Source organism: Pseudomonas sp. Pdm06, assembly GCF_014851795.1.
In the GTDB taxonomy this organism is placed as follows: Bacteria; Pseudomonadota; Gammaproteobacteria; order Pseudomonadales; family Pseudomonadaceae; genus Aquipseudomonas; species Aquipseudomonas fluorescens_AA.
Genome location: NZ_JACVAH010000021.1, coordinates 1 through 112388 on the forward strand (window position 1 = coordinate 1; position 112388 = coordinate 112388).

A 112388-nucleotide genomic window follows, 5' to 3' on the forward strand; every position below is an offset into this window, starting at 1 on the left:
TCGGCGCTTGGGTGAAAGGAGGAGGGGCGAAATCTCCCACGGTCTGTACTGCGGCTAACAGTCAGAATCGAGCCTTGTCCCTCCTCCTCCCTTCAAGTCCTACCATACAAGCGAGCTTGCTCGCGATGGCGATAGACCCGGCACAGGAGATCCAACAGATGAAGGTGTAACAGGCTTTGTCTACACTGCACCTCATCGCCGTACCCTCGTGCGGCAGCCAGGAGAAACACCATGAAGATGCTTCGTGTGCCTTTGTTGATGATCGGTTTGCTGCTGTGTTCCCAGGGTTTCGCCGCGACGGCGCAGCAGACCAAGATGACCACCTGCAACGCCGACGCCACCGCCAAGGCGCTCAAGGGCGACGAGCGCAAGGCGTTCATGAGCACCTGCCTCAAGGCTACACCGAGCACCCCGCAGGAACGCATGAAGACCTGCAACGCCACGGCCACCACCCAGGCCCTGAAGGGTGACGCCCGCAAGACGTTCATGAGTGAGTGCCTGAAGAAAAAATAACGGCCGGTTTTTCTTCAACCTTTGATGGCCCTATCGCGAGCAAGCTCGCTCCCACAGTGGATTTGTGTTGCCCGGTTCGTGGTGGGAGCGAGCTTGCTCGCGATGGGGGCGGCACAACACTGCAAAAAAAACACCTGAACCCTGTCCGGGATCGGCCGATACAATGTCTAGTGCTGTTGGTGGATCGCTGGCAGACTGCCGATCCTTTCACGCCGTTTTGTCCTGAGGCTGTATGCCAACGTTTTCTCAGCGTCATGTATTGTTGGTGATCAGTTGGGTGATCATTTTTGGTGGGTTGTTGCTGGTGCTGCCACTGCGCCTGTTGCCGAGCCTGCTGGCCGGGTTGTTGGTGTTCGAGCTGGTCAACATGCTCACCCCGCAGTTGCAGCGCCTGATCGAAGGTCGTCGTGCCCGCTGGCTGGCGGTGGCATTGCTGGGCACGCTGGTGGTCAGTGTGCTGACGCTGATCTTCGCCGGAGCCTTCAGTTTCCTGCTCCATGAGGCGGAAAACCCAGGGGCCTCCCTGGACAAGTTCATGACGGTGGTCGATCGCGCCCGTGGGCAATTGCCGCCGTTCATCGACGCCTACCTGCCGGCCAGCGCCGCCGAGTTCCGGGTGGCGATCGGTGACTGGGTGAGCAAGCACCTGAGCGACCTGCAACTGGTGGGCAAGGACGCGGCCCACATGTTCGTGACGTTGCTGATCGGCATGGTGCTGGGGGCTATCGTTGCCCTGCAGCGCATTCCCGACCTGACCAAGCGCAAGCCCCTGGCCGCGGCGCTGTTCGATCGCCTGAACCTGCTGGTCAAGGCGTTTCGCAACATCGTCTTCGCCCAGATCAAGATTTCCCTGCTCAACACCTTCTTCACCGGGATTTTCCTGGCGGTGGTGCTGCCGCTGTTCGGGATAAAGCTGCCGCTGACCAAGACCCTGATCGTGATGACCTTCCTGCTGGGGCTGCTGCCGGTCATCGGCAATCTGATGTCCAACACGCTGATCACCATTGTCGGCCTGTCGCTGTCGATCTGGGTCGCCGTGGCGGCGCTGGGTTACCTGATCGTGATCCACAAGCTCGAATACTTCCTCAACGCCCGCATCGTCGGCGGGCAGATCAGCGCCAAGTCCTGGGAGTTGCTCATGGCGATGCTGGTGTTCGAAGCCGCATTCGGCCTGCCGGGGGTGGTGGCGGGGCCGATTTATTATGCGTATCTCAAGAGTGAGTTGAAGCAGGTGGGGATGGTTTGATCCGGTAGGGATGGCGCCTGATCTGGCGCCATCGCGAGCAAGCTCGCTCCCACAGAAGATCTATGCGATCCCTGTGGGAGCGAGCTTGCTCGCGATTCAGGCGCCTCGGTCTGGGATCAGACCTGCGTGCCGTAGCGCTTCATCGCCTCGATCGCCAGCCCGCTGCCAATACTGCCGAAGATATTGCCTTCCACATGCCGCGCCTGGGGCAGCATCGCCGAGACGCTGTTGCGCAGCGCCGGGATGCCGCTGGAACCGCCGGTGAAGAACACCGTGTCGACCTGATCGACCCGCACGTCGGCATCGCCCAGCAACTGCGTGACGCTGCCGCGCACCCGCTCCAGCAAGCCGTCGATGGCCGACTCGAACAGCGCCCGGCTCAGTTCCACGCTCAGGCCCGGCTCGATCCGGTCCAGGAGCAAATGACGCTGGTCGGTGTGGGTCAGCTCGATCTTGGTTTCTTCCACTTCCATCGCCAGCCAATGCCCGGCGCGCTGTTCGATCAGCTTGAACAGCCGGTCGATGCCGCCGGTGTCTTCGATGTCGTAGCGCATGCTGCCCAGGGCCAGGGTGGACTTTTGCGAGTACACCGCGTTGATGGTGTGCCAGGTCGCCAGGTTCATGTGGTGGCTGGTGGGCATGTAGGCACCGCTTTTCATGCGGCTGCCGTAGCCGAACAGCGGCATCAGGCCGGCCAGGGAGAGTTGCTTGTCGAAATCGGTCCCGCCGATGTGCACGCCACCGGTGGCGAGGATGTCGGCGTGGCGGTTGTCGTGGGTACGGCGCTCGGGGGAGAGGCGCACCAGGGAGAAGTCCGAAGTACCGCCGCCGATGTCGACGATCAGCACCAGCTCTTCTTTCTCGATGGTCGATTCATAATCGAAGGCCGCCGCGATGGGCTCGTACTGGAACGAAACTTCCTTGAAACCGATGGCGCGGGCGACGTCCACCAGGGTGTTTTCCGCTTCCTGGTCGGCCATTTCATCGTCGTCGACGAAAAACACCGGGCGCCCCAGTACCACTTCTTCGAATTCCCGACCGGCGGTGGCTTCGGCGCGCTTCTTCAGCTGGCCGATGAACAACCCCAGCAGATCCTTGAAAGGCATGGCCGTGCCCAACACGCTGGTGTCGTGCTTGATCAGCTTGGAGCCCAGCAGGCTCTTGAGCGAGCGCATCAGCCGGCCTTCGTAGCCTTCCAGGTATTCGTGCAGGGCCAGGCGGCCATACACCGGGCGGCGTTCCTCGAGATTGAAAAAGACCACCGAAGGCAGGGTGATCTTGTCGTCCTCCAGCGCGATCAACGTTTCCATGCCGGGGCGCAGCCAGCCGACGGTGGAGTTGGACGTGCCAAAGTCGATGCCGCAGGCACGGGCCGGGGATGCGTTTTTCATGTCTTTCGGGTTCCAGTTGAAAAAACGGCCGCGCAGTGTATGTCAGTGCGGCGCGGATTCGAAGGCCGGTTATCTGCTAATTCTCGACCGCGGGCCTTGAAAGACTCTCTTATACCCCCAAACTTGCTGGCATGAGCCTGGTAGCGCAAGGCGGGTGCAAGAACCGCCGCCAGCTGCCGATAAACTTCTGACGTGCCGCCCGGTCCCAATCTTGAGGTCGGTCAACCCGCTGTCCGGTTATCCGGGCATGCTGTGCGTGGCGGTGCGACATCGATAACGGATGGTGATGCCTAGATGGACTTCAAAGACTATTACAAGATCCTGGGTGTTGAGCCCACGGCGGACGACAGCACGATCAAGGCTGCCTACCGCAAGCTGGCGCGCAAGTATCACCCGGATGTGAGCAAGGAAAAGGACGCCGAGACCAAGTTCAAGGACGTCTCCGAAGCCTATGAAGCGTTGAAAAGCGCCGACAAGCGCGCCGAATACGACGACCTGCGCCGCTACGGCCAGCACGGCCAGCCGTTCCAAGGCCCGCCGGGTTGGCAGAGCCGTGGTGGTTTTGGCGGCCAGGACACGGGGGATTTCTCGGACTTCTTCAGTTCGATTTTCGGTAACCGTGGGTCGGGTTTCGGTGGCGGACAGTCAGGTCGCAGCGCCGGCCGTCGGGGGCAAGACGTGGAAATGGAATTACCGATTTTCCTGGAAGAAACCCTGTCGAACGAGTCGAAGAAGGTCACGTTCCAGGTGCCGCAATACAACGCGGCCGGCCAACACGTGAGCAACACCAGCAAGAGCCTGAACGTGAAGATCCCGCTGGGCGTGACCGACGGCGAACGCATCCGCCTCAAGGGCCAAGGCGCGCCGGGTGTCGGTGGCGGCGCCAATGGCGACTTGTACCTGACCATTCGTTTCGCCCCGCACCCCAAGTTCGACGTCGAAGGCCAGGACCTGATCATCACCTTGCCACTGGCGCCGTGGGAGTTGGCGCTGGGCACCGAAGTGGCGGTGCCGACCCTCACCGGCAAGATCAACCTCAAGGTCCCGGCCGGCAGCCAGAACGGTCAGCGCATGCGCGCCAAGGGCCACGGCCTGCGCAACAAGGCCGGCGAGCGCGGCTACCTGTTCGTGCAGCTCAAGGCGGTGATGCCCAAGGCCAGCGACGAAGCGGTCAAGGCGTTGTGGGCGGAACTGGCGAAGAAAGCGGCGTTCGATCCGCGGGAGAATTTCTGACAGCGGCCGGTCTCTGTTGGTAGGAGCGTAGGAGCTGACGAGTGAAACGAGGCTGCGATCTCTTGATCTTTCGCTCTAGACTCAATGTGGGGTGGAAAGATCGCAGCCTCGTTTCACTCGTCAGCTCCTACGTTCATGCACCCCTACACAGTTAAAGCATTGGGAGAAGCAGACCATGAACAACCCGATCATTGAACTGACCCTGACGGAATTCTGCGAGGCTGCCGCGTTGGCCGATGTCCATGTGATCGAGATCGTCGCCCACGGCATCCTCGAACCCCACGGCGCGGCCCCGACGGATTGGCGTTTTACCGATTACGAGCTGGCTCTGGCCAAGCGTGCCGCGAAGCTGCGGCACGACCTGGACCTGGAGTGGGAAGGCGTCGCCCTGGCGCTGGACCTGCTGGAGGAAGTCCAGCAGCTGCGGGCCGAGAATCGTCGGCTGCGCCAGCAATTGGGCCGTTGGGTGGACTGACCGTGGCGGTTCGTATGCGTCATGTCTTGTCGAAGAAGCGATAAATAGTTACCGCACGCTTCGGTGGCACACTGGTTAGGCTCGGGTTTTCCATCGTCAAGGATGACCCGATATGCCAGGCTTCACCCCCCGTCTCGCCACTCCCCAGGGCGAGCATTTCGACCTGCTCAAAGCCCGTATTCCCGGCTGGTACAGCGGGGCCATCGTGCAACGCCAGCAGGAACTGAGCGACCATGAACTGACGCTTCCGGACTGGTATGCGAAAGCCTCCCCCGACCTCTGGAACAGCCTCAAGGACAGTCATTCCCGCTACCGCGAGCGCCTGAACCAGGTCGACAACCGGCTGGGCAATATCCAGGACATCCGCGCCTTTGCCGAACCCTTGCTCGAGCAGGCGCTCCTGGATGAGTTCAACCTCACGCTGAACGTCAACGAGGTGTATTTCGTCCGCAAGTACGGGCGCAAGACCCGCGATGATCTTTTTGGGGCGCTGGTCCTGGACAGCGAGGGCGGCCACTTCGATCGCTACGAATATCGTGGCACGTCATTGCTGGAGGCGGCGCTGGCCAATTTCGCACCCGAGGAAGCGCGCAAGCCCGCCTGTGCCGATTGCAACCTCGTGACTACGGTGCGCCCGTCCCAGGGCGGCGCAGTGCAGCCTTCCATCGACGCCGTTCGCGCAGGAGCGTTGCCGATTGCCCCAGAAGCCTTCGCCCAGTTGTGTCGCACCCTGGACCTGGGGCGCCAGTATCAGGAGCACATCAACGCTGTCCTGCGGCCCGAAGACAGCAAGATATACAACCCGCTGGATCATTCACTGGAGGAGCATCACCGGCAGGGCCTGGCGCTGAACATAGAGATCGCCTGGGCCAAGGCCGACATCAGCCCGGCGGTCTACGCGATGTTGCAGCAGGTGATCGACGGTGCCAGCGACGTCACCCTCGACGGCCAGGCCGTGACCTTCACCTCCCTGAAAGTGTTCGACATCGACCTGGTCGGCCCGCTGTTGATCGGCCCCGACCTTGAAAGCAGTCGCCGGGTGGTGCCGGTCGTGGCCTACCTTCCGGGTGATCCCGAGCATCCCCTGAAAGTCTATGCCTCCAGCGCCGACTTCATGGTCGAACTGCGGCGACGCCTGCACGGTAGCGCCTACCGTCGCTTCTTCAGCCGTTTCGTGCCGCTGCGTCAGCAAGGGGTGTTTTTCCGGCAGTTCAAGCACTTCTATCAAACCTCTCCGACGGCCGATGACCAGGCCGATTACCCACTCAAATCGTCGTTGCGCAACCTGCCCATGGGCACGACGCCGATTCCCGGCGACCTGTGGGGCTCGCTACGCTTGCGGCAGATCGAGAAGGTCCAGGCTGACGCACGCGCGGTGGCGGTGCCTACCGGTGATGAAGACCAGAAAGCCCGCCTGGCGCGCCTGGACAGTTACCTGGACGCGGTGGTCGACGTGTTCAACCTGGCGGCGTTCGTCGTGCCAGGATTGGGGCCGCTGATGTTGACGGTCGGGGCCGTGCAGATGTTCAACGAGGCCTTTGAAGGCATCGAAGCGTTCGAGCGGGGGGAGACCCGGGAAATGTGGGCGCATTTTTCCAGCGTGGCCCTCAACACGGCCTTCGTCGCCACCGGCGCGGCGGTGCTGCCGCACATTCGATGGTCGGGCGCGGTGGATCAGTTGGAGCCGGTTCAATTGGCCAACGGCGAATCGCGTCTGTGGCGCCCCGACCTGAGGGTTTACCAGAGTGAGCTGGCGCCTCCCGCGGCGTCGAGTCCGGATCCCCAAGGCCTATATCGGGTCGGCGACCGGCAGGTTCTGCCGCTGGGTGACCAACATTATGAAGTGCAACGGGACCCGCAGACCCTTCGCTATCGCATTCGTCATCCTTCCCGTCCGCAGGCCTACCAGCCTGAACTGACGGACAACGGCAACGGTGCCTGGCACCACGAACTGGAACAACCGCGCACCTGGGAAGGCCCGACGCTGATGCGGCGCCTGGGCCATGGCGTCAAGGGTTTCAGCGATGCCGAACTGGAGCAGATCCGCCTCGCCAGCGCGACCTCGCACGACGTGCTGCGACGGGTGCATGTCGAGGGCGAGCCGGTGCCGGCGTTGCTGGCCGACACCCTGGATCGCTTCGACCTCTGCCGACAAATCGACACGTTCATCGGGCAACTGCAAAGCGAGGAACCGCTGCGCCATGACTTGGCCGAGCCGATGTTGCACCTGCTGACCCAATACGGCCCGTGGCCAAGAGGGCTGAAGCTGAAGGTTGTCGACGGCGCCGGCCGGACACGCTGGGAGTACGTCCGGCCCTCGGAAGGTGAGACCCCGTTTCATGAAGCCAGCCTGACCGAGGCCAAGGTCCGCACGCCTTCGCTGTTGAAAAACCTGATCGAAGCGGTGGATGCGGCAGGCGCCGACCTGTTGGCCACGGCGAGCCCGCCGATTGCGAAAACCAACATGGATGCTCGCGTCCGGCACCTGCGCCAGGCACTCGCCGAAGCGGCGGTAAATGAAAAGGTGCAGTTGCTCAACGACTACTACGCCATGGGCGAGACGAGAGGTGATCCCCATGTCACGCTGATCAAGTCCCGCTTTCCCTCGGTTCCGGCAAAGGCGATCGAGCAGATCATCACCCTGGCCGGTACCGAAGAGTTGCAGCAAATGGCCGCCTGGGATTTCGACGAGGCCAGCCAGACCAAATCCATCCCGCTGCGCATCGCCGAAGAGCTGCGCCATTATCAGCGCGTGGTGCGTTTGAACCGAGCCTACGAGGGCCTGTATCAGGACGCCTTGGCCACGGCGGACACGCCTCGATTGGTGTTGGCGACCCTGGAAACCTTGCCTGGCTGGAGCGACACGGTGCGCATCGAATTGCGTGAGGCCGATGTGTCCGGCGCCTTGATCGACAGCATCGGGCCGCAAAATGCGCCGCAGACCAAGGTCGTGGTCAAGGACGATGATCTCTACCAGGCCTTTGACGACAGCGGCAATGAGTTGAGCCATTGGGGCAGTGTCTTCGATGCCTTGCAGCATGCCCTGCCGGATGCCGAACGCCGGGCCATGGCTCGGCCCTCGATCCATCACGGCGATCAGTTGAGAGAGGCCATCGGCGCTTCGCCAGTGGACCGGGATGTGCTGGCGAGTCGCTTGAAGATGCCCGCGCTCAAGCCCGCCTTCCAATCACCGATGCGCCTGGCTTCGGGCAAAGTCGGCTACCCCCTGGGTGGACTGCGGGATTGGTTGCGCCTGGGCCGGTCGCCGGAGAGTCGGGTGCAGGAGTTGTACCCGAGCTACACGGCGGAGCAGACCGAGGCGCTGTTGCGATCACTGGGCAATGGCGCGGTGAGGGAACTCAAGCGACGTAAAGTCGAGTTGAAAATGCTGCGTCGGGATCTGGACCGCTGGGTCGCTACCTTTGGATGGCGTTACGAGGGTAATCACCGTCGGCAAGTGCCGACGGGGCTCAGAGAGATAGCGGCCGAACACATCGAGCGCTGTTGGAGGCGCCAGACCCGGGTCGTTGCAGGGGCCGATGGCCACCGGCTCGGGTATGAGCTTGATTTGAGCGGATTGAACATCGGTGCGTTGCCGGAGCTGACGGCCGACTTCAGCCATGTGGGTGTGCTCAAGATGTCTGACATGGGCCTGACGCTGCACTACTGCGACAGCTTCCTCGGCGGGTTCTCCTCCCTCAAGCGCTTGGAAATACCGAGGAACAGGCTTAGGGATATTCCCGAAGCCCTGGAGGGGATGAGGAGTCTGGAGACGCTTCACCTGGGGAATAACCAGATCGGCCTGATACCTCATAGCGTTGAAATCCTGCAAGGCCTTACCCGGCTGAAAAATCTCGACCTGGATAATAACTTGCTGGAGCGCCTGCCGGACTTCAGCAGGCTACCTGACCTGGAACGATTGCACCTGAAGAACACCGGGATCACGGCCTGGCCCACCGGCCTGCGCGACCAACCGCTGGAGCTGATCGACTTGCGCGACAACGGCTTGACCCAGGTGCCGGATCACCTGCTCGACCCGCCCGCCGATCGTGCCCATGCCACCGCACGCCTCAATCGGGTGACGTTGTTGCAGGGCAACCCGTTGAGCGAGGGGGGCCAGCAGCGCATGCGTGATTATTGGGCGGCGGTCTTGCAGACGCGTCCTGAATGGGCGGTCCTGCGTTTGCCCGAGGCGTTTGGGTTTTCAGCGCCGGTCGGGCCGGCGAATATGCAGCAATGGCTGCGCGACCTGCCTGCGGGCCAACTGGCGGAAAAAAGAGCCTTGTGGCAAAGCCTGGCGGATGAGCAGCACTCGGGAGAGTTTTTTGAGTTGTTGCATCGGTTGGCCGCCTCCTATCAGGGGCTGGAAGATTATCCGGACCTCCAGGCCCGCGTCTGGCAGATGCTCGAGGCGATGGGCAACGCCACCGACTTGCGTCATGAACTGTTCGACCTGGCCGGCCGACCGGCCTGTGAAGATCGCGCAGCCTTGTCGTTCAGCTACCTGGAAATCCGCTTGATGATCCACAACGCCAGGGCCTTGGCGGTTGCAAAGGATGAGGCGGCAACACTGGTCCATCTGGCCAAGGGGCTGTTTCGCCTCGATGAGGTAGAGCGTATTGCCCTGCAGGATATCCAGCGGCGCCGCGATGCGATCAATGCCCGCACCGACCTGACCAACGATGAAAAGCGCGAAAACCTGGCGCTGATAGAAGAAGTCGAGGTCCGTCTGGCTTACCGTGCGGGGCTCAAGGATCGACTGGGGCTACCGGGGCAACCCGCGGGCGGGGTTTTTCTCAGGCTGGGAGATGTCACCCCTGGAATGCTCGATGCCGCTGCCAATGAGGTGCTGGCGCTGGACGATTCCCCCCAGCAGTTTCAGTCGCTGGTGGGCCGGGATTTCTGGATCGATTATTTGAAGCAGGCGCATGGGGCCTCCTTCCAGGCGCTGAACGACACCCTTATCGCCAACCAGATCGAGCTGGATGAAGCGAAGGCGGCCGGGACCCTGGAGGAAGCCGACTACATCAGCCGGTCCGAGGCGTTGGGCCTGCAACACAAGATCAAGGAAGCGGAGCTGGTCCAGTCGTTGACGCGAACCGAGCTGGAGCAGTTGCCGGGAAGTACCGACCTGTAGGCTGACCCGTCCCGGTCATTTCAGGCAATGAAAACCTGTGGCGAAGGAGCTTGCTCCCTCGCCACAGGAACTGCGCCGGTTCAAAACAGGAAATAACGCTGCGCCATCGGCAGCACGTCGGCCGGTTCGCACCACAGCAACACGCCGTCGGCCTTGACCTGGTAAGTCTGCGGATCGACGTCGATGCTCGGCAGGTAGTCGTTGTGGATCAGGTCGGTCTTCTGCACGTCGCGGCAACCTTTGACCACGGCGATTCTTTTCTTCAGCCCCAGTTGTTCCGGCAACCCGGCCTCGGCGGCGGCCTGGCTGATGAAGGTCAGGCTGGTGGCATGCCGTGAGCCGCCGTAGCTGGCGAACATCGGTCGGTAGTGCACCGGTTGTGGCGTCGGGATCGAGGCGTTGGCGTCGCCCATCAGGCTGGCGGCAATCGCTCCGCCCTTGAGGATCAGCGTCGGCTTGACGCCGAAGAACGCCGGGCGCCACAGCACCAGGTCGGCCCACTTGCCCACTTCGATGGAACCCACTTCATGGCTGATGCCGTGGGTGATCGCCGGGTTGATGGTGTACTTGGCGATGTAACGCTTGATGCGGAAATTGTCGTTACCGTCGCCGTCGCCGGGCAGGGCGCCGCGTTGCTTTTTCATCTTGTCGGCGGTCTGCCAGGTGCGCGTGATGACTTCGCCGACGCGGCCCATGGCCTGGCTGTCGGAGCTGATCATCGAGAAGGCGCCGAGGTCGTGGAGAATGTCTTCGGCGGCGATGGTCTCGCGGCGGATGCGGCTTTCGGCGAAGGCCACGTCTTCGGCGATGCTCGGGTCCAGGTGATGGCAGACCATCAACATGTCCAGGTGCTCGTCGATGGTGTTGCGGGTGAACGGCCGGGTCGGGTTGGTGGAGCTGGGCAATACGTTGGGGAAACCGCAGGCCTTGATGATGTCCGGCGCATGCCCGCCACCGGCACCTTCGGTGTGGTAGGTGTGGATGGTGCGGCCCTTGAAGGCGGCGAGGGTGGTTTCCACGAAGCCCGACTCGTTGAGGGTGTCGGTGTGGATCGCCACCTGCACATCGTACTGGTCGGCCACGCTCAGGCAGTTGTCGATGGCCGCCGGCGTGGTGCCCCAGTCTTCGTGCAGCTTCAGGCCGATGGCCCCGGCCTTGACCTGCTCGATCAACGGTTCCGGCAGGCTGGCGTTGCCCTTGCCGGTGAAGCCGATGTTCATCGGGAAGGCATCGGCGGCCTGGAGCATGCGCGCCAGGTGCCACGGCCCGGAGGTGCACGTGGTGGCGTTGGTCCCGGTGGCCGGGCCCGTGCCGCCGCCGATCATGGTGGTGACGCCGCTCATCAGCGCTTCTTCGATCTGCTGGGGGCAGATGAAGTGGATGTGGGTGTCGATACCGCCAGCCGTGAGGATCATGCCTTCGCCGGCGATCACTTCGGTGCTGGCGCCAATGGCGATGGTCACGTCGGGCTGGATGTCCGGGTTGCCGGCCTTGCCGATGGCGGCGATGCGTCCGTCCTTGAGGCCGACATCGGCCTTGACGATGCCCCAGTGGTCGATGATCAGTGCGTTGGTGATCAAGGTGTCGACGACCTCGGCGGCCAACAGTTGGCTCTGGCCCATGCCGTCGCGAATCACTTTGCCGCCGCCGAATTTCACTTCTTCGCCATAGGTGGTGAAGTCTTTTTCCACTTCGATCCACAACTCGGTGTCGGCCAGGCGGACCTTGTCACCGACGGTGGGGCCGAACATGTCGGCGTAGGCTTGTCTCGAAATCTTCATGTGCTTGCCTTGGAATTCAATGTCGGTTTGTGAAGCTAAACCTGTGGGAGCACAGCTTGCTGGCGATGAACGATGACACGGCCTGACAGGAAAACGCGGCGCCTGCATCGCGGGCAAGCCTTGCTCCCACAGGTTAAAGATCGCCCATGACCCGCCCGGCAAACCCGAACACCCGGCGATGCCCGGCCAGGTCCACCAGTTCCACCTCGCGGCTCTGGCCCGGTTCGAAACGCACCGCAGTGCCGGCCGGGATGTTCAGGCGCATGCCACGGCTGGCGGCGCGGTCGAAGGTCAAGGCGTCGTTGGTCTCGAAAAAGTGATAGTGCGAGCCGACCTGGATCGGTCGGTCGCCGCTGTTGGCGACGTTCAGCGTGAGGGTGCGGCGACCGACGTTGAGTTCGATGTCGCCGGGCTGGACCTGGTATTGCCCTGGAATCATTGCGGTTGCCCCAAAATCTTGTAGTAAATGGCGGTCGGGGTGTAGGTCCCGTCCGGGCTCTGGCAGTAGTCGGGCAGTTCACCGACGCGGGTGTAGCCCATGGCGCGGTAGAACGCCTCGGCCTCGGAACCGGCCTCGGTGTCGAGGTACAACAGGCCACGCTTGTGCTGGTGGGCGCCAAGTTCCAGGGCGCTCATCAATTGCTGGCCCAGCCCGCGGCGGCGAGCCTCACCGCGGACCAGCAGCTTCTGCACTTCGGCACGGTTGAGGCCGTTGGGCTTCTGGCACAGGGCAAGCTGGACGCTGGCCTGTACCTGTTCATCCTTGACCACCACCCACAGCAGCAGGTGGCCCTGGTTGAGGCTGGCCTGGACCTCGTCGAAGTAGGCGCGGGCCTGGACGGCATCGAGATCGGCCATGAACCCCACGCTGGCCCCGTAGCCGACGGCGTCGAGCAACAGATCGATCAGGCCCTGGCGATAATGCGCAAAGCTCTCGGCGTGGACTCGACGCAACTGGGCGGCGTTCATTGGCTTTTCACTCCTTGTTGATGGCAGGCGGTAGCGCCCCGGGGTTGAGGTTCAACTGCATGAAGGTCAGGTCCAGCCAGCGGCCGAACTTGGTCCCCACCTCGGGCATCTGCCCGGTGATCACGAAACCGGCCCGCTCGTGCAGGCGAATCGAGGCCGCGTTGCCACTTTCGATGGCCGCGACCATGACGTGTTTATCGCAGGCCCTGGCACGTTCGATCAGCGCGCCCATCAGCAGCGGGCCAAGGCCATTGCCGCGTTGATCGCTGCGCACGTACACCGAATGCTCCACGGTGTGGCGAAAACCATCGAACGGCCGCCAGTCGCCGAACGAAGCGTAGCCGAGCACGTTGTCTTCGGCGTCGACGGCCACCAGCACCGGGTAGCCCTGGGTCTGCCGGGCGCTAAACCAGGCCTGGCGATTGCCCAGGTCCACGGCTTGTTCGTTCCAGATCGCCGTGGTGTTGAGGACGGCGTCGTTGTAGATCTCGCGGATCGCCGGCAGGTCTGCGGCACGGGCGTCACGAACTTGGGCAGTCATGACGTGGCCTCAGGCGATGGGTTGGTGGACGGTGACCAGTTTGGTCCCGTCGGGAAACGTCGCTTCGACCTGGATCTCCGGGATCATTTCCGGGATGCCTTCCATCACCTGCTCGCGGCTCAACAGCGTGGTGCCGTAGTGCATCAGCTCGGCGACGGTCTGGCCGTCACGGGCGCCTTCCAGCAGCGCGGCGGAAATGTAGGCCATGGCCTCCGGGTAGTTGAGCTTCAGGCCCCGGGCCAACCGTCGTTCGGCGACGAGGCCGGCGGTGAAGATCAGCAGCTTGTCTTTTTCGCGTGGGGTCAGGTCCATGTGCAATCCATAAGGGCAGATAAAAAAATCGGGCTAAAAACATGTACCTCTGTGGGAGCGGGCTTGCTCGCGAATGCGGGCTCACATTCAACAGTTGAGTTGGCTGACACACCGCCTTCGCGAGCAAGCCCGCTCCCACAGAAAAGCAAATTCATGTACTCCAGATTCTCGGGGGCATGGCCTCCCGACCGAGCAGCGCCGGGCGCAGAAGTCGCCACAATTCAATCAACCACCCCCGCGCCAGCAACGCCTCGCTCGCCAGGCACCGCGCCACGACCAGACCGGGCAATTGGGTCAGGTCGCCGCGCACGGCATGGCCCAGGGATCGGCAGTGTTCCAGCTGTTCGCTGTCGATCTCGCCGGTCACCAGCAACGTGGCAAACACCGGATCGCCGCCCAGCCCGATGGGCGAGTCCAGCAGCCCATCACCGCCCACAATGCGCTGGCGCTCATGCCACAGCAACTGGCCGTCGCGGCGAATGTCCAGTCGCGATTGAAAGTGCCCCAGGTCGAAACGTTCGCCGCTGGCCGGTCGGCCGAGGGCGACCATGTCCCAGTAGAACAGGCGTGCGTCGCCCTGCAGGTCGATACTCGTGCCGAGTTCGGCCTGGGCCGCGCTGAAGACGATGGTTTCCTGGGGCAGCCATTCCAGGGTCGCGCCGGGGGCCACGCTCAGGCTCAACTGTTGGTACGCCGGGCCGGCAGCGCGGTACCACTTGGCCGCGCCGGGGCTGGTCAGTTGCGCCCAGGCGCCAGGGCCGACGTGGGCCGAGATGTCCAGCCGGTCACCGCCGGCAATCCCGCCGGGCGGGTGGACGATGATGTGCTGGCACACCTCGGGACCTTCGGCGTACAAGTGCTTCTGCACCCGCAGCGGGCCTTTGTGGCGGCGCTGTACCGGGCGTGTGCACTCGCCGAAGCGGGCGTAGCCCAATTCCAGCTCTGCGTGCCAGCTGGGGGTGAACAGGGCCGAAGGCGCCAATGAACAGACAGGTAGATTCATGATTTCTGATTATCGTCAGGACGCTACAGACTAGATCGTAACCAGCCCGCGCACACCCTCGGCTTCCATATTTTCTCCGCGCCCCTGCTGCACGATCTCGCCCCGGGACATCACCAGGTACTGATCGGCCAGCTCGGCGGCGAAGTCGTAGAACTGCTCCACCAGCAAAATCGCCATGTCGCCCCGGGCCGCCAGCTTCTTGATCACCACGCCGATCTCTTTGATCACCGAGGGCTGGATGCCTTCGGTGGGCTCGTCGAGAATCAGCAGGCGCGGCCGACTGGCCAGGGCCCGGCCAATGGCGAGCTGCTGTTGCTGGCCGCCGGACAGGTCACCGCCACGGCGTTGTTTCATCTGCAGCAGCACCGGGAACAATTCGTAGATGAATGCCGGCACTTCCTTGGCTTCGGCGCCGGGAAAGCGCGACAGGCCCATCAGCAGGTTTTCTTCCACCGTCAACCGTCCGAATATTTCCCGACCCTGGGGCACGTAGGCAATGCCGGCATGCACCCGTTGGTGCGGCTTGAACGCGGTGATGGCCTTGCCTTCCCAACTCACCGCACCTTCCTTGGCCGGCAACAGGCCCATCAGGCATTTGAGCAGGGTGGTCTTGCCCACGCCGTTGCGCCCCAGCAGGCACGTCACTTCGCCGACCTTCACGTCGAACGACAGGCCGCGCAGGATGTGGCTACCGCCGTAGTACTGGTGCAGCTTGTCGACTTGCAGCATGTCTTGAATTCTCCTTAATCCCCTGTGGGAGCAAACCCTGTGAGAACAAACCTTGCTCGCGATGAACGATGACGCGGTCCAGGGCAACATTGCGACGGCCCCATCGCGGGCAAGCCTTGCTCCCACAGGCCCGCTCCCACAGGGGGAAAGTGTTTGCAGGTCTAGCGACCGAGATACACCTCGATCACCCGCTCATTGTCCTGCACCTGTTCCAGCGACCCTTCGGCCAGCACGCTGCCCTGGTGCAGCACGGTGACGTGGTCGGCGATCGCGCCGACGAAGCCCATGTCGTGTTCCACCACCATCAGCGAATGCTTGCCCGCCAGGGACTTGAACAGCTCGGCGGTGAACTCGGTCTCGGCGTCGGTCATGCCCGCCACCGGTTCGTCGAGCAACAGCAATTGCGGGTCTTGCACCAGCAGCATGCCGATCTCCAGGAACTGCTTCTGCCCGTGGGACAGCAATCCGGCGGCGCGGTTGACCGACGTGGTAAGGCGGATGGTCTCGAGCACTTCGTCGATACGGTCGTGCTGCTCGCCAGTGAGTCTTGCCCGCAGGCTGGCCCACACCGATTTGTCGGTCTTGAGCGCCAGCTCCAGGTTTTCGAACACGCTCAGGGCTTCGAACACCGTGGGCTTCTGGAACTTGCGCCCGATGCCGGCCTGGGCGATCTGCACCTCGCTCATGCTCGTCAGGTCCAGGGTCTCGCCGAACCAGGCCTTGCCGTGGCTGGGGCGGGTCTTGCCGGTGATCACGTCCATCAGGGTGGTCTTGCCGGCGCCGTTGGGGCCGATGATGCAGCGCAACTCGCCGACGCCGATGTACAGGTTCAAATCGTTCAAGGCCTTGAAGCCATCGAAGCTGACGCTGATGTCTTCCAGGGTCAGGATGGTGCCGTGGCGGGTGTTCAGGCCCACGCCGGCTGCCTGGCCGAGGCCGATGGCGTCGCGACTGCTGCCTTGGTCCTTGTTGGGCTCCAGGATGGGTTCGAGCATGAAATCCGCCGTAGGTGTGATTCGCATCATTCGCTCCTTTTCTTCAGCAATCCGATCACACCCTTGGGCAGATACAGGGTCACGACGATGAACAGGGCGCCGAGGAAGAACAGCCAATATTCAGGAAACGCCACGGTGAACCAGCTCTTCATGCCGTTCACGACCCCGGCGCCCAGCAACGGCCCGATCAACGTGCCGCGCCCGCCAAGGGCGACCCAAACGGCGGCCTCGATGGAGTTGGTCGGCGACATTTCGCTGGGGTTGATGATGCCCACCTGCGGCACGTACAACGCCCCGGCCAGGCCGCACAGCACCGCGCTCAATACCCAGACGAACAGCTTGAAACCACGGGGATCGTAGCCGCAGAACATCAGGCGGTTTTCCGCGTCTCGCAGGGCGGTCAGTACCCGGCCGAACTTGCTGCGGGCCAGGCGCCAGCCGATGAACAGGCTCGCCACCAGCAGCAACACCGTGGCGAAAAACAGCACCGCCCGGGTGCCTGGCTCGGTGATGCCGAAGCCCAGGATCGAGCGGAAATTGGTGAAGCCGTTGTTGCCGCCAAATCCGGTTTCGTTGCGGAAAAACAGGAGCATCCCGGCGAAGGTCAGGGCCTGGGTCATGATCGAGAAATACACGCCCTTGATCCGCGAGCGGAAGGCGAAGAAGCCGAACGCCAGGGCCAGCAACCCCGGCGCCAGCACCACCAGGCACATCGCCCAGAGGAAACTGTCGGTGCCGGCCCAGTACCAAGGCAACTCGGTCCACGACAGGAAGGTCATGAACGCCGGCAAGCCATCCCCGGCGGCCTGGCGCATCAAGTACATGCCCATGGCGTAGCCGCCCAGGGCGAAGAACAGGCCGTGGCCCAGGGAGAGCAAGCCGGCGTAGCCCCAGACCAGGTCCAGTGCCAGGGCGACGATGGCGTAGCAGAGAATCTTGCCCACCAGGGTCAGGGTGTAGGCTGACACGTGCAGCGGATTGTCCGCCGCCAGCAGCGACAGCAACGGCAGGCTCAGCAGCACGGCCAGGATCAGCGCGCCGACGGCGAGGGTGAGTTTGGGACCGGCCTTTTGCGTGGCCGTGAGCATCAGGGGCTGGTTCATCAGTCGATTACCCGTCCTTTGAGCGCGAAGAGGCCTTGCGGACGCTTCTGGATGAACAGAATGATCAGCGCGAGGATCAGGATCTTGCCGAGCACGGCGCCGATCTGCGGTTCGAGGATCTTGTTGGCGATACCCAGGCCGAACGCGGCGAACACACTGCCGGCCAACTGGCCGACACCACCGAGCACCACCACCAGGAACGAGTCGATGATGTAGCTCTGGCCCAGGTCCGGGCCGACGTTGCCGATCTGGCTCAGGGCCACGCCTCCGAGCCCGGCGATGCCCGAGCCGAGGCCGAAGGCGAGCATGTCGACCCGGCCGGTGGGCACGCCGCAGCAGGCGGCCATGTTGCGGTTCTGGGTCACCGCGCGCACGTTCAGGCCCAGGCGCGTCTTGTTCAGCAGCAGCCAGGTCAGCACCACCACGAACAAGGCGAAGGCGATGATCACGATGCGGTTGTACGGCAGCACCAGGTTCGGCAACACCTGGATCCCGCCCGAGAGCCAGGCCGGGTTGGCGACTTCGACGTTCTGCGCACCGAACACCAGGCGCACCAGTTGGATCAGCATCAGGCTGATGCCCCAGGTGGCGAGCAGGGTTTCCAGCGGCCGCCCGTAGAGGTGGCGAATCACCGTACGCTCCAGGGCCATGCCGATGGCCGCGGTGATGAAAAATGCCACCGGCAAGGCGATCAGCGGATAGAACTCGATGGCGTTCGGGGCGAAGCGCTGGAACAGCAACTGCACCACATAAGTGGAATAGGCGCCCAGCATGAGCATCTCGCCGTGGGCCATGTTGATCACCCCCAGCAGGCCGAAGGTAATCGCCAGGCCGAGGGCGGCGAGCAGCAGGATCGAGCCCAGGGACATACCGCTGAAGGCCTGGCCCAGCAACTCGCCCACCAGGAGTTTGCGCTTGACCTGGCCCAGGCTGGTTTCAGCGGCGGTGCGCACGGCGGCATCGGTTTCGACGCCGGGTTCGAGCAGGCCTTCCAGGCGGGTACGGGCCAGTGGATCGCCGGTTTCCCCCAACAGGCGGACGGCGGCCAGGCGCACGTTCGGGTTGGTGTCCACCAGTTGCAGGTTCGCCAGGGCCAGGCTCAGGGCGGCGTGTACGTTTTCGTCCTGCTCACCGGCCAGTTGCCGATCGAGAAACGCCAGTTGCGCCGGGCGGGCAGTTTTTTGCAGTTGCTGCGCGGCGGCCAGGCGTACGCGGGCATCGACGGCGAGCAGTTGATGGCTGGCGAGGGCGGTTTCGATCAGCCCGCGCAAGCGGTTGTTCAGGCGCAGGGTTTTTGGCTGGCCGTCGACGATCAACTGGCCTTGTTGCAGGGCGTTGATCAGTTCGACACGTGCAGGCTCCGGCTGCGCGGCCCAGGTTTCCAGGAGCTTGGCCTGCTGGGTCGGGTTGGCGGCGACGAAGTCTTCGGCGTCACCGGCGTGGGCCTCCAGTGGCAACAGCAGCACCAGGGCGAGGATGAGGCGGTAAAGGGCGGTGGGCATATGCTAGGCCTTGCGCAGTGCTTTTTGTGGGAGCGAGCTTGCTCGCGATAGCGGTGTGTCAGTCACTGTTCTTCTGGCTGATCCATCGCTATCGCGAGCAAGCTCGCTCCCACAGGGGTTGTGTGTCGGTCCGGGGGTTGGGGCCGACACCCACGGGCTCAGTTGCTCTTCACCGCATAGTCAGGCTTCTTGTCGTTGCCGGCGATGAACGGGCTCCACGGTTGCGCGCGGATCGGGCCTTCGGTCTGCCAGACCACGTTGAACTGACCGTCGGCCTGGATCTCGCCGATCATCACCGGCTTGTGCAGGTGGTGGTTGGTCTTGTCCATGGTCAGGGTGTAGCCCGACGGTGCGGCGAAGGTCTGGCCGGCCAGGGCTTCGCGGACTTTGTCGACGTCGGTGGACTTGGCTTTCTCGACCGCTTGCGCCCACATGTGGATGCCGACGTAGGTGGCTTCCATCGGGTCGTTGGTCACCGCTTTGTCGGCGCCTGGCAGGTTCTTGGCCTTGGCGTAGGCTTTCCAGGAATCGACGAATTTCTTGTTCGCCGGGTTATCCACGGATTCGAAGTAGTTCCACGCCGCCAGGTTGCCCACCAGCGGCTTGGTGTCGATGCCGCGCAGTTCCTCTTCGCCCACCGAGAACGCCACGACCGGTACGTCGGTGGCCTTCAGGCCCTGGTTGGCCAGTTCTTTATAGAACGGCACGTTGGAGTCGCCATTGACCGTGGAGATGACCGCGGTCTTGCCACCGGCCGAGAACTTCTTGATGTTGGCCACGATGGTCTGGTAATCGCTGTGGCCGAACGGGGTGTAGACCTCTTCGATGTCTTTGTCCGCCACCCCTTTGGAGTGCAGGAACGAACGCAGGATCTTGTTGGTGGTGCGCGGGTAGACGTAGTCGGTGCCCAGCAGGAAGTAGCGCTTGGCGCTGCCGCCTTCTTCGCTCATCAGGTACTCCACCGCCGGAATCGCCTGTTGGTTCGGCGCGGCACCGGTGTAGAACACGTTCGGCGACATCTCTTCGCCTTCATACTGCACCGGGTAGAACAGCAGGCCGTTGAGTTCTTCGAACACCGGCAACACGGATTTACGCGACACCGATGTCCAGCAGCCGAACACCACGGCGACTTTGTCCTGGGTCAGCAACTGCCGGCCCTTTTCGGCGAACAGCGGCCAGTTCGACGCCGGGTCCACGACCACCGCTTCAAGCTTCTTGCCGTTCACACCACCCTTGGCGTTGATCTCGTCAATGGTCATCAGCGCCATGTCCTTGAGGGACGTCTCGGAGATCGCCATGGTGCCGGACAGCGAATGCAAGATACCGACCTTGATGGTCTCGGCGGCCTGGACGGTCCAGGCCATGCCCATCGCGGCAATGCTTGCCGAGAGTGTAAAAGCCTTGATCAAGCTACGACGCTTCATTGTGCGATCTCCATGGACTTATGAGTTTTTTTTGAGGGCAGATGCAAACGCTGAAAGCGCTTTTGCAAGGGGTGTGCCCGGTCGGAGAAAGGCTTTGAAACGCGGGGTTGGCGTGGGGCACAAGGGAGCGAGCGCACCATGAGTGAACGCATTGCGGGGGCTGGTGCGAGGAGGTGCGCCACATTAGTGCGCAAGGGTGCGAGTCCCCTTGTGGGAGCGAGCTTGCTCGCGATAGCGATGGGTCAGTCATCTCCGATCTGACTGATCTACCGCTATCGCGAGCAAGCTCGCTCCCACATTCCGGACTGTGTTCATCGTTTGGAAAGCGGGTGCGATTGTGGAGGTTTCGCGCCGCCTTCCGTTAACGCATGGCCTTCAGCTTGAAGATGAAGCCGTCTCAGGCTGGCGATTGAACCGGGTAACAACCCGGTCCAACAGCCACACTACCACCAGCGAAGCCCCCACCAACGGGAACACCAGCGCCAGGGCCAGCATGATGAACACTCCGGTCTTCCAGGTCGGCAGGTCGTGGCGCAGGGGCGGCACGCCGAACTTGCCCTGGGGCCGGCGCTTCCACCAGATCACCAGGCCACTCACGGCGCTGAGCAGGATCATCAGGCAAACCAGCAGCACGAGGATCTGGTTCACCGGGCCGAACATCTTGCCTTCGTGCAGCATCACCCCGGTTTCGGTGGCGCGGGCGACGATGCTGTAGTGCTCCCAGCGCACATCGGCCAGGACCTTGCCGGTGTACTGGTCCACGTGCAGGGTGGCGTCGTTGCGCGGGTCATCGGCGAACACGGCGACGGTGAACACGCCACTGGCTGTGGTGGGCAACGTGATGCTGTAGCCGGGCGTGACCTGGCGCGCGGTGGCGATATCCTGCATCGCTTGCAGGCTGACGGTCGGGGCGGCGGGGCCTTCGTGCATGCCACCGTGGCCCATGTGCTCGGCATGGTCGCCGGACATCGGCATCGGCGTATTTTCTACTGCCCAGGGCACGGTCTGGCGGTGGGCGTTGTTGAGGCTGCCGGCCTCGACGTCGGACTTGGGCACGTCATTCCACATCGCCGCCGGGAAGCGGTTCCAGAGGTCTGCGTATTGCTTGCCCCAGAAGCCGGTCCAGGTCATGCCGCTGAGCAGCATCACCAGCAGGAATGCCGCGCCCCAGAAACCGACGACGACATGCAAGTCACGCCAGAACAACCGCCCGCGGGCGCTCCAGCGCGGCCACAGCACACCGGCCGATGATTGCCCGCGCGGCCACCACAGGTACAGGCCGGAGACCACCAGCACCACGCCCCAGCCGGCGGCCATTTCCACCAGCCGGTCACCGACGGTGCCGATCAGCAACTCGCCGTGAATCGCCCGGGCCATGGCTTGCAGGTTGCTCTTCGCATCCTGTTCGCCGAGGACGTCGCCGTGGTACGGGTCGATGAACACGTTCAGTTCCCGGCCCTGGTCGATCACCACGAACTGCGCGCTGCGCTCGGCATTGACCGGTGGCAGGTACTGTTTGACCTGGCCTTCGGGGTAGGCCTGGCGGACCTTATTGAGCAGGTCGTCCGCCGCCAGGGTGTGATGCCCGGCCGGCACGTTCAACAGGCTGCCGTACATCAGTGGATCGAGTTGTGGCTTGAACAGGTAGATGATGCCGGTCAGGGCCAGCATCACCATGAACGGCGCCACGAACAGCCCGGCATAAAAATGCCAGCGCCAGGCCAGGTTGTAGAAATTCGGTTTCGGTTGGCTCATCAGAAAGCGCTCCGCAGGGCAAATGGGTTGTTATGTTGTGCCGTCAGTCAAGGTGGAATCGAACCCTGTGGGAGCGAGCTTGCTCGCGATAGCAATGGTTCAGCTTGCATCGATGTTGAATGTGCCTTCGCCATCGCGAGCAAGCTCGCTCCCACAGTTTGTGTCCTTGCTGACAGATCTCCGGTGCCGGTTAGAAACTCATGTCCACCTTGGTCCAGAGCGTGCGCCCCGGTTCGTTGATGGCCTGCGGGTCGCTCGCCGGGTAGCCGAACCCGGCGTTGCCGGCCAGGTTCAAGTGTTCGGCGTAGGCTTTGCCGAACAGGTTGTCGACGCCGCTGCTGACCTTCCAGTGTTGATTGATGCGATAGGCACCGTTGAGCGAGAACACGCCGAAGCCCGAGCTTTTGCCGTAGTCCTTGCCCACCACGTTGCCCTTGTTTTCATCGACACGGTGTTGCGCCGCCACCACCCGCCACAGGGCCCCGGCGCTCCAGCGGTCTTCGCTGTAGGTCAGGCCCAGGCGTGCGTCCAGCGGCGGCATTTGCGCCAGGGCGCTGCCGTCGCTGCTGTTCTTGCCCCAGGCATAGGCCAGGGTGGCGTCGGCTTTCCAGCGCTCGCTCAGCTTGTAGGCCGCACCCAATTCACCGCCCATGATCCGCGCATCGATGTTCTCGGCCCGGGAGGTGGTGCCCATCATCCCGGGGGTGTAGTCGAAGAGGATGTAGTCGCGTACCTGGCCGACATAACCCGACGCCCAGGCTTCGAGGGTTTCGGTCTTGTACTGCAGGCCGAAGTCGAGCTGGGTGGTTTTCTCCGGCTTGATCGCGTCGAAGGCATTCAACGAACCGCTGGGGCCGACGTTCGGCGAGAACAGCTCCCAGTAGTCCGGGAAGCGCTGGGCGTGACCGAGGCCTGCGTAGAGGGTGGTGGGGCTGTCGTCCAGGTCGTGCTCGTAGCGGACAAAACCGCTGGGCAGTGTGTCGGCGCGAGTGTCGTCGGCGGTGGGGTTGGGGCGGGCCGACATGCCGGAACCGATGCTCTGGCGGTAATCCTTGGCCGAGGCGCGGTCGAGCCGGGCACCTGTGATCAGCCGGTCGCGGTCGGCGGCGTACCAGGTCAGTTCGCCGAACACCCCGTAGTTGTGGAAGTCGGCGTCCTTGGTGTACGGCAGGCCCTTGTAGGTGTCGACGCCCATGCTGCTGCGTTGGCGATGCTCGTTGGTCTGGGCGTCCAGGCCGCTGATCAATTGCACATCGGCCCAGCGCCAGGTGGCCTTGATGCGCGCGCCGAGGGTGCGGCGGTCGACGTTGGAAGCCATGGGCCCGGCCATCATCCCGGTGCCGGACGGCGTGCGCAGCGTGTAGTTGTCCATCACGTGGTCGGCGTAGTTGTAGTAGACCTGGGCCTCGACCTTGTCCAGGACCTCGCCAATGTTCGAGCGCTCGAAACGCAGCCCGAGGCTTTCGCGCTTGAACTGTGAGCCGTCCATGCCGCGTCCGGCGTAGCGCGCTTCACCGTCGCCCTTGCCGGCCGTCAATTCCAGCAAGGTGTCGGCGTCCGGCGTCCAGCCAAGGGTGACGTCGCCATTCCACTTGTCATAGCGCGACGGCACGGTGTCGTTGTTGCCGTCGCGGTAGTCGTCCGAATGGGCGGTGTTGCCGATCACCCGTACATAGCCCAGCGGGCCACCGGCGGCGGCATCCACCACTTTGTCGAAACGGCCGTTGGAGCCGGCCAGCACACTGGCGTTGACCCGGGTGCCCAGCTCGCCGAACTGTTCCGGCTCGCGCTCGAACAGCACGGTCCCGGCCGAGGCGCCGGGGCCCCAGAGTACGGTTTGCGGGCCTTTGATGACAGTGAGCTTGTCGTAGGTTTCCGGCGAGATATAGGAGGTCGGCGCGTCCATCCGGCCTGGGCAAGCACCCAACAGCATGCTGCCGTTGGTGAGAATGTTCAGCCGTGAGCCGAACATGCCACGCAGCACCGGGTCGCCATTGGTGCCGCCGTTGCGCACCAGGGCAAAGCCCGGAATGGTCTTGAGGTAGTCGCCGCCATCACTGGCCGGCACCGGTTGGCGCGGGTCCTTGGGGTTGGTGACGACGGTCAGCGGCGAGCTGGGAGCGATGGCGGTGATGACCGTCGGGCTCAGTTCTTCGACCTGATGGTCGTGATGCTCGTGCTCGTCGGCCAGCGCGAGAGGAGTGAGCAGCAGGCCGCACAGGGCGGCGATGGTTTGGCGCAAACGAACCGGTGGCTCGTTCAGGGGGCAGCGAACCTGGGCAGAGCCCAACGCGATGCCAGCAGAAAACCTGGACATGATGATTCCATCGAACAAACGTAGACGACACGGTCGGGCAGCCTGGAGCTGTCTTGTACGACCGGTGAGTGGAGTGTCGGCTTACGCGTCGAGGGGCGGTGCGCGGGTGCGGGCACCCGGGAAGAATGCGGTGCGAGCATGGCCCAGGCGCGGGGAGGGGGCGGTGTAGGTGTTGGCCAGTGGTGTTTCAAAGGTGGCGAAGCCCTGGCTGCCAGTCAGCGCCGGACAGTTGAATAGCAGGCTGCAATAGCCACACTTTTCCCACAGTGCGTGGTGCTCGCGCTGGGGCGGGCAGTGTTCGTCGGTTGAGGCCTCATGTTCGGCGTGGACTCCCGCCGGCATGTCCATGCTCATGTCCATCGACATGCTCATGTTCATGCTCGCAGGCATGCGCTGATCCATCGGCATCGACTGGGAAATCAGCGGACCGATAAAGATCATCAGCATGGCGAACAGGCTGATCCAGCTGCCGCGTGTCAAGCGCATGGGCTGACGGCGGGGCATGGATGGCCTGGCGCGAAGGGCGTGCACGGGCGGCTACGTCTACTGGGCGTGCATGTGTGTCTTGGTGCCGTCGGGCGCTTTTTTCTGCACCGCAACCTCGACCGTGACATCCCCGGCTTTTTCGAAATGCAGGGTCACGGGGAAGCGCTTGCCGTCGCTGAGCAGGCTGCGGTCCTTCAACTCCAGCAGCATCACGTGATACGCCATCGGTGCGAAGGTGACAGTCGCACCCGGGGCGATATCGACGTCGGAAACCGGTTGCATTTTCATCAGGTCGTTTTGCATCACATGCTCATGGAGCTCGGCCTTGCCGGCGATGGGTGAGTCGACGCTGAGCAGCTTGTCGTCGCTGGTGCCGCCGTTGTGGATGACGAAATACGCGGCCACGGTAGGCGCATTGGGCGGCAACTCTTGAGACCACGGGTGGGCGATTTCAAGATCGCCTGCCTTGTACTGGTGAGCTTGGGCAAAGCCGATGGGAAGCAACAGGGCAGCCAGCAGGATAAGTCTGTTCAACATGGCGATTCTCCGGAACGATTCAGGGCGCAGGTGTGTGCGGAAAGAATCAGACCAGGGGCGAGGCGCGGGGATTGAGGCTTGGCCATTGTTGGCGGGGCGTGGGGCTATCGAGTTTCGATTGGGCGATGCCGCGATGATCGAGCCGGGCATCCAGGTACAGTTGCGGGGCATGGCCGGTGAGTGCCACCAGCGACGCGGTGCCGGCGCAGCACCAGCAATGCTGCATCGTCGAGTGATTGTCTTTCTGTGGTGTGCCCTGTTCGAGCTTGCCCAGGGAAATCGCGACCATTTTCGTGCCGCTGGACGAGCAGAAACTGCCCCACAGCAGTTGCTCGGCTGGCGAATTGGCAGTCGCGCCACCGCTGTTGGAAAGCGGCATGGCAAGCATGTTGAACAGCACTGCGAAGCAGGCGATCCAGGCAAATGCAAGCCGTTGTCGGGACATGGGGCAATCCGCTCGGTTGGGCGATCAGGTGGCGGTATTTAGCCTGATCGGGGTTGAGAAGTAAAAAAGGCGTGTGCGGTATAGGGTCGCAGGGCTGGTGTTAACAGTATCAACAGATCTTCAAGTGAGTGCTTTTGTGGCGAGGGAGCAAGTTCCCTCGTCGCGTGTTTTTGATCAATCGGTATTCAATCACTCCAATACAGGAGGGAAGGGAACCTCTGTCAAATGGCCGTCGCATGTAACCTCAAGCCCAAAGCTTTCATGACTTTCATGATAGTTGTGAACTCCGGATTGCCCGTACTTCCCAGTGCTTTGTAAAGACTCTCTCGTCCCAGGCCTGCATCACGAGCAATCTGCGTCATGCCCTTTGCCCTGGCAATATCGTTAAGAGCTGCCCGAACCAGTACGCCGTCACCCGCATCCTCTTCAAAACAGGCATCCAGATAAGCGGCCATTTCCTCAGGCGTCTTGAGGTAGGTGGCTGCATCGAAACGTGTGAATTCTTCAGTCATGATTCACTCCTCATTACCCATGGTTTGCGCCATTTGAACAGCGCGTGCGATATCCCGTTTCTGAGTCGATTTGTCACCTCCCACAAGCAGCAAATAAAGCACGGAGCCTTGACGGGAGAAGTACACTCTGTAGCCAGGACCCGAGTGAATACGCATCTCATACACTGCGTTACCCACCGGTTCGCAATCACCAAAATTCCCATGCTCTGCCGATCGGAGCCTGGCAATGATGCGAGCTTTCCCAGCAATGTCCTTCAACCCGTCAAGCCAGGTTGAGAATACTCGGGACTGTTCAAATTCGATCATTTGGATCGTATTCCTTGGGATACATATTGGCAAGCAGCACTTTCCTCGGCACGAGACGGGTCGCTCATGCTGAATGACTGCCAGGTGCTGCGGTGGGTATTAAGGAGCGGAACTATAGAATTGAACGTCTTGGACGAAACAGCCGGCTTCGTCTTGAAAACTTGTCAGAAATGTCGCGCGAATGCGCTGAATTCAGAACCCGTTTTGTACGAATAAAGCGTCCAGCATTTCATTGATCTCTCCAAACTCCCGATCCACCCCCGCCAACACCGGCCGCCGCAAAACCAACACCGGCACCCCCCGCTCCCGCGCCACCTCCAGCTTTGGCTCAGTGGCCGTGCTCCCGCTGTTCTTGCTGATCAGCACATCGATCTTCCGGCGTTCGAACAGCTCGCGCTCGCCTTCGATGTGGAACGGCCCGCGTGCGCCGATGACTTCGCAGCGTTCATTACCGGGATAAACGTCCAGGGCGCGCAGGGTCCAGAATTGCTCTGGCGGAATTTCGTGCAGGTGTTGCAGCGGTTCACGGCCGAGGGTGAACAGCGGGCGGCGGAAGGGTTGCAGGGCCTGGATCAGTTCAGCCCAATCGGCCACTTCGCGCCAGTCATCCCCGGCCTGGGGCTGCCAGGCCGGACGGCGCAGGGCCCAGCAGGGAATGCCGCAGGCGCGCGCTGCGTGGGCGGCGTTGTGGCTGATTTGCGCGGCGTAGGGGTGGGTGGCGTCCAGCAGCAGGTCGATGCCTTGGTCGCGAATGAATTGCGCCAGGCCTTCGGCGCCGCCGTAGCCGCCGACGCGGACCTGGCAGGTGAGGTCGGTGGGGACGCGACCGATGCCAGCCAGGCTGTAGATGTGATTGGGTCCCAGGGTGCGGGCGATGGCCAGGGCTTCGGTGACGCCACCGAGCAGCAGGATGCGTTTCATTGGAAGCCTCCGGCGTGACCGACGATCCCACCCTGGCGGTCGATGGCGAAGACTTCGACCTGGACCTGGGCCGGTACCACGCTGCGAGCGAAGGCCAGCGCGTGCTCGCACACCGCATCGCCGAGGGCGACGCCGGCGGCGCTGGCCATCGCCAGGGCCTGTTGGCTGGTGTTGGCGTCTCGGATGCTCTGCTGCAAAACCTCATCGGCCCCGATGGCGGCCGCCCATTCGGCCAGTTGCGGCAGGTCGATGCTCGAGTGACGGCTGTGCAGGTCCATGTGGCCGGCGGCGAGTTTGCTGATCTTGCCAAAGCCGCCGCAGAGGCTGAGTTTTTCCACCGGTACCTTGCGTACATGTTTGAGTACGGCGCCGACGAAGTCGCCCATTTCGATCAGGGCGATTTCCGGCAGGTCGTAGACCCGGCGCATGGTGTCTTCGCTGGCATTGCCGGTGCACGCGGCGATGTGCAGGTAACCGTTGGTCTTCGCCACGTCGATGCCCTGGTGGATCGAGGCGATGTAGGCCGCGCAGGAGAATGGCCGGACGATGCCGCTGGTGCCGAGGATCGACAGGCCACCGAGGATGCCCAGTCGCGGGTTCATGGTTTTCAGCGCCAGGGCTTCGCCGTCCTCGACATTGACCGTGACTTCGAAACCACCGGCATAACCGCTTTCCTCGGCCAGGCGGCCTAGGTGATCGTTGATCATTTTGCGTGGCACCGGGTTGATCGCCGGCTCACCGACACCCAGCACCAACCCCGGTCGTGTCACTGTGCCTACGCCGCGACCGGCGACGAAACGCACGCCGGGTTCGGCGATCAGGCGCACCTGGGAAAATAGCAGGGCACCGTGGGTCACGTCCGGGTCATCGCCTGCGTCCTTGATCGTCCCGGCTTCGGCGCCTTGTTCGGTCAGGCGACAGAACTCCAGGCGCATCTGCACCTGCTTGCCCTTGGGCAGTACGATTTCCACGGCGTCGGCTTCGGTGCCGCGCAGCAGCAAACGGGCCGCCGCCAGGCTGGTGGCCGTGGCGCAACTGCCGGTGGTCAGGCCGCTGCGCAGGGGGGCGGGTTGTTCGGCGGTTTCGTCACGCATCGAGAGGTTTCGTCAGGTCCAGCAAGGTAATCGGCAAGGCCTGGCGCCAGGTGTCGAATTCGCCCAACGGCTGGGCCTGGGCGATGTGGATGCGGGTCAGTTCACCGCCATGACGTTCGCGCCAGTGCATCAGGGTCATTTCGCTTTGCAGGGTTACGGCGTTGGCGACCAGCCGACCGCCGGGCTTGAGTTGGGCCCAGCAGGCGTCGAGCACGCCTTCGCGGGTGACGCCGCCACCGATGAACACTGCGTCTGGACGCTCCAGGTTGTCCAGCGCCTGTGGGGCGCTGCCGCGAATCAGTTGCAGGCCGGGCACGCCGAGGGTGTCGCGGTTGCGTTCGATCAAGCCTTGCCGGCCTTCGTCGGCTTCGATAGCCAGGGCTCGGCAGCTGGGGTGGGCGCGCATCCATTCGATGCCGATGGAGCCGCTGCCGGCGCCGACGTCCCATAACAGCTCACCGGGTGTCGGCGCGAGACGGGCCAGGGTGATAGCCCGCACGTCACGCTTGGTCAACTGGCCGTCATGCTCGAATGCGCTGTCCGGCAAGCCGGCCAGGCGTGACAGGCGCGGCGTCGACGGTTCGGCCCGGCATTCGACGGCGATCAGGTTCAGGTCGGCGACGGTGCCATCGGACCATTGCGCGGCGCTACCGTCGATCCGTCGTTCCGCCGCACCTCCCAGATGTTCCAGCACGGTCATGGCGCTTGGGCCGAACCCTCGCTCGCGCAGCAACGTCGCCACGGCGGCAGGGCTGTGGCGGTCATTGCTCAGTAGCAACAGCCTGACGCCTGTGGATAAATGCCCATTGAGCGCCGCCAGGGGACGCGCCACCAGCGACAGCGTGACCACGTCCTGCAACGGCCAGCCCATGCGCGCCGCGGCCAGCGAACAAGAGGAGGGCGCGGGGATGACCAGCATCTGATCACTCGGCAGCTGTTTCGCCAGGCTCGCCCCCACGCCGTAGAACATCGGGTCGCCGCTGGCCAGTACACACACCGGTTCACCCTGCCGAGCGAGCAACGGTTCCAGGGAGAACGGGCTCGGCCACAATTCCCGTTCGCCGCGGATGCACAGTGGCAGCAGCTCCAACTGACGGGTGCTGCCGAGAATGCGCGATGCCCGCAGCAAGGCATGCCGGGCCGTTCGGCCCAAGCCCTTGAAGCCTTCTTCTCCGATGCCCACTACGGTCAGCCAGGGGGTCATCTCTGTTCCTCGAATGAATGGGTTGATCGACAGGCGTGTTGCCGCCGCGAACCGGGCCGCCATCATACCGCGCCCCGGCGAATCAGGCGCCTGGCGCAACATCATTGTGGCTGCCAGACCGCTATCGCGAGCAAGCTCGCTCCCACAGTTTTGGTCGGGTTGTGCACAGATTCTGTGTTCACCCCAAATTCCCTGTGGGAGCGAGCAAGCCCGCTCCCACAGGGATTTCGGCGGGTACAAAATTTGTGCTCCCCCCAATCAACACTGTGGGAGCGGGCTTGCCCGCGAAGGCGCCGGTACAGACAACATCATAGGATCAGGCAGCCCGTGTTCTTGAGCTCTCTGGCTTCAATCCGACCAGCAAGCTTTTCATGACCCCCGGCAAAGCAGGCATAATGGCGGTCCTTCGCCGTCATGGCGTGTCTTATCTGCCGGTTTGCCCTTGAACGAACGTCCATCCGCCAACGTCATCCGCCCCTCGGGTTGCCCGGGGTTGCTGCGTGTCGTCCAGGCGCTGGACGGTGGGATCTGTCGGATCAAGCTCGACGGCGGTGCCATCCAGGCGGATCAGGCCGAGGCCGTGGCGGCGGTGGCCGAGCGGTTCGCCGGGGGTGTGATCGAGGCGACCAACCGGGCCAACCTGCAAATCCGCGGGATCGGCCCCGGGCATGACGCGCTGATCGAGCCGTTGCTGGCCGCCGGGCTTGGCCCGCGCAAGCCGGCGGGTGATGACGTGCGCAACCTGATGCTCAGCCCCGCGGCCGGGATCGACCGGCAGATGCTGTTCGACACCCGCCCGTTGGCCGAGCAGATCCTCGTCACCCTGCAAACCCATGAACGCTTCCATGAACTGTCGGCCAAGTTCGCCGTGCAACTGGACGGCGGAGAGGCGTTGGCGATGCTCGAACATCACCACGACTTGTGGCTCTCGGCCCTTGTCCGTAACGGCGAGCCCTGGCTGGCCTTCGGCTTGGCCGGCACCCCGCGGGATAAACTGGCGGGCAGGGTGCCCCTGGCCCAGGGGCATGCCTTGGTGGTGGCGGTGCTGGAGTTGTTCCTCGACTTGGCCCGCCCGGACCAGATCCGCATGCGCCACTTGCTGGCTGACGTCTCTGTGGATGAATTCATGACCCGGCTGGCCCGCCGCGTGCCCTTGCAAGCGTGCCTGGATTGGCAGCGGGATGGGGCCATCGATGGACTGCACCTCGGTGTTCATCCCCAGCACGACGACCGTGTCTACGTCGGCGCGGCGGCGCCCCTGGGCCGGCTCGATGCGGTCATGCTGCGGGGGGCCGCGCAACTGGCGCGGGAGAAGGGCGACGCGAGCCTGCGTTTCAGCCCTTGGCAAAGCCTGCTGCTGCCCAACGTGCGCCGCGCGGATGCCGACGAAGTGCTGGCGCGGCTTGAGGGGTTGGGGCTGTTAGGTTCGAACGAGCAACCCCTGGCGCAACTCATCGCCTGCACTGGCTCCAGTGGCTGCGGCAAAGCCTTGGCCGACACCAAGGCCGACGCCCGCCAACTGGCCGAGCTACTGCAACGCCAGGGCCAAACCCTGAAGGTTCATCTGTCCGGCTGCCCGCGTTCCTGCGCGGCGGCCCACGTCGCGCCTGCCACCTTGCTGGCGGTCGCCCCCGGTCGTTACGACCTGTATTTTCGCGATGCCACGTTGCCGGGTTTCGGCGCGTTGCAGGCACACAATCTGACTATTGAAGCGCTCGGCCACTGGCTCGACGCTCGCCCCCGGAGCCCCCTTGATGCTTGATTACATCCGCGACGGTCAGGAGATCTATCGCAACTCCTTCGCGATCATCCGCGCCGAAGCCAACCTGGCGCGCATTCCGGCCGACCTGGAGAAACTCGCCGTGCGGGTGATCCACGCCTGCGGCATGGTCGAGGCTATCGATGGCCTGCAGTTTTCCGAGGGCGCGGGCACGGCCGGGCGCCAGGCGCTGGCCGCCGGTGCGCCGATTCTGTGCGATGCGCGGATGGTCTCCGAAGGCGTGACCCGGGCTCGCCTGCCAGCCAACAATCCGGTGATCTGCACCTTGCGCGACGAGCGCGTACCGGCATTGGCCCAGGAACTGGGCAACACCCGTTCGGCGGCAGCGCTGGAGTTGTGGCGCCCGCACCTGGAAGGCAGTGTCGTGGTCATCGGCAACGCACCGACCGCGCTGTTCTACCTGCTGGAAATGCTCGATGCCGGCGCGCCGAAACCAGCATTGATCCTCGGTTTTCCGGTGGGCTTCGTCGGCGCCGCCGAGTCCAAGGCGATGCTGGCGGCCAACAGCCGTGGCGTGCCATTCGTGATCATGCAAGGCCGGCTGGGCGGCAGCGCCATGGCCGCCGCCGCCGTCAACGCCCTCGCCACGGAGATTGAATGATGCAGCAGCCTGGACGTCTGATCGGCCTCGGCGTGGGCCCCGGTGACCCGGAACTGATTACGGTCAAGGCCCTGCGCCTGCTGCGCGAGTCGCCCGTGGTGGCGTATTTCGTCGCCAAGGGCAAGAAGGGCAACGCCTTCGGCATCATCGAGGCCCATTTGCAGGACGCGCAGACGTTACTGCCATTGGTCTACCCGGTCACCACCGAGGTGCTGCCTGCGCCGCTCTCCTATGAACAAGTGATCGCCGATTTCTACGACACCGCCGCCGAACAGTTGGCCGTGCACCTGGATGCCGGTCGCGACGTGGCGGTGATCTGTGAGGGCGACCCGTTCTTCTACGGCTCCTACATGTACCTGCACGATCGCCTGGCCGAGCGTTATGAGGCCCAAGTCATTCCCGGCGTCTGCTCGATGCTGGGCGGCGCTTCGGTGCTCGGCGCGCCGCTGGTCTATCGCAACCAGAGCCTGTCGGTGCTCTCCGGTGTCTTGCCCCACGACGATCTCAAACGTCGCCTGGCCGATGCCGATGCGGCGGTGATCATGAAGCTGGGACGCAATTTCCCCAAGGTTCGCCAGGTGCTCCAGGAACTGGGCATGGACGGGCGAGCGCTGTACGTCGAGCGAGCGACCATGGCCAACCAGAAAATCGTGCCGCTGGATGAAGTCGAGCCGATGTCTTCGCCGTACTTCTCGCTGATCATCGTGCCGGGCGAACGGTGGCAGGGTTGATGGCCGCCAAGACGCCGGCCATCGTCATCCTCGGCCCCGGCAGCCTGGCAACAGCCCGACGGATCCAGCAGTGTTACCCCGACGCCCTGATCCACGGCCTGGCCGGACGGGTCGAGGGTGATCGGCAATACCTCGAGTTCGGCGCGACGTTGCGCGAACTTTATCAACAGGACACGCCGATCATTGCCCTGTGCGCAGCGGGCATTGTCATCCGTACCCTGGCGCCGCTGTTGCTGGAAAAAGGCGCCGAACCGCCGGTGCTGGCAGTGGCCGAGGATGGCAGCGCCGTGGTGCCGCTGCTGGGCGGCCTGGGCGGGGTGAATGGCATGGCTCGGGACATCGCGGCAATGCTGCAGGTCGCGCCGGCGATCACCACCAGCGGTGAATTGCGTTTCGGCACGTGCCTGCTCAATCCACCCAGCGGTTACAGCCTCGGCGACCTGGAGCAAGGCAAGCGCTTCGTCTCCGACCTGTTGGCCGGCGAGCCGGTGCGCATCGAAGGTGCAGCACCGTGGCTGGATCAAGCGCAGTTGCCCCAAGACCCGCAAGCCCGGCGCACGATCCACGTTAGCCATGCCGAGCGTGAGGCCAGTGCCCATGAGCTGTTGATTTATCCGCGCAGTGTCGCGGTGGTGGTGAGCGCCGAGGTGGCTGATCTGCCAAGCGCCGTTCGTGCAGCTTTGCAGCAAGCCAACGTGGCGATTGCGAGCCTGGCGTGCCTGGTGGCGGCGGATACGCTGATGGCCAGCACGGCCTTGCGTGAAGCCGCGCTGGAACTCGGGGTGGCGCTGCGCTTTGTGGCGGCGACAGGCGATGCCGCCACCTTGGCCCGCAACTCGATGCCGGCGGAGACCCTCGTTTCGGCAACGGACAACTTGGTCATCGCCGTCGCCGCGCAGCCCTTGGATGTGGGCCGAATCGGGCGTCCGCGCGGCCGCCTGGCGGTGATCGGCCTGGGGCCGGGCGCGGCCGAGTTGATGGTGCCGGCGGTGAAAGCCGAACTGGCGCGGGCCACCGATGTGCTCGGTTACGAAACCTATGTGCGCATGGCCGGCCCGTTTCGCGACGATCAAGTGCTGCACTGCACCGACAACCGCGAAGAAATGCAGCGCGCTCGTCACGCCTTTGAACTGGCTGCCCTGGGGCGTTCGGTGATCGTGGTGTCGTCCGGTGACCCGGGTGTCTTCGCCATGGCGGCGGCGGTGCTCGAAGCGTTGCACGAATCCAGCGACCCGGCCTGGCATCAGGTGGACCTGGAGATCCTGCCCGGCGTGTCCGCCTCCCTCGCGACCGCCGCCCAGGCCGGTGCGCCGTTGGGGCATGACTTCTGCGTGATGTCGCTGTCGGACAATCTCAAGCCCTGGTCGATCATCGAAAAGCGTCTGGACCTGGCTGCCGAAGCCGATCTGGCGCTGGCCTTCTACAATCCGATTTCCCGTGCGCGACCGTGGCAATTGGGGCGTGCGCTGGAAATCGTCGCCCGGCACCGCACGCCGGAGACACCGGTGGTGTTGGGGCGTGACATCGGCCGTCCGGGCCAGACCCTGCGTGTCATCACGTTGGGACAGCTCACGGCCGAGCAGGTGGACATGCGCACCATGGTCCTGATCGGTTCCTCCACCACCTGCGTGTTCCCGCGGGCGTCCGGCGGAAACTGGGTGTACACGCCTCGCTGGTATGGGGCCAAACCTGCCTGAACCGCGACACCGTTCATTCATGGATGGCTACTGCGGCGAGGGATCCCTGTAGGAGCTGGCGAAGCCTGCGATCTTTTGATTTTTCGCTTGGGACTCAAGTGTCTGGGGAAAGATCGCAGCCTCGCTTCGCTCGACAGCTCCTACCACACCGCGCAGCCTCATCGCAGGCTGCGAAATCTCCCTCGCCACAAAGAGAAATATCGCCTTCAGGACCGTGGATTCGATTCTTTCGCTGTATTTGTTTCTCATATAAATAAAAGCGCAAGTTACAGTCTTGACCCTTCGTTGAAATGCATTGAAAGCCTTCCCGTTTGAGTTGTTGGTTTCTAAGCGTTAGTTTGCCTGCCTGATAAGTTGTCGGTGTGCGCTTGTCAGTGTTTGGCAGACGTTTCAGGTGTCGCCAAGTTGCAAGATATTAAATTGAATAAATAGGTCGCCAGAACACGTGCTGGCGGCGGCGTTGTCATAGGCCTGTTTTTTAACCAGACAGGTCAAGGAGTGTCTTTTTTATGCAGGAAGCGAACATCAAGACGGGCGACAGTGCGCTCGCCTTCATCAGCCTTTTCAAACTGGCCGATCTCGAACGGGCACTGTTGCCTCACAAGAACAATGAGCACTACGACGCGGTCATCCGTTATTACTTTGCCTGTATCGGCATGCCGGATTCCCATCGGTTGCTCGAGCCCTTGGGGCTCTTGAAACAGACGCTCGCCAAGCTGCTGGGCAAGCGCAGGGTCAAGCGCAGCCAGGATACGCATATCTCCAGCCCTGCCGGCGCCGGGATTGATCTGCCGCAGATATACGACAAAGTCGAACAGCACGAAGCGCGCCTCCAGTTCAGTGCCGAGCAGATGAAAAAGTTGCCCACGGAAGTGCCCAGGATGTTGCACTTCGTCTGGCTCGGCGGCGGCCTTGGCGACATTCAGCGCGATTATCTCAATGTATGGCGGCAGGTGTTGGCCCGGCAGGGTTATACCCTGAATCTCTGGTATGACAGCGATGCACTACTGGCCTGGCAAACCAATAGGTTTATTGTCGAGGCGGCCAAGGCCAATGTTCTTTTACACGGCGTAGATGAGCGTATTACTGAAGTCGAGTTGGGGGCCCTGTACAACGAACATGCCCTTGTTCTGAAACAACAGATGCAGGCCCATATCAATGCCGCTGTGGTGAATGGCGGATCAGCCGATGAGGCCCGGATCGATTTACTGACCCGTGCCTACGGTCAGGATGCGCAGGTGCTGCGCCAACAGTTGGAACGCAACCGGCGCAGTGTCCTGGACATGGACGGCTTCAAGTTGCGCGATCTTGCCGCTGGTGCGGTTTCGCTGCAGTTGCAGGAGGTCTATGACCGGGAGATGCGCTTGCTCGGCAATATGGCGGCGGCCTCGGATGTGGTGCGCGCGGAAGTCCTGTTCGCCGAAGGCGGCAGGTATGCCGATATCGACCACCTTCCGCCGTTATCGGCCACCCTGGGCGGCGTCGACATCAGCGGTTTTGACCATGATGCCCGTCTGGGCACCCTGCAATTGCTGCTGAACGAGAACCCCGAATGGCTGCCGGGTCGCCAGGCCTCCTCCCGTTATCGTATGCATATTCCTGCCGAGCATCTGTCGGCACTGGAAGCGTTCGCGCGGAGCGGGCCAAGCTTGAGCGAGGTCTTCGAACTGCCGGCGGAGCGGCTGGCCCGACCTTTCGCGCTGCGGGCCTTGAGCATGGAGCTGTCGTTAACCAATGCTTTTCTGATGGCTCATCCGGGTGCCGAGATTCTCAAGAGCGTGATCGACCGCCTGCGCTCCAACTACGAGTTGATTGAAGCATCGGTTCAACTGGCCGCCCAGCGCGGCGTTGCATTGAGTGACGTCGCCGGTATGTTGGTGCTGGTGGAGGAAGTCTTCGAAAAAAGACATGGATCGCTGAGCCGCCTGCCGATGGGCGAGGTGCTCAGGGCGATCGCGCGGATATCGGGCGTAGCCACCCACTTTGGCGACGGCATCCGCTTCGAGAGTGAAGGCACCGTCCATCTGACGGGCCCTGGCGCCATGCGCGACGGCATGGCCGACTACGCGAACGCGCACTTGAGTGCGGCAGCTGCCAAGACCTTGCGCGAGGAGGCGGGCATTGCTCCCCACCTGACGGTTAACGGCGCCACCGAAGAGGAGCAGGATCACTCCTGGAAAGAGCATGGCAACCAACCGGAAAAATGGCTGGCCAACGAGCAGGCACGCTGGCGTAAAGGCCAGTACCGCACGCGCTACAGCGGTGACATCGCCCAGTTGCTCAAGCATTCGACCGTTGAATTCCAACAGGGCTGGCCGCTGATCGAAGGCCGAGTCGTGCTGCTGACCGATGTCCTGGAGCGCTTGGTCGAGGGGCTTGGTGAGCCGTTCATCGAGGCGATGAGCCAGGGGCATGACGGTGAAATCCGTTTCGAGAAGCCGCTGCCGCTGAGTTTCGATGATCGCCAGCGTATCCGGCGCCAGGCGCCCGATACGCTGGTTCCGGTGTTCCTGAGCGATGCAAAGATGCAAAGCCTGGGGATCGACGACGTGCTGGGCGAGATCGCCAGCGGTGCCCGGCGGGTCATTGAGGTCAGCCCTGTGCAAAGGCTGTCACTGGGCGTGTTGCTCGGTTTGGACAGCTTGGATAACCCGCGCTTCAACGCCGCCACCAGTGAACTTGAGAACCTGGCCAACAGCGTCGCCGAACAGGCGGTGGCCGGCCGTTACGCGGTCATCGAGCGGCAACTGTTCAAGCGCAGGGCGGCAGGGTTCATGAACGGCCTGGTGAGCGATCCGGCGGATGCGCCGCTGCCGTCCGACAGCGCGCTGGAGCTGAAGAAAACCGCCTTGAAACAGGCGCGGACGCTGTTCCAGTGGGGCCGCCATGTCGCGCGGATCCAGAAAGTGGCGACCCTGGAGCACCGTCTCCAGGTCGTCGAACGCTCCGCGCAGGTGCTGGACGGATTCGGCCGCAACGGCGTGCAAATGGTCCCTCAGGATTTGCTGCTCAACGGCGATGGCGAGGCGATTGGCGGGCGCTGCTATCCCTTGGCGTTGGTGATGAGTGCAGCGCTTGCCCAGGGCGATGCGTCCTCCGGGCACTTGCGCGAGCGTTTCTTCCTGGCGGTGCTCGAACCCGGGCAAGCCGATTCCCAGGCCTTTGTGCAAACCCTGGAAGCGCTGCGGGACGTACCGATGACGGAGGTCGGGACGCGTCTGGGACAGGCGAACCTGGATCAGGTCAGGGCCCGGCTCGAGAAGCACATCGGCCCCCGTACGCTGATGCTCAATTCTGACAACCATTCGATGCTGGTGGCCAAGACCGTCAGTGGAGAACGCGCCGTCTACCATTTTTTCGACCCCAACTTCGGCCTGTGCAAGTTCGACCAGCCGGAAGCGCTGCAACAGGCACTGGAGACGTTTTTCCGAACAGAGGGCATGGCCCGCTATTACGCCGCTTATGGTCCTGACGCGCGACCGGAATTCGATCTGATCGACCTGCACAGCAAAAAAATCGCCGCCCTGGAACTGGCTGACGGCTTCACTGTGGAGCACCTGCTCAAGGCCGATCCGTTGCCTGGAAAACCGGCGCTTGCGATTCGCCAGCGCCTGAACAATGCTCACGGCAGATCCCTGGTGGACAACTCGCACCTGGGCAGCAGTTTGCTGGAACTGGACAGTCATTGGTGGGGCCAGCAGATCGCCCAGGCAACGGTCGGTTTGCAGGATTTGCATGACTCGGCCACGCCGCTGGTGCCCTTGTTCGAAACGCTGGAAATCACCCCCGAAGGCAAGTACCGGGTGAGCCTGATCGATCCCGCACAACCGCAACAGCCGGTTCAGGTGCTCAGCGACGATCAGCGCCTGTTGCGAATCAAGAACTGGCTGTCGGAACAGTTTTCGACCCTGGCGCGCAGACCCGCGCAGACAGGGAACGTCCTGGACCCGACCGAGGCCGCCAGTGTCCATACCCTCAACGCCGGTTTCACCATCCAGGCCTTGATGAATGCCTTGCGCGGTCGGGAAGGGGATGACCGGACGTTGACCACCGCCGTGCGCCTGCACGCTTACGTCAACTATGCACAGTTGGTGCACGGCAATGTCGTGGACGTGGCGGGCCTGGTGCAGTTGGCTCGCACCGCGCTGGCGGAAGAACGGCTCATCGCCCGCACGTGCGCGCCGATTGTCGGCCAGGCGCTGGGGCATGCGGCCAACGAGGGCGTCGGCGCGGTGCTGGGGCTGGCCAATGTCGGCTTCGATATCTATCAGTTGAAGACCGCGCAAACCGGCGTCGAGACCGCGCAATTCGGCACCCAACTGACCTTCGACTCTGCCAGCCTGGCCTTGACGGCGGGCGGTGTCGGGGCGGGTTTGGCCGGGGCATCGACCGCGGCGGCGGTACTTGGCGGTGCGGGGGTGATTCTCGGCGGATTGGCCGTCGGCGTTGCCGCCCTGGCCCAGGGGTTTGCCACCATCGCCCGCGAGGCGCGGCAAGTCGGTCAGTTTTTCGACGACCTGGAGCAGGCCTACCGGGGCGACGGCTACCACTACGATCACACGCTGGCCGCGTGGGTGGCACGGCCTTCGCTGCTGGTCAAAAGCATCGATCTGAACGAGGCAACGGTGCTGCTCGACAGCCCGAAGCTGTATCCGCTGCGTGATCATTTTGGTGTGCCGGGCTTCGATCCCGATAACGCGCGAGCCATCGACATTCGCCGGGAGCTGGGGCTGCCCGGGCAAGTCGGGTTCGCGCCGCCCGCCGGCCAACCCATCGTGCTGCCCTGCACGCCACACACCACGTACGGTTATGAATACAAGGCGCTGCCCTTCGCTCGTTGGCGTCATGACCGCGGCTTCGACACGGCCCGGCGCCTGGAAAAAAAGCAAGCGGACGGCACCTGGCTGTTTCTGTTCTCGTTCTATTCGTTTCCTTCCGACTACATCCTCAATCGCCTGAACCCGGTGTATGGCGAAACGGTTATCCGGGTGAACCTGGATGCGCTGGAGCGGACACTGGTAGTTCCCGTCCTGCCGGATGCCTGGCAAGGAAAGTTGGCCTATTGGCTCAGGGGCGCGGGCGGGCGTTGTACGGTGATGCTCAACCCCGGGGCCGACATCAGGCTGGTCGCACCGAACCAGACGTATTGCCGCTGGGTATTGCAGGCGAACTGGGCCAAGGACAGTGACATCCGGGTCGAGCCTTCCGGCGACCTGTACATCGGCACCGTCCATGTGACCCGGGTCGGTCGCCAGGAAGTGCTGATCCGCACGGCCGATCAGTTGTTCAGCGTCACCCAGGGTAAACAGCAACTGGACCTGGTCGAGCAGACGGCGCCCGAGGGGCTCGACGAGCAGGCGCTGCTTGACCACTACAAGGGCCTGGCGCGGGAGCACCGATTGGCACTGCCGTATACGCCGGTCCAGCGTTTCCTGATCCCGTTCGAGGATCCCCGGCAACCGCGCTACACCACCGCCTGGTATGACGCCCACGAAGACCGTTTCCTCTACATCCGCGACGACCTGGAAGTGCTCGGCGAGCCGCAGTTGTCGGTGGTCCTGGAGGGCTCCGCGTATTTCCATGACCCCGAGCAATTGCAGATCTGGCAAACGGATTGCGCCACGGGCCTGCTCAAGCGCTGTTACCTGCTACTTATCCAGGACGGTCAAAGCACCATTCGCAGCGTTGCGGCGGATGCCCAGGGCGTGATTCATGTGGTGCAGGAATACGTCGTTGATAAGAAAACCGTCCGGCAGTACCGCTACCTGATTCATGACGGGCAACTGCTGTTGAGTTCCGTCACCTACGACACGGTGCCGCAGCTGCAAGCGCTGCTGTTGGCCAACGATACCCTGGCCGAATGGTCGTCCTTGCTCGGCAACTTCCTGCGGCTGGCCTCCGGGCCTTCGAGCAATGGGCTTGTCACCGTCGATTGGCAGCCGGCGCCGTATGTTTCGATCTGCTGGGCGATTGCCCCCGACGTCCGAGACATGGCGTGGGTACGCGGCAGTGATCGACAGCTGATCCTTGCACAACCGGCCAAGCATCACGCCCGTGGCTGGGACGATTCGATCAAGCACCTGGACGGCCTGATGCTCTTGCCGATGGCCGATGACAGCGATGTGTTCTTCATCTACCAGCGAGTCACCCCCAACCAAACGCTCTGCCGGCTGCAACGCAGTGTGAAGGAAGGCAAGGCGCAATGGACGCACCGCTGGGTGCAGCCCGACGGACTCAAGCAGGTCCTGGCTGTTGAAAGGGGCTACGTGGTGCTCGATGACAATGGGCTGTTTTTCAACCTGGCCGCGCAAGGCGCGTTGCAGTTTGCCGGTGTGAGTGAGCACTGGCTCAAGGGCCGTGCCCGCTGGTGGCAGGCGCTGGAGCCATTGGCCAAGCGCTACCCGGACAAGGATTTCGCCATTGCCGGCCTGCGCAATGCCGCTGGTGACGGCAACCTGTGTGCCTGGTACGTGACGCACCGATTGTTGTTGTGCGATCCGGGACTCGACAAAGAAGTGCGCTTGCTCGGCGTGACGCCGGACAATCAGTCGGCCTGGCTGTTCGACCGGTCGAGCGGTGAAGTCGTGAGCCAGGCATTCTTCGACCCGCAGCAGCTCGATCAAGCATTCGGCGCCGGCTCGCAACTGTTGCCGGGCGCCAGCCTGCCGGCTTATCGACGCGAGTGGACGGGCTGGCGGTTCGCCGACGTCACGCCCGAAGGCAGCGGATTGCGCGGGACCAGCGTGGAAGGTGTGTCGCTGGCGCTGCGTCATCAGGAGGCGGCGACCATCACCGGGGTCAACCACGCCTGGGTGAGGGCCCAGGACGAGCACCTGGTCGCAGCCCTGCAGCGATTGCTGGACGCGGCGCAACATGCCGAATTCGTCTCGGTGGAGTCCGAGCCTGGAAGCCTGCAATGGTATGACGTGCAAAGTGCCCGGCTGTTGCGGGTCACTGGCAAGAACCTGCCCAGGGACTTCACCCTGCTGGGCACTCAAGCACCGCTGAACGTGCTGCTGCACGCGCACCAGGATGGGCGGGTGCTGATCTATCCGGACAAGCGCAGTATCGGGCCGTTCGATTACGTCCAGCGCAACGCCCAGGTGCTGGTGGTCGAAGGGGAGAAGGTCGGTCGCGATCTGTTGCCGCTGATTCCCGATGAGGTCAACCGGTTGGTCCTGCGTATGGGCCAGGGCGCGGTGACTTGCCATTTGACGAAACCGGTATGGCTGAAGCTGGAGTCGGTCATTGTCGACTGTCGCCATGCCTTGGATGAAACACCCGTCACGGCGAGCACGTTGATCTGGGCATTCGATGAGCCTGGAAAACTCGTGTTCGAGATCGTCCAGGCGCACCTGGTCATTGTCGATCCGGACAGTGAACGCTGCCTGATCTTGCGTGATGTGTGTTCCGCCGATCCGGCCTTGCGCGGTGAAATATGCCTGGGCTTCAACGCCGCGCAATCTCGCCCGGTGTCGACGTTCGTGGCGCGGTTAAGGGACCTGGGGGCGACTGGCAGTGCAACCCTGAAGGCGCTGCTGGCGACAGCGCCGGTCGCAGAATAAGCCGTCTTTCTTTTACGGCACCAGGTAGCCCTTCACCCCGGTAAAAATGATCTGCGCCGCCAAGGCGCAGACAAACAGCCCCATCAGGCGGCTGACGATCTGCAGGCCCTGGTCGCCGAGGATCCGCTCGATGCGGCTGGACAGGTAGAGCACGACGCCGACGGTGAAGCTTGCCAGGGCGATGCTGATGATGGCCATGAGTTTGTCGTCCCAGTGCGGCTGGCTCACGCCCATTACCAGCAAGGCGCCGATGGTGCCGGGGCCGACGGTCAACGGAATGGTCAGCGGGACGATGGTCACGTCCTGCTGCACGTTGTCGGTCTGCACGGCTGACTTGCCCTGGGCCATGCCCAGGGCCGAAATGAACAGCACGCTGCCGGCACCGATCCGGAACGCATCCACAGTGATGCCGAACACGCTGAAAATCACTCGCCCGAACAAATACAGCAACACGCTGGAGATCAGCGTCGCCGTCGCGACTTTCCAGGCCAGGCGGCGTTGTTCCTTGCGGGAATAGCCGCGCGTCAGGCCGATGAAGCAGGACAGGACGAAGAAAGGGCTGTAGAGCACCAGCATCTTCAGGTAAACGCTGAACAGCACGTGGAGCATGGTCGGAACTCGCAACGAATGACAATTGACGTGGAGTCTATCAGGCGCCGGGGTGTCTTTGAGGGTTTTAATGTAGTGAAACCTTGGTTTGTTTTTTCTGTTAGTTGTTGGTTGTTGTCCTGGGATTAAGTGCGGTTACAGTTCTGTGCTTGTTACCCTTAAGGTGGATAGGTAAGTATGGCGCTCGGGCCCATGGAGGGCTTTAATTAAATAAGGGACATATTCAATGAATGCTAAATTTGATTCGGTCATCACCTTGGCGGACCGACTGGAACGCCTGAATAGCTACGATATATCGCCGGACGATGTAATTGTTTCTCCTCGGATTGCCAGATATAAAACGGCAGGGTTTGACAACGAAATCGAAAAGCCGGACCGCGCTTCGATTGTTGGAGACGCTATCATGTCGTTCGTTTCAGGTATGACGGCGCAAAATCAAGCGGATATCCAGCATTCCTATCTATTTGCATCGCTGGTTGCCAGTAAGAAGTATCCACGGGATGACGAAGGCGAGGAATGGTATAAAACCTTCCTTGACGTCATGCAGAGTTGTGGCTGGACCATTCTGCGGCATTACCACGATAAGGTTGCCGCGTCCGGCAAGAGTTTCAAGATGGATCAACTGGTGTTGAAAATCCTCGGTTCGGCGGTGGCGGCGGCTGCCGTTCCTGGTCCGACTTCGTTGCTGATGCTTAAAGTGGCCGGTGATGCGATCGCCGCATTGCAAACCAATGACAAGTCGCTGCGGCTCTTTGACCAGAATATCCAGGAGTCCGGCACCGGGGGCTTTGGTGTGGCGTCCTGTCACGAAACCCCGCACGGTGAAATCCTCATGGCATTGGGTGCCGTGCGTTTCATCAAGCGGACGAACCAGACCAAGGTCCTGTTCGTGGATTGGGATAGCAGTTCGGTAGACTTGTATCGCGGTGAATGTCATATGACCATGGTGCCGACAATTATCAGTGCAACTCGAGAGATGATTGTTGCAAAGCTGGGTGAACGCGCGAAACAAAAAATCGACGAGTACGAGATCTGATTGATTGATCTCCTGGCGACTACCGAGGTAGTCGCCATCCGTTAATGGACTAAGGTAATTGTCATGAAAGATCATTGTTCGATTTTTATTGATGCCGGTGCTGTTGTTCTGCTGCCCACTGACCTGATTGGGCAGGACCGGCTCGATATATTGAATTCGATATTGTTTGCCCAGCTGGTAGCCAGTAAAAAATACCCCGCTCTTGCCCGGTCCAGTGACTGGTACTCAGCGTACCGGGAAGTACTGAATAATGGCTGGATGCAAAAGGCCGTGAGTTGGGACAACTTTACACTCGCTGCCTCATCGAAAACCAACCTGATGGAATGTGTCGAAGAGCGGCTGGGAGAATATGTTGAGCGAACTTTGATTGCGCAGGTAACTGATGTATTGAAGCGCGTCGCCCAGTTGTCCAGCACGTTGCCCGCAATTGAATTGCTGCGTGAACATGCCCATCGGCCGAAAAGCCCGGATTCGTCCGAGGCGCCCCATAAAGCACCCGACAGAATCAGGCTGCAAGTCATCCTGGCCCAACAGGGGCCTGTATTGAGTAGCGTCTGCCTGGAGTTTGAGCCCGAGCACGTGACGTCCAACCCTCTTGGACAACTCTTCTCCACCGATCCCGTGGTGGGCAATATTCAATTGCGTTGCTTCAAGGCGAATTTGTCCCAGGCGCTCTATGCGCCCTTCCGTGATGCGATTGCCCACAAGCTGGGGGATAAGGCCGCCAGGAACATCATCGATATTTCCGATGCGGTCGAGCAAGCGCAACCGGAAGCGGGGGCGTTATGACGGATCAAGGGTTTCGATCGGCCGACGGGCAGCGGTTGCGCCTGGATGAGGCATCGAGGGCAGCGGTGGTGGGCGGGAGTATCGTGTCCTTCGACGAGGGTTTGTCCCTCCAAGATCGCGAGGATATCTACCTGAGCAACTTGTACGCGCAGTTGGCAACCCGTTCGGCGTACAAGGACGGTCTGGTCGGTAACTGGTTCGACTATTACAAGAACAAGCTCAGGTACCTGGGGTGGGACTCGGCGCGTCCTGTCAGTGCGGGGCAGGCCGGGCAAGGATTGATGGCCGATAGCGTTTCGCAGCAGATCGCCCGTTCCTTTGGCGCAGGCTATTCGCGGCAGGCCAGCCAGGCGATAGCAACGCTTGGACGAAGCCCTGCTGCGCTCGAGCTGTTTGAACGAACGAGCCTACAGCGCAATACGGGATTCTTCCAGGTGATCCCCTGCGCGGCCAAATCCCGCGGGAAAGTGGAAATCGCGTTGTATCACAAGCAGTTCCGCACCCGCAGGACGGTCTCGGGATTTCTGTTCTGGCCAATGGAGCAAGTGGTGGAAAGCAGCGTGGAGGAAATGGCCGTCGTGACATTCAGCACACTGCATTACGCAACGTTCAGGCAAAAAGTCGCGGCCGCGGTGATCGCCGAAACGACTCGTCACCTGCATGAGCTGGAAATCTGAACGACGCTACGGGGAGTCGCCGAATGCTCTTCGCGGGTTCAGGGCGTATGCACGGCCTTGTTCTGCTGGTCGCGCTGGGCCACCCAGTGCTCGATCAACTCGCGCAGTTGCGACAGTTCCACCGGCTTGGCCATGTGCCCGTCCATCCCGGCCTGACGCGCGCGCTCCTTGTGTTCGGCCAGGATGTGCGCGGTGAGCGCCACCACCGGCGTGCGGGTGCGCTGGTTACCCATTTCCCAGGCTCGTAGCTGCTGGGTGGCGGAAAACCCGTCGAGGATCGGCATTTCGCAGTCCATCAGGACCAGGTCGTAGCGCTGCTCCTTCATGGCCTTGAGGGCTTCCTCGCCGTTGCTGGCGGTGTCGGGTTGCAGGTTGAGCTTGCCGAGCATGCCGCGGATGACCTTGGTGGAAATGCTGTTGTCCTCGGCCACCAGGATGCGGAAATCGCTCGGCACCTTCACCGGGGTGGGAGGACCGGCGTTCACCTGCACGTTCGTAGCCTGGCCCCGGTTGCGCTGGTTCAGCTCGTCCGCCAGGGTGGTCTTGAGGGTATAGCCGGCCACCGGTTTGGCGAGGATGCGCTTGACCCCGCTGTTGCGCGCCACGATCTTGCTCGGCGCATTGCTGATACCGGTGAGCATGATCAACAGGATGTCGTGGTTCAGGCTCGGGTCTTCCTTGATCTTGGCCGCCAGTTGCATGCCGGTCATGCCCGGCATGTTCTGGTCCAGCAGCACCACGTCGAAGTAATCCCGCAGGTGCGCCTTGGTGCGCAGCAGCGCCAGGGCTTCCTTGCCCGAAGGCACCGCACTGACGTTCAGGCCCCAGGCGCTGCACTGCTGCACCAGCACTTTGCGGCAGGTGTCGTTGTCGTCGACGATCAATACCCGTGCCCCTTGCAGCGGGCCATCAAGGTCGGAAGTCGGGTGTTCGAGGCGATCCGGGTCCAGGGGCAAGGTCAGCCACAGGGTACTGCCCTGGTTGCTGCCGCTTTTGATGCCGAATTCCCCGTGCATCAGGATGATCAGCTGGCGGGCGATGACCAGCCCCAGGTTGCCGCCCAGGCGCGTGGCCGAGAGGAAGTTCTTGCTGTGCAGCTCGGCGTGCATCAGCGTGTCGCGCTCTTCAGCGTCCATCGGCGTCCCGCTGTCCTGCACGGCGATGCGCAGGCGCGGTTGATGGCTGCGCTCGTCGAGGGCGACGACGATCAGCACTTCGCCCTCGTCGGTCTTCTTCAGGGCGTTTTCCAGCAGGCTCAGCAGCGCCTGGCGCAGCCGCGTCGGGTCGCCGCTGATCACCCGGGGCACCTGGGGCTGGATGAAGCTGATCAGCTCGACATTCTGCTGTTCGGCCTTGGCGCGGAAGATGCTCAGGCAATCCTCGATCAGCGCATTGAGGTCGAACTGCACGTCGTCCAGTTCGATCTGCCCGGATTCGAGCCGGGAAATGTCGAGGATCTCGTTGATCAGGGTCAGCAGTTCATTGCCGGCGCTGTGGATCGTCTGCACGTAGTCGCGTTGCTTGACCGACAGTGGCGTGCCCAGCAGCAGCTCGGTCATGCCCAGCACGCCGTTCATCGGGGTGCGGATCTCATGGCTGATCTTGGCCAGGAACTCGGCCTTGGCATTGATCTCGGCATTGCTCGCCGCCAGGTCGCGGCTGATGCTGAAGCGGCTTTCGTTGATCGAGCGCTGGCGCTCGCCCAGGGCGACACTCATCAACAGGCCGCTGATGCAGATGAAGATCAGCAGGGTGATGATCAAGCCCTGGGGAGGGACTTCCGTGAGCCCTTGCAGCGCCGGGAGAATGATCAGCGTGCCCAGGTTGAAGACCACCATGGCCGCGACGAACAGCCGGGCCGGGCGGTAGCCCTTTTGCCAGTGCCAGGCGCTGACGAACAGCATGCTCAGGCCGGCCAGGGCCACCAGGGCGTAGGTCATGATATTGAGTGGCAGCGTGTTGACGAACAACAGCAGCAGGCTGCACAGCATGACGAACACAATGTCCCCCAGCAGCAACCGGTTCAACGGGTGCGGCCCCAGGGGCGCGAAGAAGCGGTAGGCGAACATCAGGCCGCAGGGCGCCGTCAGCAGCAACGCCAGGTAAGCCCCGGGCGTCTGCACCGCCGGCCAGTCGGGCAGCCAGGGGCCGGCCAGGTTCAGCAACAGCACCAGGCTGAGCATCAGCAGCCCTTCACAGGCGGCCAGCCACAGGCAACTGCGGGAACGGGTGTAGGCGTAGCGGGTGAGGTTGTGCAGGATCAGCATGGCGATGCAGCCGAACAGCAGCCCATAGATCAGCGTCTGGTTCTGATCGGCCGCCGCCACGACGGCCGATTGCAACGTGACGTAGGGGCGCAGTTCGTGACGCGAGGCCAGTCGCAGGTAGACGTCCAATGATTTATCGCTGCGTGGCAGCGGCAACATGAAGTCGCTGCTGGGCATCGCCGGTTCCGTATGCGGCGTGGCATTGCCGCTGACCTGTTGCTCGACCAGGGCGTCGCCGTCCAGCACATAGAGGTTCAGGCGTGACAGGTCGGGGGCGAAGATGCGCAGGATTTGTTCGTGCCTGTCCGGGGCCAGGCGGAAGCGCAGCCACAATGCACCGCCGGGCTCGGCGGCCTGGAGGCGGTCCAGGTCGATGGGGCTGAATTGATTGGTGTAGCGAGCGGAGCGGATGTCGCTCAGCGTCAGGTCGCCCTGTTCATCGAGCAATACCGCCCAGCCACTGCCTGGCGCGGCCTGGGCCGGGAGCATGCAGAGCAGCGTCAGCAGGGTGACGGTAAAGCCTATGGCAATCCTGAGCCAGCGCACGGCGAAATCCCTTCGTAGGTTGATGCCAGATTATAACTATGCGCGGCGCCGGAACAGTCAGGCAAGGGCCGCAGACCCCTGCCTGGCTGAATGGCCGGGTTATTCCAGATTTTCGCCACGCTCACGGGCAATGGCGCGGTAGCCAATGTCCTTGCGGTAGAAACAACCTTCCCAGTCGATCTCGGCGGCAAGCTTGTAGGCCTGCTGCTGAGCGTCGTCCACACTGGCGCCCATGGCGGTGGCGCAAAGCACACGACCGCCGGCGGTGACCACTTGCCCATCCTTCAACGCAGTGCCTGCATGGAAGACTTTGCCTTCCAGCCGGGCCGCGGCGTCCAGGCCCTGGATTGCGCTACCTTTGGCGTAGTCGCCCGGGTAACCGCCGGCCGCCAATACGACACCGACGCTTGGGCGCGGGTCCCATTGGGCTTCGACCTTGTCCAGGGCCTGGGCCAGCGCGGCCTCGACCAGCAGGACCAGGCTCGATTGCAGGCGCAGCATGACCGGCTGGGTCTCAGGATCGCCGAAACGGCAGTTGAATTCGATGACTTTTGGGTTACCAGCCTTGTCGATCATCAGGCCCGCGTAGAGGAAGCCGGTGTAGACGTTGCCTTCATCGGCCATGCCGCGCACGGTCGGCCAGATCACCTGGTCCATGACGCGCTGGTGCACCTGGGCGGTCACCACCGGGGCAGGGGAGTAGGCGCCCATGCCGCCGGTATTCGGGCCGCTGTCGCCATCGCCGACACGCTTGTGGTCCTGGCTGGTGGCCATCGGCAGCACGTTCTTGCCATCGACCATGACGATGAAGCTGGCTTCCTCGCCGTCGAGGAACTCTTCGATCACCACGCGGGAACCGGCGTCACCGAAGGCATTGCCAGCGAGCATGTCGCGCACGGCGTCTTCGGCTTCGGCCAGGGTCATGGCAACGATCACGCCTTTACCGGCGGCCAGGCCGTCGGCCTTGATCACGATCGGTGCGCCTTTCTCGCGCAGGTACGCCAGGGCCGGCTCGATTTCGGTGAAGTTCTGGTAGTCGGCGGTCGGGATCTTGTGGCGCGCCAGGAAATCCTTGGTGAACGCTTTCGAGCCTTCCAGCTGCGCGGCGCCAGCGGTCGGGCCGAAGCAGTCCAGGCCACGGGAGCGGAACAGGTCGACCACGCCGGCGACCAGCGGCACTTCGGGGCCGACGATGGTCAGCGAGACGTTCTTCTCGGCGAAGTCGGCCAGTTGCTCCAGGGCCAGCACGTCGATGGCGACGTTTTCGCACTTGGCTTCGATGGCGGTGCCGGCATTGCCCGGGGCCACGAAAACCTTCTGCACACGGGGATCCTGGGCCACTTTCCAGGCCAGGGCGTGTTCGCGGCCACCGCTGCCAATGATCAAAACATTCATTTCAAAAACCTCGGATGACGCTGATTCTGTTTTGGAGCCTAAAGCGTTTCACGCCGTAGGAGGTCGCAATGAAGCCGGTAGATGCAAGGCGGAGTCGGCCTCGATGAGCGGAGTTGCCTTTTGGCAATGAGCATCATCGAGGTCGGCTCCAACGCAGCAGATGCCGGCTTCAGTGCGGCCGTTGTCATGTTAGTGACGGAAGTGGCGCATGCCGGTGAATACCATGGCGATGCCGGCTTCGTCGGCAGCGGCGATCACTTCAGCGTCACGCATCGAGCCACCCGGCTGGATTACGGCGGTGATGCCGACCTTGGCCGCGTTGTCGATGCCGTCGCGGAACGGGAAGAACGCATCGGAGGCCATGACCGCGCCCTGTACCTGCAAGCCAGCGTGTTCAGCTTTGATGGCGGCGATGCGGGCCGAGTTCACGCGGCTCATCTGGCCGGCGCCGACACCGATGGTCTGGCGGTTCTTGGCGTAGACGATGGCGTTGGACTTGACGTACTTGGCGACTTTCCAGGCGAAGATCAGGTCGTTGATTTCCTGCTCGCTCGGGGCGCGTTGGGTCACCACTTTCAGGTCTTCGCTGCCGATCATGCCGATGTCGCGGCTCTGGACCAGCAGGCCGCCATTGACGCGCTTGTAGTCCCAGGCCGGTGCACGATCGGCCGACCACTGGCCGCAGGCCAGCAGGCGCACGTTGGCCTTGGCGGCAACGATGGCGCGGGCTTCTTCACTGACGGAAGGGGCGATGATCACTTCGACGAACTGGCGCTCGACGATGGCCTTGGCGGTCTCGGCGTCCAGTTCACGGTTGAAGGCGATGATGCCGCCGAAGGCCGACTCGGTGTCGGTGGCGTAGGCCAGTTCGTAGGCCTGGCGGATGCCGCCCTCGGCGTCCGGGCTCACGGCCACGCCGCACGGGTTGGCGTGCTTGACGATCACGCAGGCTGGCTTGACGAAGCTCTTCACGCATTCCAGGGCGGCGTCAGTGTCGGCCACGTTGTTGAACGACAGTTCCTTGCCTTGCAGTTGGGTGGCGGTGGCAATGCCGACTTCGGCCGGCTTGGCTTCCACGTAGAACGCCGCGCTCTGGTGCGGGTTCTCGCCGTAGCGCATTTCCTGGGCCTTGACGAACTGGGTGTTGAAGGTGCGCGGGAATTCGCTGCGGCCTTCGGTCGACAGGGTTTCGGCGGCCTGGTTCACGGTGCCCATGTAGTTGGCGATCATGCCGTCGTAGGCGGCGGTGTGTTCGAAGGCCTTGAGCATCAGGTCGAAACGCTGGGCGTAGGTCAGGCCACCGGCCTTGAGGTTCTCCAGCACGCTGGCGTAGTCGCTGGCGTTGACCACGATGGCCACGTCCTTATGGTTCTTGGCCGCCGAGCGGACCATGGTCGGGCCGCCGATATCGATGTTCTCGATGGCGGTCGGCAGGTCGCAGCCAGGCTTGTTGATGGTGGCTTCGAACGGGTAGAGGTTGACCGCCACCAGGTCGATCGGCTTGATGCCGTGTTCGTTCATGATGGCGTCGTCGATGCCGCGACGGCCCAGGATCCCACCGTGGATTTTCGGGTGCAGGGTCTTGACCCGACCGTCCATCATTTCCGCAAAACCGGTGTAGTCCGCGACTTCCACTGCGGCGACACCGTTGTCCTGCAGCAGCTTGAAGGTCCCGCCGGTGGAGAGAATCTCGACGCCCAGCTGTTGCAGCTCGCGGGCGAATTCGAGGATCCCGGTCTTGTCGGAGACGCTGATCAAGGCGCGGCGGATCGGCAGGCGGGTGGTCTGGTTGGTCATTTCAATTTCCATCAAAAGCAAGGGAAGTCAGCAAAAAAGGCGACCGTTTTTTATGCGGGCGCCTTTCTGGTTTGATTGAATGCTTACAGCAGATCGTACTGCTTGAGTTTCTTGCGCAGGGTGCCGCGGTTCAGGCCCAGCAGCTCGCTGGCCTTGGTCTGGTTGCCCTTGACGTAGTTCATCACGCTTTCGAGCAGCGGTGCCTCGACTTCGGAAAGCACCAGGTTGTACACATCCGTGACGGCAGCGCCCTCAAGGTGGGCGAAATAATTGTGCAGCGCCTTCTCGACACTCCCGCGAAGGGTCTGACCTTCTTCGCTGGGCGTATTGAGGTGCTGTTTCAAATTCACGTTGTCGCTCACGGGTGCTGTTCCACTCACTAAAGTCTCGGTCATCATCGTCATGCGGCCACCCCTTCGTCCCCTGTCAGGCTCTTGTAACGCTCAGCGAAGAACGCCTGAACGTCGGCGCATTGTGCTTGCGTACCATCCAAACGATTGAAACGGGCGCGAAACTCCCTGGCGCCCGGCAGGGTTGCGAGATACCAGCCCACATGCTTGCGAGCGATGCGTACGCCCATGACTTCTCCGTAGAAGGCATGTAGCGCGGCCAGATGCTCTAGCAGAATACGTTCCACCTCGGACAACTGCGGCGCCGCCAGCTTTTCGCCAGTGCGCAGGTAGTGTTCGATCTCACGAAAAATCCATGGCCGCCCTTGGGCGGCCCGGCCGATCAACAGGCCATCGGCACCGGTCGCGTCCAGCACGTACCGGGCCTTCTCGGGCGAATCGATGTCGCCGTTGGCAAAGACCGGAATCGACACCGCCTGCTTGATCGCGGCGATGGTGTCGTACTCGGCTTCGCCGGTGTACAGGTCGGCCCGGGTGCGGCCATGGACCGCCAACGCCGTGATGCCCGCCTGTTCGGCGATCTTCGCCACCACCAGGCCATTCTTGTTCTCCCGGTCCCACCCGGTGCGGATCTTCAGGGTCACCGGCACATCGACCGCGGCCACTACGGCCTGCAGGATCTCGGTGACCAGCGCTTCATCTTTCAACAGTGCCGAGCCTGCGGCCTTGTTGCAGACCTTTTTCGCCGGGCAACCCATGTTGATGTCGATGATCTGCGCCCCCAGCTCGACATTCGCCCGGGCCGCCTCCGCCAGCATCTGGGCGTCGCCACCGGCGATCTGTACCGAGCGGGGCTCGGGATCGCCTTCGTGGATCATGCGCAGACGCGATTTGCGGGTGTTCCACAAACTCATGTCGCTGGTGACCATTTCCGACACCACCAGTCCTGCGCCCAAGCGTTTGCACAACTGACGAAAGGGCTGGTCGGTGACGCCCGCCATCGGGGCGAGAACCAGGCCGTTCTGCAATGTATATGGGCCGATGCGTACCGCCGACATAGGACTTCCCTGAAGTGGGGCCGGATCATGAGACTTCGAAAAAGGGTTGGCATGATACCCGCTCTCGATGACTGGATAAAGATCGAATTGGATAAAATCTGAACAGCTATTTTGTTATCGCCAGCGGTTTGGTCTGGGTGGGGTCAGTCAGAAAGCTGCCGTCAATTGGCCGACCCTGGCCGGTTTCATTCGGGGGAATGAAAGCTCAAACTGTAGTTCACCGCCTTGGGGCCCGGATCCAGGATATCCAGCGCGATGTGGATGGGCGTTTGCGGCGGCATTTCGCCGCGGCCCTCGAGATCGCCGCCCAGGTACTCCCCGGGCTTGAAGCGACGGCTGGCGATCAGGTGCCCGTTGAGGTCGGCAAAGCGCAGCTCCAGCAACGGAAAAGGTTGGGAAAAGGGCGCACGGTTGTAGATGATCGCGTCCACCACCAGGGCGCCGCTGAACTCCGGATGGCTGCGCACCACCAGGTTGCTGCTTTTGATCTTGGCGATGTCGACCTTGGACGGTACGTCGCAACCGATGGTCGGGCAGATTTGCAGGAACCACGGCCGGTACTGGTCCTGGCGGGCCAGTTCTTCGAAATGGTAGGCGATGTACTGGCCACCCAGGGCTGCGGCGGCGAGCAGGATCAGCAGGGCCCACAACAAGCGTCGACCCCAGGGCGAGCGGCGTTTGCGCCAGTCCAGTTGCAGCGGGTCGTCGTCGAGGTCGTGGAGGGCTTCGGCGCGTATCCCCGGCTCCTGGCGTTCCCGTGACTTGCGCAGTGGCAGCGGTCGCTCGGGCTCATCGTCGTGGTCATCGGTGGCGGACAGGCGCTCGAGGTGTTCGTCGGGCTCGTCGTCCGGCGCGAGGTGGAGCGGTGCGGCCGGCTCGTCGTCCGGTTCCAGTGGTTCGAGGGCCAGGGACAGGGACGGCTCGGTACGCGGTGGTCGCGCCGGTTCGTGGGGTTCGAACGGTTCGAAGGGGGTATCGAGGACGGTTTCGACGCGCTCGCTCGAGGTTTCGCTGTACAAGCTGTCGGGCCAGGTTTGCTGTTCGCTGGAGAGCGAATCGCGTTGCGCGCTCAGGTTGTCTTCCCGGCGCCGGCCGGCATTGCCCGGGGCGCGATTGTCGCGGCGCTCCAGGCGCGCCAGTTCCTTGTCCAGGTCATCCAGATCCAGCTCGGCGGCGCTCCACTGTTTCTGGCTGATCGCCCGGGGCGGGGCTTCGGCGGCCGGCTTGGCGGGTGGCGCTACGGCAGGCACCGCTTGCTTGGCTGTGCGTTGTTCCAGCAACTGTTGTGCGGCATTGAACACCTGCAGGCACGAGCCGCAACGAACCACCCCGCGGGCCACGCTCAATTGAGCATGGCTGACGCGAAAACGGGTGTGGCAATGCGGGCACTGGGTGACGAAGCTGTCAGTCATGCGGCAATCCGGTGGATACAGGCGCTCATTCTAGCGCCGACGTCCGGTGATGCGCACCCAACCATCGCGATTGGCGATCGGGTCCAGGTCAAAGTCCGCGGCATAAGCGGCGGCGACTTCTTCACCTTGTTCGGCGAGGATGCCCGACAGCGCCAGGCGTCCGCCCGGCTTGACCAGGCTCGACAGTTGCGGCGCCAAGGATACCAGCGGGCCGGCCAGGATGTTGGCCACCAGCACATCGGCCTGGACTTGTGGCAAGTCCTGGGGCAAATACAGCGGGAACAGGGCTTCGGCGATGTTGTTGCGCCCGGCGTTGTCGCGGGAGGCTTCCAGGGCCTGGACGTCGATGTCGGTGCCGACCGCTTCCCGGGCGCCCAGCAGGAGCGCGGCAATCGCCAGGATCCCCGAGCCGCAGCCAAAGTCCAGTACGTTGCAGCCCTTCAGGTCCTGGCCGTCGAGCCATTCCAGGCACAGCGCGGTGGTCGGGTGGGTGCCGGTGCCGAACGCCAGGCCCGGGTCCAGCAGCAGGTTGACCGCGTCCGGCTCTGGCGCGGCATGCCAGCTCGGGACGATCCACAGGCGCTGGCCGAAACGCATCGGCTGGAAGTTGTCCATCCAGCTGCGTTCCCAATCCTGATCCTCGATCACTTCACTGTGATGCTCGGGCAGCGGGCTGCCGGTCAGCAATTCGAGGTGGGCCAGCACGCTGGCCGCCTCGGTGCCGCCTTCGAACAGGGCCAGCAGGTGGGTGTGGGACCACAGCGGGGTGGTATTGAGCTCCGGCTCGAAGATCGGCTGGTCTTCGGCGTCCATGAAGGTTACCGATACAGCGCCTACTTCAAGAAACGCGTCTTCGTAGGTTTCGGCTTGTTCCGGGCTGATGGCCAGGCGTACTTGCAGCCAAGGCATGGCGGGCACCTTTGAAAAAATCCACAGGGGGGGCAGCGCAGGGCTGCAAAGGCGCGCAGTGTACGCCAGGTCGCCGCCAAAGTGGATAAGCGAGTCTCGCGTCGTCGGGGCGGTGTTTCGATATATATATGTATGCCATGGGCATGTCGCAGGGCGGATAAGGTGCCGGTCCACACAGCAGGGAGGATTGTGTATGGACATCATTGCCGGACGGCAAGGCAACATGGAGCGCACGGGGTCGGTCGATTCCCCGCCGGTGGCGACCGCACAGGCGACCCTGGAGAAACTGACACGTTGGCAGGAGGCGATCGAGGCGCGACTGCATACCCAGATGAGCCTGCTGGAGGTGCTGGAAGAATACTTGCTCGTCGAACTGCGCACCTACCATTACCAAGGCAACATCGATCCACACTTCCTGGGCACGCTGCTCGATACCGTGCTGCAGCGCATGATCGACCAGGCGCCTGTGGTGTATGACGAGGAGCAAGACGCGCCCTACCGTTGGCCAGACGGGCCAGACTTGGGTTTTGCGGCCGAGCGCCGGGCGTTCGTTGTCCAGGCGGTGGAGGGCGTGGCCTCAAGGTTCGTCGATCACTACAAGGACTATCTGCGGCGGCATTGGCGAATGCCGGCGCACGATGCCTCCCTCGAAGACGTGGTCAGGCAAAAACTGGATGGGCACAGGGTCGCGGTCGACGAGCTGTTTCGGCCTGACCGTCTGGTTGGCCTGGGTGTCGATGAGTTGCGAGAGCAGATCGAAGCACTCCAGGACGCCTGGCGTCGGACGAGTCGCTTGACCGCGTTGGCAACCACGGCCGAGCGCCGGGACCTTGGCGCGCTGGCGCGATTGCAATTGCCGCATTGGCTGCGGGGGCTGAGCCCTCCAGATCGTGAATTGTTGCGGGCTTTCGAGAGCCAGGCCGCGCTGGCGCAGGCGCTGGTGGATGAGCGGGTCGATGGCCTGGGCTCGCTGCGGGCCTTCGCTCGGCAATTGGCCAGGGACTATGCCAGGCATGAGTTGGACATGGAGGTCGAGCCGGACAGTATTCGTGTGCAGTTGCAGTGGCGAACGGTCGTTGGTCAGCCCGTACGCACCTACAGCCTGAGTGAGCTGGTGGCGGCAGGCCCGGTCCGGCCGGACGCGGTGTCGGTGTTCCTGGTGGAGAACGGCGGTATGCTCCGTAACCAGCCTCTTTCACCGGCCTTCGTTGCGCAGTTGTTGGCCAACGTCGACGCGCCTGCCGGGTACTTGCCAGCATTGGCCGAACGCTATGAAGGTGGGGACCTGAAGGACGCCCTGCTCGATTGGTTTGTAGCGCGGTTGCAGCACAGTGCGTTTGTCGCCCGTTGTGCCGGCCAGTTGTCGGTGACCAGCCATGACCACCTCGCAGCCCTCTGGGAAAGCGACATCGCGACGCCAGTCGCCGGCGGGTTGCGTGTCGCCAGCCTGGTGCTTCCCCATGGCCTGAAGTGTGCCGATCTCCTGGTGTTTTATCGTGAAGATGCGGGTGGTGTTGTCAGTGGCCTGCTGCTGTTTGCTCCCGGTAAACCCGATGGCCAGGAATGGATCGAATTGCCCTCGCTGCGGGCCCTGAGCGGCGAAGTCGGGGCCTGGACCCAACACGAGGCTGGTCGCGAATACCTGTTGCAGCAACTCTCGCCGACTGATCGTGGACAGGCCCGGGCGTACTTTGCCCGCGTGGTGGAAAAACCGGTTTCCTGGGATCTGGAACAAGACCTCAGGGGCACGCAGGCAAGTTTCAGGACCTGTCTGCAGAATGCTGTTTCGACCGGCCTGGCCAATAACCTGGCACACGTGGAGCTGAATGAGTCGCCTCGCTGGTACTCGGCGTTGCCGCTCGAGTCCCGGCGCAACATCAGCGGCTTGAGCCAGGAGTTTTTGGTTCAGCAGCAAGTATTCGATGAGCAGTTCGTGGGCTATGAAGTGTTCATGGACTTCGCCAAGCGTACCTTCGCCGACATGATCGCACCCTACATGCGCAGCAAGGGGGTGCTTGAGGCGGTCGATCCGGCCACGGTCTTCATCGACTACAGTCCGGGGCTGGTCGCCGAGAAAAAAACCACCAGCCTGCTGGACCTGGCCATCTACGGATACGAGCGCAACGCCGACATCGACGACCCCGCCAAGGGCGTGCGTTCTTCTGTCGGGCAGGATTTGGCGCAGGTTCGCAGTGCCGATCTGGCGTCCTATATTCGCGTGGCCTACTTGGGTGAGCGATATGCCAGGCACATCCGTGCTGGATTCCTCGACGCCACGGTGCCCGAGTATGCAAAGCGCCGCGAGGCTTACTGCTACATGCTGTTGGCCAGGATGGACCGCGACCTGCGTGTGGCCTACGGCAAGTCGCTGTTGAGCGCCGAAGCGTTCCAGTGGCTCACCCGGCAAGTGACGCTATTGAGCGATGGGCGACCTGCAAACAGCGCCACGTACCCCGGTGTCGCCGTGACGCGTGAAGGCGTGATCAAGCTGACCGTCGCCGGCCATGTGGTGTTGGGCGTCTACGTGTTCACCTACTTCGATCCGAAGGCCTCTTACTGGTTGTACACACCCGACGCGCCGGACGGCATCCTGTTTCGCCCGTACCTGGCGTTTTCCGGGAGCATCGCGGCGCAACTGCATGATTACGTACTGGAGCGGGTCGCACTCGCCGCCCGTGCCGCCGTAGGGCGGACACTGATGGCGCTGGCGGCCGGGACCACTCGTGTCGACACATTGCGTGAACTCAATCGGCTGATTGATACCCGTGCCGAGTTCGATGCCGGCATCGAGCGCGCTGTCACCGATGTGGAGGACATCACCACCAGTCGTGCCGAAATGATCCGCAACCAAGTATTCCAAGGCCTGATCTTCGCGGCTGTTCCGGTGTGCATGGTTTATCCGCCCTTTGCCTTGTTGCTGGACATTGGCTTGATTGCCGTCAGCGCCAGGCAGGCCATCCAGGGGCATGTGCGAGGTGACACGGAAGAAGCGCTCGGTCACTGGTTGATCGCGACCTGGGGAACGCTGTTCGCCACGCTCGGCGCCGCCAGCATGGCCACGGCACTGGGGCACGCGGCCAGACACTTGCAGCACGCCGTGAAGCCCTTGTCATTGTCTGCGCAACGCTTGAGACGTGCGCCATCGGTGGTCGCCAAAGAGTCCGGGCCGCTGGCCCCGGCCATTCGCCTCAAGCCGCAGCAGGCGGTCGGCAAAACACCAGGGAATCTGCAGTTGGTGACGGAAGAGGGGATTTTTTTCGGCACCTATCGCAGCCCGCCCAGCGCTTCGCAACCGCGGAGCACTTACTACATCGCGAGCGGGGGCAGGTACTACCAGGTGAAGAGGGACCCTTACTTTGGCGGCCTGTGCCTGGTGGATGCCCGGCGTCCCGGCGCGATTTACAAATTGCCCATCCGCAGGATGGCGAATGGCAAGTGGGCCCATAACAAAGTCGGGTTGAGCGGGGGCAATGATGAGGTGCGCAACCTGGGGCGCATAGGCGATTTGCGCGAGGCGTTCCCCGGGCATGTCTTCCCGGACGTGACCCGGGGCGCGTTGCAGGGCGAGGCCGTGGTGGCGAGGTTCAGCGAGGCGGCGGACAACTACCTGTTCTCGCTCAATGCACAGACGTGCGTGATCGCTTCGTTGTACAACCCGACCACCCGGGTCGGGGCGGTCATTCATTTCGATCACAACATCCGCGCGCTGATCGAGCGAAGTGTCCGGGATGTGATGCGGCGCCTGGGGGGATCGGCCAAGGATGTTCGTGCCACCCTGGTCGGCGGGGACTGGTTGACGGGGGCTGACATCGGCGAGCCGGTCAGGCAGGTGATGAGGAAGCACGGGTTGCGACCGACCTGGGATCACTGGTCGTATTCTTCCTGCCTGGGCAATAACTATGGCGTGTCACTGGATCTGCGCACGGGTGTCACGTCGGTATTCAAGACGTCCGGCAGCCAGGTCGAACGCTTTTACATACCCGTCCTGGCGCGAGCGAAGAACAACACTGACCCGGTGTCCATGCGAGCTCGCGGATTCATGGCGCGCATGCGCAGCGACATCCTGGTCGAAAATGCCAACGGCGTTGTGCTCACCCAGCAGGGGAGGCGGGCGAATGCTGCGACGGTCGAATCACACGCGTACTCCATGGTGGAGTTGAAGTGATCCGTCACTTGCTCTTTTGAGGCGCGCACAAAAAAAGACCCCGGCCAACGGACCGGGGTCTTTTTACATCACGTGAAGCATCAGTGCTGGTTGCCCAGCTTGTGCTCCAGGTAATGGATGTTGACGCCGCCTTTGCAGAAGCCTTCGTCACGTACGAGATCGCGGTGCAGCGGGATGTTGGTCTTGATCCCGTCTACCACGATTTCGTCCAGCGCATTGCGCATGCGCGCCATGGCTTCTTCACGGGTCGCCCCGTAGGTGATCAGCTTGCCGATCAGCGAATCGTAGTTCGGCGGAACGGCATAACCGCTGTACAGGTGCGAATCGACGCGAACGCCATTGCCGCCCGGGGCATGGAAATGCTTGACCGTGCCTGGGCTTGGCATGAAGGTTTTCGGGTCTTCGGCGTTGATCCGGCATTCCAGCGCGTGACCGCGGATGACCACGTCATCCTGGGTGAACGACAGCTTGTTGCCGGCGGCGATGCTGAGCATCTCCTTGACGATGTCGATACCGGTGACCATTTCCGAAACCGGGTGCTCCACCTGAACACGGGTGTTCATTTCGATGAAGTAGAAACGACCGTTCTCGTAGAGGAACTCGAAGGTACCGGCGCCGCGATAGCCGATGTCGATACACGCCTTGACGCAACGTGCCAGGACTTCCTCGCGCGCTTTCTCGTCGATGCCCGGTGCCGGCGCTTCTTCGAGGACCTTCTGGTGACGACGTTGCAGCGAGCAGTCGCGGTCGCCCAGATGGATGGCCTGGCCCTGGCCGTCGGACAGCACCTGGACTTCGACGTGACGCGGGTTGGTCAGGAATTTTTCCAGGTAGACCATCGGGTTGCCGAACGCCGCGCCAGCTTCGGAGCGGGTCAGTTTCGCCGAGGAAATCAGGTCTTCTTCCTTGTGTACCACGCGCATGCCGCGACCACCGCCGCCGCCAGCGGCCTTGATGATCACCGGATAACCGACTTCGCGACCGATGCGCAAAGCGGTTTCTTCGTCTTCAGGCAGCGGGCCGTCGGAACCCGGAACGGTCGGTACACCAGCAGCGATCATGGCGTGCTTGGCCGAAACCTTGTCGCCCATCAGGCGGATGGTGTCGGCTTTCGGACCAATGAAGGCAAAACCGGAGTTTTCCACCTGTTCGGCGAAGTCGGCGTTTTCCGCCAGGAAACCGTAGCCCGGGTGAATGGCGGTGGCGCCGGTCACTTCGGCAGCGGCGATGATCGCCGGGATGTGCAGGTAGGAGTGCGCAGCCGACGCCGGACCGATGCAGACGGATTCGTCCGCCAGGCCCAGGTGCATCAGTTCTTTGTCGGCCTTGGAGTAAACGGCGACGGTCTTGATGCCCATCTCTTTGCAGGCACGCAGAATCCGCAGGGCGATCTCACCGCGGTTAGCGATCAGAACTTTTTCCAACTTCGCAGTCATCAAAGGCTCTCCGCGGTTCAAACGATGGTGAACAGCGGTTGGTCGTACTCAACCGGCTGGCCGTCTTCGACGAGGATGGATTCGATCACACCGCTGGTTTCAGCTTCGATGTGGTTCATCATCTTCATGGCTTCGACGATGCACAGGGTGTCGCCTTTCTTCACGGTCTGGCCGACTTCAACGAAGGACGGCGAGGAAGGCGAAGACTTACGATAGAACGTGCCCACCATTGGCGAACGAGCGACAGTGCCGTTCAGCGTCGGTGCCGCCGGTGCGGCTGGCGCTGCGGCGGCAACCGGGGCTGCTGCTGGAGCAGGCGCTGCGGCCGGAGCCTGCATCGGGGCCGGTGCATAGAACTGCTGGGCCGGGGTCTTGCTGTGGCGGCTGATGCGTACGGACTCTTCGCCTTCCTTGATCTCAAGCTCGTCGATGCCGGACTCTTCCAGCAATTCGATCAATTTCTTAACTTTACGGATATCCATGAATCATCAACTCCCAAGGGTCGGTCAGGGGCGTATAGCTTGTTGTTCAAGCTGCTCTAGGGCGGCCTCCAGGGCCAGTCGGTAACCGCTGGCGCCAAGGCCGCAGATCACTCCCACTGCTACATCGGAGAAGTAGGAGTGATGGCGGAAAGGTTCGCGTTTGTGCACGTTGGACAAGTGCACTTCGATGAATGGGATGCTCACCGCCAGCAGCGCGTCACGTAATGCGACACTTGTATGTGTAAAAGCTGCTGGATTGATCAAAATGAAATCCACGCCTTCGCCACGCGCGGCATGGATGCGGTCGATCAGTTCATATTCGGCGTTGCTTTGCAGATAGAGCAAATGATGGCCGGCGTTGCGGGCCCGCTGCTCCAGGTCCTGGTTGATCTGGGCCAGTGTCACGGCGCCGTAGACGCCCGGTTCACGGGTGCCCAGCAGGTTCAGGTTGGGTCCGTGCAGGACCAATAGGGTCGCCATCTGCTGTTCCTTGTTATCTGTGAGCAGGTATCAGAACCCGGCGACTATGCCGCAAAGCCTTAATGACTGTCCAGTTCTCGGCAATAGCCAGCACGATGACCGATGTTTGCGCGAAATTTGTGACCCAGGTCTCTGATCCAGTCATGCGGTCACAAACCGCACCTCTGTGGCAGCATCAATTCCCGGGTCCTCGCCAATCGATGTGGGAGCGAGCCTGCTCGCGATGACGGTGGCACATCCAACCTCGATGCAAGCTGACCCACCGCTATCGCGAGCAAGCTCGCTCCCACAGGGAAGTTGTGGTGACCGCCGGACTTGTGGGCGCCCGAGATCCAGTGTGGGAGCGAGCTTGCTCGCGATGACGGCGGCACATCCAACCTCGATGCGAGCAGACCCACCGCTTTCGCGAGCAAGCCCGCTCCCACAAGGAAGTTGTGGTGACCGCCGGACTTGTGGGCACCCGAGATCCAGTGTGGGAGCTTGCTCGCGATGACGGCGGCACATCCAACCTCGATGCAAGCTGACCCACCGCTTTCGCGAGCAAGCTCGCTCCCACAGTGGGTATGTGGTGCTTAAACTCGAAACGCTTGCACCGCCGTATGCAACCGTCCCCCTAATATCAGGAGATTGTCACCCTGTTCCCGGCCTTCGCCGATGCGCAGCAGGTTGTCTGCGCCCAGTTGGTGAATCCGCTCGCTGTGATCGCGGATTTCGCTGACGGCGCCGCTTTGCTGGGCGGTGACGTCGGCGATGCGTACCGCCGTGTCGGAGATGGTCTGGATGGCGCCAACGATCTCATCCAGCGCACCGTCGGCCGCTTGCGCCTGGTTGGCGGTGGCTTCGGCGTGTTCGACCTGGGCGCGCATGCCATCCACCGATTGGCGCGCGGCCAATTGCAGGCGGGCGATCAGTGTCTGGATTTCGGCAGTGGCGCCGGCCGTGCGCTGGGCCAGGGAGCGGACTTCCTCGGCCACCACGGCAAAGCCTCGGCCCATTTCCCCGGCGCGAGCCGCTTCGATGGCCGCGTTGAGTGCCAGCAGGTTGGTCTGGTCGGCAATCGAGCGAATCACCGTCAGCACACCGCCGATGGTGGCCGATTCCTCGGCCAGTTGCTCGATCATCTGCGCGTTGCCTTGCACTTCCCCGACCAACGCATGCAGGCCCGTGAGGCTCAGGCCGATGACTTTCTGCCCTTGCTCCACCGCTTGCCCGGCGCTGCGGCTGGCGTCTGCGGCCTGGCTGGCATCGCCGGCCACTTGCTGGATCGTCGCTTCCAGCTCGCTGAGGGAATCACGGATCAGCGCCGTATCGTCGGCCTGATCCTCCGCACCACTGTGCAGTTCGCCGCTCAGATCGGCCAGGGCCCGGCTGCTGCCGGCGACCTGTTCGGCGTTCACCCGAATGGTGCCCACCAGGTCCACCAGATAAGCACGCAGGCGATTGAGCGAAGCCTCGATGTCCTGCATTTCGCGGTTGCTGGCGCCCACGTGGATGTCCCGGCTGAAGTCCCCCTCGGCCCAGGTCGACAGGGCTGGAGCCAGGTGCGTCAAGGTACGGGCCAGGCGCCGCTGCAAGGTGTCGATGAGCAGCGCGATCAGCAGGATCAGGCCGATCATCACCCCCTGGATCATGCGAACCTCCCCCTGGATCTGCCCATGCTGCGCCCGTACCGCCGGTTCCAGGGTATCGATCGCCGTTTGCACGTCGGCGATTTTCAGGTGCGTGGCATTGCTCAGCTCGGCGCGTTTCTGGATCAGTTCGCGGGTGCGGGTCAATTCCGCCGGGTAACGGCCGAGCAGGCTGTTGAGTTCGCGCTTGAGGGCGATGCCAGCATCTTCGGCGGCGGTTTTTTCCTGGGTCTCCAGGCCCATCAGCGCGGCGAAATCATCGCTGCCCGATTCGCTGCTGGCGGTGACACCCAGCAGGGGCAGGCCGTCGAGGCGTTCGGCTTCGACACGGATGCTCGCCAGTTCCCGTTCGACATCGGCGGCCAATTCGCTGCGGCCGCTGCTGACCAGTTTGTCCCGCGTGAGGGACAACCGACCCAGATGCTGCGAAGCGGCAAACAACGGGGGCAGGTAGGCCGGGGCGCCATTGGCGTATTGGGCCAGTTGATCGAGGCTGGCGCTCAGTTCACGCTCGGCTTGCAACAACAAGGCCTGCGGATCGCCAGCCAGTTTGCCGGCGGCCAGCAGATCGGTCTTGCTGAAGCCGTCGAGGTTCGACAGGCTCGGACGCAGGGCCTTGGCCAGCTCCGGGGGAAACTGGTCGAGGTCTTTCTGCAGCGTCTCCAAGGCCTGGGTGGCCGCGCTCAGGCGCAAGGCGTCGCCGCTGGCCAGGTAGTCCTCGATGTTGCGCGCCACTTCGCTCTGGAATTGCCGCGACAGGCCCAGGTAGCGCTCCATCAGCAAGTAGGGCCGTTCCAGGGCGATCTGCGACCACCACAGGGTGACCCCGAGGCCCAGGCATACGGCAACTAAAAGAACAGTATTGAGATTGGTCAGCAGCTTCAGGCGCATCAAGGGTCTACCGAGGGCAGAATCGTAAGTGCCTGAAGTTATTGCGTTTGCGTTACAGGTTTATGACCGAGTCGGTCGATTCCGATGAAAAGGTGGCACTTTGCTTTGATTGCCGGGCGCTCTGTACCCGGTTGCGTCCGGCGTGCTTGGCACGGTACAGCGCTTCGTCCGCCTGGCTGGCCATCATCAGGCTGTCGGAGTCATCGCTCATCTCCACCACGCCAGCGCTGAAGGTGCACCACAAATCATGGGGCTGGGCCGGATAGTGGATTTCGGCAAAGCGCTGGCGAATCTCATCCAGCACTTTGCAGGCGGCGTCGATGTCGGTGTCGGGCATGACGATGGCGAACTCTTCGCCGCCGTAACGGCCGATGAAGTCGGTCTTGCGCAGGCGCTGCTTGAGAAACAGCGCCAGGCTCTTGATCACCCGGTCGCCCATGGGGTGGCCGTGGCTGTCATTGACCCGTTTGAAGTGATCGATGTCGAGCATGGCGAAGCTCAGGGGTTTGCCTTCGCGACGAGCGCGGAAGCTGCAATCCTCGAGCAGTTGCAGGATATGGGTGTGGTTGTACAGGCCGGTGAGGCTGTCGCGCACCATCCGCGCTTTGAGGTTGCGCGCCCGGGCGGCACGGTTGCGCACGGTAGTGATCAAGTGCCGGGGCTTGATCGGTTTGGTCAGGAAGTCGTCGCCACCTTCGCTCATGGCGTCGAGTTGCTTGTCCAGGTCGTCTTCGGCGGACAGGTAGATGATCGGCACGCTGACATAGCGGTCATTGTGACGGATGACCTTGGCCAGTTCCGTGCCGGTGCAGGCCGGCATGTACATGTCGAGGATGATCAGGTCGGGCTGGAAATCCGCCAGCTCGGCCATGGCCTGGATCGGCTCGATCAGCGTGCGGGTGATGATGCCGGCGCTGTTGAGCAGGCGCTCGGTGTGCAAGGCCTGGGCGCGTGAGTCATCGATGATCAGCACTTTGTAGGGGTCGTACTGGGCGACGCAGGTCAGCACTTCGATCTTTTCCAGCAGGCTCGAGGCTTCGAGGGTGCCGGTGAGGAATTCCTGCCCGCCGGCACGTACCGCGGCCAGACGTGTCGGGGTGTCGGTTTCCAGCAAGCTGAAGAACAGCAGCGGCAACGGTTGTTCCAGGCCTTCCTGGGCTTCTGCGGCCAGTTTCAAGCCGGTGCCCGGGCCGCTGAAGTCCACGTCCATGACAATCGCCGCCGGCAGGCGCTCGACCATCGAGGCCCGGAACGCCGCGACACTGTCCAGTGCCTGGGCGCTGAGGCCGAAGAACTCCAATTGCTTGGCCAGGCGTTCGGCGCGGTCATGGTCCTGCAGCATCACGTAGATGGGTTTGCGCAGCGGCGGCAGGAAGGTTTGTTCGAGCTGGTCGCCGTGGCGCAGGCCGGTGCGAGACAAGCGCTGCATCAAGCGGTTGATTTCGGTGATCAGGTGGCTGCTCAGGCGCCCGCGATTGGCGTCCACCGCTTGCAGCGACTGGCTGATGCCTTGGGCCAGCAGGGAATGCTCGGGCTGTTCGAAGCGCTCGGCAAAGCGCAGCAGGCGCAGATTGGCTTCGCTGAGCTCCGACAGGTCGGTGCTTGACCACTCACTGCGTTGCAGGCGCTGCCAAATCTCCAGGATCTGGCGAGCCTGATGAATTACCCGCTGGGCAAAGTGGTGCTTGAGGCGCTCACGGCTGGGGTCTTCTGGCTCGGTCATATCCTGACTACTAGTTAGGGTGCATGCTGAGGTCGACTGGTGGCTCTATGCTAGCACCTCTTTTCCTCCGCATGAGTGTCATACGTCAATATTCTGTCCAGTCGCCCAATTCAGTTTGTGACTGGACAGTCTCATAGGCCGATGGCGACGCTTCCTTTATAGTGCTGTTCGATTGCCCTGTCGCGCCCGGCATGATTGGCGCCGCATTATCGCGTTTCAAATCAGGCACGATGGCGTAGGGTTGTGGTCGAACCGAGAACTCAAGTGATTGAAGGAACATCGCCATGCTGGACTGGAAAAACCGCGCGGGCAGCGCGCCTGAACGCGCCGCCGAGCCGAAATCGGACACCCGCGGCTACCTGGGTGGGCTTTTTTTCAGCCGCGCACTGGCCACGCTGATCGGCCTTTACCTGCTGGTGACCATTGCCCTCGGCTGGTACTGGAGCCAGGAGCCCGCGTTGTTCCCTGTGCAGCAGAACGCCCAGGCCGCAGCCGAGAAGGATGGCCGGCAAATGGTGGTGGGCTACACCACGGTCGAGACGCTCAAGACTGTGGCCGGGACCCTGCTGACCAAGCAAGGCGGCTACATTTCCAACGACCGCTTCCCGCCAGGCCTGTGGATGGACAACATGCCGAGCTGGGAATACGGCGTGCTGGTGCAGGTTCGCGACCTGAGCCGCGCGTTGCGCAAGGACTTCGCCCGTTCCCAGTCCCAGTCCGCCGAGGACGCCGACCTGGCCAAGGCCGAGCCGCGCTTCAACTTCGACAACCGCAGTTGGGTGCTGCCTTCCAGTGAATCCGAATACCAGGAGGGCATCAACTCCCTGAGCCGCTACCAGGCCCGGCTGTCCGATCCGAACCAGAAAAGCGCGCTGTTCTACGCCCGCGCCGACAACCTGAACAACTGGCTGGGGGACGTCGGTACGCGCCTGGGCTCGTTGTCCCAGCGCCTGTCGGCCAGCGTTGGCCGGGTCAAGCTCAACACCTCGCTGAAAACCGAAGTCACGGCCCCGGGCCAAGTGCCGCAGGTGGACGAAGAGGTGGTCGAGACCCCATGGCTGCAGATCGACAACGTGTTCTATGAAGCCCGCGGCCAGGCTTGGGCACTGTCGCACCTGCTGCGCGCCATCGAAGTGGACTTCGCCGATGTGCTGGCGAAAAAGAACGCCACGGTCAGCGTACGGCAGATCATTCGTGAACTGGAAGCGTCCCAGGAACCGGTCTGGAGCCCGATGATCCTCAACGGCAGCGGCTTTGGTGTCTTGGCGAACCACTCGCTGGTCATGGCTAACTACATTTCCCGGGCCAACGCAGCGGTCATCGACTTGCGGCAACTGCTGAACCAGGGCTGATCCATGAGCGAAAGCCCCCGGGAGGTCGCTCACCGAGCGGCCTCGGATGCCGAGCTGATCGCGTGGGTCGACGAGCACGACAACCTGCTTGGCAGCCTGGTGCGTTCGCAGCTGCGCGAGCGCGGCCTGATCGGGCGTGGCACCTACATCATGCTGTTCAATTCGGCCGGTGAACTGTGTGTTCACCGGCGCACCCTGAGCAAGGCCATCTACCCGGGCTTCTGGGACGTGGCGGCGGGCGGGATGGTCCAGGCCGACGAGACCTACGCTGAGTCGGCCGCCCGTGAGCTGGCGGAAGAACTGGGCGTGAGCGGCGTGGAACTGACCGCCCACGATCATTTTTATTTCGAAGACCCCGGCAGTCGCCTGTGGTGTTCGGCGTTCTCGGCGGTGTGGGACGGCCCGCTGGTCCTGCAGCCTGAAGAAGTCCTCGAAGCGCGTTTCCTGCCGCTTGAACAGGTGCTCGATGAAATCCAGCGCATGCCTTACTGCCCGGACTCCCTGGCGGCGCTTGAACGCTATTTGCGTGCCCAGGGTGGCGACGTCGCAAAGAAGCTATAAATTGGCGCTGATTGGCCCTTAGCAAGTCGGCTTTTTGCCGTTACACTGCGCGACTTTTCAAGCTGAACCGCGTCTGCGGTCCAGTAGCGCTGCCCCTGCCTGAGTGGGGTTTCGCGGTCGAGGCACGTTCTCCCCTCGACCAGTCTTTGTCCTCCCAAGAGGATTGCCGGTGGTCAAAAAAGCCGTATCCTTCGCCGCCCTGGGCGGCCTGGTATTTTCTACCGACGCCGGTCGTCATTGCCCTGATTGCCGTCAACCGGTGGATGCCTGCATCTGCAAACAGACCGCCATCCCTGCCGGTGATGGCATTGCCCGTGTGCGCCGTGAAAGCAAAGGTCGCGGCGGCAAGACGGTGACCACGATCACCGGCGTGCCGTTGGCCGAAGATGCGCTCAAGGAACTGGCCACCACATTGAAGAAGCGTTGTGGCACCGGTGGTGCGTTGAAAGACGGCATCATCGAGATCCAGGGCGATCACGTCGAGCTGCTGCTGGCGGAACTGGTCAAGCACGGCTTCAAGGCAAAGAAATCCGGCGGCTAGCAGCTTCTGTGAAAACCACCCTCGGCTTGACCCGGACCCGACGTTCGAGGTCGCCCGCATGGTTTTCACAGAACCTGTTCTGAACGGGTTTCTAAACTCATCGCTGGGAGCAGGGTCTACCTTGCTAACAGGCAATTCGTCATTTTCACTCTCTAGACTGCCCCAGCCTCCGACCGGATGGTGCATTTTGACTTCTTTATAGGGGACTTCGATGTCCGTACGACGCACACGCAAAGACGATGGCAGCCAATGGACAGTTGCGGACAGCCGCAGCGTTTACGGGATTCGCCATTGGGGGGCCGGGTATTTCGCGATCAATGAAGCCGGTCGCGTCGAAGTCCGTCCGAACGGTCCCGGCAGTTCGCCCATCGACCTGTTCGAGCAAGTCGACCAGTTGCGCCAGAGCGGCCTCTCGCTGCCTTTGCTGGTGCGCTTTCCCGACATCCTGCAAGACCGCGTGCGCCAGCTGACCGGTGCGTTCGACAGCAACATCGCGCGCCTGGAATACCAGAGCAAGTACACCGCGCTCTACCCGATCAAGGTCAACCAGCAGGAAGCGGTGATCGAGAACATCATCGCCACCCAGAACGTCTCCATCGGCCTGGAAGCCGGTTCCAAGCCGGAGCTGCTGGCGGTGCTGGCCCTCGCGCCGAAGGGCGGCACCATCGTCTGCAACGGCTACAAGGACCGCGAATTCATCCGCCTGGCGCTGATGGGCCAGAAGCTGGGTCACAACGTCTTCATCGTCATCGAGAAAGAGTCCGAAGTCGGCCTGGTGATCGAAGAGGCCGCGGTGCTCAAGGTCAAGCCACAGGTCGGCCTGCGCGTGCGCCTGTCGTCCCTGGCGTCGAGCAAGTGGGCCGATACCGGTGGCGAGAAGTCCAAGTTCGGCTTGTCGGCCGCGCAACTGCTGTCGGTGGTCGAGCGCTTCCGCGCCGCAGGCCTGGATCAGGGCATTCGCCTGCTGCACTTCCATATGGGCTCGCAGATCGCCAATCTGGCGGACTACCAGCACGGCTTCAAGGAAGCGATCCGTTACTACGGCGAGCTGCGCAATCTCGGCCTGCCGGTGGATCACATCGACGTCGGCGGTGGCCTCGGCGTGGACTACGACGGCACGCACTCGCGCAACGCCAGTTCGATCAACTACGACATGGACGATTACGCCGGTGTCGTGGTCGGCATGCTCAAGGAGTTCTGCGATGCCCAGAGCCTGCCGCACCCGCACATCTTCTCGGAAAGCGGCCGCTCGCTGACCGCCCACCACGCGATGCTGGTGGTGCAGGTGACCGACGTCGAGAAACACAACGACGACGTGCCGGTGATCGACAACAAGCAGGAACTGCCGGAAACCGTGCAATGGCTGGTTGACCTGCTGGGCCCGACCGATATCGAGATGGTCACCGAGACCTACTGGCGCGCCACGCACTACATGAGCGACGTGGCGACCCAATATGCCGACGGCAAGCTGACCCTGGCGGAAAAAGCCTTGGCCGAGCAGTGCTACTTTGCCGTGTGCCGTCGCCTGCACAACTCGTTGAAGGCCCGCCAGCGCTCGCACCGCCAGGTGCTGGATGAACTCAATGACAAGCTGGCCGACAAATACATCTGCAACTTCTCGGTGTTCCAGAGCCTGCCGGACACCTGGGCCATCGGCCAGGTATTGCCGATCCTGCCGCTGCATCGCCTGGACGAAGAGCCGCTGCGCCGCGCCGTGCTGCAAGACCTGACCTGCGACTCCGACGGCAAGATCAAGCAATACGTCGACGAGCAGAGCATCGAGACCAGTCTGCCGGTTCACGCCCTCAATCCGGGTGAAGACTACCTGCTGGGGATCTTCCTGGTGGGCGCCTACCAGGAAATCCTCGGTGACATGCACAACCTGTTCGGCGACACCGACTCGGTGAACATCTACCAGAACGCCGATGGCAGCGTGTACCACGCCGGTATCGAAACCCACGACACCATCGAAGACATGCTGCGCTACGTGCACTTGTCGCCGGAGGAGTTGATGACTCACTACCGCGACAAGTGCGCCAGCGCCCGCATCAGCGCCGCCGAGCGTACCCAGTTCCTCGATGCGCTGCGCCTGGGGCTGACGCGTTCGTCGTATCTGTCTTCCTGATGGAGAGACAGCGCCAATAGCCGTCCCCTCAATGCCCACCGGGGCTGTCAGAAAACACACCGCACATCGCGGGTTTTTTCGGATAGTCCCGGAGGGCATTTTTGTTTACGCCACGGCTATTTCTTCACACCGGTGCATTTAATCGGTGATGTCCTTATTTCGTGTAGTCCCTTTCCTAACCTGTACTTGGCCCCTCTACTCGGCCATGGCGGTCGGCGAGAATCCCCGACCGCCCCTCCTGTAGAGAAACGCCGATGTCCGATCCAGCCTGCGAGCCAGCATTTCGTCTGGAGATAGCCGGTCTGCCCGAGCCCGTTGACGTGGTGGCCTTCACGGGTAGCGAAGCCATTAGCGAGCCCTTTGTCTATGAAGTGGAACTCCTGTTGCACGATGCGAGCCTGGACTTGGCGAGCCTGCTGTACCGCAACGTCTGGTTGAGTTTCGGGGCTCCAGGCCGGGGCATTCATGGGCAGCTCCATGAGTTGGTCCAACACCGTCATGGCGCCGGTTGCCGGGTGCGTATCGGGCCGAAGCTGGCCTGTCTGGCGCAGCGCTTCAGCCAGCGGGTGTTCAGTGCCCGCTCGGTGCCGCAGATCATTCGCCAGGTGCTCAAGGGCCATGGCATCAGCGGCCGCCGCCTGTGCCTGGACCTGAGCGGCGATTATCCACCGCAGGATTTCTGTACCCAGTATCGCGAATCGGACCTGCAGTTCCTCCAGCGCGTGTGCGCCCGGGCGGGTATCCACTTTCATTTCGAACACACGCGGGACGGGCATTGCCTGGTGTTCGCCGACAATCCCCACAGTTTTCCCCCTGCTGGTAAGGCGGTCTACGTGGACGACGGGCCGGTTGCCGCGGTGCGGACCTTCAGCGTGCACACCGATGTGTCGGGGCAGCAGGTCGCCCAGGGGCGCAGCGAACTGACGAACCTGCGGGGTGGCCAGGTGTTGACGTTGACGGACCATCCGTTTGCCGGTTGGAACCGGCGCTGGCTGTTGACGAAGGTCGAGCATCGCGTCCAGGCGGGTGTGTATGGCAACCATTTCAAGGCCATTCCCCGGGGCGTGCTGTTCGTGCCGGACAGCGTCCCGGCCAAACCACGCATGGTGAGCCGTCAACGCGGCTGGGTCGTGGCGGTGGACGAGCCGTCGGAGTTGGGAGCGGGGCGCGTGGCGGTGGAGTTCGACTGGGTCTATCAGGGCGAAGGTTCCAGCCCCAGTCATTGCTGGCTGCCCTTGGCGCCGGAGCTGGCTGCCGGCGGGGCGGCCGCCCTGTGTGACGGCACCGAGGTGCTGGTGAGCTTTATCGAAGGTGATCCGGATCGGCCGCTGATCAGTGCATTTCTGGGCGAGCCTGCCTCGGCAGCGGTTGCCGATGAGTCATCTTCAGGCGAAACACTTGGGCGGTCGGTTGTCGATCCGGTGCTGTTGTCGGCGATGCGGGAGGCCGAGCCGCTGGTCTTGTTGTGCCTGTTGCCCGAAGGCGGGCCTTTCAGCCCCTGCGGCCAACCGCTGTGCACCTGCCGCATGCTCATGGGACGCGGCGCGGGCGTTGCTCGATGAGCGCGGTCGTGCCTGGATCAACGCCGCAGTGGTTGCTGCTGGACGTACCGAGTGCGCCTGAGGCGGTGCGGCTGGTGCACGCGCAGTTCGCCGAGGCCCGGCGTTTTGCCCTGTTCGAAGGCACCGAGTTGCATGGGCTTCGCGAGCAGGGCCCGTTGTTGGTGGAGCTGCGCCAATCCCCCGCGCTGGTCAGCCTTTGTCACCTGGACCCGCGCGCCTGGCCGGGGTTGTTGTTGGCCTGCCCAAAGCCCGTCGGGCAATTGCTCACGCATCTGCGGCGCATGCTGACGGTGACATTGGGCCTGCATCACAAAGCCCTGTTGAATTACTACAACCCGCACACCGCCAGCTATTTCTTCGACGGTTGCGACTCCCATGAGCTCAGTTGCTGGCTGGGGCCGATCAGCCTGGCGCGCTGGTTCGGCGGCACGTGGGCCGACCGGGCGATCGGCAGCCAGGGCTGGCAACAACTGTCCAACCCTGGACTGCCGGTGGCGGCGTTGGAGAAAGAACACGGCCTCAGCGACCGACAACAGGGCCAGTTGCGACGATGCCTGTTGGAGCGCCACGCGTGGCAATGGTGCCGCTCCACCGGGCGTGATTACCGTCGGCTCTGGGAGGATTTGCAGCAGGGGCTGGCGTTGGGATTCACCGAGCGGACGGTGCTCGATGACTGGCTGTGGCTGCGCCTGCAATACCCCGATGCCCGGCCCATTCCGGGGCCGGAGGGAGGCTCGCAGCGCGAGCGTCTCGAACACCTGCGGCGGCGCTGGCAGGGTCGCCAGGATTGAAGGTTATGGGGCCGGCGCGCCGAGCCAACGGTCACGCCGCTGCAAGTGCCAGGCAAACGCACCGAGGGTCAGGCTGCGCAGGGCCATGAACAGCAGGAAGGTGATCCACAGCCCATGGTTGCCCAAACCCACCAGCATCCAGGCGATCGGCGACACGAGCAGTAGGGTCAAGAGCATGCCGTTGCGCATTTCCCGGGCGCGGGTGGCACCGATGAACAGGCCGTCGAGCAAGTAGCTCCAGACCGCGATCAGCGGCAAGGTCGCCAGGTAGGGCAGGTAGTCGTAAGCGGTGGCGCGCACGTCGGGAATGTCGGTCTGCATATCGATGAACAAGTGGCCGGCGAGCAGGAACAGCAGGGCAAAGCCGAGGCTTGCAATCAGTGACCAACCGCCGGCCACCACCAGCGAGCGGCGCAATGCCAGGCGGTCGCGGGCGCCAATGGCATGGCCGCACAGCGCTTCCACGGCGTGGGCCAGGCCGTCCAGGGCATGGGCGGTCAGCAGCAAGCCGTTGAGCAGCAAGGCATTGGCCGCCACGGTGGCGTCCCCCAGGCGCGCGCCTTGCACCGTGATCAGGAAAAACACCGCTTGCAGTGCCAGGCTGCGAATGAAGATGTCCCGGTTCACCGCCAGCAGCGGACGCCAGTTCTGCCACACGCCCAGGGCCGCCCAGGCCATCTGCCCGGGCCAGGCCCGCAGTGTCTTGCGAGCCAGGGCCAGGCCGACCAGCGCTCCGGTCCACTCGGCAATCACCGACGCCCGGGCCGAGCCGGTCACGCCCCAGTCCAGGCCGATCACGAACCAAAGATTCAGGGCGATGTTGACCAGGTTGGTCACCAACAGGATCGCCAACGGCGCCCGGGCATTCTGGGCGCCGAGGAACCAGCCCACCAGCGCATAGCTGGCCAGCGCCGCCGGCAAGCCGAAGAGCCGGGTGTGGAAGAAGTCGCGGGTCAACTGGTTGAGCTCGGCGGACGGCTGCATGAAATGCAACGCCACGTCGCTCAACGGCACGCCGACGGCACCGAGCAGCAGCGCCAGCCCCATCGCCAACAGCAGTCCTTGCAACAACACTTGTCGCAACGCCGCCCCGTCACCCCGCCCGGCGGCCTGGGCGGCGAACCCGGTGGTGCCCATGCGCAAGAAGCCCATGGCCCACGCCAACACCGTATACAAACTCGCCCCGACCGCCACGGCGCCCAACTGATGGGCATGGGGCAAATGGCCGATGACGGTGCTGTCCACCAACGCCACCAGCGGCACGGAGATGTTCGAGAGAATCATCGGCGCAGCCAGTGCCCAGACCCGGCGATGGGTCAGGCGGTCGCGCCAGTCGGTGATCAGGTTGGGCATGCGGGCTCCTTGATGGAGCGCGATTGTAGCGGGTTCTTGGATTGATCGTGCCCACGTCCCGCGTGGGAATGCCTCCATAAATCTGTGGGAGCAAGGCTTGCCCGCGATGAAGATGACGCGGTCTTTCAGGGAACCGAGGCGCCTGTATCGCGAGCAAGCTTTGCTCCCACAAGTGCTCTGGACCTAGTGGATGATCCAACTCAACAACCACAACCCCAGCACCAGCCAGATGATGCCCATGACGATCGAGGCCCGCATGAAGGCGCGGATGGCCGAGTACAGCAGCATCAGCCCGAGGATCAGCGCGATGATGCTGATGATCGAAGTGTCCATGCCCAAGGTGCGTGACAGCCCATCGACGAAATTGCCGCCGGCGTTGGCCAGGGTGTTGAAGAGGCCGCTGAGCAGGTCGACGATGAAACGGATTACCGAACCAAGCGCCTGGCCGAGCCATTCGAAAAAGCTTTCTACCTGCATATGTGCATCCTGATGGGAGGGAATCCGAACTGAGCCGTTGGCTCCTGATTGTAGGAGCTGTGGCGGCCGAGTTGGTTCGATTATGGGGCAAACCGTCGCTTCGTACCGAGACTCTTGCCTTCCCCGGTCATCCCCCTGAAGCTATGCGCATTCAGGAGAACCCGATGAACCTTGTTGAACTGACCGCACGCCTGCATGCCATTCGTGACCATAACGATTGGCGGCAATTCCACAGCCCGAAAAACCTCGCCATGGCCGCCAGTGTGGAAATGGCCGAACTGGTGGAGATTTTCCAGTGGCTGACCGAGGACCAGTCGCGCCAGTTGCCGGCGGACAAACTGGCCCACGCCGGGCAGGAAGTCGGTGACATCGTGTTGTACCTGTTGCTGCTTTGCAGCGAGCTGGGCCTGGACATGGACGCCGTGGTGCGCAGCAAGCTGGCCGACAGCGAACGGCGGTTCGGCCAATGAGCGACCGTCATTTCGATCAGCTCGCCACGCGCTTCGCGGAAAAAATCTACGGCGGGGCCAAGGGCGCCATCCGCCTGGCGGTGCTTCAGGCCGATCTGCTGGAAACCTTGCCGCAGCGTCCATTGCGTGTGCTGGACATCGGCGCTGGCCTGGGCCACATGTCGTTGTGGTTGGCCGAGCGCGGTCACCAGGTGACCCTGGCCGAGCCGGCCGAACCCATGCTCGAAGGCGCTCGCCAGCGTTTTGCCGAGGCCGGCCAGCAGGCCACGTTCATCCAGGCACCGTGGCAGGACCTGCTCGGCCAACTGACCGAACCTTACGACCTGGTGTTGTGTCACGCGGTGCTGGAGTGGCTGGCCGAGCCCCACGCGATCCTGCCGGTGCTGCATCAACTGACGGCGCCTGGCGGTTGGCTGTCCCTGGCGTTCTACAACCGCGACGCGTTGGTCTATCGCAATCTGCTCAAGGGGCATTTCCGCAAGTTGCGCAAAAATGACATGGCCGGCGAAAAACAGAGCCTGACGCCGCAACAACCCCTTGATCCGCGAGATTTGGCGGCGCAACTTGAAGGCCTGTGGCAGGTCGAAAGCCAGAGTGGCGTGCGGGTTTTCCATGACTACATGCCGGTGGAGTTCCAGGGCCGCGTGGAACTTGCGCAGTTGCTGGAAATGGAACTGGCCCACCGTCGCCATCCGGCGTTTGCCGGGTTGGGACGTTATCTGCACTGGATCTGCCGTCCCCTCTGATCCGCAAGTGCAATTGGAGCGCGAAATGAAAGGTCGTTCAGGGTTGTTGGTGCTGTGCCTGGGGCTGGTGGCCTGCCAGGGCAGCAACCCCTATGTCGCCACCTCCAATCCGTTGCCGCCGGCGCCACCGGAGGCCGCCACGGTATTCGACCGCAGCGCCTACCCGGCGCCGCCCCGTGATTACGGGCGCTATCGCAGCTGGGCCTGGCGCGACGGGCGCCTGCCGCCGGGCACTGCCTGGGCGGATTCGGCCCAGGTGGCCGAAGCGGTGAGCAATGCCCTCGACCAGCGTGGCCTGCGGCCGCTGCATGACAACCGGCCCGCCGACCTGTTCGTCAGCGCCGACCTGCGCCTGGAGACCCGCGTGCGCCAGGTCCGGGATGATTATGATGCTGGCTATTACGGCGGCTATAACCGTTATGACCGCTACGGTCCGGGTTATGGCGTGTACCATCCGATGCCGATGGTGCGCACGTATCAGGAGCAAGTCGTGGTGGTTCGGGTGGACCTGTTCGATGCTCGCACCGGTCAGCCGGTGTGGAGCGCCAGCGCCGAGACCGGCCAGCGGGGCAGCCAGAGCGGACGCAGCGATGCCATTCGCGAGGCAGTGGAAAAAGCCATGTCGGCGTATCCCCCAAGTTGATTACGCAACGGAGAAAAACCATGTTTCGCCGTCTTGCTCTATTGGCCTTCACCCTGTTGCTGGGGGCTTGTGCCTCTAACCAAGTCAACCATGACTTCGACACCAGCCGAGACTTTGCGGCGTATCGCAGTTGGAGCTGGAAAGACCCGGCGCTGCAGTATCGCCCCGATGATCCACGCATCAAGAGCGACCTGACCGAACAGCGGATCCGCCAGGCGGTGGCCGATCAACTCGACCAGCGCGGCTTGCGCCCGGCTGCGGCGGGCGGGCGCGGCGATGTGCTGGTCCAGGCCTATTTGATCGTCGAGGACCGCCAGCAGCAGGTCACCACTAACTACGGCGGCGGTTGGGGTGGCCCGTGGAATGGCTACTGGGGTGGGCCGATGTACAACGAAACCCGCAACATCAGCTACAAAGTCGCCACTGTGCAGATCGACCTGCTCGACGGCAAGGACGGCAAGCTGGTGTGGCGTGGCAGTGATGAACAACTGCTCAGCAATTCCCCCAACCCGGCCGACCGCAACACCGCCGTGCGCGAGACGGTGGGGCGGATTCTGTCCAACTACCCGCCGCGCTGACCACGGCGAATTCAAGATGGGTGGAGGCTGACCCACCGCCATCGCGAGCAAGCTCGCTCCCACAGGGATTGGCGGTGGACTCGTCTCTATGAACACCCCGAAACAAACTGTGGGAGCGGGCTTGCTCGCGAAGACGGCGGCACATTCAACCTTGATGCAAGCTGACCCAGCGCCATCGCGAGCAAGCTCGCTCCCACAGGGGGTGACGGTGAATGCCATCGACCTGGCTCAGGTTGCCGGCCGCCACTCTCCCACCATATGTTCCAGTGCCCCGGTCCCCAGCAGTTGCAGTTGCCCACTGGAGCCCGCCGCGCTGGACAGCAGGGTCACTTCGCTGGGCAGGCGCACCGGTTTCTTGAAGGTCACCTCGATCTCGATGTTGGCCTCGGGCAGGTGGTCATCCAGCGCCGCCAGGGTCCTGGCCTTGTTCCACAAGCCATGGGCGATGGCGGTGGGGAAGCCGAACAGCCTGGCGCTGATACCGCTCAGGTGAATCGGGTTGTAGTCGCCGGAAACCTTGGCGTATTGCCGGCCGATGTCAGCCGGTGCGGTCCAGCGCGCGACTTCAATCAATGGCAGGCTGGCCTCAGGTGATTCGTCCACGAGCGCGCCGTCAAGCTGGACGCCTTTGCACAGCATCTGGCTCCGGGCCTCCCACAATGGCCCCAACTGATCATCGAGGCAGGTCACCAGGTCGAATACCGCGCCTTTGGGGTGGGCTTGCAGGTTCTCGACATGGACGCTGGCCCGCACCTGGCCGACCCCGCCCATGGGCCGCAATACGCGAATGCGGTTGCTCAAGTGGATCAACCCCAATAGCGGAAAGGGAAAGTCCCGCCCCGTGAGCAATTGCATCTGCAGGGCAAACGCCAGGACGTGGGGATAAGTCGGCGGCAGCAGTCCGTTATCGACGAAACCGCACACTTTGCGATAGGCCGCCAGCCGTTGCGGGTCGACCTGAAGCACCTGGCGCAGGCCTTCCTCGGGCAAGGTCGTTCCGGTGACCTTGCGCCGCGTCGCCGCTTTTGAATAGAGCCCGGACATGGATGGCGGGCTGCTGACCTCATGCCATTGGATCGTCATGGTCATGCTCCCAAAAGGCTTTGCCCGCATACCCGCAGGGCCTGCCCGGTCACGGCGCCCGTGCCCGGCTGCGCGAGCCAGGCCACGGCTTCGGCGACATCTTGAGGCAGACCGCCCTGGCCGAGGGAACTCATGCGCCGCCCGGCCTCGCGCAAGGCGAAGGGGATCTCGGCGGTCATGCGGGTTTCAATGAACCCCGGCGCCACGGCGTTGATGCTGATGCCCCGAGATTGCAGCAGCGGCGCCCAGGCCTGGGCCAGGCCGATCAGCCCGGCCTTGCTCGCCGCATAGTTGGTCTGCCCACGGTTGCCGGCAATGCCGCTGATGGAGGCCAGCAGGACGACCCGGCCATTGTCGCGCAGAGTACCGCTGTCGAGCAGGGCCTTGGTCAGCACTTGCGGGGCGTTGAGGTTGACGGCCAACACGGCGTCCCAGAATTCCGGGGTCATGTTGGCGAGGGTCTTGTCCCGGGTGATGCCAGCGTTGTGCACCACGATGTCGACGCCGTCGGGCAGGTGCTCGATCAACTGGGCGGCGGCATCTTCGGCGCAGATATCCAGCGTGACGCTGCGTCCGCTCAAACGCGCCGCCAGGGCGTCGAGGTCGGTCTTGGCCTGGGGGACGTCGAGCAGGATCACGTCTGCGCCATCGCGGGCCAGGGTTTCGGCGATGGAGGCGCCGATCCCGCGGGCCGCGCCAGTGACCAGCGCCTTGAGCCCCGTAAGCGGTCGGGTCCAGTCATGGACCTGGGTGTCACAGGCGTCGAGGCGAATGACCTGCCCGGAAATGAAGGCACTCTTGGGTGACAGGAAAAACCGCAGCGCACCTTCCAACTGCGCTTCGGCACCGTCGCCGACATACAGCAGTTGCAGCGTCCCGCCGTGGCGCAGCTCTTTGGCCAGGGAACGGCTGAAACCTTCCAACGCCCGCTGGGCACTGGCGGCGAACGGATCGCCAAGGCTTTGCGGCGCGCGCCCCAGGATGACGACATGGGCGCTGTGGTCGAGGTTCTTCATCAGCGGCTGGAAAAACTCCCGCAGCTGCTTGAGCTGGTCGGTCTGCACCAAATGGCTGGCGTCGTACACCACTGCCTTGATTTTCGGTCCGTGGCCGGGGATCCACTCGGTGGCCACGGTCGGTTCGCCGCCGTAGATGAAAATGGTGTCGGTCAGGCGCTTGGCGAACGTGCCGATCTGTTCGGTCAACGGCCCGCCGCCCAGCAGCAGGGCGCCTTCGATCGGCCGTAGCCGCCCGGCCTGCCAGCGTTCCAGGCGTACCGGCGATGGCAGGCCGAGGGACCCGACCATGCGCCGGCCAATGGGCGAATTGGCGAAGTCGATATAACGGTCAGACATGGAACACACTCCGGCTGATGAGGTTCCAAGTGTGGACCATGATTGGCAATCAGTCGTTCGATCGGCGAGATAAAGCCTAAGCTTGAGCGGGAGCGCGTTGTCCAGGGCACCGAACCCCTGTGGGAGCCAAGCTTGCTCGCGATGCAGACACCGCGTTTTTCAGGTAGGTCGCATCATCGCTCATCGCGAGCAAGCTCGGCTCCCACAGGGGACGGTTGAGTTTTCTTAGTGCATTAGACCTACAGGGGAGTTCTTCATGACACAACTACGCCGCGTCGCGATCATCGGTGGTAACCGCATTCCCTTCGCCCGCTCCAACGGGCCCTATGCCACCGCCAGCAACCAGGCGATGTTGACGGCCGCCCTCGAGGGGCTGATCGAACGCTACAACCTGCATGGCTTGCACATCGGCGAAGTGGCTGCCGGGGCGGTGCTCAAGCACTCCCGGGATACGAACCTGACCCGCGAATGCGTGCTCGGTTCGCGGCTGTCACCTATGACGCCGGCCTATGACGTACAGCAGGCCTGTGGCACCGGGCTGGAGACGGTGTTGCTGGTGGCCAACAAGATCGCCCTGGGCCAGATCGACAGCGCCATTGCCGGCGGCGTCGACACCACGTCGGATGCGCCAATCGCGGTCAATGAAGGGTTGCGCAGGATCTTGCTGCAAGCCAATCGCGCCAAGACCACCGCTGAGAAAATCAAAATATTCCTGCAATTGCGCCCCCAGCACCTGATGCCGGACTTGCCGCGCATCAACGAACCGCGCACCGGCCTGAGCATGGGCGAGCACTGTGAGTTGATGGCCCAGACCTGGCAGATCCCCCGGGAGGCCCAAGACCAGTTGGCCCTGGAAAGCCATCAGAAAATGGCCGCGTCCTACGCCGAAGGTTGGCAGAACGACTTGATGACCCCGTTTCTCGGCCTGACCCGGGACAACAACCTGCGCCCGGACCTGACCCTGGAGAAACTCGCCTCCCTCAAGCCGGCCTTCGAAAAAAGTGCCAAGGGCACGATGACGGCGGGCAACTCCACACCACTGACCGACGGCGCCTCGCTGGTACTGCTGGGCAGCGAAGAGTGGGCCAAGGCCCGGGGCCTGCCGATCCTGGCGTACCTGCGCGACGGTGAAACGGCGGCGGTGGATTTCGTCAATGGCGCCGAAGGGCTGCTGATGGCCCCGGTCTACGCCGTGCCGCGATTGCTGGCGCGCAACGGCCTGACCCTGCAGGACTTCGATTACTTCGAGATCCACGAAGCGTTCGCCGCCCAAGTGTTGTGCACGCTGAAGGCCTGGGAAGACCCGGACTATTGCAAGACCCGCCTGGGCCTCGATGCGCCGCTGGGGTCAATCGACCGCGGTCGGTTGAACGTGAAGGGCAGTTCCCTGGCCGCCGGGCATCCGTTTGCCGCCACGGGCGGGCGCATTGTCGCCAACCTCGCCAAGTTGCTGGATGCCGCCGGGCGAGGTCGCGGGTTGATTTCCATCTGCGCCGCCGCCGGCCAGGGTGTGACGGCGATTATCGAACGTTGACGAGGGTGCCCTCCTGGCGGGAGGCCAGTGCCTTGTGCTGGCTGGCGTAACGCTCGGCCAGGATCGAGCAGACGATCAACTGCAGCGGGTGGTAGATCATGATCGGCAACAGAATCAGCCCCAGGCCGGGATGGTTGCCGAAAATCAACGCCGCCATCGGCACCCCGGCGGCGAGGGATTTCTTGCTGGCGCAGAACACCGCGGCGACTTCATCGGCGCTGTTGAATTTCAGGGCGCGGGCGGTGCGGGTGGTCGCCCACAGGATGATTGCCAGCAGCACAGCACTGCCCACCACTGCGCTGAGCAACACGCCGTTGCCTTGCTGGCGCCAGATGCCGGACACCATGGAGTTGCAGAAGGCCGCGTAGACCAGCAGCAGGATCACCAGCTTGTCGATGACGCTGGTGTAGCGTTTGTACCGACCGAAAAAACCGGCCAGCCAACGCCGCAGGAACTGTCCCAGCACCAGCGGCAGCAGCAACATCACGCACAGGTCGAGCAAGGTTGAACCCAGGTCGATGCCTCCAGCGCCGCTGCCGACCACGAAACTGACCAGCAACGGTGTCAGGAAAATGCCCAGCACGCTGGACAGGCTCGCGTTGAGAATCGCCGCCGGCACGTTACCTTTTGCACTGCCAGTCAAGGCCACCGAGGAGGAAATCGTCGAGGGCAGGGCGCACAGGTAGAAGAACCCCAGCATCAGCAGCGCCGGCACATGGCTGCCCATCAGCCAGTTGCTGAGCAGCCAGAGCAACGGAAATACGCCAAAGGTGAAAGCCTGCACCATCACGTGCAGCCGGATGTTCTTCAGGCCGTGGCGGATCTGCTCGCCGGACAAGTTGACCCCGTGCAGGAAGAACACCACGAAGATGCCGATGTTGACCACCCATTCGGCATGCATGGCACCGCCCGTGGCACCAAAGGTGGGAAAGAAGTACGCCAGCAGCGTGGCGAGCACCATGCCGCACAGGAACCAGTCGGTCACCATGCGTTTGAGGTGTCTGAAGATATGCATAGGGCACCGCATGTTGTAAGAAAAGTCGACTTAGCCTAACGTCGTCCTTATCAGTCGTCTTGCGACATAAGGCCAATCAATGCCGCCTAACGGACACCAGCAGCTGGAACGACGTATCCCCGACCTGGCGCAATTGCCGAGGCCGCTGTACGCCCGTGTCGAAAGCTTGAACGCCGGTTCCTGGACGCAAGCCCATCGTCATGACTGGGTGCAATTTTCCTACGCCATCAGCGGCGTTCTCGGCGTACACACCGCCGCCGGCAGTTTCTTCGCCCCGCCACAACGGGGCATCTGGATCCCGGCCGACCTGGAACATCAGGTGGTGACCTCCACCCGGGCGGAAATGCGCAGCCTGTATGTCCATCGTCACGCCTGCCCCTGGGCCGATGAGCGCTGTCGGGTGCTGGAAGTCACGCCACTGGCCCGTGAGTTGATCAAGGTGTTCTGTCAGCTGCCGGTCGATTATCCCCAAGGCGATACCCAGGAAGAACGGCTGGTGCAGGTGTTGCTGGACCAGTTGGCGACGCTGCCGGAAGTGGGATTTTCCCTGCCGCTGCCGCGACATGCCCGCTTGCTGGCGCTGTGTAACGAATTGATCGAACAGCCTGAACAGAACGTCACCTTGCAAGCCTGGTCTGAACGTCTGGGCACGTCGGAAAAAACCCTGATGCGTCTGTTCCAGCGTGAGACCGGCCTGAGCTTTCGTGCCTGGCGCCAGCGCATGCGCTTGTTGTCGTCCCTGGGCTCCTTGGAGAAAGGGGACAGCGTCACCAGCGCCGCGTTGTCGTGTGGGTATGATTCAACGTCCGCATTCATTGCCGCGTTCAAGGGGATGTTCGGGTATACACCGGGGGAGTTGTTCAAGCATTGAGCCGGCGCACTTGCCTACGGCTGGCGGTGGACATGACTGTCAGCTCTTGTCGCAAATACCTGGGTATTCAGTTGCCAACGCCAGCGCCGGTCTCGGCTATGATTCGACGCCGTCGATTGATCCGGCACATTGTGTGCATCACAGGTTCATAGGTCGGCAACCCCTCCCCGTGGAGGAAGGATTGCCGTATAACGACTGTCATTCGCGTGTTTGGTAATAAAGGACCCACAATAAAAGCTGATGAAGACTCCAAAACGCATTGAACCCCTGATCGAGGACGGTCTGGTCGACGAGGTGCTGCGCCCACTCATGAGTGGTAAAGAAGCAGCTGTTTATGTGGTGCGCTGCGGCAACGAGCTACGTTGCGCGAAGGTCTACAAGGAGGCGAACAAGCGAAGTTTTCGTCAGGCGGCCGAGTATCAGGAAGGCCGCAAGGTGCGCAACAGCCGTCAGGCCCGGGCCATGGCCAAGGGCTCGAAGTTCGGGCGCAAGGAAACCGAGGACGCCTGGCAGAATGCTGAAGTGGCGGCATTGTTTCGCCTGGCAAGCGCGGGTGTGCGCGTGCCCAAGCCGTACGACTTCCTTGAAGGCGTGCTGCTGATGGAGCTGGTGGCCGACGAGTACGGCGATGCGGCGCCGCGCCTGAACGATGTGGTGCTGGAGCCGGACCAGGCCCGTGAATATCACGCCTATCTGATTTCCCAGATCGTGTTGATGCTGTGTACCGGTCTGGTGCACGGTGACCTGTCGGAGTTCAACGTGCTGCTGACGCCGACGGGGCCGGTGATCATCGACCTGCCGCAAGCCGTGGATGCCGCGGGTAACAACCATGCCTTCAGCATGCTGGAGCGGGACGTGGGCAACATGGCGTCCTACTTCGGCCGGTTTGCCCCGGAACTCAAGCGCACCAAGTACGCGAAGGAAATGTGGGCGCTGTACGAAGCGGGCACCCTGCACCCGGCCAGCGTGCTGACCGGCGAGTTCGACGAGCCGGAAGAACTGGCGGATGTCGGCGGGATCATGCGTGAAATCGAGGCCGCCCGCCTGGATGAAGAACGCCGTCAGGCCGTCCGCGCCGCCGACGATGCCCCACCCGGCAAGACCGAAGAACCACCGCCGCCGTGGATGCAATGATCGGCTGAACAGAAACCCGGCCTATGGCCGGGTTTTTTGTGGGTGCTGCAAAATCTCCTATCCACCGCAGGCCTCCCACATTGGTTTTTGGATGGTCCCGAGATTTAAGTCGCCGTTGATCCCTGTGGGAGCGAGCTTGCTCGCGATAGCGGTGGGGCAGCTTGCATCGTTGTTGAATGTGCCGCCGTCATCGCGAGCAAGTCGCTCCCACCGTTTTGCTTCGGCTGTTCACAGCATTGCTTCTTTGTGGGCATCAGTTCTTGCAACACCCCGACGCCAGTTCCTTGAGGATCGGGCAATCCGGACGGTGGTCGCCGTGGCAGTGCTCTACCAGGTCTTGCAAGGTGTCGCGCAGTTCGGCCAGTTCGCGGATTTTCTGGTTCAGCTCATCGATGTGTTGCCGGGCCAGGGCCTTGACGTCGGCGCTGGCGCGTTGGCGGTCTTGCCAGAGAGTGAGCAATTTGCCGACCTCTTCCAGGGAAAACCCCAAGTCGCGGGAGCGCTTGATGAACGCCAGGGTGTGCAGGTCATCGGCGCCGTAGACCCGGTAGCCGCTGTCGGTGCGATGGGCGGCCTTGAGCAGGCCGATGGATTCGTAATAGCGGATCATCTTCGCGCTCAGGCCGCTCTGGCGGGCCGCTTGGCCGATGTTCATCGCTTGTCCTCCAACTGCTTGGGTGTCCAGAACTTCAACAGTAACGCATTGCTCACCACGCTGACGCTCGACAGGGCCATGGCCGCGCCGGCCAGCACCGGGTTGAGCAAGCCGAACGCCGCCAGGGGGATGCCGATCAAGTTATAGACGAACGCCCAGAACAGATTCTGGCGGATCTTGGCGTAGGTCTTGCGGCTGATGTCCAGCGCCGCCGGTACCAGTCGCGGATCGCCGCGCATGAGGGTGATGCCCGCGGCATGCATCGCCACGTCGGTGCCACCGCCCATGGCGATGCCAATGTCGGCGGCGGCCAGGGCCGGGGCGTCGTTGATGCCGTCGCCGACCATCGCCACCACCGAGTGGCGCTTCAATTGTTGGACGATGGCGGATTTATCCGCTGGCAGTACCTCGGCATGGACATTGGAAATCTCCAGCGCCTGGGCCACCACCCGGGCGCTGCCTTGGTTGTCGCCGGTGAGCAGATGGCTGGCGATGTGCTGTTCATTCAAGGCCTGTACGGCGGCGAGAGCGCCGGGCTTGAGGGTGTCACCGAAGGCGAACAGGCCCAGCACCCGCGGCGTCGCGCCTTGTTCGAGCAGCCAGGACAACGTACGGCCTTCGGCTTCCCAAGCCTGTGCGGATTCGGCCAGCGTTCCGGGGTTCAGGCCCAGTTCGTCCAGCAGACGGCGATTGCCCAGGGCCAGGCGTTGCCCGGCGAGGCTGCCGGCAATGCCGCGTCCGGCCAGGGACTGGCTGTCGCTGACATCCGGCACATACAGGCCGCGCTCGGTGCAGGCGTCCAGTACGGCTTTGGCGAGCGGGTGTTCGCTGCCGCGCTGCAGTGCGCCGGCCATTTTCAGCAGCGCGTCTTCATCACCGTCCAGGGCGGTCAAGTGGGCGATACGCGGGGTGCCGGAGGTCAGGGTGCCGGTCTTGTCGAACACCACGGTCGTGACTTCATGGGCGCGTTCCAGGGCTTCGGCATCCTTGATCAGAATCCCGTGGCGCGCCGCCACGCCGGTGCCAGCCATGATCGCCGTGGGCGTCGCCAGGCCCAGGGCGCAGGGGCAGGCGATCACCAGCACGGCGACGGCGTTGATCAGCGCGGTTTCCAGTGGCGCACCGTACAGCCACCAACCGATGAGCGTCGCCAGGGCCAGTACCAGCACCACCGGTACGAAGACCTGGCTGACTTTATCCACCAGTTTCTGGATCGGTGCCTTGGCGGCCTGGGCGTCTTCCACCAGGCGAATGATGCGCGCCAGGACGGTTTCGGTGCCCAGGGCTTGCGTGCGGACCAGCAACCGGCCTTCGCCATTGATGGCGCCGCCGGTGACCTTGTCCCCGGGCTGCTTGGGCACCGGCAGGCTTTCGCCGCTGATCAGCGCTTCGTCGGCGTGGCTCTGGCCTTCCAGCACTTCGCCGTCCACCGGGAAGCGTTCGCCGGGCTTGACCAGCACCAGGTCATTCAAGCGCAGGGCGCTGATGGCAACGTCCCGCTCCTGGCCATCGATCACCTGGATCGCCCGTTCCGGGCGCAAGGCTTCGAGGGCGCGGATGGCGCTGGCGGTCTGGTGCTTGGCGCGGCTTTCCAGGTATTTACCGAGCAACACCAAGGCGATCACGACGGCCGAAGCCTCGAAATACAAGTGCGGCATGCTGCCGGGACGGGCGATCGCCCATTCATACAGGCTCAAGCCGTAGCCAGCGCTGGTGCCCAGGGCCACCAGCAGGTCCATGTTCCCGGCACCGGCCCGCACGGCCTTGAAGGCGGCGATGTAGAAACGCGCACCGAAGATGAACTGCACCGGCGTCGCCAGGGCGAACTGCACCCAGGCCGGGAGCATCCAATGCACGCCGAACGGCTGCAGCAACATGGGCAGCACCAACGGCACCGACAGCAGAATCGCCAGCACCAGGGACAGGCGTTCACGGTTCAGACGGTTGTTCTGCGTGTCGGCGACCTGCTCGGCCTGCCAGACCGTGGCGTCATAGCCGGCGCGCTTGACCGCATCGATCAGGGTTTGCGCATCCACCTGGCCGAGCAGTTCGAGGTGGGCCCGCTCGTTGGCCAGGTTGACGCTGACGCTGTTCACGCCGTCAACCTTGCCCAAGGCCCGTTCGACCCGGCCGACACAGGAGGCGCAGGTCATGCCTTCGATGTTCAGTTCCAGGGTGTGCACGGGAACGCTATAGCCTGCCTGTTCGACGGCCTGCTTCAAGGCCGGCAGGCTGCCTTCGGGGGCCTGGACACGCGCCAGTTCCGTCGCCAGGTTGACGCTGACGGCGCTGGCACCGGCGACTTTGCTCAAGGCTCGCTCGACCCGCCCGGCGCAGCTGGCGCAGGTCATGCCGGCAATGGGTAGATCGAATGTGGTGGATTCGGACATCGGTCACGCTCCCTGTAGTGAATGACTACAGGATCAACCTTGCCATGCTGGCAAGGTCAAGCGCCAATCCAAAAAGGGCTGCCGCTCCCTAATATGGGATCTGGCTCTGTGGGAGCAAGGCTTGCCCGCGATGAAAGCACTGCAGTCTCTTGAGTGACCGCGGCGCCTGGATCGCGGGCAAGCTTTGCTCCCACAAAGCTTGCCCACCGGGGCAAATGGCGTGTCAGTAACCGAGCCCAGCCTGTTTGAGGTACATACCTTGTTCATTCATGGCGATGCGGAACTTCAAGATGTCACCGGCCTTGAGGGTGATGTTCTGCGACCCTGGCGCGAGCATGCCCGGGTTGCAACCCGGCGCCTGTCCCGGCAGCAATTTCAGGCGCAAGGAAAACTGGCCCGGCGGCAGGTTGAACGAGGTGCTCTGCTCCTGGAACAGCCTGGCCGAGAGTTGATCCTGGATGTAGATGCCGATTTCGCAACTGGTCGCCACTTCCAGGCGCTCGCGGGAAATGATCAACACGCCATAGTCTTCGCCGACGGCCGAGGCCTGGGGCGCCACCGCTGAAAAACCGAGCATGCAAAACAGACTGAACGCTGACCAGCGCATGGCTGAACCTCCGGTGTGAAATCCTTGATGTGTGCAGCTTGGCTGACGGCGATGCCGATTGCCAGCCCGGCAGTTTTTGTCAGAACTTGACCTTGCCATGATGGCAAGCTTGAGACTGGCAGCAACCTCAATCCCAAGGAGTCATCTCATGCAAACATTCAATGTCCAGGGCATGTCCTGCGGTCACTGCGTCAAGGCCATCACCCAGGCTGTCCAGGCCAAGGATCCGGCGGCGGACGTGCAAGTCGACCTGGGTGCCAAGACTGTCCGGGTCCAGAGCTCATTGGCGGCCGATGCCGTGCTCGCGGTCATCAAGGAAGAAGGCTATGAGGTCAGCCCCGCCTGAAGTTTTTTAATCGTTAGCGACCTATCGGAATGTTCAAGAGCGCCCGGCACGGCTAGACTGTCGGGCTGTCGAACGACGCCTGAGCTGGACGCCCGATGAACCTTCGCACCATTCTGATTCTTGGCGCCTTGAGCGCTTTCGGTCCCTTGGCGATCGACTTCTACCTGCCCGCCTTTCCGGCGATGGCCACCGCCTTCGGTACTGACGAAAAACACATCCAGTTGACCCTGGCGGCCTATTTCCTCGGCTTGTCCATCGGGCAACTGGCCTATGGGCCGGTGGCGGATCGCTTCGGGCGGCGCATCCCGCTGCTGACGGGCGTCGGCTTGTTCACCCTGGCGTCCCTGGCCTGCGCCTATGCGCCGAACCTCGAATGGCTGATCGGTGCCCGCTTCGTCCAGGCCTTGGGCGGATGCGCCGGGATGGTGATTTCCCGGGCGGTGGTCAGCGACAAATGCGACGCGGTGGGTTCGGCCAAGGTGTTTTCACAACTGATGCTGGTGATGGGCCTGGCGCCGATTCTCGCGCCGATGCTGGGCGGGTTGTTGGTGAACCTGCATGGCTGGCAGTCAATTTTCATTGCCCTGACCGTGTTCAGTGCGCTGGCGTCGACGGCCGTGGCCCTGTGGCTGCCGGAAAGCCTGCCGGATCATGTCCCTCGGCAACCCTTGTCGGGCGCCTTGCGCCAGTACGGCCGGTTATTGACCGACGCGGTTTACCTCGGCCATGCGCTGACGGGGGGCATCGCTATCGCCGGGATGTTTGCCTACATCGCCGGTTCGCCTTTCGTCTTCATCAAGCTCTACGGTGTCCCGGCCGAACATTTCGGTTGGCTATTCGGCACCAACGCGGCGGGTTTCATCCTGGTCGCCCAGGTCAACGCCCGGCTGCTGTCCAAGCGCGGCCCGGCGTTCCTGCTGAGCCGCGCGGTATGGGTCTACCTGGGCGCGGGGCTGAGCCTGCTGGCCGTCAGTTCATTGCAACCTGCGCAATTGTGGCCGCTGCTGGTTCCACTGTTTATCTGTATCGCCAGCCTGGGTTGCATCCTGCCCAATGCCTCGGCCTGCGCCATGAACGGGCAGGGCGCCCGCGCCGGCAGTGCTTCGGCGATGCTGGGATGCCTGCAGTTTTCCGTCGCCGCCGGGGCAGCCGCGTTGGTGGCGGCGCTGCATAACGGCACCGCCGTGCCAATGGCGCTGGTCATCAGCCTTTGCGGGCTGTTGGTGGTGGGCGCGGCGATGCTGACTCGTCGCCTGCAAAATGCCCGGGCATTGGCCCAGGCCAGTCGCGAGGGCTGACTCAGCCGGCCGCGCGCTGCTGCTGTTCGGGAAAACGATGGGGCGCGAGGATCCGCGCTTGCAAGGTTGTGGCGAATGCCTGGGCTTCGGCCTCGGTACGGAAGGTGACGACGTGCTGGTCAAGACGCACTTGCCATTGGGATTTTGCCACTTCTTTTATCAGGATCTTCATTGCTGACCTCCTCACGAAAAGATTACGTTGCAAAGGCCTCGAGTGTAGACCCGAATACGATCGGAGTTGTGACAACGGTCAATTCTCGGACTGACGGTGCAGTCCCAGATCAATGCAACACCCGTGGCGAGGGAGCAAGCTCCCTCGCCACGGGTGAAGTATTTCAAGCTGCCGTTCGCTGCGGTCAGAAGCCTTCAAGCACAATCTTGCCCTTGGACTGGCCGCTTTCCAGCAAGGCATGGGCCCGGCGCAGGTTCTCGGCGTTGATGGTGCCGAAATGCTCGCCCACTGTGGTCTTCAGTGTACCGGCGTCGATCAGCGCGGCCACGCGGTTGAGCAGTTTGTGTTGTTCAAGCATGTCGGCCGTTTCGAACAGCGAGCGGGTGTACATGAATTCCCAATGCAACGACAGGCTCTTGCGCTTGAGCTTGGTCACGTCCAGCGCCTTGGGATCGTCGATCAGCGCCAGTTTGCCCTGGGGGGCGAGGGCTTCGACCAGTTGGTCCAGGTGCTGGTCGGTCTGGGTCAAGCTGGCGACGTGAGTCACCTGGGGCTGGCCTGCTTCCTTCAATGCTTCGCTCAAGGGGCGGCTGTGGTCGATCACCAGGTCGGCACCCAGGTTGCGCACCCATTCCTGGGTTTGCGCGCGGGACGCGGTGCCAATCACCTTCAGTCCGGTGAGTTGGCTGGCCAGTTGCGTCAGGATTGACCCCACGCCGCCGGCGGCACCGACGATCAACAGGCTCTGGCCCTGGTTGTCCTGGCCTTCCTGGATGTGCAGGCGCTCGAACAACAATTCCCAGGCGGTGATGGCCGTCAATGGCAGCGCTGCCGAGTCGGCGAAACCGAGGGTCTTGGGCATGTGGCCGACAATGCGTTCATCCACTACGTGCAATTCGCTGTTGCCACCGGCCCGGGCGATGGAACCGGCGTAGAACACCTTGTCCCCGGTTTTGAACAGCGTGACTTCGCTGCCCACCGCCTTGACCACGCCGGCCACGTCCCAGCCCAGCACCTTGGCGACGCCATCTTCGGGCTGGACGTTCTGGCGGACCTTGGTGTCCACCGGGTTGACCGAAATGGCCTTGACCTCCACCAGCAGGTCCCGGGGACCGGCGACCGGTTCCGGCAGCTCGATGTCCTGGAGCGATTGTGGGTCGGTGATGGGTAGCGAGTGGTAGTAGGCAATGGCTTTCATGAAGCGGCTCCGTGAGGTGAGTTTCGATGAAGTCCATGTTTAGCTATTTATAGTCGAGATAAAACCGGCTAAAACAACAGGCTCTTTCAATACTTTTTTGATAATGGGCGCGTGATGCTTCGCTTCGATGACTTGCAATTGTTTGTCCGGGCAGCAGACCTGGGCAGTCTTTCGGCCGCGGCCAGGGTCATGGACCTGTCGGCGGCGGTGGCCAGTGCCGCGTTGAAACGGATCGAGCAGCACCTCGGCGCCCGGCTGCTGGCCCGCTCCACCCGCAGCTTGCGCCTGACGGCCGAAGGCGAGGGTTTTCTCGAATATGCCCGGGCCGCCTTGAGCAGCCTTGACGAAGGCCGGCGGTTGTTGACCAGCGGCCAGGACCAGGTCAGCGGGGTGTTGCAGTTGTCCGCGCCGTCGGACCTGGGACGCAACCTGCTGTTGCCCTGGCTGGATGCGTTCCAGCGCGAGCATCCCGGGCTGACGGTGCGACTGCTACTGGGCGATCGCATCGCCGACCTGTTCAAGCAGCCGGTGGACATCGCCCTGCGTTATGGCGAGCCGGAAGATTCGAGCCTGGTGGCCTTGCCTGTCGCCCCGGACAACCATCGAGTGCTGTGCGCGTCACCGGATTATCTGGCTCGCCAGGGCGAACCTCATCAACTGGAACAACTGGCCCAACACAACTGCCTGTTGTACATGCTGGGCAGCCGGGTCCATGACCGATGGGCTTTTCATGACGGCAAGCGGGAGGTGAGCCTCACCGTCAGTGGCGACCGTTTCAGTGACGACGCCGACGTGGTGCGCCGCTGGGCGGTGGCGGGGGCCGGGATCGCCTATAAATCGTGGCTGGATGTGTCCACTGACGTGCTGGCCGGGCGTTTGAAAATCCTCTTGCCGCACCTGCAATGCGAACGCGCGCCCCTCAATCTGCTGTGTGCCCACCGGGCGCAATTGAGCAAACCGATCAAACTTCTGCGGGACATGCTCCAGGCTCGCTGCGGTGAGTTGACGACTCGATTTCCACTCCCGACGGGGGCCGGCCATTAGTCGCGCGCAAATAGAGACTTTTCCCTCATGAACAATCGCCTCCAAAGGTTTCCGGAGGACAGGAAAGCTCGATCGTCGCGCTTATACTAACGACCGCCTGCGCCAGAGCAGTAGACGAATGATTCAACAGGGAGTGAATACATGGAACATGCACCTTGCATCAGCCAGATCGCCACGCTGCTGGCTGACCCCAAGCGCAGCGCAATGATGTGGGCCTTGATGGACGGCACGGCCCGCCAGGCCGAAGAGCTGGCGTTGCTCGCCGGGTTGTCGCCGTCCTCGGCCAATGCGCATCTGGGACGCTTGTCCGCCGGCGGCCTGTTGAAAGTCGAAGCCCGGGGTCGCAAGCGGTTTTTCCGCCTGGCCGCGCCTGAAATCGGCGCGGCCGTCGAAGCGCTGGCCAGCGCGACCCTGGTCAGTACGCCCCGGCAGATTCCGGATGTCTTCAAGCGCCGGGCCATGCCGACCAAAGCCCCGTCGGCCCCCGCTTCGTTGATGCGGGCCAGGCTGTGCGACGATCACTTGGGGGGAACCCTGGCGGCCGATCTCTACCAGCGCCTGCTCGACGCAGGATGGATCGAGCAGTTCGAACAACGGGTGATCGTCACGCACAAGGGCGCCAATCAACTGGCCGAGCGTGGGCTGTTCATCCAGGCCCTGGCCCATCGCAACGCCCGTGTCGCCTGCCCTTGCCCGGACTGGAGCGAGCGTCGTCCGCATCTGGGTGGCGCGCTGGGGGCGGCGTTGCTGCAACTGTTCATGCAGTCGGGTTGGCTGACTTTGCCCAACGATTCGCGGGCCTTGCAGGTGACGACGCTCGGCCAGCAGGAAATCCACCGGTTCGCCCGGCAGGATGCCGTAGAGATGGCGTTCTAGGGAACTCGCCTGGCGCGTCGCTCAAGGCTGTCGACAGGTCGTATTCAGCAATAGCCGCCTGCAAGGTTCGCGCACACTCGGTCCGGGGGATTTTCGGATTGGGGAGGCAGCAGCATGGACACTCACGGTTACAGCGCGGCGGAACGCCTGGAGCGGTTGCCCATCAGCGGGTATCACCGGGTGATTTTCATCATCATCGCCCTGGCGTTTTTCTTCGACTCCATGGACCTGGCGATGATGACGTTCCTGCTGGGCTCGATCAAAGCCGAGTTCGGCCTGAGCACTGCCCAGGCCGGTCTGCTCGCCAGCTCCAGCTTCTTCGGCATGGTGCTGGGTGCGTCGCTGTCGGGCATGCTGGCCGATCGTTTCGGGCGCAAGCCGGTGTTCCAGTGGAGCATCGTGTTGTGGGGCATCGCCAGTTACCTGTGCTCCACCGCCCAGGACGTCGAGACCTTGACGCTGTTTCGTATCCTGCTGGGGATCGGCATGGGCATGGAGTTTCCGATTGCCCAGTCGATGCTCTCGGAGTTGATCCCGGCCAAGCGTCGAGGGCGCTACATCGCCTTGATGGACGGCTTCTGGCCGCTGGGTTTCGTGGCGGCGGGGGTGCTGTCGTATTTTCTGCTGCCGGTGATCGGCTGGCGCGACATCTTCCTGGTGCTGGCGGTGCCGGCGGTGTTTGTCCTGGCGATTCGCTTCTTCATTCCCGAGTCGCCGCGCTGGCTGGAGCAGGCCGGTCGGGGGGACGAAGCGGACGCGGTGCTCAAGCGAATCGAAGACAAGGTCCGGGCCTCACTGGGACGGCGTGAGCTGCCGGAGCCGATCCGCCTGCCGAGGGTCGAGAGCACACCGGGCAATTTCTTTTCGGCCCTGGCGCAGATTTGGTCGCCGCTGTATCGCCAGCGCACGATGATGATCTGGAGCGTCTGGTTCTTTGCCTTGCTCGGTTTTTATGGCCTGACGTCCTGGCTCAGCGCGTTGTTGCAGCAGTCGGGGTTCGCCGTGACTCAGTCGGTGTATTACACCGTGCTGATTTCCCTGGGCGGGATTCCCGGCTTCCTGATGGCGGCCTGGCTGGTGGAGCGTTGGGGGCGCAAGCCGGTGTGCATCATCACCTTGCTGGGCGGCGGGGTGATGGCGTTTCTGTATGGGCAGAGCGCGGTGTTTGGCGGCAACGTCGGCCTGTTGATCGGCACCGGGTTGCTGATGCAGTTTTTCCTGTTTGGCATGTGGGCGGTGCTCTACACCTACACGCCGGAGCTGTACCCAACCTCGGCGCGGGCCACGGGTTCGGGCTTTGCTTCGGCGGTGGGGCGTATCGGTTCGCTGCTCGGCCCGCTGGTGACCGGCCTGGTGTTTCCCATCACCGGCCAGGGCGGTGTATTCGCCCTGGGTGCGTTGTGCTTCGCCGTGGCGGCGGGAGTGGTCTGGGTGTTCGGGATGGAAACCCGGGGCAAGACGCTGGAGGAGTTGAGCGAAGCGACCGCTGCCGACTAAACACTACCCCCCCCCTGTGGGAGCGGGCAAGCCCGCTCCCACAGGGAATGATCGTGACGCCTAAGGTTTTACTAGCCGCGCATCCAGGCTGTTCTGTGCCAGGCACTTGGCCTGGTCCTGGGTCATGCCCAGGTGGGTGTGCAGGGCGTGGAAGTTTTCGGTGACGTAGCCGCCGAAGTAGGCCGGGTCATCGGAGTTCACCGTCACCTTCACACCGCGTTCGAGCATGTCGAGGATGTTGTGCTGCGACATGTCGTCGAACACGCACAGCTTGGTGTTGGACAGTGGGCATACGGTCAATGGAATCTGCTCGTCGATGATCCGCTGCATCAGTCGCTCATCTTCGATGGCTCGCACGCCATGGTCGATACGCTGGATCTTCAGCAGATCCAGGGCTTCCCAGATGTACTCGGGCGGGCCCTCTTCGCCGGCGTGGGCGACGGTCAGGAAGCCTTCGTTGCGCGCGCGGTCGAAGACTCGCTGGAACTTGCTCGGTGGATGGCCCATCTCCGAACTGTCCAGGCCCACGGCTACGAAGGCCTCGCGGAACGGCAGCGCCTGGTCGAGGGTTTTCTCGGCTTGTTCTTCACTCAGGTGGCGCAGGAAACTCAGGATCAGGCCGCTGGTGATGCCCAGTTGCTGCTCACCGTCCTTGAGGGCGGCGGCGATGCCGTTGAGCACCACTTCGAACGGGATGCCACGGTCTGTGTGGGTTTGCGGGTCGAAGAACGGTTCGGTGTGGATCACGTTCTGCGCCTTGCAGCGCAACAGGTAGGCCCAGGTCAGGTCGTAGAAATCCTGGGAGGTGCGCAGCACATCGGCACCCTGGTAATACAGGTCGAGGAATTCCTGGAGGTTGTTGAAGGCATAGGCCTTGCGCAGGGTGTCGACGTCGTTCCATGGCAGAGCGATCTTGTTGCGTTCGGCCAGGGCGAACAGCAGCTCGGGTTCCAGGGAGCCTTCCAGGTGCAGGTGCAGTTCAGCCTTGGGCAGGGCGTTCAGCCAGTCGTACATGGTCTTTTCTCATCAGCGAAGCGATGGCGGGCATTCTACAGGGGGCTGGCCGCCCTGTCGGGTAAAACCTGACCGGCTGATCCACTACACGGCGTGGGGCTCCCGTCGGTAAGCATAGGTGTCGGCGAAGCGCGAGAGCAGGAATTCGGCGCAGGTGGTGGTCGGGTACTTTGGCGGGTGGGCGTCATCCTGGCAACCGGGCAGGCATTGGATCAGCGTATCGGGGTGCGGCTCGGCAAAGAATGGCATCGAATAACGGTCCACTCCCAGCGGGCTGATCACCCGATGCGGCGTGGACAGGTAACGGTCGTTACTCCAGCGCGCCATCATGTCGCCGAGGTTGACCACGAAGGTACCGTCGATAGGCGGCGCGTCGATCCACAGGCCGTTGACGTTGCGCACTTGCAGGCCGCCGGCGGCGTCCTGGTAGAGCAGGGTGATGCAACCGTAATCGGTATGAGCGCCGGCACCTTGCTGTTCGGCGCAACTGGCGGCATCGCGGGGTGGGTAATGGATCAGGCGCAGCACGCTCACCGGCTCGTTGAAGCGCGTATCGAAAAAGTCCCGTTCGATGCCCAGGGCCAGGGTCATTGCCCGCAGCAGGGTTTGCGCAAGCGCCTGCATGTCACGGTAATGCTGCTCCATCAGGGTTGCCCAACCGCTCAGGTCGGGGTGTCGGTTGGGGCCGCGCAGGGGTTTTTCCGCCAGCACCTCGGGGTGATCGGCCGGCAAATGCAGGCCCATGTCGAAGGTTTCCTTCAGGTCGCTGGGCTTGGTCGGGTCCAGTTGTTCTGTGGCGACGGCGCCGTAGCCGCGATGGTGACGGGTCTGGGTGATGTCGATCTTGAGCTTTTCTTCGACGGGCAGGGCGAAGAAGCGCTGAGCATTGCCCAGCACCTCGGCGATGCGCGCCGGGCTGATGGGGTGGCCCTTGATGTAGAAAAAGCCCCACTGGCGGCAGGCGCGGTCGATTTGCCCGGCGACGGCTTGCCAGGCGTCGGGTTCATCGCCGTAGAGCGGGCTGATGTCGATGATGGGCAGGCTGTTCATGCGGCTGTCCTGAAATGGAATAGAGGCCCCATTGTGGGAGCGGGCTTGCTCGCGAAGACGGCGGTACATTCAGCATCAATGTTGACTGATGCTCCGCCTTCGCGAGCAAGCCCGCTCCCACATGGGATTGATGTTGGGCTTGAAGGCTATTTGGGAATCTCGGCCTTCATGCCTTCGACGTAATAATTCATCGACGCCAGTTCCGCGTTGGTGGCGCTCGCGCCCGCGGGGATTTTCTCGACGCCGGCCTGGTCCTTGATCGGGCCGGTGAACGGGTGGAAGGCGCCGCTCTCGATGTCGGCGATGATCTGCTCGGCTTCGCCCTTGACTGCTGCCGGCACGAGGTCGCTGATCGGCAGTTTTACCGTGCCTTCCTTCAGGCCGCCCCAGTAATCCTGGGATTTCCAGTTGTGGTCGAGCACGCTCTGGGTCGCCTGGATGTAATGCGGGCCCCAGTCGTTGACGATGGATGTCAGTACCGCCTTGGGACCGAAGTGGGCCATGTCCGAAGCGTAGCCCACCGCATAGACGCCACGTCGTTCGGCGGCCTGGATCGGCGCCGGGCTGTCGGTGTGCTGGAACACCACGTCCACGCCCTGGTCGATCAGCGCGTTGGCGGCGTCGGCTTCCTTGCCCGGATCGAACCAGGAGTTGACCCACACCACCTTGATCTCGGTACCGGGGTTGTATTTGTTCAGGGCCAGTTGGATGGCGTTGATGTCGCGGATGACTTCCGGGATCGGGAAGGAGGCGACGTAGCCGATCTTCTTGGTCTTGGTCATCTTGGCCGCGAGGAAACCGCCGACGTAGCGGCCTTCGTAGGTGCGGGCCAGGTACGTGCCCAGGTTCTTGTCCTGCTTGTAGCCGGTGGCGTGTTCGAAGATCACCTTGGGGAACTGCTTGGCGACTTTCAGCGTCGGGTTCATGTAGCCGAAGGAGGTGGTGAAGATCAGGTCGTATTTGTCCTTGGCCATGTTGCGGATCACCCGCTCGGCGTCGGCCCCCTCCGGTACGTTTTCTACGTAGTTGGTGGTGATCCTGTCGCCGAATTTCGCCGCCAGCTCCTTGCGCCCTTGCTCATGCTGATAGGTCCAGCCGTGGTCGCCGATCGGGCCGATGTAGACGAAGCCGACCTTCAGCGGGTCGGCGGCACTGGCATTCAGGCCGGCGCCCAGGCCGACGGCTGCGACGACGGCGCAAAGCAACTTCTTCAAGGGGCGTTTGTGCATGAACTCGAACTCCATTTTGTTGTGAGGTTGGCTGTACAGCACCAATGCAAAATGCTGACCAACAAGACAACAAATGTTCGACGTCTTGATGCCGCCATCGCGGGCAAGCCTTGCTCCCACAGGCATCGCGGCGCACTTGTGGGAGCAAGGCTTGCCCGCGATGAGGCCCTTGAGAACAATAAAGGTGCGCCCTGCCTGCAAACGCCACCCCCTGGTGCATCACACCGAACGAAACGTTCGCCGCCCCCTACAGTCAGTAACTCATGACCCCGCTCACAGTGACAGGCCCGCGATGCTCACGCTGATCAAGCAAGAAAAACTGCTGTTGCTGGCGCTGGTCGCCGCCTGTATGGCCTATCCGCTAGAGCACTGGTTGCTGGGCAGCGGGCAAGGGGTCGCGTTGATCGGCGGTCTGGTGCTGATCGGTTTCATCGTCGCCGCCTCCATGCGCGTGGCCCATCACGCCGAGCTGTTGGCGGAAAAGGTCGGTGATCCCTACGGCACGATGATCCTGACCCTGTCGGCGGTGCTGGTGGAAGTGGTGATCCTGGCGATCATGATGAGCAACGAAGCGTCGTCGACGTTGGTGCGGGACACGATCTACTCGGCGGTGATGCTCGACATCAACGGCATCCTCGGGCTGGCGGCGCTGATGGGCGGGATCAAGCATGGCGAGCAGGTCTACAACGACGATTCGGCGCGCACCTACAGCGTGATGATTCTCACGGCCATGGGCGTGTCGATGGTGGTGCCGGAGTTCATTCCCCAGCAGAACTGGAAAATGTATTCGGCATTTACTATCGGCGCGATGATCGTGCTGTACACCCTGTTCCTGCGCATGCAGGTCGGGCCCCACAGTTACTTCTTCAGCTACAGCTACCCGGAAAAACGCCGCAAGACAGAGCCGGTGGAAAACGAGCCGAAACCCATCAGCCTGACGTTTTCCATCGGTGCCCTGGTGTTTGGCGTGGTGGTGATCGGCGCCCTCGCCGAAGTCATGTCCAAGGCCATCGACCTGGGGCTGGAAGGCTCGGGCGCGCCGCCGGTGGTCACGGCGATCCTGGTGGCCGCGATTTCCGCCGCACCGGAAATCCTCACCGCCTTGCGCGCCGCCCTGGCGAACCGCATGCAGTCGGTGGTGAACATTGCATTGGGCGCTTCGCTGTCCACGGTGATCCTCACCGTGCCGGTGATGGAGGCCATGGCCCTCTACACCGGCCAGCCCTTCCAGATGGCCATGACCCCGGTGCAGACGGTGATGATCTTCATCACCCTGATCGTTAGCGCGATCAACCTCAATGATGGTGAAACCAATGCCATCGAAGGCATGACCCACTTTGTGTTGTTTGCGACGTTTATCATGTTGTCCTTGCTGGGCCTCTAGAAGAGCATTGCGGGCAAGCCTTGCTCCCACAGTGAATGGCGGGTGTTTATGAGGGCAGTCTTGCCGCGAGACCTGTGGGAGCAAGGCTTGCCCGCGATGGCGTCCGGTCAGGCGCCGGCGATCAATTCCCGCGCCGCCTGGCTGTGATCGGCAATCAGCCCCTTCAAGTCCAACCCCTCGACCTGCCCGTCGATCACTCGCCATTGCCCACCGATCATCACCCGATCCGCCCGGTCCGCACCGCACAGCAGCAGGGCCGAGATCGGGTCGTGGCTGCCGGAGAAACGCAGCTCATCGAGCTTGAACAGCGCCAGGTCGGCCTGCTTGCCCACGGCCAGTTCGCCGATATCGCTGCGCCCAAGCAGTTGCGCCGAGCCCCGGGTCGCCCAGCCCAGTACGCGTTCTGGCGTGATCGCTTGAGCGCCGTAGCGCAGGCGCTGGATGTACAGCGCCTGGCGGGTTTCGAGGATCATGTTCGAGGCATCGTTGGACGCCGAACCGTCTACCCCCAGGCCCACGGGAGCGCCGGCGGCGGTGAGCTCCAGGGTCGGGCAGATGCCCGAGGCCAGGCGCATGTTGGAACTGGGGCAATGGCAAATGCCGGTGCCGGCGGCGCCGAGACGAGCGATTTCATCCGGGTTGAAATGAATGCCGTGGGCCAGCCAGGTACGGGGGCCGAGCCAGCCGACGCTGTCCAGGTAATCCACGGTGCGCAGGCCGAAGCGTTGCAGGCAAAAGTCCTCTTCATCGAGGGTCTCGGCCAGGTGCGTGTGCAGGCGTACATCGAGTCGCTCCGCCAGCTCGGCGCTGGCTTGCATGATCTCGGGCGTGACCGAAAACGGTGAGCAGGGCGCCAGGGCAATCTGGATCCGGGCGCCGTCACCGCGCTCGTGGTACTCGGCGATCAAGCGCTGGCTGTCGGCGAGAATCACCTCGCCCTGCTGCACGGTCTGCTGCGGCGGCAAGCCTCCGTCGGCCTCGCCCAGGCTCATGGAACCGCGGGTCAGCATCGCGCGCATGCCCAGCTCACGGACACTTTGCACTTGCACGTCGATGGCCTGTTCCAGGCCTTGGGGAAACAGGTAATGGTGGTCGGCCGCCGTGGTGCAGCCCGACAGCAGCAATTCGGCCAAGGCCACTTTGCTCGCCAGGGCGAGTTTTTCCGGGGTCAGCCGCGCCCACACCGGATAGAGGGTCTTCAGCCACGGGAACAACGGCTGGTTCACCACCGGCGCCCAGGCGCGGGTCAGGGTCTGGTAGAAGTGATGATGGGTGTTGATCAACCCCGGCAGGATCACATGTTCGCGCGCGTCGAAGATGTGGTCGCAGGGCTGGGCGGGTTGTTGGCCGGCGCTCAGCAGTTCGACGATCACACCGTCCTGCAGGACGAGACCGCCACGGGCATCGAGGTCGTTGGCGGTGAAAATGGCCAGGGGATTTTTTAACCAGGTACGGGTCGCAGGCATGGTGGCCGGCTCCTCTGAAAGTGGGTTCAGGTTAGCCAGCTCAGTGATGCCCTGTCTGCTGATCCAGGGTCGCCCGTTGGGTGGGCGAGGGTGGAGTTTACTCAGGTTGCCGGGCGCAGATCCAGTGTCAGGCCGAGAACCCTGTGGGAGCGAGCTTGCTCGCGATAGCGGTAGATCAGTCGACATCCATGTTGGATGTGAGGCCGTCATCGCGAGCAAGCTCGCTCCCACAGAGGAAAGATGGGGTTACCAGGGAATCGTTTCGCCCTTGTAGTTGACGAAGTGATGCCCACCCTTGCCGGCGAAGGCATTGACCTGGTCGATCAACCCGCGGGTGCTGGTCTCGACATCGATGTCCGCCCCTTCACCGCCCATGTCGGTCTTGACCCAACCCGGGTGCAGCGACAGCACGGTCAATGCCTGCTCGCCCAGTTGGCTGACGAAGCTGTTGGTCATGGAGTTGAGCGCCGCCTTGCTGGCCTTGTACAGCGCCAGTTCCGGCGCGTCGGGCATGGTCACGCTGCCCAGCACCGAGCTCATGAACGCCAGCACGCCGCTGCCGTCGCGGATCTGGCCGACGAAGCGCTGGGCCAGGTTGATCGGTGCCACGGCGTTGGTGAAGAACAGTTGGCCGACTTCCGCCAGCGTCGCGCCGCCTGGGTTCTGGTTGTCCGGGCCTTTGACGCCGGCATTGACGAACAGCAGGTCGAAGGTCTCGCCCTTGAGCTGCTGGCTCAGGGTGATGACGGCTTGCTGGTCGTCCATGTCGAGTTTTTCAATGCGCACCGGGCCCAGCGCCTTCAAAGCTTCTGCGTTCTGCGGGTTGCGCACGGTGGCGGTCACGTTCCAGCCGTCGCTGAGCAGCGTCTTCACCAGACCGAGGCCCAGGCCCCGGGAGGCGCCGATGATCAATGCGTTTCTTGCCGAAGTCATGAGGGGCATCCTTGAAAGAAAAAGGTCACGGGTTTAATGGACAACGTTGCCCGAGCCGTTGTTTCAGCTCGTGGCGCAACGCGTCGAGTTCGGTCATGCGGGTTTCGATCAGGTTCAGTTTGTCTTGCAGCAATTGCGTTACCGCGCAGTCGGGGTCGGGAGCGTTCCACAGGGCGGCGACGCTGGCGCCGATCTCGCCCAGGGTAAAGCCCAGGCGCTGGGCGGTCTTGATATAGAGCACCAGTTGGACCACGTCGGCGGGGTAGTCGCGATAGCCATTGGCACTGCGCGTTGCCGCGATCAGGCCCCGCTGTTCGTAGAAGCGCAACGTGTCTCGACTGACGGCGCAGGCTTGGGCTAATTCACCGATACGCATGAACAACTCCGGAGGGCTTGACCTTGGAGCATACCCCAGGCTTTAGCCTTTTCGCTCCCCAATTATCTGGAGCAATGTGTATGTGGAGTTCGATGCAATATCGCCAGGTGGTGCGCGGCAGCGCCTGGTACGACCTTATCGTGTCGGCTGTGCTGGCCACGCCGTGGAGCTTTGCGGCGTTGCATGGTGTGTTGATGAGCCTGACTCAGCTATTTGACCTGCCTGGAGAACTGCCGCCGTTTGCGCCGGCACATATGCTGATGGTGAATTTGCTGGGCTCGATTGTCTGCGTGTGGGCGGTGCTGCGGATTCGTGATCCGCAACCGCTGTACGGACGGTATGACGCGGCGGGGCGGTTTCTGTTTGCGGCCTGGCAGTTGTATGCGCTGCTTCATGGGGCCAGTGCGGTGTTGTGGGTTTTCCTGTTTTTGGAGGTGGTGTGGGGTGTGGTTCAGGTGTTGCCTGTTCGGGCCTCATCGCGAGCAAGCTCGCTCCCACAGGGGGCCTGAGTCAAACCTGAACTCAGTGTTCACCTGGTCTAGTGTGAGAGCGAGCTTGCTCGCGATAGGTGCGCCGCGGTCTATCTCAATGCCCCGCCTGCCAAGGCTGCCCCAGTGACACCGGCGCATACAGCCGGGTGCGCACGGCATCCCGGGACAGCAGCACCAGCACCACGATGGTCGCGGCGTAGGGCAGCATTGCCAGCAGACTCGATGGAATCGCCAGCCCCAAGCCCTGGGCCACCAGGTGCAGGATGCTGGCGAGACCGAACAGGTAGGCACCCAACAGCAGGCGCCACACTCGCCAACTGGCGAATACCACCAGGGCCAGGGCGATCCAGCCACGGCCGGCGCTCATGTTCTCGGCCCACATCGGCGTGTAGGCCAACGATAGATAGGCGCCGGCCAACCCGGCCATGGCGCCGCCAAACAGCACCGCCAGGGTCCGCACCCGCAATACCGGCAGGCCCATGGCGCTGGCGGCATCCGGATTCTCGCCGACGGCCTGGATGATCAGTCCGGTGCGGCTTTTCATGATCACCCACGCCACCAGTGCAAACAATGCGAAGGACAGGTAAACCAGCAGATCCTGGGCAAACAGCATCCGTCCGACCAAGGGGATGTCGCTCAGGTAGGGAATGGCCAGCGGCTCGAATCCCGCCAGCGGTTTGCCGACCCAGGCCGCGCCGACAAAACTCGACAGGCCCACCCCGAAAATCGTCAGCGCCAGCCCGGTGGCCACCTGATTGGCGTTGAACACCAGCGCCACCAGCGCGAACAATGCCGACAACAGCATTCCGGCGGCCATCGCCAGCAGCACGCCGAGCCAGAGGTTGCCGCTGTTGAACGCGACGATAAAGCCGATCACCGCGCCGAACAGCATCATGCCTTCCTGGCCCAGGTTGAGGACGCCGCTTTTTTCGCAGACCAATTCACCCAGGGCCACCAGCAGCAGGGGTGTGCCGCAGCGGACCATGGCGTAGAAAATATTGCTCAACAGGTCGATATCCATCACAGGGCTCCTGCCTGTACCGCAGTGGTTCGGGCGCGCCGGGTCCAGCGCAGGTTCAGGCGTGGCCGGTAGAGGATCAGCACGTCGCAGGCCAACAGGAAAAACAGCATCATCCCCTGGAACAACTGGGTGATCGCCTGGGGCAGGTTCAACGACATCTGCGCGCTCTCGCCGCCGATGTACAGCAGCGCCATCAACAGGCTGGCAAACAGAATGCCGATGGGATTGAGCCGTCCCAGGAATGCCACGGTAATCGCCGCATAGCCGTAGCCCGGCGACACCTGTGGCACCAGTTGGCCGATCGGCCCGGTCACTTCGCAGACGCCGGCCAGCCCGGCCAGCGCACCGCTGATCAACAGCGCCAGCCACACCAGCGGCTTCTGGCGAAAGCCGGCGAAACCGGCGGCGCGGGCGTCGAGGCCCAGCACCTTGATCTGAAAACCGACGAAGCTTTTCTGCAGCAAGACCCACACCGCCACCAACGCCAGCAGGGCGAAATACAGCCCGGCATGGACCCGGCCATCCTCCAGCAGCAACGGCAGGCGACTGGCCTCGCCGAACATCGCCGACTCCGGGAAGTTGAAACCCGCCGGGTCTTTCAACGGCCCGTGAACGCAAAACAGCAGCAGGTTCAGGGCGATGTAATTGAGCATGATGCTGGTCAGGATTTCGTTGGCATTGAAACGCGTGCGCAGCCACGCCGTGAGTCCGGCCCAAGCCGCCCCTGCCAGGGTGCCGGTCAGCAGGATCAGCACCAATGCCCAGCGGCTTTGCACGCCGATGATGTTCACCGCCAAGGCACTGCCGGCCAGGGCGCCCAGCAGCAGTTGGCCTTCGGCGCCGATGTTCCAGATCCGCGCCTGATAGGCCACTGCCAGACCGAGGGCGCAGAGCAGGATCGGCAAGGTCTTGACCAGCCACTCGGACACGCCGTACAGGTCGCTGATCGGGGCGATCAACAGGGTGTACAGCGTTTGCAACGGGTCATGCCCCAGGGTGATGAACAGCAGCGAGCCGCAGCCCAGGGTCAACACGGCGGCCAGCAGCGGCGAGCACCAGAGCATCAGGCGCGATTGCTGGCCACGGGGTTCGAGAGAAAGCAGCATGTGGAACTCCGTTATACCGGCGCGGGGGCAGGGGATTGAGGGGCGTCGAACTGGCCGGCCATCCAGCCGCCGACGTCGCTGAGCCGGGTCTCGCCCGTGGGGCGCAAGGCCGACAGGCGCCCGCCGCACAAGGCGCCGAGGCGGTCGCTGATCTGGAACAGTTCGTCGAGGTCTTCGGAGATCACCAGAATGGCCGCGCCCGCATCGCGCAGGGCGATCAGGGCGCGATGGATGGTCGCCGCCGCCCCGACGTCCACGCCCCAGGTCGGGTGCGCGGCCACCAGCAGTTTTGGCTGTTGGAGGATTTCCCGGCCAAGAATGAATTTCTGCAAGTTGCCCCCCGAAAGACTGCGTGCCGGGGTTCGGGTGTCAGGTGTCTTCACGCCAAAGCGACGGATGATTTCCTCGGCCAGGTGTTCGACCTGACGGCGTCGAATCAGCCCATGACTGACCAGGCCCTGTTGGAAAGCGCTGAGCAAGGCGTTATCCGCCAGGCTCAATTGCGGCACGGCGCCGTGGCCCAGGCGTTCGGCGGGGACAAATGCCAGGCCGAGTCGACGACGGGCATCGGGGCGCAGGTGCGCGACGGGTTGACCGGCGAATCGGATCGTTTCGCCTTGCTGGCGGGGAAGCTGCGTTTCTCCGCTGAGCAACGCCAGCCATTCGTCCTGGCCGTTGCCCGCCACCCCGGCGATGCCAACGATTTCGCCGCTGCAGACTTCAAGATCAATGTCCCTCAGCGAGCAGCCGAACGGGTCCGGGTTGTGCCAGGACAGCTTGTTGATTTGCAGGAAGGCTTTGTCTGCGCTGGCCTTGGGGTAGTCTGTGATCAGCCCGGCCGCTTCGCCGACCATCAGTTGTGCCAGCTCCCGGTCCGAGCAATGCGCCGGGGTGCAATGCCCCGAAACCCGCCCGCCCCGCAGTACCGTGGCGCTGTGGCACAAGGCTCGCACCTCTCCGAGCTTGTGGCTGATAAACAAAATGCTGCAGCCCTCGCTCGCCAGGCGACGTAGGGTCACGAACAACTCTTCGGCTTCCACGGGCGTGAGCACCGAGGTCGGCTCATCAAGAATCAACAAGCGAATGTCCTGCATCAGGCAGCGAATGATCTCTACCCGCTGGCGCTCGCCAATCGACAGGCTGTGAACCAGCCGCTGCGGTTCCAGCGCCATGCCGTAGCGTCGGGACACTTCGCGAATCCGGGGTTCCAGCTGTGCTGGCGAACCGGCCGTAGCGCCCATTGCCAGGGCAATGTTCTGCGCAACGGTGAGGGTTTCGAATAGCGAGAAATGCTGGAACACCATGCCGATGCCCAGGCTGCGAGCCTGGGCCGGGTTACGCAGGTTGACGTGCTGGCCTTGCCAGATCACTTCACCCGAATCGGCAGGGGTGACGCCGTAGATAATCTTCATCAGGGTGCTTTTGCCCGCACCGTTTTCGCCGAGCAGGGCGTGGATTTCGCCGGGCTGGATGCTCAGGTCGATGGCGTCGTTGGCCAGGCAACCGGGGTAGCGTTTGCTGATCTTGCGCAGTTGCAGGCGCGCGATGGAGTCGGGGTTGGACATGGCAAGCTCGGGCCGATGGACAGGAATGCCTGTGGATAAAGCAATTTCCTGGCCATAAGGTCAGGAAAATACCTTGGGCCTGTCGGCAAGGCCTTCTGCGTATGGGCTGGAGACCTGCAACAGAAAATTCTGCACCGGGTTGGAGCGCGCACGTTTTACGCAGGCATCGGTTTGCCCTGAAATGGGTGGTTAAAAATTGAACAAGCGGCCGCGAGCCATGATCTTCTTGGGGCGGGAGGAGCCATGAACGGGTTATCCACAGGTTGCTCCACAGTTATTGTGCGCAAGCCGGAAACTCGGGCATAAGCACTGCGAGGCTTTCTTCTAAAGGTGATAAACCCCTGCAAGCATTTGTTTTGCAGATGGATTTGTCGATTGGGCAGGACTTTGGACGAAAAATGAGCAACCCTCTAAAACCCGCATGACAGAAGGGTTACAGAGGAATGTGCTCAGGTTATCCACAGTCGGGTGCACAGTGGATGTGGGCAAGTTGAACGATTGCGCGACGCTCTGAAAGGTCGCAAGCCGCGAACTCAACGCTCCAACAAGATCCGTCCACGGCTCAGGCCGGCCAGTTGCGCTTGCAAGGTTTCGATGTGAGCTTCACCCACGGCCAATTGCAGGTCTACGCCATTGGCGGTGAAGCGTTCTTCATTCACCAGCCCGCCACACTCGGCGACGCGCAGTTTCACCAGGGGCAGTTCGGCGAACCCGCAGCTACAGTGCAGCGGCACACGGCTGATCAGTTCGATTTTTTCGGCGTTTTGCAGGCATTTGTTCGCACCGCCGCCGTAAGCCCGGGCGAGCCCACCCGTGCCCAGTTGAATCCCGCCGTACCAGCGAATCACCAGCACCACGACTTGATCGCAGGCCTGGGCTTCGATCGCGGCCAGGATCGGCCGCCCGGCGGTGCCACCTGGTTCGCCATCGTCGTTGCTGCGGTATTGGTCGCCGAGTTTCCAGGCCCAGCAATTGTGCGTGGCATCCAGGTCGCTGTGCTGCTCGATGAACGCTTGGGCATCGGCGGGGCTTGTGATGGGCGCGGCGAAGGTGATGAAGCGGCTTTTGCGAATTTCTTCGCGGTACTCGCAAAAACCGGCAAGGGTAAAGGGCATGGCGATCTTAAAGAGTGGGTGTCAGGCCGCAGCCCTTGAGAATGATGCGGATCAGGTTGTCACCCGCGTCGATCATGTCTTGCTTGGTCAACTTGCTGCGACCGGTCACGCGACAGATCTGGGTGGCGAAGTCGGCGTAATGCTGGGTGCTGCCCCACAACAGGAAAATAAGGTGCACCGGATCGATCGGGTCCATCTTGCCGGCGTCGATCCAGGCCTGGAACACGGCCGCACGACCATTGAACCAGGCGCGATAATCCTGGTTGAAATACTCGGTCAGGCATTCGCCACCGCTGATCACTTCCATGGCAAACAACCGCGATGCCTGGGGTTGGCGACGAGAGAACTCCATTTTGGCGCGGATATAGCGGGTCAAGGCTTCGGCCGGATCATCCTCGGCGGTGAGGGTATTGAAGGTGCTGTCCCACAATTCGATGATGTTGCTCAGTACCGCTACGTACAAGCCGAGTTTATTGGTGAAGTAATAATGCAGGTTCGCCTTGGGCAGCCCAGCCTTGAGGGCGATGGCATTCATGCTGGTACCTTTGAACCCGTGGCGAGCGAATTCATCTTCGGCAGCCTTGAGGATCGTCTCTTCATTCTTTTGACGAATGCGACTGGTGGGCTTGCCACTGTGGGCTGGGACTTCAAAGGTCATGGGCGTTTCCGGGCTGGGTCTGTGGGCAAGCAAATGCGTTGATAGCGCACCGGCATCAATCCGACAAGTGCCATCACACTAAAACCCGGCTAAACATCTGTGGGAGCGAGCTTGCTCGCGATAGCGGTTGGTCAGTCAGCGGTAATGTGAATGATCTATCGCTATCGCGAGCAAGCTCGCTCCCACAAGGGGGCTGAGGAGATCAGCGGGTTGCCGCCAGGCTCTCGAGGAAACTCTCCAGCACCAGATGAGGCCGGCGACCCTTGCGCGTCACCGACGCCAGGCTCAGGTCATAGAACCGTGCCGCGGGTTTCAAGGCCCGCAACCGACCTTGCTGGACCCAGAGGTTGGCGTAGTGATCAGGCAGGTAACCGATGTAGCGCCCGGTGAGAATCAGGAACGCCATGCCTTCACGGTCCGATGCACTCGCGGTGCAATTGAGCGCCTGGTAGTGGGCCTGGATCTCGGCCGGCAGGCGGAACGTGGGGGCGATGGCATCCTGGCTGTTGAGGCGAGCGTCTTCAAGCTGTTGGTCATCGACATAAAACAGTGGATGCCCGACCGCGCAGTACAGCAGCGATCGTTCACTGTACAGCGGTTGATATTCCAGCCCTGACAGGGCACTGGCCTGGGGGACCACGCCGACATGCAAGCGCCCGTCGAGCACGCCTTGCTCGACCTCGTTGGGGGCGATCATGCGAATCTGGATCTGCACGTCGGGCCCGCGCTCTTTCAATTGCGCCAGGGCGTGGGTGATGCGCATGTGGGGCAGGGTGACCAGATTGTCGGTCAGGCCGATGGTCAACTCACCGCGCAAGTGCTGGTGCAGGCCGTTGACCTCAGTGCGAAAACTTTCCAGTGCGCTCAATAGCTGCAACGCCGATTGATACACCTCGCGCCCTTCCTCCGTCAGGGAAAACCCCGCGCGCCCGCGTTGGCACAGACGCAAACCGAGGCGCTGTTCGAGGTCGCTCATCTGCTGGCTGATGGCCGAGCGGCCGATGCCCAGCACGGTTTCCGCGGCGGAAAACCCACCACATTCCACGACGCTGCGAAAAATGCGCAGCAGGCGAATATCAAAGTCGCTGACCTGGGCCAGTGGATCGGGACGACGCGCGCTCATAGTTTAGTGATCCGCCGACTGAAGGTTACAAAAGTTGCATTTCATCGACTTTATCGCCGTGGCAACTTAGCTGCAAGAACGCTTTCGATTCCCTGTCGCTTATGACCTGCGAGGTTTTTGTCGATGAACATGCCCGAACACGCTGCCGGTTCCCTGGCCAGCCAGCTCAAGCTCGATGCCCACTGGATGCCCTACACCGCCAACCGCAATTTCCAGCGCGATCCGCGCCTGATCGTCGCCGCCGAAGGCAGTTGGTTGGTGGATGACAAGGGGCGCAAGGTGTACGACTCGCTGTCGGGGCTGTGGACATGCGGCGCCGGGCACACCCGCAAGGAAATCCAGGAAGCGGTCGCCAAGCAACTGGGCACCCTCGATTACTCGCCGGGGTTCCAGTACGGTCATCCGCTGTCGTTCCAGTTGGCGGAAAAAATCACCAGCCTGACCCCGGGCAATCTCAATCACGTGTTCTTCACCGATTCCGGCTCCGAGTGCGCCGATACCGCGGTGAAGATGGTCCGCGCCTACTGGCGTCTCAAGGGCCAGGCGACCAAGACCAAGATGATCGGCCGTGCCCGTGGTTATCACGGGGTGAACATCGCCGGTACCAGCCTCGGCGGCGTCAGCGGCAACCGCAAGTTGTTCGGCCAGGCGATGATGGATGTCGATCACTTGCCCCACACCTTGCTGGCCAGCAACGCCTATTCCCGTGGCATGCCGAAAGAGGGTGGCATCGCCTTGGCCGATGAGCTGCTGAAACTGATCGAACTGCACGATGCATCCAACATTGCCGCAGTGTTCGTCGAACCGATGGCGGGGTCGGCCGGGGTGCTGGTGCCACCTGAGGGGTACCTCAAGCGCCTGCGGGAAATCTGCGACCAGCACAGCATTCTCTTGGTGTTCGACGAAGTGATCACCGGTTTCGGTCGCACCGGTTCGATGTTCGGTGCCGACAGCTTTGGCGTGACCCCGGACCTGATGTGCATCGCCAAGCAAGTCACCAATGGCGCGATCCCCATGGGCGCGGTGATTGCCAGCAGCGAGATCTACCAGACGTTCATGAACCAGCCGACGCCTGAGTACGCGGTGGAGTTCCCCCACGGCTACACCTATTCGGCGCACCCGGTGGCTTGCGCGGCTGGCCTGGCGGCGCTGGACCTGCTGCAAAAGGAAAACCTGGTGCAGAGCGTGGCCGAGATCGCCCCGCATTTCGAGAATGCGCTGCACGGTTTGAAGGGCGCGAAGAACGTCATCGACATTCGCAACTATGGCCTGGCCGGCGCGATCCAGATCGCCGGGCGCGATGGCGATGCCATCGTGCGTCCGTTCGAGGCCGGCATGGCGTTGTGGAAAGCCGGGTTCTATGTGCGCTTCGGCGGCGACACCCTGCAGTTCGGGCCTACGTTCAACAGCAAGCCGCAGGACCTGGATCGCCTGTTCGACGCCGTCGGTGAAGTGCTGAACAAGCTCGACTGATGCGTCCTTCTCTATAGCTTTCGATAGCGGGCGTCCGGTCACGGGCGCCTGTTGATAATTCCGGAGTCCCCCATGAGCCTCATCCCGCATTTGATCAATGGCGAACTGCTGAACGACAGTACTCGCACCGCCGATGTGTTCAACCCGTCCACTGGCCAGGCCATCCATAAGGTGCCGTTGGCTGATCGCGCGACCATCCAGCAGGCTATCGACGCCGCCAAGGCGGCTTTCCCGGCCTGGCGCAATACTCCAGCGGCCAAGCGTGCACAGGTCATGTTCCGTTTCAAGCAATTGCTGGAGCAAAACGAGGCGCGTATCGCCCAGTTGATCAGCGAAGAACATGGCAAGACCTTGGAAGACGCGGCCGGTGAACTCAAGCGCGGCATCGAGAACGTCGAGTTTGCCTGTGCAGCGCCAGAAATCCTGAAAGGCGAATACAGCCGTAACGTAGGACCGAATATCGACGCCTGGTCAGACTTTCAACCCTTGGGCGTGGTGGCGGGCATCACACCGTTCAACTTCCCGGCGATGGTTCCGCTGTGGATGTATCCGCTGGCGATCGTCTGCGGTAACTGCTTCATTCTCAAACCGTCCGAGCGCGACCCGAGTTCGACGTTGCTGATCGCCCAGTTGCTGTTGGAAGCCGGTTTGCCCAAGGGCGTCTTGAGCGTGGTCCATGGCGACAAGGCCGCAGTGGATGCGCTGATCGAAGCGCCGGAAGTGAAGGCGCTGAGTTTTGTCGGTTCGACGCCGATTGCCGAATACATCTATGCCGAGGGCACTCGACGTGGCAAACGTGTCCAGGCACTGGGTGGGGCGAAGAACCATGCGGTGCTGATGCCGGATGCCGACTTGGACAATGCCGTCAGCGCGCTGATGGGCGCGGCGTACGGTTCGTGCGGCGAGCGTTGCATGGCGATTTCGGTGGCGGTGTGTGTCGGCGACCAGGTGGCGGATGCACTGGTGTCCAAGCTGGTGCCGCAGATCAAGGCGCTGAAGATCGGCGCCGGCACGTCTTGCGGGCTGGACATGGGGCCGTTGGTGACCGGTCAGCACCGGGACAAGGTCAGTGGCTATATAGAAGAGGGTGTGACGGCGGGTGCTTCGCTGATTGTCGATGGTCGCGGCTTGAGTGTGGCTGGGCATGAGGAGGGCTTCTTCCTCGGTGGCTGCCTGTTCGATCGTGTGACCCCCGAGATGCGCATCTATAAGGAAGAGATCTTTGGGCCGGTGCTGTGCATCGTCCGGGTCAACAGCCTGGAGGAGGCGATGCAACTGATCAATGATCACGAGTATGGCAACGGCACCTGCATCTTCACCCGCGATGGCGAAGCGGCGCGGTTGTTCTGCGACGAGATCGAGGTTGGTATGGTGGGGGTCAACGTTCCATTGCCAGTGCCTGTGGCCTATCACAGCTTTGGCGGTTGGAAGCGTTCGCTGTTCGGCGACCTGCACGCCTATGGCCCGGACGGCGTACGTTTCTATACCCGCCGCAAGGCGATTACCCAGCGCTGGCCGCAGCGTGCTAGCCATGAGGCTTCACAGTTCGCGTTCCCCAGCTTGTAGTCAGTCAGTGAAGAGGCCGGCGCCCTTGGCGTCGGCCTCTGTATTTCCGGGACTTTTTGACTGATGTGACAGAATTGTGAAAATAGGTGTTGACGGCAAATTCTGGACGTCTATAATTCGCCCCACTTCCGGCGCAGTCGAAACGGAAAACTCCTTGAGATTCAACGAGTTAAGTAGGTTTCGAAGGTGCAGGGCTTCAGTTCATCGAAGTCTGGAAGGAGCAGATAGAGTGGTGTTGTTTGACTCTATATGCGGTTCGATCTTCTCGGTCGAAAGCGGTGAAAAAGAGGTGTTGACAGCAGCGAGTAACGCTGTAGAATTCGCCTCCCGCTAACGAGAGATCGGAAGCGCAAGTGGTTGAAGTTGATAAGGAAACTTTGAAAACTTCTTAAAATAACCGCTTGACAGATACACGGGGCGCTGTAGAATGCGCGCCTCGGTTGAGACGAAAGACTCAGCCAGCCGCTCTTTAACAACTGAATCAAGCAATTCGTGTGGGTGCTTGTGGAGTCAGACTGCTAGTCAACAGATTATCAGCATCACAAGTTACTCCGCGAGAAATCAAAGATGTAACCAACGATTGCTGAGC

93 protein-coding genes are annotated in these 112388 nt (G+C 62.7%); 36 read left to right on the forward strand and 57 right to left on the reverse strand.

What is annotated here, in order from left to right; genetic code table 11:
* Positions 1-231: 231 nt before the first annotated feature.
* Complete coding sequence (locus IB266_RS27325; RefSeq protein WP_192263598.1) at positions 232-513, forward strand: PsiF family protein; 282 nt, start codon at positions 232-234, stop codon at positions 511-513.
* Between the two features lie 232 nt (positions 514-745).
* The gene (locus IB266_RS27330) at positions 746-1759 is read left to right on the forward strand and encodes an AI-2E family transporter (RefSeq protein ID WP_003197331.1); all 1014 of its coding nucleotides are present in this window, start codon (positions 746-748) and stop codon (positions 1757-1759) included.
* 116 nt (positions 1760-1875) lie between these two features.
* Here IB266_RS27330 and IB266_RS27335 read toward each other — a convergent pair whose 3' ends face one another.
* On the reverse strand, positions 1876-3150 hold the full coding sequence (locus IB266_RS27335) for an Hsp70 family protein (RefSeq protein WP_192263600.1): 1275 nt from the start codon (positions 3148-3150) through the stop codon (positions 1876-1878).
* A gap of 294 nt (positions 3151-3444) precedes the next feature.
* Here IB266_RS27335 and IB266_RS27340 point away from each other — a divergent pair, with 294 nt between their 5' ends.
* The 3 genes from IB266_RS27340 to IB266_RS27350 all read left to right on the forward strand — a co-directional run bounded on the left by IB266_RS27340 (position 3445) and on the right by IB266_RS27350 (position 9995).
* Entirely contained in the window at positions 3445-4383 is a 939-nt protein-coding gene (locus IB266_RS27340) for a DnaJ C-terminal domain-containing protein (protein ID WP_192263602.1), read from the forward strand.
* Positions 4384-4558: 175 nt separating this feature from the next.
* Positions 4559-4858, forward strand: coding sequence for a chaperone modulator CbpM (locus IB266_RS27345; RefSeq protein ID WP_072410198.1), 300 nt, complete (start codon positions 4559-4561; stop codon positions 4856-4858).
* A 112-nt stretch (positions 4859-4970) separates the two neighbouring features.
* Positions 4971-9995, forward strand: coding sequence for an NEL-type E3 ubiquitin ligase domain-containing protein (locus tag IB266_RS27350; RefSeq protein ID WP_192263604.1), 5025 nt, complete (start codon positions 4971-4973; stop codon positions 9993-9995).
* 80 nt (positions 9996-10075) lie between these two features.
* On the opposite strand, the gene ureC is transcribed toward IB266_RS27350, so the two are convergent.
* The 21 genes from ureC to cbiE form a co-directional block, all read right to left on the reverse strand.
* Positions 10076-11776, reverse strand: coding sequence for an urease subunit alpha (gene ureC, locus IB266_RS27355; protein WP_192263605.1), 1701 nt, complete (start codon positions 11774-11776; stop codon positions 10076-10078).
* A 133-nt stretch (positions 11777-11909) separates the two neighbouring features.
* Entirely contained in the window at positions 11910-12215 is a 306-nt protein-coding gene (locus IB266_RS27360; protein ID WP_014336352.1) for an urease subunit beta, read from the reverse strand.
* On the reverse strand, positions 12212-12745 hold the full coding sequence (locus IB266_RS27365) for a GNAT family N-acetyltransferase (protein ID WP_192263607.1): 534 nt from the start codon (positions 12743-12745) through the stop codon (positions 12212-12214). Before IB266_RS27365 ends, IB266_RS27360 begins: the two co-directional genes overlap by 4 nt.
* Before the next feature lie 7 nt (positions 12746-12752).
* A complete protein-coding gene (locus IB266_RS27370) occupies positions 12753-13286 on the reverse strand; it encodes a GNAT family N-acetyltransferase (protein WP_060739379.1) in 534 nt (177 codons plus the stop codon).
* A gap of 9 nt (positions 13287-13295) precedes the next feature.
* Positions 13296-13598 (reverse strand): urease subunit gamma, encoded by a 303-nt coding sequence (ureA, locus tag IB266_RS27375; RefSeq protein ID WP_003197350.1) that lies wholly within the window; start codon positions 13596-13598, stop codon positions 13296-13298.
* Between the two features lie 151 nt (positions 13599-13749).
* The gene (locus IB266_RS27380; protein ID WP_192263609.1) at positions 13750-14601 is read right to left on the reverse strand and encodes an urease accessory protein UreD; all 852 of its coding nucleotides are present in this window, start codon (positions 14599-14601) and stop codon (positions 13750-13752) included.
* A 30-nt stretch (positions 14602-14631) separates the two neighbouring features.
* Complete coding sequence (urtE, locus tag IB266_RS27385; protein ID WP_060739377.1) at positions 14632-15330, reverse strand: urea ABC transporter ATP-binding subunit UrtE; 699 nt, start codon at positions 15328-15330, stop codon at positions 14632-14634.
* A 161-nt stretch (positions 15331-15491) separates the two neighbouring features.
* Positions 15492-16352, reverse strand: a complete 861-nt coding sequence (urtD, locus tag IB266_RS27390) for an urea ABC transporter ATP-binding protein UrtD (protein WP_060739376.1) — start codon at positions 16350-16352, stop codon at positions 15492-15494.
* Positions 16352-17428, reverse strand: a complete 1077-nt coding sequence (gene urtC / locus IB266_RS27395; protein WP_060739375.1) for an urea ABC transporter permease subunit UrtC — start codon at positions 17426-17428, stop codon at positions 16352-16354. Before urtC ends, urtD begins: the two co-directional genes overlap by 1 nt.
* Complete coding sequence (gene urtB / locus IB266_RS27400; protein WP_192263611.1) at positions 17428-18930, reverse strand: urea ABC transporter permease subunit UrtB; 1503 nt, start codon at positions 18928-18930, stop codon at positions 17428-17430. The genes urtC and urtB overlap by 1 nt, the downstream gene beginning before the upstream one ends.
* A 158-nt stretch (positions 18931-19088) precedes the next feature.
* Positions 19089-20354: an urea ABC transporter substrate-binding protein gene (gene urtA / locus IB266_RS27405; protein WP_025211599.1), complete on the reverse strand. Its 1266-nt coding sequence runs from the start codon at positions 20352-20354 to the stop codon at positions 19089-19091.
* A 375-nt stretch (positions 20355-20729) separates the two neighbouring features.
* Positions 20730-22109 carry a PepSY-associated TM helix domain-containing protein gene (locus IB266_RS27410; protein ID WP_192263613.1) on the reverse strand — a complete coding sequence of 460 codons (1380 nt, stop codon included), beginning with the start codon at positions 22107-22109 and terminating at the stop codon, positions 20730-20732.
* Positions 22110-22299: 190 nt separating this feature from the next.
* A complete protein-coding gene (locus tag IB266_RS27415) occupies positions 22300-24426 on the reverse strand; it encodes a TonB-dependent copper receptor (protein WP_192263616.1) in 2127 nt (708 codons plus the stop codon).
* Positions 24427-24507: 81 nt separating this feature from the next.
* Positions 24508-24930, reverse strand: coding sequence for a DUF2946 domain-containing protein (locus IB266_RS27420; protein WP_192263619.1), 423 nt, complete (start codon positions 24928-24930; stop codon positions 24508-24510).
* A 39-nt stretch (positions 24931-24969) separates the two neighbouring features.
* Positions 24970-25449 (reverse strand): copper chaperone PCu(A)C, encoded by a 480-nt coding sequence (locus IB266_RS27425; protein ID WP_192263621.1) that lies wholly within the window; start codon positions 25447-25449, stop codon positions 24970-24972.
* A gap of 46 nt (positions 25450-25495) precedes the next feature.
* On the reverse strand, positions 25496-25894 hold the full coding sequence (locus IB266_RS27430; RefSeq protein ID WP_192263623.1) for a DUF2946 domain-containing protein: 399 nt from the start codon (positions 25892-25894) through the stop codon (positions 25496-25498).
* Positions 25895-26115: 221 nt separating this feature from the next.
* The gene (locus tag IB266_RS27435; RefSeq protein ID WP_024617344.1) at positions 26116-26406 is read right to left on the reverse strand and encodes an addiction module antidote protein; all 291 of its coding nucleotides are present in this window, start codon (positions 26404-26406) and stop codon (positions 26116-26118) included.
* 3 nt (positions 26407-26409) lie between these two features.
* The gene (locus IB266_RS27440; RefSeq protein WP_060739368.1) at positions 26410-26712 is read right to left on the reverse strand and encodes a type II toxin-antitoxin system RelE/ParE family toxin; all 303 of its coding nucleotides are present in this window, start codon (positions 26710-26712) and stop codon (positions 26410-26412) included.
* A gap of 192 nt (positions 26713-26904) precedes the next feature.
* Positions 26905-27633 (reverse strand): cobalt-precorrin-6A reductase, encoded by a 729-nt coding sequence (locus IB266_RS27445; protein WP_192263625.1) that lies wholly within the window; start codon positions 27631-27633, stop codon positions 26905-26907.
* Positions 27630-28727, reverse strand: coding sequence for a cobalt-precorrin-5B (C(1))-methyltransferase (locus IB266_RS27450; RefSeq protein WP_192263627.1), 1098 nt, complete (start codon positions 28725-28727; stop codon positions 27630-27632). The genes IB266_RS27445 and IB266_RS27450 overlap by 4 nt, the downstream gene beginning before the upstream one ends.
* The gene (gene cbiE / locus IB266_RS27455) at positions 28720-29931 is read right to left on the reverse strand and encodes a precorrin-6y C5,15-methyltransferase (decarboxylating) subunit CbiE (RefSeq protein ID WP_192263629.1); all 1212 of its coding nucleotides are present in this window, start codon (positions 29929-29931) and stop codon (positions 28720-28722) included. The genes IB266_RS27450 and cbiE overlap by 8 nt, the downstream gene beginning before the upstream one ends.
* Before the next feature lie 442 nt (positions 29932-30373).
* Here cbiE and cobG point away from each other — a divergent pair, with 442 nt between their 5' ends.
* The 5 genes from cobG (at position 30374) to IB266_RS27480 (ending at position 42305) form a co-directional block, all read left to right on the forward strand.
* Positions 30374-31693: a precorrin-3B synthase gene (gene cobG / locus IB266_RS27460; RefSeq protein ID WP_192263631.1), complete on the forward strand. Its 1320-nt coding sequence runs from the start codon at positions 30374-30376 to the stop codon at positions 31691-31693.
* Positions 31686-32312: a precorrin-8X methylmutase gene (locus tag IB266_RS27465; protein ID WP_060739362.1), complete on the forward strand. Its 627-nt coding sequence runs from the start codon at positions 31686-31688 to the stop codon at positions 32310-32312. Before cobG ends, IB266_RS27465 begins: the two co-directional genes overlap by 8 nt.
* On the forward strand, positions 32312-33043 hold the full coding sequence (locus tag IB266_RS27470) for a precorrin-2 C(20)-methyltransferase (RefSeq protein ID WP_060739361.1): 732 nt from the start codon (positions 32312-32314) through the stop codon (positions 33041-33043). Before IB266_RS27465 ends, IB266_RS27470 begins: the two co-directional genes overlap by 1 nt.
* Positions 33043-34740, forward strand: coding sequence for a precorrin-3B C(17)-methyltransferase (cobJ, locus tag IB266_RS27475; RefSeq protein WP_192263633.1), 1698 nt, complete (start codon positions 33043-33045; stop codon positions 34738-34740). The genes IB266_RS27470 and cobJ overlap by 1 nt, the downstream gene beginning before the upstream one ends.
* Before the next feature lie 509 nt (positions 34741-35249).
* A complete protein-coding gene (locus IB266_RS27480) occupies positions 35250-42305 on the forward strand; it encodes a TcdA/TcdB pore-forming domain-containing protein (protein WP_192263635.1) in 7056 nt (2351 codons plus the stop codon).
* A gap of 12 nt (positions 42306-42317) precedes the next feature.
* Here the strand turns inward: IB266_RS27480 and IB266_RS27485 are convergent, their stop codons facing one another.
* Positions 42318-42914: a MarC family protein gene (locus tag IB266_RS27485; RefSeq protein WP_060739358.1), complete on the reverse strand. Its 597-nt coding sequence runs from the start codon at positions 42912-42914 to the stop codon at positions 42318-42320.
* Between the two features lie 226 nt (positions 42915-43140).
* On the opposite strand from IB266_RS27485, the gene IB266_RS27490 reads away from it, so the two are divergent.
* From IB266_RS27490 to IB266_RS27500, 3 genes are all read left to right on the forward strand, one after another.
* On the forward strand, positions 43141-43950 hold the full coding sequence (locus IB266_RS27490; protein ID WP_192263638.1) for a hypothetical protein: 810 nt from the start codon (positions 43141-43143) through the stop codon (positions 43948-43950).
* Between the two features lie 63 nt (positions 43951-44013).
* Positions 44014-44739 carry a hypothetical protein gene (locus tag IB266_RS27495; RefSeq protein WP_192263640.1) on the forward strand — a complete coding sequence of 242 codons (726 nt, stop codon included), beginning with the start codon at positions 44014-44016 and terminating at the stop codon, positions 44737-44739.
* Positions 44736-45416, forward strand: coding sequence for a hypothetical protein (locus tag IB266_RS27500; protein WP_225613672.1), 681 nt, complete (start codon positions 44736-44738; stop codon positions 45414-45416). The genes IB266_RS27495 and IB266_RS27500 overlap by 4 nt, the downstream gene beginning before the upstream one ends.
* A gap of 38 nt (positions 45417-45454) precedes the next feature.
* Here the strand turns inward: IB266_RS27500 and IB266_RS27505 are convergent, their stop codons facing one another.
* From IB266_RS27505 to prmA, 7 genes are all read right to left on the reverse strand, one after another.
* On the reverse strand, positions 45455-48229 hold the full coding sequence (locus tag IB266_RS27505; protein WP_192263643.1) for a hybrid sensor histidine kinase/response regulator: 2775 nt from the start codon (positions 48227-48229) through the stop codon (positions 45455-45457).
* Between the two features lie 99 nt (positions 48230-48328).
* Positions 48329-49624: a phosphoribosylamine--glycine ligase gene (purD, locus tag IB266_RS27510; RefSeq protein WP_192263646.1), complete on the reverse strand. Its 1296-nt coding sequence runs from the start codon at positions 49622-49624 to the stop codon at positions 48329-48331.
* A gap of 189 nt (positions 49625-49813) precedes the next feature.
* Positions 49814-51421 carry a bifunctional phosphoribosylaminoimidazolecarboxamide formyltransferase/IMP cyclohydrolase gene (gene purH / locus IB266_RS27515; RefSeq protein ID WP_192263649.1) on the reverse strand — a complete coding sequence of 536 codons (1608 nt, stop codon included), beginning with the start codon at positions 51419-51421 and terminating at the stop codon, positions 49814-49816.
* Between the two features lie 83 nt (positions 51422-51504).
* Positions 51505-51825: a DNA-binding transcriptional regulator Fis gene (gene fis, locus IB266_RS27520; RefSeq protein ID WP_007921650.1), complete on the reverse strand. Its 321-nt coding sequence runs from the start codon at positions 51823-51825 to the stop codon at positions 51505-51507.
* On the reverse strand, positions 51822-52829 hold the full coding sequence (gene dusB / locus IB266_RS27525; RefSeq protein WP_053181619.1) for a tRNA dihydrouridine synthase DusB: 1008 nt from the start codon (positions 52827-52829) through the stop codon (positions 51822-51824). Before dusB ends, fis begins: the two co-directional genes overlap by 4 nt.
* A gap of 185 nt (positions 52830-53014) precedes the next feature.
* Entirely contained in the window at positions 53015-54241 is a 1227-nt protein-coding gene (locus IB266_RS27530; protein ID WP_192263652.1) for a DUF3426 domain-containing protein, read from the reverse strand.
* Positions 54242-54271: 30 nt separating this feature from the next.
* Positions 54272-55150: a 50S ribosomal protein L11 methyltransferase gene (prmA, locus tag IB266_RS27535; RefSeq protein ID WP_013692161.1), complete on the reverse strand. Its 879-nt coding sequence runs from the start codon at positions 55148-55150 to the stop codon at positions 54272-54274.
* A gap of 193 nt (positions 55151-55343) precedes the next feature.
* Between prmA and IB266_RS27540 the strand changes: the two genes are divergently transcribed.
* Entirely contained in the window at positions 55344-59315 is a 3972-nt protein-coding gene (locus IB266_RS27540; protein WP_192263655.1) for a dermonecrotic toxin domain-containing protein, read from the forward strand.
* 80 nt (positions 59316-59395) lie between these two features.
* Here IB266_RS27540 and accC read toward each other — a convergent pair whose 3' ends face one another.
* The 5 genes from accC to IB266_RS27565 form a co-directional block, all read right to left on the reverse strand.
* Positions 59396-60751, reverse strand: a complete 1356-nt coding sequence (gene accC / locus IB266_RS27545) for an acetyl-CoA carboxylase biotin carboxylase subunit (protein ID WP_092331083.1) — start codon at positions 60749-60751, stop codon at positions 59396-59398.
* Positions 60752-60768: 17 nt separating this feature from the next.
* Complete coding sequence (accB, locus tag IB266_RS27550; protein WP_053118072.1) at positions 60769-61233, reverse strand: acetyl-CoA carboxylase biotin carboxyl carrier protein; 465 nt, start codon at positions 61231-61233, stop codon at positions 60769-60771.
* Between the two features lie 24 nt (positions 61234-61257).
* The gene (gene aroQ / locus IB266_RS27555; protein WP_072410269.1) at positions 61258-61713 is read right to left on the reverse strand and encodes a type II 3-dehydroquinate dehydratase; all 456 of its coding nucleotides are present in this window, start codon (positions 61711-61713) and stop codon (positions 61258-61260) included.
* A 572-nt stretch (positions 61714-62285) separates the two neighbouring features.
* Positions 62286-64232: a methyl-accepting chemotaxis protein gene (locus tag IB266_RS27560; protein WP_192263658.1), complete on the reverse strand. Its 1947-nt coding sequence runs from the start codon at positions 64230-64232 to the stop codon at positions 62286-62288.
* Positions 64233-64284: 52 nt separating this feature from the next.
* Complete coding sequence (locus tag IB266_RS27565) at positions 64285-65955, reverse strand: response regulator (RefSeq protein ID WP_192263661.1); 1671 nt, start codon at positions 65953-65955, stop codon at positions 64285-64287.
* Positions 65956-66239: 284 nt separating this feature from the next.
* On the opposite strand from IB266_RS27565, the gene IB266_RS27570 reads away from it, so the two are divergent.
* The 6 genes from IB266_RS27570 (at position 66240) to IB266_RS27595 (ending at position 72887) form a co-directional block, all read left to right on the forward strand.
* Positions 66240-67307 carry a DUF2333 family protein gene (locus IB266_RS27570; protein WP_192263663.1) on the forward strand — a complete coding sequence of 356 codons (1068 nt, stop codon included), beginning with the start codon at positions 66240-66242 and terminating at the stop codon, positions 67305-67307.
* A gap of 3 nt (positions 67308-67310) precedes the next feature.
* Complete coding sequence (locus IB266_RS27575; RefSeq protein WP_060739343.1) at positions 67311-67868, forward strand: NUDIX hydrolase; 558 nt, start codon at positions 67311-67313, stop codon at positions 67866-67868.
* A gap of 169 nt (positions 67869-68037) precedes the next feature.
* On the forward strand, positions 68038-68409 hold the full coding sequence (locus IB266_RS27580) for a translation initiation factor Sui1 (RefSeq protein ID WP_192263665.1): 372 nt from the start codon (positions 68038-68040) through the stop codon (positions 68407-68409).
* A 211-nt stretch (positions 68410-68620) separates the two neighbouring features.
* Positions 68621-70534: an arginine decarboxylase gene (gene speA, locus IB266_RS27585; protein ID WP_060739342.1), complete on the forward strand. Its 1914-nt coding sequence runs from the start codon at positions 68621-68623 to the stop codon at positions 70532-70534.
* A 254-nt stretch (positions 70535-70788) separates the two neighbouring features.
* Positions 70789-72096: a type VI secretion system Vgr family protein gene (locus IB266_RS27590; protein WP_192263668.1), complete on the forward strand. Its 1308-nt coding sequence runs from the start codon at positions 70789-70791 to the stop codon at positions 72094-72096.
* Positions 72093-72887: a DUF4123 domain-containing protein gene (locus IB266_RS27595; RefSeq protein ID WP_192263670.1), complete on the forward strand. Its 795-nt coding sequence runs from the start codon at positions 72093-72095 to the stop codon at positions 72885-72887. The genes IB266_RS27590 and IB266_RS27595 overlap by 4 nt, the downstream gene beginning before the upstream one ends.
* A 3-nt stretch (positions 72888-72890) precedes the next feature.
* On the opposite strand, the gene IB266_RS27600 is transcribed toward IB266_RS27595, so the two are convergent.
* Both IB266_RS27600 and IB266_RS27605 read right to left on the reverse strand, forming a co-directional pair.
* Positions 72891-74240 carry an MATE family efflux transporter gene (locus IB266_RS27600; RefSeq protein ID WP_192263672.1) on the reverse strand — a complete coding sequence of 450 codons (1350 nt, stop codon included), beginning with the start codon at positions 74238-74240 and terminating at the stop codon, positions 72891-72893.
* Positions 74241-74423: 183 nt separating this feature from the next.
* On the reverse strand, positions 74424-74717 hold the full coding sequence (locus tag IB266_RS27605) for a hypothetical protein (RefSeq protein ID WP_003197447.1): 294 nt from the start codon (positions 74715-74717) through the stop codon (positions 74424-74426).
* 164 nt (positions 74718-74881) lie between these two features.
* Between IB266_RS27605 and IB266_RS27610 the strand changes: the two genes are divergently transcribed.
* From IB266_RS27610 to IB266_RS27625, 4 genes are read left to right on the forward strand one after another with little or no spacing between them, the layout of a single operon-like run.
* Positions 74882-75187, forward strand: coding sequence for a MazG-like family protein (locus IB266_RS27610; protein ID WP_060739337.1), 306 nt, complete (start codon positions 74882-74884; stop codon positions 75185-75187).
* Positions 75184-75933 (forward strand): methyltransferase, encoded by a 750-nt coding sequence (locus IB266_RS27615; RefSeq protein WP_060739336.1) that lies wholly within the window; start codon positions 75184-75186, stop codon positions 75931-75933. The genes IB266_RS27610 and IB266_RS27615 overlap by 4 nt, the downstream gene beginning before the upstream one ends.
* A gap of 25 nt (positions 75934-75958) precedes the next feature.
* The gene (locus IB266_RS27620) at positions 75959-76576 is read left to right on the forward strand and encodes a DUF4136 domain-containing protein (RefSeq protein ID WP_192263674.1); all 618 of its coding nucleotides are present in this window, start codon (positions 75959-75961) and stop codon (positions 76574-76576) included.
* 20 nt (positions 76577-76596) lie between these two features.
* A complete protein-coding gene (locus tag IB266_RS27625) occupies positions 76597-77154 on the forward strand; it encodes a DUF4136 domain-containing protein (RefSeq protein WP_092171282.1) in 558 nt (185 codons plus the stop codon).
* 228 nt (positions 77155-77382) lie between these two features.
* Here the strand turns inward: IB266_RS27625 and IB266_RS27630 are convergent, their stop codons facing one another.
* A complete protein-coding gene (locus IB266_RS27630; protein ID WP_192263677.1) occupies positions 77383-78237 on the reverse strand; it encodes a MaoC family dehydratase in 855 nt (284 codons plus the stop codon).
* Between the two features lie 2 nt (positions 78238-78239).
* Entirely contained in the window at positions 78240-79592 is a 1353-nt protein-coding gene (locus IB266_RS27635) for a 3-oxoacyl-ACP reductase (RefSeq protein ID WP_192263679.1), read from the reverse strand.
* A gap of 256 nt (positions 79593-79848) precedes the next feature.
* Between IB266_RS27635 and IB266_RS27640 the strand changes: the two genes are divergently transcribed.
* A complete protein-coding gene (locus tag IB266_RS27640) occupies positions 79849-81126 on the forward strand; it encodes an acetyl-CoA C-acetyltransferase (protein ID WP_103311224.1) in 1278 nt (425 codons plus the stop codon).
* Here the strand turns inward: IB266_RS27640 and IB266_RS27645 are convergent.
* On the reverse strand, positions 81113-82141 hold the full coding sequence (locus IB266_RS27645) for a bile acid:sodium symporter family protein (protein ID WP_192263681.1): 1029 nt from the start codon (positions 82139-82141) through the stop codon (positions 81113-81115). The two genes, IB266_RS27640 and IB266_RS27645, sit on opposite strands and share 14 nt — an antisense overlap.
* 79 nt (positions 82142-82220) lie before the next feature.
* Between IB266_RS27645 and IB266_RS27650 the strand changes: the two genes are divergently transcribed.
* Positions 82221-83012 (forward strand): AraC family transcriptional regulator, encoded by a 792-nt coding sequence (locus IB266_RS27650; protein WP_060739327.1) that lies wholly within the window; start codon positions 82221-82223, stop codon positions 83010-83012.
* A gap of 240 nt (positions 83013-83252) precedes the next feature.
* Positions 83253-84146: a PA4780 family RIO1-like protein kinase gene (locus IB266_RS27655; protein ID WP_014336406.1), complete on the forward strand. Its 894-nt coding sequence runs from the start codon at positions 83253-83255 to the stop codon at positions 84144-84146.
* Between the two features lie 253 nt (positions 84147-84399).
* Here the strand turns inward: IB266_RS27655 and cueR are convergent, their stop codons facing one another.
* The 3 genes from cueR to IB266_RS27670 all read right to left on the reverse strand — a co-directional run bounded on the left by cueR (position 84400) and on the right by IB266_RS27670 (position 87798).
* On the reverse strand, positions 84400-84801 hold the full coding sequence (cueR, locus tag IB266_RS27660) for a Cu(I)-responsive transcriptional regulator (protein ID WP_060739326.1): 402 nt from the start codon (positions 84799-84801) through the stop codon (positions 84400-84402).
* Complete coding sequence (locus tag IB266_RS27665; RefSeq protein WP_192263683.1) at positions 84798-87191, reverse strand: heavy metal translocating P-type ATPase; 2394 nt, start codon at positions 87189-87191, stop codon at positions 84798-84800. Before IB266_RS27665 ends, cueR begins: the two co-directional genes overlap by 4 nt.
* Before the next feature lie 223 nt (positions 87192-87414).
* Positions 87415-87798 (reverse strand): hypothetical protein, encoded by a 384-nt coding sequence (locus IB266_RS27670; RefSeq protein ID WP_092171257.1) that lies wholly within the window; start codon positions 87796-87798, stop codon positions 87415-87417.
* 148 nt (positions 87799-87946) lie between these two features.
* On the opposite strand from IB266_RS27670, the gene IB266_RS27675 reads away from it, so the two are divergent.
* Both IB266_RS27675 and IB266_RS27680 read left to right on the forward strand, forming a co-directional pair.
* A complete protein-coding gene (locus IB266_RS27675) occupies positions 87947-88144 on the forward strand; it encodes a heavy-metal-associated domain-containing protein (protein WP_060739323.1) in 198 nt (65 codons plus the stop codon).
* Positions 88145-88239: 95 nt separating this feature from the next.
* Positions 88240-89442 carry a multidrug effflux MFS transporter gene (locus IB266_RS27680; RefSeq protein WP_192263686.1) on the forward strand — a complete coding sequence of 401 codons (1203 nt, stop codon included), beginning with the start codon at positions 88240-88242 and terminating at the stop codon, positions 89440-89442.
* 1 nt (position 89443) lies between these two features.
* Here the strand turns inward: IB266_RS27680 and IB266_RS27685 are convergent, their stop codons facing one another.
* Positions 89444-89614 carry a hypothetical protein gene (locus IB266_RS27685; protein ID WP_192263687.1) on the reverse strand — a complete coding sequence of 57 codons (171 nt, stop codon included), beginning with the start codon at positions 89612-89614 and terminating at the stop codon, positions 89444-89446.
* A gap of 184 nt (positions 89615-89798) precedes the next feature.
* A complete protein-coding gene (locus tag IB266_RS27690; protein ID WP_192263688.1) occupies positions 89799-90812 on the reverse strand; it encodes a zinc-binding alcohol dehydrogenase family protein in 1014 nt (337 codons plus the stop codon).
* Positions 90813-90926: 114 nt separating this feature from the next.
* On the opposite strand from IB266_RS27690, the gene IB266_RS27695 reads away from it, so the two are divergent.
* The 3 genes from IB266_RS27695 to IB266_RS27705 all read left to right on the forward strand — a co-directional run bounded on the left by IB266_RS27695 (position 90927) and on the right by IB266_RS27705 (position 94229).
* Entirely contained in the window at positions 90927-91856 is a 930-nt protein-coding gene (locus IB266_RS27695) for a LysR family transcriptional regulator (RefSeq protein WP_192263689.1), read from the forward strand.
* Positions 91857-91997: 141 nt separating this feature from the next.
* Complete coding sequence (locus tag IB266_RS27700; protein WP_192263690.1) at positions 91998-92732, forward strand: ArsR/SmtB family transcription factor; 735 nt, start codon at positions 91998-92000, stop codon at positions 92730-92732.
* 114 nt (positions 92733-92846) lie between these two features.
* Complete coding sequence (locus IB266_RS27705; protein WP_060739318.1) at positions 92847-94229, forward strand: MFS transporter; 1383 nt, start codon at positions 92847-92849, stop codon at positions 94227-94229.
* Between the two features lie 60 nt (positions 94230-94289).
* Here the strand turns inward: IB266_RS27705 and IB266_RS27710 are convergent, their stop codons facing one another.
* The 3 genes from IB266_RS27710 to IB266_RS27720 all read right to left on the reverse strand — a co-directional run bounded on the left by IB266_RS27710 (position 94290) and on the right by IB266_RS27720 (position 97522).
* Positions 94290-95243 carry an adenosine deaminase gene (locus IB266_RS27710; RefSeq protein WP_192263691.1) on the reverse strand — a complete coding sequence of 318 codons (954 nt, stop codon included), beginning with the start codon at positions 95241-95243 and terminating at the stop codon, positions 94290-94292.
* Between the two features lie 84 nt (positions 95244-95327).
* Entirely contained in the window at positions 95328-96293 is a 966-nt protein-coding gene (locus tag IB266_RS27715) for a 2-oxoglutarate and iron-dependent oxygenase domain-containing protein (protein ID WP_060739316.1), read from the reverse strand.
* A gap of 146 nt (positions 96294-96439) precedes the next feature.
* A complete protein-coding gene (locus IB266_RS27720) occupies positions 96440-97522 on the reverse strand; it encodes a BMP family ABC transporter substrate-binding protein (protein WP_192263692.1) in 1083 nt (360 codons plus the stop codon).
* 292 nt (positions 97523-97814) lie between these two features.
* Between IB266_RS27720 and IB266_RS27725 the strand changes: the two genes are divergently transcribed.
* Positions 97815-98906 carry a calcium:proton antiporter gene (locus IB266_RS27725; protein WP_192263694.1) on the forward strand — a complete coding sequence of 364 codons (1092 nt, stop codon included), beginning with the start codon at positions 97815-97817 and terminating at the stop codon, positions 98904-98906.
* Between the two features lie 107 nt (positions 98907-99013).
* On the opposite strand, the gene IB266_RS27730 is transcribed toward IB266_RS27725, so the two are convergent.
* The 3 genes from IB266_RS27730 to IB266_RS27740 form a co-directional block, all read right to left on the reverse strand.
* Entirely contained in the window at positions 99014-100372 is a 1359-nt protein-coding gene (locus IB266_RS27730) for an 8-oxoguanine deaminase (RefSeq protein ID WP_192263696.1), read from the reverse strand.
* A 246-nt stretch (positions 100373-100618) separates the two neighbouring features.
* On the reverse strand, positions 100619-101305 hold the full coding sequence (locus IB266_RS27735; RefSeq protein WP_192263699.1) for an SDR family oxidoreductase: 687 nt from the start codon (positions 101303-101305) through the stop codon (positions 100619-100621).
* A 25-nt stretch (positions 101306-101330) separates the two neighbouring features.
* Positions 101331-101681, reverse strand: a complete 351-nt coding sequence (locus IB266_RS27740) for a MerR family transcriptional regulator (protein WP_053118143.1) — start codon at positions 101679-101681, stop codon at positions 101331-101333.
* 80 nt (positions 101682-101761) lie between these two features.
* On the opposite strand from IB266_RS27740, the gene IB266_RS27745 reads away from it, so the two are divergent.
* Complete coding sequence (locus IB266_RS27745) at positions 101762-102190, forward strand: hypothetical protein (RefSeq protein WP_060739312.1); 429 nt, start codon at positions 101762-101764, stop codon at positions 102188-102190.
* A gap of 76 nt (positions 102191-102266) precedes the next feature.
* On the opposite strand, the gene IB266_RS27750 is transcribed toward IB266_RS27745, so the two are convergent.
* From IB266_RS27750 to IB266_RS27775, 6 genes are all read right to left on the reverse strand, one after another.
* Positions 102267-103193: an ABC transporter permease gene (locus IB266_RS27750; protein ID WP_192263702.1), complete on the reverse strand. Its 927-nt coding sequence runs from the start codon at positions 103191-103193 to the stop codon at positions 102267-102269.
* The gene (locus IB266_RS27755; protein WP_103311284.1) at positions 103193-104299 is read right to left on the reverse strand and encodes an ABC transporter permease; all 1107 of its coding nucleotides are present in this window, start codon (positions 104297-104299) and stop codon (positions 103193-103195) included. The genes IB266_RS27750 and IB266_RS27755 overlap by 1 nt, the downstream gene beginning before the upstream one ends.
* Positions 104300-104310: 11 nt before the next feature.
* The gene (locus IB266_RS27760; RefSeq protein ID WP_192263705.1) at positions 104311-105864 is read right to left on the reverse strand and encodes an ABC transporter ATP-binding protein; all 1554 of its coding nucleotides are present in this window, start codon (positions 105862-105864) and stop codon (positions 104311-104313) included.
* Between the two features lie 533 nt (positions 105865-106397).
* A complete protein-coding gene (locus IB266_RS27765) occupies positions 106398-106979 on the reverse strand; it encodes an IMPACT family protein (protein ID WP_060739308.1) in 582 nt (193 codons plus the stop codon).
* 7 nt (positions 106980-106986) lie between these two features.
* Positions 106987-107637 (reverse strand): TetR/AcrR family transcriptional regulator, encoded by a 651-nt coding sequence (locus tag IB266_RS27770; RefSeq protein ID WP_060739307.1) that lies wholly within the window; start codon positions 107635-107637, stop codon positions 106987-106989.
* A gap of 202 nt (positions 107638-107839) precedes the next feature.
* Entirely contained in the window at positions 107840-108760 is a 921-nt protein-coding gene (locus tag IB266_RS27775) for a LysR family transcriptional regulator (protein ID WP_072410356.1), read from the reverse strand.
* 123 nt (positions 108761-108883) lie between these two features.
* Between IB266_RS27775 and IB266_RS27780 the strand changes: the two genes are divergently transcribed.
* Positions 108884-110233, forward strand: a complete 1350-nt coding sequence (locus tag IB266_RS27780; RefSeq protein ID WP_060739305.1) for an aspartate aminotransferase family protein — start codon at positions 108884-108886, stop codon at positions 110231-110233.
* Between the two features lie 72 nt (positions 110234-110305).
* On the forward strand, positions 110306-111799 hold the full coding sequence (locus tag IB266_RS27785) for a CoA-acylating methylmalonate-semialdehyde dehydrogenase (protein WP_192263708.1): 1494 nt from the start codon (positions 110306-110308) through the stop codon (positions 111797-111799).
* The last annotated feature ends 589 nt before the right edge of the window (positions 111800-112388 follow it).

Excerpts from the sequence above, each read along its gene's own strand:
- ureC (WP_192263605.1), bottom strand. The coding sequence starts at position 11,776 with ATGAAGATTTCGAGACAAGCCTACGCCGACATGTTCGGCCCCACCGTC.
- IB266_RS27495 (WP_192263640.1), top strand. The coding sequence starts at position 44,014 with ATGAAAGATCATTGTTCGATTTTTATTGATGCCGGTGCTGTTGTTCTG.
- accB (WP_053118072.1), bottom strand. The coding sequence starts at position 61,233 with ATGGATATCCGTAAAGTTAAGAAATTGATCGAATTGCTGGAAGAGTCC.
- prmA (WP_013692161.1), bottom strand. The coding sequence starts at position 55,150 with ATGCCTTGGCTGCAAGTACGCCTGGCCATCAGCCCGGAACAAGCCGAA.
- cbiE (WP_192263629.1), bottom strand. The coding sequence starts at position 29,931 with ATGACCCCCTGGCTGACCGTAGTGGGCATCGGAGAAGAAGGCTTCAAG.
- IB266_RS27655 (WP_014336406.1), top strand. The coding sequence starts at position 83,253 with ATGAAGACTCCAAAACGCATTGAACCCCTGATCGAGGACGGTCTGGTC.
- urtC (WP_060739375.1), bottom strand. The coding sequence starts at position 17,428 with ATGAACCAGCCCCTGATGCTCACGGCCACGCAAAAGGCCGGTCCCAAA.
- IB266_RS27590 (WP_192263668.1), top strand. The coding sequence starts at position 70,789 with ATGTCCGATCCAGCCTGCGAGCCAGCATTTCGTCTGGAGATAGCCGGT.
- IB266_RS27345 (WP_072410198.1), top strand. The coding sequence starts at position 4,559 with ATGAACAACCCGATCATTGAACTGACCCTGACGGAATTCTGCGAGGCT.
- IB266_RS27765 (WP_060739308.1), bottom strand. The coding sequence starts at position 106,979 with ATGCCCTTTACCCTTGCCGGTTTTTGCGAGTACCGCGAAGAAATTCGC.
- IB266_RS27690 (WP_192263688.1), bottom strand. The coding sequence starts at position 90,812 with ATGAAAGCCATTGCCTACTACCACTCGCTACCCATCACCGACCCACAA.
- purH (WP_192263649.1), bottom strand. The coding sequence starts at position 51,421 with ATGACCAACCAGACCACCCGCCTGCCGATCCGCCGCGCCTTGATCAGC.
- IB266_RS27370 (WP_060739379.1), bottom strand. The coding sequence starts at position 13,286 with ATGACTGCCCAAGTTCGTGACGCCCGTGCCGCAGACCTGCCGGCGATC.
- dusB (WP_053181619.1), bottom strand. The coding sequence starts at position 52,829 with ATGTCGGCGGTACGCATCGGCCCATATACATTGCAGAACGGCCTGGTT.
- IB266_RS27680 (WP_192263686.1), top strand. The coding sequence starts at position 88,240 with ATGAACCTTCGCACCATTCTGATTCTTGGCGCCTTGAGCGCTTTCGGT.
- IB266_RS27560 (WP_192263658.1), bottom strand. The coding sequence starts at position 64,232 with ATGCGCCTGAAGCTGCTGACCAATCTCAATACTGTTCTTTTAGTTGCC.
- purD (WP_192263646.1), bottom strand. The coding sequence starts at position 49,624 with ATGAATGTTTTGATCATTGGCAGCGGTGGCCGCGAACACGCCCTGGCC.
- IB266_RS27720 (WP_192263692.1), bottom strand. The coding sequence starts at position 97,522 with ATGCACAAACGCCCCTTGAAGAAGTTGCTTTGCGCCGTCGTCGCAGCC.
- IB266_RS27435 (WP_024617344.1), bottom strand. The coding sequence starts at position 26,406 with ATGACTGAAGAATTCACACGTTTCGATGCAGCCACCTACCTCAAGACG.
- IB266_RS27485 (WP_060739358.1), bottom strand. The coding sequence starts at position 42,914 with ATGCTCCACGTGCTGTTCAGCGTTTACCTGAAGATGCTGGTGCTCTAC.
- IB266_RS27665 (WP_192263683.1), bottom strand. The coding sequence starts at position 87,191 with ATGTCCGAATCCACCACATTCGATCTACCCATTGCCGGCATGACCTGC.
- IB266_RS27350 (WP_192263604.1), top strand. The coding sequence starts at position 4,971 with ATGCCAGGCTTCACCCCCCGTCTCGCCACTCCCCAGGGCGAGCATTTC.
- IB266_RS27565 (WP_192263661.1), bottom strand. The coding sequence starts at position 65,955 with ATGACCGAGCCAGAAGACCCCAGCCGTGAGCGCCTCAAGCACCACTTT.
- IB266_RS27360 (WP_014336352.1), bottom strand. The coding sequence starts at position 12,215 with ATGATTCCAGGGCAATACCAGGTCCAGCCCGGCGACATCGAACTCAAC.
- aroQ (WP_072410269.1), bottom strand. The coding sequence starts at position 61,713 with ATGGCGACCCTATTGGTCCTGCACGGACCCAACCTGAACCTGCTGGGC.
- IB266_RS27615 (WP_060739336.1), top strand. The coding sequence starts at position 75,184 with ATGAGCGACCGTCATTTCGATCAGCTCGCCACGCGCTTCGCGGAAAAA.
- IB266_RS27540 (WP_192263655.1), top strand. The coding sequence starts at position 55,344 with ATGGACATCATTGCCGGACGGCAAGGCAACATGGAGCGCACGGGGTCG.
- IB266_RS27700 (WP_192263690.1), top strand. The coding sequence starts at position 91,998 with ATGGAACATGCACCTTGCATCAGCCAGATCGCCACGCTGCTGGCTGAC.
- urtD (WP_060739376.1), bottom strand. The coding sequence starts at position 16,352 with ATGCGAATCACACCTACGGCGGATTTCATGCTCGAACCCATCCTGGAG.
- IB266_RS27340 (WP_192263602.1), top strand. The coding sequence starts at position 3,445 with ATGGACTTCAAAGACTATTACAAGATCCTGGGTGTTGAGCCCACGGCG.
- IB266_RS27480 (WP_192263635.1), top strand. The coding sequence starts at position 35,250 with ATGCAGGAAGCGAACATCAAGACGGGCGACAGTGCGCTCGCCTTCATC.
- IB266_RS27750 (WP_192263702.1), bottom strand. The coding sequence starts at position 103,193 with ATGGATATCGACCTGTTGAGCAATATTTTCTACGCCATGGTCCGCTGC.
- IB266_RS27785 (WP_192263708.1), top strand. The coding sequence starts at position 110,306 with ATGAGCCTCATCCCGCATTTGATCAATGGCGAACTGCTGAACGACAGT.
- IB266_RS27420 (WP_192263619.1), bottom strand. The coding sequence starts at position 24,930 with ATGCCCCGCCGTCAGCCCATGCGCTTGACACGCGGCAGCTGGATCAGC.
- IB266_RS27595 (WP_192263670.1), top strand. The coding sequence starts at position 72,093 with ATGAGCGCGGTCGTGCCTGGATCAACGCCGCAGTGGTTGCTGCTGGAC.
- IB266_RS27490 (WP_192263638.1), top strand. The coding sequence starts at position 43,141 with ATGAATGCTAAATTTGATTCGGTCATCACCTTGGCGGACCGACTGGAA.
- IB266_RS27325 (WP_192263598.1), top strand. The coding sequence starts at position 232 with ATGAAGATGCTTCGTGTGCCTTTGTTGATGATCGGTTTGCTGCTGTGT.
- IB266_RS27410 (WP_192263613.1), bottom strand. The coding sequence starts at position 22,109 with ATGAGCCAACCGAAACCGAATTTCTACAACCTGGCCTGGCGCTGGCAT.
- IB266_RS27740 (WP_053118143.1), bottom strand. The coding sequence starts at position 101,681 with ATGCGTATCGGTGAATTAGCCCAAGCCTGCGCCGTCAGTCGAGACACG.
- IB266_RS27645 (WP_192263681.1), bottom strand. The coding sequence starts at position 82,141 with ATGCATATCTTCAGACACCTCAAACGCATGGTGACCGACTGGTTCCTG.
- IB266_RS27425 (WP_192263621.1), bottom strand. The coding sequence starts at position 25,449 with ATGTTGAACAGACTTATCCTGCTGGCTGCCCTGTTGCTTCCCATCGGC.
- IB266_RS27685 (WP_192263687.1), bottom strand. The coding sequence starts at position 89,614 with ATGAAGATCCTGATAAAAGAAGTGGCAAAATCCCAATGGCAAGTGCGT.
- urtE (WP_060739377.1), bottom strand. The coding sequence starts at position 15,330 with ATGCTGCAAGTCGACAAGCTGCACCAGTACTACGGCGGTAGCCACATC.
- cobJ (WP_192263633.1), top strand. The coding sequence starts at position 33,043 with ATGGCCGCCAAGACGCCGGCCATCGTCATCCTCGGCCCCGGCAGCCTG.
- IB266_RS27650 (WP_060739327.1), top strand. The coding sequence starts at position 82,221 with ATGCCGCCTAACGGACACCAGCAGCTGGAACGACGTATCCCCGACCTG.
- IB266_RS27755 (WP_103311284.1), bottom strand. The coding sequence starts at position 104,299 with ATGCTGCTTTCTCTCGAACCCCGTGGCCAGCAATCGCGCCTGATGCTC.
- IB266_RS27760 (WP_192263705.1), bottom strand. The coding sequence starts at position 105,864 with ATGTCCAACCCCGACTCCATCGCGCGCCTGCAACTGCGCAAGATCAGC.
- IB266_RS27500 (WP_225613672.1), top strand. The coding sequence starts at position 44,736 with ATGACGGATCAAGGGTTTCGATCGGCCGACGGGCAGCGGTTGCGCCTG.
- IB266_RS27430 (WP_192263623.1), bottom strand. The coding sequence starts at position 25,894 with ATGTCCCGACAACGGCTTGCATTTGCCTGGATCGCCTGCTTCGCAGTG.
- IB266_RS27695 (WP_192263689.1), top strand. The coding sequence starts at position 90,927 with ATGCTTCGCTTCGATGACTTGCAATTGTTTGTCCGGGCAGCAGACCTG.
- IB266_RS27365 (WP_192263607.1), bottom strand. The coding sequence starts at position 12,745 with ATGAACGCCGCCCAGTTGCGTCGAGTCCACGCCGAGAGCTTTGCGCAT.
- IB266_RS27725 (WP_192263694.1), top strand. The coding sequence starts at position 97,815 with ATGCTCACGCTGATCAAGCAAGAAAAACTGCTGTTGCTGGCGCTGGTC.
- speA (WP_060739342.1), top strand. The coding sequence starts at position 68,621 with ATGTCCGTACGACGCACACGCAAAGACGATGGCAGCCAATGGACAGTT.
- accC (WP_092331083.1), bottom strand. The coding sequence starts at position 60,751 with ATGACTGCGAAGTTGGAAAAAGTTCTGATCGCTAACCGCGGTGAGATC.
- fis (WP_007921650.1), bottom strand. The coding sequence starts at position 51,825 with ATGACGATGATGACCGAGACTTTAGTGAGTGGAACAGCACCCGTGAGC.
- IB266_RS27705 (WP_060739318.1), top strand. The coding sequence starts at position 92,847 with ATGGACACTCACGGTTACAGCGCGGCGGAACGCCTGGAGCGGTTGCCC.
- IB266_RS27470 (WP_060739361.1), top strand. The coding sequence starts at position 32,312 with ATGCAGCAGCCTGGACGTCTGATCGGCCTCGGCGTGGGCCCCGGTGAC.
- IB266_RS27730 (WP_192263696.1), bottom strand. The coding sequence starts at position 100,372 with ATGCCTGCGACCCGTACCTGGTTAAAAAATCCCCTGGCCATTTTCACC.
- IB266_RS27570 (WP_192263663.1), top strand. The coding sequence starts at position 66,240 with ATGCTGGACTGGAAAAACCGCGCGGGCAGCGCGCCTGAACGCGCCGCC.
- IB266_RS27780 (WP_060739305.1), top strand. The coding sequence starts at position 108,884 with ATGAACATGCCCGAACACGCTGCCGGTTCCCTGGCCAGCCAGCTCAAG.
- IB266_RS27415 (WP_192263616.1), bottom strand. The coding sequence starts at position 24,426 with ATGTCCAGGTTTTCTGCTGGCATCGCGTTGGGCTCTGCCCAGGTTCGC.
- IB266_RS27775 (WP_072410356.1), bottom strand. The coding sequence starts at position 108,760 with ATGAGCGCGCGTCGTCCCGATCCACTGGCCCAGGTCAGCGACTTTGAT.
- IB266_RS27625 (WP_092171282.1), top strand. The coding sequence starts at position 76,597 with ATGTTTCGCCGTCTTGCTCTATTGGCCTTCACCCTGTTGCTGGGGGCT.
- IB266_RS27675 (WP_060739323.1), top strand. The coding sequence starts at position 87,947 with ATGCAAACATTCAATGTCCAGGGCATGTCCTGCGGTCACTGCGTCAAG.
- IB266_RS27465 (WP_060739362.1), top strand. The coding sequence starts at position 31,686 with ATGCTTGATTACATCCGCGACGGTCAGGAGATCTATCGCAACTCCTTC.
- IB266_RS27330 (WP_003197331.1), top strand. The coding sequence starts at position 746 with ATGCCAACGTTTTCTCAGCGTCATGTATTGTTGGTGATCAGTTGGGTG.
- IB266_RS27610 (WP_060739337.1), top strand. The coding sequence starts at position 74,882 with ATGAACCTTGTTGAACTGACCGCACGCCTGCATGCCATTCGTGACCAT.
- IB266_RS27380 (WP_192263609.1), bottom strand. The coding sequence starts at position 14,601 with ATGAATCTACCTGTCTGTTCATTGGCGCCTTCGGCCCTGTTCACCCCC.
- IB266_RS27630 (WP_192263677.1), bottom strand. The coding sequence starts at position 78,237 with ATGACGATCCAATGGCATGAGGTCAGCAGCCCGCCATCCATGTCCGGG.
- IB266_RS27635 (WP_192263679.1), bottom strand. The coding sequence starts at position 79,592 with ATGTCTGACCGTTATATCGACTTCGCCAATTCGCCCATTGGCCGGCGC.
- IB266_RS27745 (WP_060739312.1), top strand. The coding sequence starts at position 101,762 with ATGTGGAGTTCGATGCAATATCGCCAGGTGGTGCGCGGCAGCGCCTGG.
- IB266_RS27445 (WP_192263625.1), bottom strand. The coding sequence starts at position 27,633 with ATGAAACGCATCCTGCTGCTCGGTGGCGTCACCGAAGCCCTGGCCATC.
- IB266_RS27335 (WP_192263600.1), bottom strand. The coding sequence starts at position 3,150 with ATGAAAAACGCATCCCCGGCCCGTGCCTGCGGCATCGACTTTGGCACG.
- ureA (WP_003197350.1), bottom strand. The coding sequence starts at position 13,598 with ATGGACCTGACCCCACGCGAAAAAGACAAGCTGCTGATCTTCACCGCC.
- IB266_RS27450 (WP_192263627.1), bottom strand. The coding sequence starts at position 28,727 with ATGCGTGACGAAACCGCCGAACAACCCGCCCCCCTGCGCAGCGGCCTG.
- IB266_RS27575 (WP_060739343.1), top strand. The coding sequence starts at position 67,311 with ATGAGCGAAAGCCCCCGGGAGGTCGCTCACCGAGCGGCCTCGGATGCC.
- IB266_RS27530 (WP_192263652.1), bottom strand. The coding sequence starts at position 54,241 with ATGACTGACAGCTTCGTCACCCAGTGCCCGCATTGCCACACCCGTTTT.
- IB266_RS27640 (WP_103311224.1), top strand. The coding sequence starts at position 79,849 with ATGACACAACTACGCCGCGTCGCGATCATCGGTGGTAACCGCATTCCC.
- cueR (WP_060739326.1), bottom strand. The coding sequence starts at position 84,801 with ATGAACATCGGCCAAGCGGCCCGCCAGAGCGGCCTGAGCGCGAAGATG.
- urtB (WP_192263611.1), bottom strand. The coding sequence starts at position 18,930 with ATGCCCACCGCCCTTTACCGCCTCATCCTCGCCCTGGTGCTGCTGTTG.
- IB266_RS27605 (WP_003197447.1), bottom strand. The coding sequence starts at position 74,717 with ATGCAGGTAGAAAGCTTTTTCGAATGGCTCGGCCAGGCGCTTGGTTCG.
- urtA (WP_025211599.1), bottom strand. The coding sequence starts at position 20,354 with ATGAAGCGTCGTAGCTTGATCAAGGCTTTTACACTCTCGGCAAGCATT.
- IB266_RS27600 (WP_192263672.1), bottom strand. The coding sequence starts at position 74,240 with ATGCCCAACCTGATCACCGACTGGCGCGACCGCCTGACCCATCGCCGG.
- IB266_RS27710 (WP_192263691.1), bottom strand. The coding sequence starts at position 95,243 with ATGTACGACTGGCTGAACGCCCTGCCCAAGGCTGAACTGCACCTGCAC.
- IB266_RS27770 (WP_060739307.1), bottom strand. The coding sequence starts at position 107,637 with ATGACCTTTGAAGTCCCAGCCCACAGTGGCAAGCCCACCAGTCGCATT.
- IB266_RS27715 (WP_060739316.1), bottom strand. The coding sequence starts at position 96,293 with ATGAACAGCCTGCCCATCATCGACATCAGCCCGCTCTACGGCGATGAA.
- IB266_RS27735 (WP_192263699.1), bottom strand. The coding sequence starts at position 101,305 with ATGACTTCGGCAAGAAACGCATTGATCATCGGCGCCTCCCGGGGCCTG.
- IB266_RS27620 (WP_192263674.1), top strand. The coding sequence starts at position 75,959 with ATGAAAGGTCGTTCAGGGTTGTTGGTGCTGTGCCTGGGGCTGGTGGCC.
- IB266_RS27670 (WP_092171257.1), bottom strand. The coding sequence starts at position 87,798 with ATGCGCTGGTCAGCGTTCAGTCTGTTTTGCATGCTCGGTTTTTCAGCG.
- IB266_RS27440 (WP_060739368.1), bottom strand. The coding sequence starts at position 26,712 with ATGATCGAATTTGAACAGTCCCGAGTATTCTCAACCTGGCTTGACGGG.